The following is a 115,343-nucleotide window of genomic DNA, read 5'->3' as shown; positions in this document are numbered from 1 at the left end:
AGCAATGTGCAGGGCGACCGTACGATGGGCATTTGGGAAAAGCCCAAACCTGAGTTTCTGGATGCTCTCAAGCGTGTGTTCAAGTTTGAACCACCCCGCGAAAATGGCTATGATACGGTTGCCGCTGTGAAAGCGATGCACGAGGGCAAAGCGAGCGTGTTCTTTGGACTGGGCGGCAATTTCGCGATGGCCGTCTCCGATACGAATTACACGGCAGATGCCCTGAAAAGGTGTAAACTAACGGTACATGTTTCCACAAAGCTCAACCGGAGTCACCTCATTCACGGCGAAACGGCGCTCATTCTTCCCTGCCTGGGTCGTACTGACCATGATATACAGGCAACTGGTGAGCAGTTTGTTAGCTGCGAGAGTACAACGGGCGTAGTGGCACAATCCCACGGAGTGGTTGAGCCTTCGTCTGCGTATTTGAAAAGTGAAGTGGCCATTATTGGTGAGTTAGCGAAGGCTACGCTTGTAGCACCGACCGTCCCGGTCGGCCGTAACAAGTCCGACTACTCGGCCGACCGGGACGGTCGGTACTACATGGACTGGGACCAGCTTGTAGCTAACTATGACCGTATCCGTGACCTGATTGAACAGGTGGTGCCTGGTTTCGATAACTATAACGAAAAGGTTCGGATACCCGGCGGCTTTTACATTCCCAACGGCCCGCGTGTTCGGGAGTTTAAAACGAAGGATGGCAAAGCGCATTTCACGATCAACACACCAACGCACCATAACTTACAGCCCGGCGAGTTGTTGCTCATGACCGTTCGGAGTCACGATCAGTTCAACACCACGCTCTATGGCAATGATGATCGCTATCGGGGCATTTATAACGAACGGCGCGTGGTATTCATGAACCCCGACGACATTGCCAATCGGGGATTACGGGAAAAACAAGTGGTGGATTTACATAGTCAATACGACGGCCAGAGCCGAACGGCTCATCGGTTTATCGTGATTCCGTACAACATTCCGCTTGGCTGTACAGCTGCTTACTTCCCCGAAACGAACGTATTGATACCGATTGACTCAAAAGCCGATAAAAGCAATACCCCCACCTCGAAGTCGATTGTTATTACCGTGACACCAGCGGAGGGGTAAAGGATTAGGGTAGGTAATCAGAATAAGTACCGATAGGACGTCCAGATCTGGACGTCCTATCGTCCGTTTTCGGACTATAGTAATTCAATAGAAAGTGAAAAAAGGGCATTTTACGGCTTTGGGGGCCTATAAGCTTTATTGGCCTTTGATTTGCTATGCAAAAGGAAAAGATATATCTACCCGGCAAGAGTAATTCCAACTGATGAAGGGCACCCAACTAGGCGAGTTTGAAGAGATCGTTTTACTGACAATCACGCTGCTGTACGATGATGCCTACGGCGTGGCTGTTGTAGAGGCATTAAGCAAGCGTTTGGAGCGCCCCATGAGCTTAGGCGTTGTTCATCGAACCATGCAGCGGTTAGAAGAAAAAGGGCTGGTTCATTCTCGCTTTAGCGAACCTATTGCTGAACGGGGTGGACGGGCCAAACGCCTGTTTACCATAACCCTGGCGGGTGAACAAGCCTTGCGGGAAGCGCGACGAATTCGTAATGAATTATGGGAAGAGATTCCGAAAACCGCTTTTGACCATCTGACATGAATCGAAACAATAAAAACCATCAGGGCAGCCAGCCAGCGCCCCCTCGCTGGGCTGAGCGGCTATTGGAACGGCTTACAGCTCCTCATATCCGGGATGAAATTTTGGGGGATCTGTATGAATTATTTCAAAAGCGGGTTCAACGATACGGCTCTACTCAGGCCCAGCTACTGTATGGGCTGGAAATGCTGCTGTTGTTACATCCCCGCCTTTGGCGCAAACAAGCTCAATATGTCAATCGATACACGACAACCGTTTATTCACCACCAAACCCAATGGCCATGCTTAGTAATTATGTTAAAATTGCCTGGAGAAAACTTAATCGACACAAATCCTATACGGTGATCAATGTGGTGAGCCTAAGCCTGGGCATGGCATGCGCCATTCTGATCTTTACGCTGGTTAAATACCATCTGAGCTTTGATACGTTTCATGCTGATCAAAACCGCATCTACCGCATTTACACAGAGCTTCATACAGAAAAAGTGACCTATAGCACGGGCGTTCCCAATCCGATGGGAGAAGCCTTCCGAAGTGGGTACAATGTCGCTGAAAAAGTTGGCCGTATTGCCTTTCTAACGAAACGGGTGGTTGCCGTAGCGCCCCAGAAAAAGTTTGAAGAAGATATTGCGTTTGCCGATCCGGATTTTTTTGACATTTTCAATTTTCCCCTGCTAGAGGGCAACCCGAAATCTGCTTTGCAGGATCACAATACAGCCCTTGTTACAGACCGAATCGCTAAAAAATATTTTGGCAATGAAAACCCCATCGGTCAGCTATTGCACATTGATGAGTCGCTGGTTGTTAAGATAACCGGTATTCTCCGAAACCTACCGGCTACCACAGACTTTCATTCAGAGATCTATCTACCCTTCAGCAATTTGCAGAACCACAGTCCCTGGATGGTCGAAAAAGACTGGTGGCTAGGTTTCAATAAAGAGATGCAATGTTTTATCCGGCTCAAACCGGATGTATCAGCGGCTGTGGTCGATTCGAAAATTCTTCCAGCAATTGTTGATAAATACTACGATAAAGAGAATGCGAAGCATTTTCGATTTAAATTACAGCCGATCGCCGATGTTCATTTTAATCCTAACCTGCGGGGATACACTGAGAAAAAAAATCTCTGGACATTTGCTCTGATCGGTTTTTTTCTGGTTGTCACGGCCTGTGTCAACTTTATTAATCTGGCAACGGCTCAGGCGCTTGGGCGGGCTAAGGAAATTGGGGTTCGAAAAGCATTGGGCAGCCAGCAGGGAACGCTTTTCTGGCAATTTATTACCGAAACGGCGCTTATCGCCGGATTATCTCTGATTATCGCTTCGGGGTTGGCATACCTGGCCTTACCGTTTGTCAATCAATGGTTTGGCATAAAGCTGATGCTCAATTTATTGACGGATACGTATCTACTTATCTTTTTATTCGGCCTGCTGCTGATCGTAATTTTCTGTTCAGGTGCTTATCCCGGTTTGATTCTGGCTCGTTTTCAGCCTGTACTGGCGCTGAAAGGGAATCTTTCTCAACAGTCGACAGGTGGTTTCTCCCTGCGAAAAGGGTTGGTGGTCACCCAGTTTGCCATCTCACAACTGCTTATCATTGGCACACTGATTATAACCAGCCAGTTGCGTTATTCCCAACAGGCTGATCTGGGTTTTCGGAAAGACGCAATGGTTATTCTGCCCGTTCCCGACAATAAAAAGTCCAAAATCAGCACGTTGGCGGCTCAGCTTTCTGAACTATCCGGCGTTGAAAATGTGACTTTTTTCGATACCCCTCCCGCAACTGAATTCCTGGCAAGCACCTCATTTCGCTTCGATTCTCGCCCGGAAAACGAAAAATTCAATATTTCTATTAAAGCTGGGGATCATCAGTATGCCCCGACATTCAAAATTCCTATTCTGGCTGGTCGTAACCTGAATCCATCGGATACGATTAGGGAATACCTGCTCAACGAAACGGCCGTAAAAGCCCTTGGATTAGCTTCGCTACAGGAAGTGATCGGCAAAGCCGCTACAATCAATGGTCGATCAGGAACCATAGTCGGCGTGATGAAGGATTTCCACTATAAGTCGTTTCGTGTAGCTATTGAACCCCTCTGCCTGACAACCTGGGGTGAGACTTACAACAGTTGCGGGGTAACCATAAATCCGGCTAATCTGGGGCCAACCCTGGCCGGACTTGAAAAAGCCTGGACGGCCCTGTATCCGTCTTCCATTTTTACGTATCGGTTTATGGATGAGGACATTGAGCGGCTCTATAAGTTGGATACTATGCTTCTGCGGCTCATTCAGGCGTTTGCCGGTATTGCAATTTTTGTGGGTTGCCTGGGTCTGTACGGGCTGGTGTCGTTCATGGCAGATCAGAAAAAGAAAGAAATTGGTGTACGCAAGGTATTGGGTGCGAGTACGTTTGGTATCCTTTGGTTGTTTGGGAAAGAGTTTTCTCGTCTGCTGTTGGTTGCGTTTGTGCTGGCAGCTCCATTGGCGTGGTGGGTCATGAACAAGTGGCTTACTAATTTTGTGTATCGGATTGAACTTGGTGCCGGTATGTTTATTCTGGCAATGCTCATCACGTTCATGGTTGCCTTGCTGACCGTCGGTTTCCAGAGTATGAAGGCCGCTCTGATGAATCCGATAAAGACCTTACGTACAGAATAGACAATAGGCAGGTTGGTCACTCAAAAGCACCGCTAGTTAATCACGTAAATTTTCACCTGCCTGATAGCCTGAAATAGATCCCGTAGCGTACTATATCCGAGTTAAACGAATTGGCTGCCAGAACTTCCCTCATGGGCAGTTCTGGCGGTGATTCTACCAGGATATGATTGGTAATCAACTAGGGCAATTGGCAATACACGGTGGGCCGAAGTCAGTGAATACGACCTTCCCTTGGCCCATCTACGACGAAACGGAAGTTCAGGCTGTGGCCAGCATCGTGCGAAGCGGACAATGGGGAAACCCTGATTGTGCCGATGAAGTAGCTCGCTTTGAGCAGGCTTTCGCGGCTTATTGCGGCAGTAAATATGCCGTAACCTGTGTGAATGGGTCCGTATCGCTTCGGTTGGCACTGATTGCCTGCGGGTTACGGCCTGGCGATGAGGTCATCGTGCCGCCCTATACCTTCATTGCAACGGCTTCGGTCGTACTTGAAATTAACTGCGTTCCGGTCTTCGTCGACATTGATCCGCAGACCTACAACCTCGACCCTACCCATATTGAGGCTGCTATTACAAGCAAAACAAAAGCCATTATTCCCGTTCATTTTGCTGGCTTGCCCTGCGATATGGACGCCATTCTGGACATTGCGCAACGGCATAATTTGCGTGTGATTGAAGATGCCGCTCATGCCCACGGGGCCGAATACAAAGGCCGGAAACTTGGCTCTATTGGTGATGCCGGGAGCTTTAGTTTTCAATCGTCCAAAAACCTGACGAGTGGCGAAGGTGGCATCGTCATTACCAATGACGATGCCCTGTACGAAACCATGAATTCTCTGCGAAATGTAGGCCGGTTGCCCAGCGGACAATGGTACGATCATTTCAACCCTGGCTGCAACTACCGCATCACGCAACTCCAGGCGGTTCTGCTCTCCGAACAATTAAAACGACTGGATGAGCAAACGATCACGCGGAACGAGAACGGTCTTTACCTGGATAGCCTGCTGGCCGATATTGACGGTATTACACCCTTGAGTCGGGGAGAGGTTGCTATCCGGCACTGTTATCACCTCTATATTGTCAAATACGATCGAACCAAATTTGGGCAGATTGCGAAGCAGGAATTTGTGGCCATGTTGTCGGCAGAAGGGGTGCCCTGTTCAGGGGGGTATCCACATCCGTTGTATAAGCAACCGGTGTTTCAGCAAAAGAACTTTATGTGTTACGCCATCCCAGAATCGGTGGATTATACGCAGGTAAACTGCCCGGAAGCGGAGCTGGCCTGTGCGGAAGAAGCCGTATGGATTTTTCAACAGGCCATGCTGGGTACTCGCTCCGATATGGAGTCGTTTGCTCAGGCGATTCGGAAAATTCAGCATGCCAGGAAATAGATTCGCTTAATGACGCTGTTTTGGGCTGTACCGACGTACCCACGGGCTTATTGATTTGAAGAAATTAACCGCCGTTTTGCTAGCCTTCAAAACCCCCAACCCCCTGAAGGGGGCTTAGTTCACTGGGAAAAAAAGCCCCCTTCAGGGGGTTGGGGGTTTTGAAAGCCTCAAAAGGACAAGTTTTATTTAGGCGCTTATTTAATACAAATCAATCAGCCCGTGTATCAATCCAATCCATACACGGGCTGAAGCCCGTGGGTACGCCCCAATCGCAATTCTTAACAATACCTTCCTCTTTTTTAATCTATGACTTTGAATCGTTCTGTAAGATTGGTAATCAGTGGCCTTACCCTGTTTTTGGCAATAAGTGGTAGTCAACTCACTGCTCAACCAATTAACCTGAAACAGGCCGTTGTTCTGGTTTCGCCCTCTGTTCCGTTGCCTATGCGGGAAACGGCTCCCCGGATGCTGCGCGAAGAGATTGAAAAACGAACGGGCGTTTCCCTGAAAACAGCGTCGACCTGGCCAAAGGCTGGCTCAACGCGGATCGCACTGGTTCTTGTGGGCGATAAAGACGTTCAGGGCGTTACCATCCCGGTTAATACGTCGAATGATCGGCCAGAAGGTAAGCCAGAAGGATTCCGGGTGGTGAGTGAAACCAATACCACAGGCAATACGCTCTGGATTATTGGTGCCGATAGCCGGGGTATTCTGTTTGGCACCGGGTGGCTGTTGAGAAACCTGAAAATGGACCGAAAACTGCTGGAACTTCCCAACCCGGTCGATCTGGCCACGGCACCCACTTATCCCATTCGGGGACATCAGTTGGGCTACCGAACCACGGCTAACTCATACGATGCCTGGACGGTGGGGCAATTTGAGCAGTACATTCGCGATCTGGCTATTTTTGGAACCAACGCTGTAGAAGGAATCCCGTTTCACGAAGACGAGAAACCCAGCCCTCATTTTAAGATACCTGCTTCGGAAATGCGGGTCAAAATGAGCGAAATCTGCAAAGCGTACGATCTGGACTATTGGGTATGGACACCCGCTACCTTTGAACTGACCGATACGAAGAAACGGGAAGCCGAACTTACGCTTCACGAGACTTTTTATAAGGCATGTCCCCGGCTCGATCATGTTTTTTTGCCCGGTGGCGATCCCGGCGACAACCATCCCAGAGAGGTAATGCCTTTTTTGAAAGAGCTGCACGACCGACTGGTGAAATACCACCCAAAGGCCAACGTCTGGCTGTCGTTGCAGGGATTCAACGTGGAGCAGATCAATTATGTGTATGACTATCTGGCCCAGCATAAGCCCGATTGGCTGGCAGGGCTGGTCTACGGACCGGGCAGCCCGCCACTCGCCGAAACCCGGTATCGCTTGCCCAAACAGTACCAGCTTCGTCAGTATCCGGACATTACTCATACCGTTCGTTGCGAATTTCCCGTTGAACGCTGGGATCAGGCGTTTGCGCTGACCTTAGGGCGGGAGGCATCAAATCCACGCCCTTATTTTTACGCGCGGGCTCAGGCGGCTGCGGCACCCTTTACGGATGGCTTTGTGTCCTATTCCGATGGTTGCCATGATGACATCAACAAAGTAGTGTGGAGTATGCGCGGTTGGGACCCGGATATGAACGTTCATCAGATCCTGACCGACTACAGCCGCTTTTTCTTTGGCTTACCATTGACCGAATCCGCGGCCAGCGGTATTGAGGCTCTCGAACAAAACTGGCAGGGGCCACTGGCGCAAAACGGGGGCGTCGACGCTACGTTTTCATTCTGGAAAACGATGGAAACAACGAATCCCGCCTTAGCCACCAACTGGCGTTGGCAACTCCTCCTTCTCCGGGCTTATTACGATAACTACACCCGCAGGCGGTTACTGTATGAACAGGAACTGGAGGCAAAAGCGGACAAGATACTAGCACAGACGACCGATGCTGATCCCGATAACGCGATGAGCCAGGCGCTTGCCCTTGTGAACAAAGCGGATACAGAGCCTGCTTCGCCTGAGTTGAAAGCCAAAATTGTGTCGTTATGTGCCGCTCTATTTGCTTCAATTGGCTTACAAACCAGCGTGCCTAAGTATAAAGCGAAGGGTTATGAACGGGGTTGCCTGCTTGATTTTGTCGATTATCCGCTCAACAATCGCTGGTGGCTGACTGACGAGTTCGATAAAGTCCGGACACTGAAAACAAAGGAAGACAAACTGAGACGTCTACGGGAAATCGGTACCTGGGAAACGCCCGGCAAGGGCAGTTATTACGACGATGTGTCGAGCGTAAGCAAAGGCCCCCGCGTGAAAACCATCTCCGACGATGCCACGGACATTGCCTGGTGGAAAGACGGTTTCAGTCGGACCCGGCTTTCATCGCAAACGTTCCAGCGAAGTCCGGCCCTGGATTATGATAACCTGGACCCTACGGCGGAGTACATTATTCGGGTTGTCGGATTTGGCGATGCTTTGTTACGGGTCGATGGAAAGCGGTTGAGTCCTTTGCACTACAGCAAGGAGGCCGATGCGGTTAAAGAATGGATTGTACCCCTGTCGGCCACGCAGGACGGGCATATCAGCGTCACGTTCGACGAACCAGAGGAATCCCACCTCAACTGGCGGCAAAACTCCCGGATCTCGGATATCTGGCTGCTGAAGCAGTAAAAGGTTGTTTAACCACAGAGGCACGGAGTAAAAAAACAACAAGTTAAAGTTCTGTGTTCTCTGTGGTTAAACCCCTTAGCGGACCACCGCTGGCAGAATATACTGTTCCAGTATCTTGTCTACCTGAGGATGGGCATACGCCGTGTTATAAGCAGTAGCCGTAACGACAACCACCAGCGGCTGGTCTTTAAAGACAAAGATTTTATTGCCCCCGTTTCCTGAGCAGTAATAGGTTTCATATGCCTTGCCGTCTACCTGATACGTTTTGTTCCAGAACAGGTACCCATAATACTCATCCTTCCGGCCCGTAATCGGCTTATGATGCGTAAAGGTTTGGCTAACCCAGGCAGCTGGTATGAGTTGCTTCCCCTGCCATTGGCCCCCATTTTTATATAACTGGCCGTATTTGGCAAAGTCCAGCGCATTCATTCGGATACCACCCGCCGTGCTGACTACTTTTTGGGGCGTGTATTGCCATTGGTAGTGGGTAATGCCCAGGGGCTTAAATAGTTTCTGGTCCGTATAGCGTTCCAGATTTCCCGGTACAACTTTGTTCAGAATGTCACCTAACAACACAACGCCTGCGGTAAAATAATGCCACTCCCCTTTAAACTTCGCAGGGTCAACGGGTAGGTCCAGAATGAATTTTATCCAGTTAGGCGTAGGATACATATTCTCCTCGTTGCCCGGCGAGTTGTTGTCATTATCATCCCCGTCAAACGCCGAACTCATGGTCAGTAACTCGTTTAGTGAGGTATTTGCCTTGGCAGGAGAGTCGTTTGCAAAGGTTTTCAGGTCATAAAAATCAGCTAACTTTTGGTTTTCACTTTTCAAGAGACCTTCCTGTTTTGCAATCCCGGCCATGGTAGAGGCAAACGTCTTACCCACCGAACGAACATCATGCAGGGAGTCTCGGGTGTTCCCGTTAAAGTATTCTTCGATCAGTAGTTTACCATTTTTAATGACGATCACACTGGTGATGTGTTTGAACACATCCTCGTCAATATTACCCTTCAACTCCTTGATCTTGTTGATATCAAACCGTTCCGTCGAGACGGCAAAGCCCGGATAGGGTTTGGGGATAGTAAGTCGAACTTTGGTTAGGTCAATAACTGGTTTGCGCTTCACCTGTAGTGTCAGTTGCCCCGCAGCAATCAACTCACCCACGGTCAGGTTAGGCTTGTTGAGATACGGTCTGATCTCGAGCCTGAACATGTGTGGGCCGTCTGTCAGTGCGCTATCCCCACCGTTATTCATAAACCGATTCCAGGCCGACTGACTCCACCAGGCCCCCTCTCGCTGGTTGTTAATTAATGGCTTACTGATGAGTGTTTCAACGTTCTTCACTTGGGCGTAAGGGGCTCCTGGATGCAGATTGCTCTGGTAAATGAGTCGGTTATCTACGTAAAATGTGAATTGATAACCACCCGTTTTCGTGAGTTCATCGGCTGTTAGTTCAGGCGCCATCCGATGTAAGTAATTGGTGAGCGAGTTACCCATAAAGACCGTCATGAATAAATTGCTTTTGTTCGTCAGCGCATACGTACGTAGAAAGTCCGTGGTTTTTAGGTCGGCCGCTGGGGTATCTTTATCGGTAAAGATGATTGTGCCGATGTTAGCCTGGTGTAGCGCAGTCGTAATGCCCTGCGTTTTTACCAGATCGGTGGGCTGGCCGTACAGCTTGCAAGTCACAAGCAGGCTTAGTAAAATGGGTATCAAGCGCATATGCATAGGAGTAGAGAGCAACTAAGTTTTATCAAAGCTATGCAGATCAGATACGTACGTGCCGAAAATGGGATGAACGGGCCGGAAAATGGGTTTAATAAATCACCTTCATTTTCCCGCCAGGTATCGATTTCGGTATTCGAGTGGGGTGCAGCCTTTGACCTGCCTGAACTGACGGGCAATGTTCTTGCTATCATTGAGGCCTAACTCCATGGCAATCTCAAAAACGGTCAGGTCGGTTTCCAGCAGTTTTTTAGAGAATTTTTCGATCCGCAGATTCTGGATGTACTTGTAGATAGGATAGCCAATCACATGCTGAAACCGCATCTCCAGTGAGCGTCTCGACAACGGCACCTGCTTGACCACTTCATCGACCTGAAGATTTTTGTCGATATTCTGGTGAATGTATTTCAGTGAGGAGGCAATGTAATCGTCGTGGGTGGCGTAAATATCGGTCGACTGGCGGGTGATTACCTGCGTAGGCCTCACAACAATATCATAAAAACACTCGGTTTCCTTGCGAATCATGCGATCCAGCAGGCGGGCCGCATCATACCCCCCTTTCTCGGCATCCTGCGCAATGCTGGATAGAGGAGGGTCAGACAGCTCACAGATCATTTCATCATTATCGACCCCCAATACCGCTACCTCCTCGGGAATACGAATACCCGAATGTCGACAGGCCTCCGTAATGTGCTGACCAAGTCGGTCGTCGCACGTCATGATGGCAATTGGCTTTGGTAATGACAATAGCCACTGACTCAGTGAGCTAGGTTTATAATACCACAGCTCGATCTCACTGGCGCGGGCGTTTTCGTTTTCAAAATAATGGACTTTGTAACCCGACCGGGACACTCGCTCGTCGAATCCTTCAGCCCGTTCCCGCGACCAGACGATGTCCGTAAATCCATAAAAGGCGAAGTTTTTAAAGCCTTTTTTTAGGAAATAGTCCGCGGCCATAGCGCCGGTTTCCTGGTGGGCACCCGTTATGTTGGGGATTTCTGTAAACCGTTCTTTAAAATCCTGCGCAATGAGTGGAATACCCGCCTGAACGATCTTTTCGATACTTTCATCGTTGTAAAGCTGCCCGATAATGCCGTCGGCTTCCCATTCTCGCGCCCAGTTCAGTATGCCGTTGATCCCCATCGTTTCCCGATGAAAAAGGGGCATCCGGCAAAAAACCCAGGGACCATATTCCCGCGAATATTTAGTGATCCCTTTCAACAGACTCTTGCTGTAGTCTTCTGCGAAGTCGATTAGTAGAATGATCTTGTGCATGGGTAAAGAGCGAAAGAGTGAACGAGTGAATGAGCGAAAACCGCCGGGAAGTTGCGCTGTCGCGTCTGCCCGCTCTTTCACTCATTCACTCTTTCGCTCTTTAATTTAATCGTCGCATTCGTAACCAGCGGTTTGGCCCAGATGCCAATACTGAAAATATAACCTAGCGTAAACAGAATGACCAGCATGGCCCAGCGCAGTCCCACCAGTTCGGCGAGGCCACCGATGATCAGGGGTACCAGCGCGCCACCAACGATTCCGGTACACAAGATACCCGAAAAAGTGCCATGATGCTGCGGAACGGAGTTGAGTGCGAGTGAAAAAATGATGGACCACATCACAGAAGCAAAAAAACCAGTGGCCGGAAACGCATACAGAGCCACTTCTTTAGTGCCAAACAGTCCGGCCAGTAAGGCGATAATAGCGCCCAGCGTGAAAATCATCAGCACTTTGCGGCTGTCGGTTAGTTTCAGTAAAACCAGGCCAAGAACGCAGCCAATGGTCATGAGCCCCCAGAAATAAGCCACTACTTCGGCGCCAGTTGTTGTCGGGTCAACTCCGTGATACAGTTGAAGGAACTTGGAAATCCAGTTGGCAATGCCCTGTTCAGTACCTACATACGCGAAAATACCCGCGAAGAACAACAAGACCGTTTTGTTGCGAAGTAGCTCGGTCAGGGTACCGCCCACTTCCACTTTTTCGTCGTCCTTAAGCTCGACGGTTGGGAATTTGATCAGCGCAACTACTATAATCATCAAGAGCGTCGTCAGGGCAAAAACCCAATAGAGCGACACCCATTTCAGATCAACGGGAACCAGTCGATTCAGCACCGCAATCGGGAAGCTAGTATTGGTGGTATGCAGGTTAACGACAAAGTAGCTGTATAGAAAAGGACTTATAAATGACGCGGCCCCGGAAAAAAGCTGCGCCAGCACCGAATTAAAGGCAAAATGCTCTTCGCCACCTGTTACCCGTAGCAGTGGGTTAATCACAACCTGCAACATGGCCATGCCAACACCGATGGAAAATAACGACACCAGCGCCACTGAAAATTGGGGTATGAGGGCGAAGAGTAAGGCACCCAGGAAAGCCAATAAAAAAGCACCTAGCAGCACCCGTTTCTCCTGGTATTTTTCGACCAGCAGTCCCGACGGAATCGACGCACTGTAGGCAACGAAAAAAGCAAAGGGCAAGAAACCCGCCAGACCGATACTCAGTTGAAAACTGTCGACCAGATCGGGGATGATGGGCCCCAAAATGTTGGTCAGAAACGAAATGACAAAGAAAATGACCAGAATCAGGACGACAATCAGGGTGTTACGGTTCATGGTATTAGCTAACTAAAGCGGCTGCGCCCAGCAGGGCAATGCCTTCCCGCTGCGACTGGAAAATTTTCAGTCGCTTGAGCGTGACTGGATAAGCGAAATCCTGCATACTCTCAAACATACCCGCTTTAAAAAACGGGTACGCTTTGGCAATGGAACCCCCTAAGACAATGACTTCAGGATCGTAGGCGTAGAGGACTGCTTTGATAGCCCAGCCAAAATGACGACCAAATTCGGTCCAGAGTTGTAACGCGCTGGGCTCGCCGAGTTGGGCTGCCTGGCTGGCTTCGAGGGCCGTTGTACCGTGGATAGCCTCGAAAAATTCGGCAGAGGCATAGTACTCAAAGTTTTTATCCCGATAGGGGAGTAGTCCTATTTCTCCCGCTCCACAGTTACTCCCGACAAAGAGCTGATTGTCAATGATAATGCCCGAGCCAAGCCCTGTACCAATAGACATGCCAACGACGGAATGGTAGGATTTGGCCAGACCAAACTGGTGTTCGCCAAGGGTAAAGCAGTTCACATCATTGTTCACAAATACGGGTACGGCAAATTCCTCTTCCAGAATATCGCGCAGGGCAACCTCTTTCCAGGATGGAATATTGGCCACGTTATACACAATACCCCGCCCCACATCAACCACCGAGGGAACACCAATACCGATACTACTGACGGTGGATTCCGCCAGAGGACGGATTAATTCAATAAGTTGTGATAACGTAGCAGAGAGCGATTCTTTTTGATGTAATAAGCCACTCTTTTGATGAACAATTGATCCATTCCGTACAAGTCCAGCCCGTACGTTGGTTCCTCCTAAGTCGACCCCAATAGTCATGGTACGTATGTTGCGTATTGGTGTAAAAAACTACAAGAATATTATAATAGTATCAGGACGTGCTACCGCACCTTAAGGATGGTTGCCCGGCTCGATCTACCCGATGCATCGAAGCTTTTTAATGTCAACGTGCCCGAAACCTTTACTGGACCTGTATATAGTGCAGATTGTGCCGTTGGCTCAGTCCCATCGGTCGTATACCGAATGGCAAGACCGGGTAGTTCTACATTCGCTTTGAGCATGCCCTGCTCGATAATAGCACCCGGAAGCGGTAACCGATAATGATAACCGCCGTTGATCGTAGCTAGCCGGGGGAGTTCTTTTTGGGCGAGTGTATTGGCAAATATATTCCAGCCGGTACTCATTGATTTTTCGCGCTCCTGCCGGTTTTCGATGGTCTCCCAGGGTCGCTCGGGTGCCCAGGCACTTTCGGCAAACCCCAGTAATTTAGGCAGGATATCATACTCGGCCATATCACGACCTTTAACGGTTTCGCTCCACAGCTGACATTCTACACCCCGAACGTTTTTGCGGGCTTCGGGCTTCATTTTTTGTAGGCCTGCAAAATTTAAGGGCTTACCCATCGAATTTTTATAGGTTGTCTTAAACATATCGAACGGCGCAAATGCCCAGTTGTTGCGCGTATCAACATAGCCCGCCCAGTACAGACCTGGCTCCTGCGGATCGTTGTTATAGGCCATATCGAAATAAAAGTTCGATACATTACACAACACCACTGGATAACCGGCATTGGCCATCCGATTGCCCAGATCCATATCAAACAGATTGTTCCAGACATAGGGCACCACGCCCTGGCCAACAAATTCAGGGTTCAATACCAGTTTTCCATCGGCTGCTTTGGTGAGTACAGCCTCTTCCCAGCCGTGTATTTCCAGATTACGTTTTTTGAGTCGTTTAACAAGGTTTCGGAAGAAATAAGTCTGCAGGTTTTTCGGGTCTTTGATCGTTGGGTTATCTTTCAGGACTTTAGCCGCTATGGGCGATTTTGTCCAGACGCCTTCGGGCACTTCGTCGCCACCCGCGTGCATCACGTCCATGGGCAAACCGGCTTCTTTGTACATCTTCGTGATCTCATCAACCACTTTTTCATAGAAGTGGTAGGTCGACTCCTGTCCAACGCTCACCACATTGTCGGTGTACCCCTGTGCGGATAAATAAACGGATTTATCATTGGGGTCGATGAGTCGGTATTCATTGGCTTCTTTCTCGTTGCCCTCCTTCATCAATCGGTCATACCGGGCTTCCATAGCTTTAATGGCGGCTCTGGCATGGCCCGGCAAATTCACTTCCGGAATGACCTTGATATGGCGCGCTTTCGCGTACTTCAGGATTTCGATGAAATCGGCTTTGGTGTAATACCCACTGCCGTATTTGCCTTCGTCATAGGCTTTTGGGCCCGATCCGTAGGCCGGATGCAGCACTGGCGTTTCCTTACCCGACGTATGTTCCCGTTGTGCACCTACTTTCGTTAGCTCAGGCAATCCGTCAATTTCGAGACGCCAGCCTTCATCTTCCGTCGTATAAAACAGGAAGTGATTGACTTTGTAGACTGCCAGCAAATCCAGCAACCGAAGAATGGTTTCTTTGGTCTGGAAATTCCGGCTAACATCCAGGTGCATACCCCGGAAATGGAAGCGTGGCGCATCCTCAACCTGTACGTAGTTCAGGGCAATACTGGCCGACGGTTTAAGGTAGGTTGCGGTCGGGATCAACGCCAACATACTCTGAATGCCGTAGAAGACACCAGCCGCATCGCTACCCGTAATGGCAATGCCATTCCCGTCGATGCCTAACTGATACGCTTCTTTCGTAACGCCGTTGACACGAATAGTTCCCGTTTTTAGCGAAATGCCTTTGCCCGTTGGGGTTCCTGTTTTTACAGAAAAGTCGCTACCCGTTAGCGTTTTTAGTTTCTGACTCAGGAAATTCGCTTCATTTTCCAGGCTTTTATCTGCATAAATCGGCAGCGACGAATTGACGGTCAATGTGCCTGTGCCCAACGTCAGTTTAACGGGTGCCGGTATGATTTTCTGAAGATTTTCGGTTGGAAGCAGGGAGGCCGTTCGATTCGTCTGGTACGTATGTTCAGGAGTTGGGAGCGGTTCCAGGTCGACCTTTCCACGTAGCATCTGCTCTCGCCGGGTAAACGGTTTGATGCTATAATTGGCTACCTGTACGATGTTTTCCTCCTTGCCGTCTTTGTCATAAAAAACAAAGTAAAGCCCCAGTGGAGCATCCGTGACCTTATTGACGGCTTCGGTTCCCTCGTATAGAACGTCGATAGCGGCACCGGGTTTGAGACTAAAGCCAACCCTGGGCGTAAGTTTATACCAGTCTCCATTGATGTGCTGAACAGTAGCGGACTGGGGTGTTTTTGTTGGAAGAATAGGCCGGGGCGACATGTTGAAAAACAAGGCCCAGTTGGTGTCTGTCAATGGAAAATTACTTTCATTGGCCAGGTGAAAGCGGGCTTCGAAACCCGTTTCGATCTCGGTGAAATTGCTGACCAGTTCCCAGGATACCGTTATTTTTTTTGCCTCTTCAACTGCCTGCTTTTCAGTGATACTACAACTGCTGAAACAGAGGAAAACAAGCGTGCTGAGGGTGGTAAAAAAAGTAGTTCGCATAAATCCTTAGGTTAAGTAGCCTTTATAGTACTCAAATCAGTAGTAAAGATACCATTGCTTTTAGCGGGCTTTTTACAACTTTTTGATGGTACAGCAACAAAAGCGGCTTATTTCTCTGGATGCGATGCGCGGGTTTACCATTGCAGCCATGATTGTTGCCAATTTTCCGGGCAGTGAGGAGACCGTGTATTTTACCCTTCGACATACCATTTGGAATGGTCTTTCCATGACGGATCTGGTAGCACCATTTTTTCTGTTTATCGTCGGCGTGTCTATTGCCTTCGCTTATTCACAAAAACGGGCTGCTCACAAAGGAGAACTTTACCGGAAGATTGTCATTCGCTCACTGAAAATCTTTGCCGTCGGTATGTTCCTGAATCTGATGCCCGATTTTGATTTTGCCACGATTCGCTGGACAGGTACACTTCATCGAATCGCCATCGTCTTTCTGGTTTGCGCAACGTTATTTTTGACTACAAGCTGGAAACAGCAGGCCTGGATTGGCGCCTTTACTTTGGTTGGATATTGGCTGGCCATGACGCAGATCCCCACCCCCGATGTGGGCCGGGTTGTGCTGGAACGGGGCCAGAATCTGGCTGCCTGGGTTGACCGGCAATACCTGCCCGGCAGAATGTGGCAGGGAACCTGGGACCCCGAAGGTATTCTGAGCACCTTCCCGTCTATTGTGACGGGAATTATGGGTATGCTGGCAGGCCGGTGGATGCTGGGCCCCGATGAACCAATCGAGAAAGTTGCGTATCTGATGACGGTTGGTCTGTTTACAGCCATTGCAGGCTATTTCTGGGGGCTAACGTTTCCAGTTAATGAAAATCTCTGGACGAGTTCGTTTGTGCTGGTTACGTCTGGTTTTGCTGCCCTACTGTTTGGCGCTACGTATTTTCTGGTTGATGTACTCGGGCATACGAATGGGACAAAGCCAGGGATTATCTTCGGAGCGAACGCTATCACAGTATATGTACTGGCCGACATCTTCGCCCTCTTTTTCTATCGACTCAAATTCGGTGGTCTTCCGCTGAATGAGCAGGTTGTAAAAGGGCTACGTGATATTGGACTTCAACCCGAACTCGCCAGTCTGTTGTACGCGCTGTTTTTTGTTGGCGTCAATTTCATTCCAGCTTATGTGCTGTATAAGCGGAAGATTTTTATTAAGCTGTGAGGATGCGTGGAACTGTGCGGACTCTGTTTTTGCTTGGCTTTGCCGACCGGGCTGGCGTACCAGTGAAGACTATTCTTTAGGGCGTCTCGCCCGTATTGACTAATCAAAATTGGGCCAGAGGCCCTTGAAACAATAGCCTTCACTGGTACGCCAGCCCGGTCGGCAAAGCCAAGCAAAAACAGAGAATCATAACCATGCGCTTACCCTCAATCCGCTTAACCATCCTCCTCCTATCAATATGGACAACCGCCTACGCCGGTTCGATTGATTTATCGAAGGCGCGTATAGCTACTACCGTTACCGATAAAAAAGTTCTGCGCCGAACGGTAGAGATTCTACAGCAGGAAGTGAAAAAACAGAGTGGTATTCAACTTCCCGTTGTCGGAAAACTCCCTGCCGATAATCAGCCGTTTATTGGGCTTGTGCTGGAACAGCATGTCGCTCAGTTGCCCGCAAGTTTCCGAACGCTCATCCAGGCAATGCCCGATAGTAAAAGTGAAGGCTTCAGACTGGTATCCATTGAAAAGTCCAACGCGGTGTTGATTGTCGGCCACGATGCGCGGGGATTGCTTTATGGTGTTGGACGTTTGTTGCGCAAGCTGGAGATGAAGCTGGGTAAGGTGGACGTGGCTGGAAATCTGTCTATTGCTACCAGCCCCCGCTATCCTATTCGCGGTCACCAGCTTGGGTATCGGCCAAAAACCAACGCCTACGATGCCTTTTCCGTGGCTCAGTACGACCAGTACATTCGTGAACTGGCGTTGTTTGGCGCTAACAGCATCGAAATTATGCCACCCCGTACGGATGATGACTTCACGAGTCGGCATATGAAGTTACCCGCCATCAGGATGATTGGCGAACAGTCGAGGATTTGTGCTGAATACGGGCTGGATGTCTGGATGTGGTATCCGAACATGGGCATGAATTACACCCATCCCGATTCGATTCAGAAGGAACTGGCTGAACGGCATGAGGTTTTTGCGGCTGTTCAGAAACTGGATGCGGTCTTCGTACCCGGCGGGGACCCCGGTGAACTGGAACCCGACGTGCTGTTTGCGTGGCTCGAAAAGGAAGCCCAGGTGTTGCAGAAATACCATCCCAACGCTAAAATATGGGTCTCTCCGCAGGTGTTCCGACCTACGCAGCAATGGTTCGATGCGTTCTATAAACACGTTAATAAGGAATACCCCTGGTTTGGGGGCGTGGTGTTTGGGCCTTGGGTCAAGATGTCGGTGCAGGAAATTCGGAAGGTGGTTAAACCGTCCATTCCCATTCGGCATTATCCGGATATTACCCACAACTACGCGTCTCAATATCCGGTGCCGCATTGGGATCTGGCCTGGGCCATGACGCTGGGTCGGGAGTGCATCAACCCGCGTCCGCACGATGAAAAGGCTATCCATAACGCGCTCGATGAATACGGAGCTGGAAGCATCAGTTATTCTGAAGGCACCAATGATGATGTGAATAAGTTTGTCTGGAGCGACCAGGACTGGAACCCCGAAACGCCGGTTATTGAAACCCTGCGTGACTACGCCCGATTGTTTATCGGGTCGGATTATGCCGAAACCGTTGCGCAGGGACTTATCGCTCTGGAACAAAACTGGCGGGGAAACCTCCTGACCAACGAGGCCGTTGAGCGTACCCTGATGCAGTGGCAGGCATTGGAAAAATCAGCTTCTCAGGCCGTATTGCAGAATCCACGCTTTCAGATGGGACAAATTCGGGCGTATTACGATGCCTTCACCCGCCGTCGGTTACTCTATGAAACTGGTCTGGAGCAGCAGGCGCGGGTTGCGTTGGAAGCCAGTGAGTCCGTTGGCTCATTAGCAGCTATCCGACAGGCAAATGCGATCCTCGAGAAAGCCTGGAAAGAACCGATTCTGCCCGTTTACCGCCAGACATGTTTTGCCCTAGCCGACTCACTCTACAAAAGCATTGGGGCGCAACTCACCATCGACAAACACGGTGCCATGGGTGGACGCGGTAACTTCATCGACAACATCGACATTCCGCTCAACGACTCTCCCTGGCTGTTATCGCAGCTCTCGCAGCTAGAGAAATTGACCAATGAGCCAGAACGACTCCAGAAAATCCGGGAGGTGCTGCACCGGACTGATCCGGGACCGGGTGGGTTCTACGACCATTTCGGCGCGCCTGAAAGCTGGCATCGGGTGGTTTCAGACACAAGTTGGGAGAAAGATCCGGGAAGTCTTCACTCGCCCCGAATTGGGTTTGGCGTAGGCCTGGTGGGTGTTGAATGGGTAGACGAGATTAAAGCAACGGGCTTCAAAGGCCAGGTGACGCCACGAGCCTGGATGAAACAGGCCAAAACCCTCTATGACCAACCCCTAAAAATCGCTTACTCTGAACTAGACCCCATGGCAACCTATCGCCTTCGGATTGCCTACACCGGACGTTTCCAATCACGCATGAAACTCACCACCGACGACGGCTCCGTTGTTCATGACTTCATCCAGACCGGCGAGCAACCCATCTATGAATTCGACGTACCCAAAGCGGCTTCATCCGATGGGGCCGTAACCTTCATCTGGGAATGTGGCGAAGGTGAACGCGGTTCGCAGGTAACGGAGATCTGGCTGGTGAGGAAGTGAAGGGGGGAGGGGAGAGTGTTAGGCTTAGATTTCTTTTATACTGGCTACCATCTGTTAAAACAGTTGTTTGTGCCATAGTAGAGACGAAACACAGGTTACTCCTTTGACTGTACAGCCTAAAATTCGGTATATTTGAGAAAAGGTTAGAATCATGGTTATCACGCGGCAAGACAGAAATATCCTTATAGAAGCTAACGACTCCATTAACATGGAGGCTGTTCAGAAACTTATTGACTACATAAACGTCCTGGAGATCGTATCCCAAAATCAGGGATCAGAAGAGCAAGCTGCGGAGCTTGCTGCGGAAAGTGACAAAAATTGGTGGTCAGAAAACAAGTCACGTTTTCTACCCTGACTATGGTAATTATTGTTGATACTAATATTTTGTTTAGTGCCTGCATATCACCAAACAATAAAATATCTGAACTTCTTTTTAGCCCTTTACCGTCTATCGAGCGTATTAGTTGCTACTACGCTATGGCTGAATTATTTAAATATCAACCCAAAATTATTAAACTGGCTAAACAGCCTGCCGATAAAATCAGCATGGTCGTTTATGCTATTTTAAAACAGGTTGAATTTATCAATGAGAATATTATTGAACCGCAGCACTGGATAGAAGCCGACCGACTAACATCAGGTGTTGATTCAAAAGATATAAATTTTGTTGCTTTAACGTTACAAAAATCGGCTTGGCTTTGGACAGGAGACAAGAAACTGACTACTCATTTAAAAGCTATGGGTTTCGATCAGGTAGTCACTACCAGCGAGTTATACGAAATGATACTATAATTATTCAAGAAAGAAAACACGCACGAATTCGACCTATCGAAAACGCCGTAACCTTCATCTGGGAATGTGGAGAAGGTGAACGTGGTTCGCAGGTAACGGAGATCTGCTGGTGAGGAAGTGAAGGGGGGAGGGGTTAGTACTTATGGCAACGGGCCATCATGTCCAATAATCACGCTTATAGAACCTGATAGGGGGTATGGTTACCGTGTCGAACCAGTATTGTCGTAGCGTAATGAAATACATTTTCCAGTCGTCAAAACTGAATGGTTTAACCGTGAAAGAAGCCGCCCCTGTTGAATAAGTAGTCAGAATAGTACTTGGCAATTGGCTGGCTGTTAGCATAATAACTGGTAATAAGCGTCCTTGCGCATGGGCCTGTAGGAAGGCTAAAAAGTCTAATCCATTCACGCTGGATCCTAAGTCGATATCAAGAAAGACGAGCTTAGGCCCATGACCATCAAGCGCATTGATATAGGCTATCGCTTCTGTATTGCTAAAGACTTGAATAAACGACGCTTCGGGGAAATGGTCCCGAGATGCCCGGTGCAGGATGTCAACGAGGAGTGCATCATCGTCTACCAGGAGAATTGGAAAGTTAGATTTCATGAAGCAATGGTTAAGGAGCAACTTAACCGACAGCTTTCCAATTAGGGCGGGGAAGGAACTCAGTAGAAAGGGATTAGTCTAAAGGTACTCTAATTAGAGTAGTATGCAATCATAAATTATTGAAAATAAGACAATTGTTGCTAAACTAGAGCTGTGGAATTAAGTAATCACGCAAATTTATTAACCACAGAGGCACAGAGAACACAGAGTTTAAATTCTCAAAAATCAATAAATAAAACTCTGTGTTCTCTGTGCCTCTGTGGTTAAAATCTATTTTTAGTTTGCATGATTACTTACCTCGATACCTTGTTTAAACCCGCAAAAATGTCTTTTTCTTGTAGAGAAAATACAGGAACACCCATTTTACGGCAATGTAGCCCAGCACGCCCAGCACGGCGGCAACCCAGCCTGATGAGATCAGCTTGATCAGGCCACCAAAGAAAAAGTGAGTTGCATATTCAAATTCGATGAACTCGCCCGCCAGGTAAATGAGGATGGAATTCATACCAATGATGGTGAAGAAAAACGTCCAGCCCTTGATGCCTTTGACGTCGATAACCCAGTAAAACAGACCCAGTAAGCTCAGACTCAGGCCACCCGTAACCAGCATGAATGAACTGGTCCACAGGTTTTTGTTGATTGGGAAGACAAAGTCCCAAAGCCAGCCAAGTAGGATAAACAGCAGACCTACGCCCACCAATTGAACCGCTTTCTGATTGCCGGTTTTACCATGCGTCTTCAAGAACGAACCAGCAAAAATACCAAGCAGCGCGTTGCCAATGGCCGGAATGGTTGAGAACAAGCCCTCTGGGTCATGGATCGTTTTGTATAAGTGACCCGGTACCACCATCCGGTCAATATAGCTGGCCAGATTGCATTCCATGGTTAGGATACCGGCTCCACAACCCGGTACGGGTATCAGCATCATAGCGGCCCAGTAACCCAGCAAAATACCGAAAAACCAGATGTACTGCGTGCGGGGTTTGGCATACAGAAAGATCAACTGGGCGAACATGCCCGCTAATCCGATACGGCCCAGAACGCTTGGGAAACGGGTATCCTCAAACGCTTTGACAAACAGACCATTGTTGTAAATAATGCCTAATAAAACCAGAATGAGCCCACGCGTTATAATCTTTCGGGCAATCTGCGCCTTCTCATCTCCCTTCTCTAACCGCGACCCTATCGAAAACGGGGTCGATACGCCCGCCATAAACACAAACAAGGGGAAAATCAGGTCGTAGGCCCGGAAACCATTCCAACTGGGATGGGTGAACTGATCGGCGATGAGAATAGCCCAGGCCCAGCCCGTCGTTTTGGCCAGCACCTGAAAGATTTCTTCACCCCCCATAATCCAGAACATATCAAACCCCCGCAATGTATCGAGCGAGAGTAGCCGCTTAACAGGGGCGGGCTGAAGTACAGCAGGTTCAACAGGCGAAGTAGACAGTAGAGACATAGGTTTTTGGTATAAATTTAGAATCAATAGAATCCATCAACAACCGCTAAAGCTTCTGTTGCTTCCGGGCTTTATACTCCTGAAAACGGTTCCGGTATTCCTGGAGCTCTTCAGGCTTGAATTTTTTCTGATACTCGGCTGGCAAATCCAGTCGCTCAGGCAGGAGCGCCGGTGCTTTGTCGAGTAGGGTATTTTTTCCTTTACGATTTTTTGTCAAAACGAATGAATCGTATTCCTGACCCGTTACCGTAAACGACTGGTACAATAGGCTATCCCCATCAATCGACACGGTTTGGTACAGTTGCGTGTTCGATCCTGCCCGATTCATCCAGTCCTGCAAACCAATATCGTACATTTTTGGGCCACTCACCGACACGACATAAATGGGGCCGTCGGGAAATTTTCGACTCTTGCCCAGCGGCATATTCAGCCCACGTCCATAGGTGTGGTCGTGCCCCTGCAACACCAGATCGACTTTGTATTTTCGATACAGGGGCTCCATTTTTGACCGCCACTCATCGTTGTCGCGGCCGTTCTTGGTGGAGTAGATAGGATGATGGTGAACGACCACGGTCCAGCGGTTTGGGTTCTTGCTCAATACCTTCACCAGCCAATCGGCCTGGGAGTCCATAACGGTTAAATCGAGCAGGGCAGCCTGTGAATTTAGGGAAATAAACCGTGTTCCCTGATAATCGAAGTAATAAGTTGTTTCCTCAAGTCCTTTTGGTCCGTTTTCGGGCAATACAAAAGATGGTCGCCAGTGCATGGATACGCGACTGGTGCCTTGCTCATCTTTAAAGTACTCATGGTTGCCCGGTGTCGCCAGGGTAGGTACCATCCCATTGATCCAGCCACCCGCTTCGAACCACTCACCCCATTGCCAGTCGGCGTTGGAGGTGGTGATTAGATCGCCCGCATGGACCATCAGGCTTACCGTGGGCAGGGTTGAGTATGCCCCGCGAATAGCCCGCGACCAGAGCGAGCGGATGTCGTTCTGTGCATCTCCGAAGTACAGAAAGGAAAAGGGAGCGGGTTTATTTTGGGCCGTTTTGAACTGGAACCACTCGCTCCAGTATGTGCCATTGCCAACCCGGTAACTGTACTGGGTACCGGGTTTCAGGTTGGTGAACTGAACAGAATGGTAGCGCACCCGTTTGCCTTCGATCAACACAGGTTCGCTCGTGGCTGGAACGAGGGTGGCGCTTTTGACAAAGTCGGGAGATGGGTCGGCTTCTGCAATGGCGCCAACCGCATTCGTAACGGTGGTGTCGGTACGCCAGTTGACGGACTGCGATGTAGCCGGGTCTCCATGCCAACCCAGTATAATGCGGTCAGGGTAAATGGAGGCCGGGTATTGTTTATGCGTCTGCGCGCTGGCAGATGAGAGCGTTAAGGCGACGAAAAGAGAAAAGAAAAGTAGTTTCATACAGTTAGAACCTATTGGGCATTAGTTCATAGAGTGGGTTAAGGTTTTATAAACGTTTAGTACATAATCGGTTTGGATAACATCCAGCTTCAACTGGGCCGCTTTCCGATACTGTTCTGCCGAGTCTGCGGAGTCCAGTAAGTCAGAAAAGGCTTTAATCCCATGCTGATGGATCTGCTGGATCAGGGACTCGCTGACCACCAGCCAGTTTAGGTCAAAGGCATACGGATTTAGTTTAGCAATCTTGTCGGCCATATCCTCCGCTTTTCTGAGCGATGGCATTAGTCGGGCCGTTGGGGCTGCCTGTTTCAAGGCCAGCAAGGTTTCGTCCGATCCGTAAAAAACGGCATTTTTAAGCAATCCATACGCCTGTAGTTGGCTAACTAAAGGCTCGGGAGCTACATTTTTGCAATCAACGTACAAATTTGTCGGTTTTGGGTGCTTCGCATTCCAGTTAGCCACCAGTTTACAAACCTCGTCCAGTGTAGGGATTCGTTCAGTCTGGAAGCGATCGCCAAAGCCTTTGCCCGCAGATAGGGCCCTGAGTGTAGCCAGCGTCTGCGCGTTTACCGGCCCCCTACCCGTGGTGGTGCGGTTCAAGGTAGCATCGTGCAGAATAACCAACTGGTTATCGGCTGTGGTCCGAACGTCGATTTCAATGTAGTCGACCTGCATAGTCAGGGCTTCCTGAAAAGTAGCCAGAGTATTTTCGGGCGCTCGCTGGGAGTTGCCCCGGTGTGCAGACACTCCGGGTTGATTGTGCGTTGATAAGGCAATGCGGTACATGCTGATCGAATCAGTAAACGATGCCATTTTTCTGGCCGACTGGCCAATTACGGAATTAGGAATTGCTAGCCCTCCCAGTAGAAATCCTGCAACCCAGAGCTTTGCCCATTGGCGTTTGTTCATTTGTGTTGAGCGTTTTTTAGATTCGGTCGGGCCCGCCAGTCGGCTTCCGGTCCAAATCGGGTATGAAGTGAATTGTCCAGTTTTTCATGGGACGGATACTGATAAATAAGCCGGTTGGTGAGCCAAAAGAATAAAGTAGACACCACCAGTGCCGATGTTGCCCTCAGCCAGACCTGTTTATACAGTGGCGCATAGGAAACAGGTTCCTGAATAACGACTGGCCGGGTTTTGGTCGGTATCGTCAGCACAAGCAGTGTGGCAAGTAGGGCGTTGATCGTAACGCCCCATTCGGTCAGGATACGGTCAGGATGCCAATTTACCAGGGCTCGCTCAAAATTCCCGACAATCATCAGCCAGAGAAGGATCAGGAAAATCAACTGCCCTTTGCCTAGCCACGAATCAGGCACAAGCGCGAGTGGTTCGCGAAAATGTCTGCGTATCAGAACGATAAACAGAACCAGGAGGATAAGCCAGGTTAGGTTGAACCACCCACCAGGCGTCATGGACAGGGAATCAACACCCGGCAAACGACCCAGGTAGGGCACATCCCATAAAGCGGGTGCCGTTTCCTCTGTACCATCTGCCAGCGTAATGGTTCGTGTCCAAACGTCAGGATTTAGCTGCTTACCCCATTCCTCCACATTTTTAACCAGATTGACATAGGGGATAGCCAGTAACACAAAAACCGTGGCGACGCCCAGCGTCCATTTGCCGCGAGTTGGTTCTGCGTCGTGACGGTCGTTATGCAGGGGAATTCGGGTTGCCAGAAAGCCCAGAGCCGCTACAATGGCTAGTCCATTAACGAAACCGTAACTCTGTTCCAGGAAGCTATGCCAGTTCTGATGCTGCCAATCGGCCCAGTTAGCTACAGTGGTTTTATAGGCTGCGCTGTCTGGCGATAGGCCTCTGCCCGCCAGTAGACGGGGATTTCCGGGTGCCATCAGCAGGTGTTTTAGCCATTGAATCCCCGAAAAGCCAAGCCCGCCAATGGTGCCGCTGATGACCGACGCAACCGCTACCGGACGTAATCGATGCCGGCGCATCCAGCTGATCATCCCGATAAAAACACCGGTGATGCCCGCCCAGTCATCACTACGGGGCGGAGTCATGCGGAGGCCGCCGGAGTCGGCAAAAAACAGGCTGCCAAGCACCGGGAAGGCCAGAAACGCAAGAAGCCAACCCGACGCCATGTACACGATCAGCGACGCGCCATGCCGGAACTTCCCGAAGCGAATGAAATACGCAATCAACCCCAGCAGTAAACCAACTACCCATCCAATGTGCGCCGGATAATCGCCGAACCACTGCGGCCAGTTATTCAGAAAATTACGAGCCTCAAAAGCCAGCTTGCCCGTTTCGGGATCAACGTAGGTGGGATCGCCCAGCGGATAGGTCAGTAGCGACGCCAGGGATTGGTCAAGTCCCAGAGCCTGGAGAAGCGCCTGAATCCCCCAACCCAGCAATGCCCCCGCTATGCCAAAAACAGGGAGCCAGAGGACTCTGCGGCTCTTCTGGTCGAGCAGGTCGTACAGGGCCATCGCCAGCAATGCCGTTGACGCGGCCAGATAATCGGCATCGAACCAGTAGAGGGGGCTTTTATGGCGTGAGGCCGTATGGTCAATCCTGATGCCCGATTGCAGGGCGTGGGCAATGGGGTCTTCAACCAGATCCTGAAGAAACCAGATGCCAAAGAGGAACAGAACTGGCTTGAACAACTGAATCAGCCGTTCCCGTTCGGCTACAGCCGCCAGCGCTGTACCCGCCCCGCCAAGGCCAGCCCATAGAAACCCAATGTAAAATAGGGCTGCATACCCATAGAGCTGGGTAGCACTATGACCGCTCATGGTGTAGGCGATGACCTGCATATAGGAAACCGACGCACCAAATCCCCAGCCGATGGCCCCGAAAAAAGCGAAGTAAAGAACCCGTTGCCGCCAGTCCGAACGATCTGATACCAAGGCAATACCTAGAGCACCCAGACATCCGGCAAAGGCCGCCCCGTATTCATGTCCGAAATTACCCCGGATACCCCAGCCAGTGGAAAGCGCCAAGCCGCCCAATAGCACACTCCGCCAGTGCCAGGTCGAGCTCTGTTGCGTACGGGGAACGGCCATCGTATCCATCAGATTACAGGCAGAGAATACGTATCGGTAGACTGATCGTCGCCAACGGCTGCTTTGATAATGCTCAGGTCGTGCCGTAAACGCTGACTGAACAGTGCCACATCGAAACTATGAACCACCATGTTGACGCCTTCTTTCATCCATCGGATCTGTCGTTCCGGCTCCAGCGAAAAGTGAATCCCGATGGAGAGTCCTTTGGCGCGGGTTTGATGAATAATCGACTGGACAGCGGCTTCAAAATCAGGATGGTCATATTGCTCCGGCAGGCCCAGGCTGACCGACAGATCATGCGGACCAATGAACACGGCATCAAGTCCCGGTACAGACAGGAGTTCGTCGAGCCGGTTTAGCGCGGGCACACTTTCGATGTTGGCAATGCAAATGGTATTGGCATTATAGGCAGCAATGTAGGCTTTCATCTCTGCCGAAAGTTCTTCCTGCCCTGTCAGATAGGCCGTCAGACGTTCGCCTTTGAGAGGGCGAAATTTAGTAGCACCAACCAGTTCCTGAATCTGGGCAACCGATTCGAGATAGGGGGCTACCACGCCTATAGCTCCCCCGTCGATAACCTGACAGGCCCGGAAGGGATCGGGGCTTGGAATCCGAACAATGGGTGTAATGCCATAGGCCCGGAACTGCTGACAGAGTCGCGCCAGCTCGGCCCGATCCATGGGAATGTGTTCTGTATCGATGAAAACGAAATCAACCCCTGTCTGTTGAATAACCTTGGGCCACATGGGTGCCGTTGAGGTAATGCAGGAGCCGTAGACGTTATAGCCTTGTTGTAGCTTTTGAAGCAAACTCGGGTGGGTTGAACCAGTCATTTGACAAGGGCGATTACACGAATTGAGTAAAGAGAAGGTAAGCCAAAGGACCAGCCAGCCAGTGGCTAGTTGGTCCTGATGATTCGAAACAATTACAGACTATTCTATTACTGTGCATGGGTCCGTTCAGGCTATTGAAGGCAGTAATTATTTCGGTAGGCCAATAGTCTGATTAAATCATACTGTAGTACTATACCCAGAAGCGTTGTTGCTTCTGGCTGATTTGAGAAAGTAATGTGCAGCAGCCTGGATCACTGCTACGGCCTGCCATTCTTTCGCTCATTCACTCTTTCGCTCTTTTTTACATGAAACCCATTGTTCAAATTTCACTGGACCTGACCAATATTGACGAAGCACTAGAAACGGCTGCTTTAGCCATGCGGGCGGGTGTCGACTGGCTGGAAGCCGGAACACCGTTGATTCTGGCCGAAGGGCTGCACGGCGTGCGAAAACTCCGCGAAGCCTTTCCGGGAGTCCCTATTGTAGCCGACCTGAAAACGATGGATGGCGGCTATCTGGAAGCTGAAATGATGGCCAAAGCGGGTGCCACGCATGTAGTGGTCATGGCACGTGCTCATGCCGAAACGATCAAGTGTGTGGTGAAGGCAGGCCGTGATTTTGGTGCCAAGGTTATGGGGGATAACATGGTGTGCCCGGATATGGTTGAGGGGGCTAAATGGCTCGAAGACCTGGGTTGCGATTACGTGATTCACCACATTGGTTACGACGAACGGCGGGGAATTGCGGCCCAGGGGCATCGGATGCCAAGCCCGCTGGATCAGCTTCGCGAGGTTGTTCAGGCGGTTCGGGTACCGGTGCAGGCCGTGGGCGGACTAAGTTTGGAGCAGGCCATTCGGTGCCCGGAATATGGGGCTCCCCTGGTAGTACTCGGTGCTCCGCTCACCATTGATGCCGATGCGTTCAAAACGGCTGATGGCGATTTAGAAGCATCGCTCCGGTTGATCTGCGAAAAAATTCACGCGTATGGCGATATAAAAATGAAATGAATAATGAACAATGGATAATCGGGGCCGCCCGTGTGGCAAACTGAATGATGGGATCATCTAGTTGTGTATTGGCTAGTTGCTTTTCATTGTCCATTATTCATTTTGCCGCACGGGCGGCCCCGATTATCCATTTACTTGAACCCTTATGAAATCTGCTGCTGTTGTTAATTATGCCCCGGAGAAAGGCTCCGTTGAGATTCGTGAACTGGACCGCCCTACAATTGGTGAGGACGATGTGTTGCTGGAGGTTGCTAATGTAGGTGTTTGCGGAAGTGACCTGCATCAGTGGACGTCCGATCATAGCTGGCCCGTAAACTACCCGGTGGTGCTGGGTCATGAGTTTGGTGGACATATTATTGAACTGGGAAATCGGGTTACGGGCTGGCGTGAAGGCGACCGTGTGGTTAGTGAAACGGCGGCTGTCATTGATGCAAACAATCCCATGACTCGTCGTGGACTCTATAACCTCGACCCCACGCGTAAGGGCTTTGGCTATGGCGTCAATGGCGCTATGACGCGTTTTGTGCGTGTTCCGGCTCGCTGTTTACACCTTGTGCCCGACCAACTGGCGTTTGAACAGGCTTGCCTGACCGAACCCTGCTGTGTGGCTTTCAATGCTGTTGTAGAAAATAGCCGGATCAAACCGGGTGATCGGGTCATTGTGCTGGGGCCGGGCACCATCGGTATTTTATGTGCCGCCATGGCGCGGCTCTGCGGGGCCGAAGTGGCGCTGGTTGGCCTGGAATCCGATCGGCATCGGCTGGAAATCGGGAAACACTACGGCTGCGAACCCATCATTGGTGATGCCACCGACTGGGCCCGAAAAGCGGATGGTCTCGGTGCCGACTGCATCATCGACGCGGCTGGTACCAGCATTACCCTGAAGCTGGCCATGCAATGGGTGCGTCCCAACGGGCATATTACCAAAGTGGGCTGGGGACCACAGCCGCTGGGCTTTTCGCTCGATCCATTGGTCCAGAAAAACGTGACTCTTCAGGGGAGTTTTAGCCATAACTGGCCCATCTGGGAGCGGGTAATTGCCTTACTCGCCAGTGGGCAATTGGACGTAAAACCCATTATTGGGGGCGTGTGGCCAGTTACCGACTGGCACGAAGCTTTTGAAAAAATGCACCGGGGCGATGTCGTGAAAAGTGTACTCAAACCTGTATAATCAATGCGACTGCTGAACAAAGTCATTATCGTTACCGGCAGTTGTACCGGTATTGGGAAGGCCATTGCCAGTCGGTGCGTTGCCGAAGGCGCGCGGGTGGTTATTCACGGACTGGAACAGGAACTGGGCGAAGCAATCGTGGCCTCGCTGGGAAGCGATAAGGCCGTCTTGCACATTGAAGAAATTACCGCCGAACGTGCCCCGCAGCACCTGGTCGATCTCGCCCTGAGAACTTTTGGTCGACTGGATGCGGTGGTCAATAATGCGGCTATGGTTGTTTCGTCAAACACCCAGACAACAGATCTGGCGCTGTTTCGTACGGTTCTGGAAGTGAATACATTAGCACCTTTCGCGCTGATCAAAGTGGCCTTGCCCCACTTACAAAAACAACGGGGCTGTGTACTGAATATTGGATCGCTCAATGCCTGGTGTGGTGAGCCGAACCTCATGGCGTATAGTGTCTCGAAAGGGGCCATGGTGACGTTAACTCGCAACCTGGGCGATACCCTTCATCGGGAGGTGGGCGTACGGGTCAATCAACTGAATCCGGGCTGGGTGCTGACGGAGCGGGAAATTCAGCGCAAACACGAGCAGGGCCTTCCCGATGATTGGTACGAGCAACTTCCACCGGACGTTGCGCCCTCGGGCCGTATGCTGCAACCCGACGAAATTGCAGCCGCAGCCGTCTACTGGCTGGCGGATGAAAGCGGCCCTGTCAGCGGCCAAATCCTTGACCTGGAACAGTACCCCTTTATTGGTCGAAATCTACCGAAGAATTAATCATTTACAACTATGCCTCAACTAGCGGCTTTCCCCAAGGCTTTTATGCAGCAGCTCTGCAAAGACGGAACCATGCAGGTTTCGGACTGGATTGAGCTGGCGGCCAAACTCGATATTGATGGGCTGGAGTGGTATGCCGGATTCCTGGAAATGGAAAACGAAGCCAACTGGCCTTTGTTTCGCCAGCAGGTGGAAGCGCACGGAAAGGTGATTCCGATGATGTGCTGCTCCCCGGATTTTACGCACCCCGACGCGGCATTTCGCGCTACTGAGATTGCTAAGCAGAAGCGATGGATTGATATGACGTATATACTGGGTGGTTCATACTGTCGGGTGCTGTCCGGCCAGCGTCGACCGGAGTTGTCTATTGACGAAGGAGTAGCCCTGGCGGCCGAATGCATCGAAGCCTGTTTGCCTTACGCGCAGGCGCGTGGCATTACGCTCATTATCGAAAATCATTACAAGGATGATTTCTGGACATACCCCGAATTTGCCCAGAAGATGGATGTGTTCTGTAAGCTCGTCGACCGGATCAACCATCCTAATTTTGGGGTTAATTACGATCCCAGCAATACCTACCTCGCTGGGGAAGACCCGCTGGAACTACTATACCGGGTATCGCACCGCGTAGTGACCATGCACGCTAGTGATCGGTATTTGCTCGAAGGTACGATTGAGGATTTGCGTCGCGAAGAAGGAGGAGCGGCTGGCTATGCCAAACGACTCAGCCATGGCGAGATTGGCAAGGGACTAAACGATTACGACGCCATATTCACCGAACTGAAACGAGTAGGGTTCAATGGGTGGATCAGTATTGAAGATGGGGTCGATGGGATGGCGCAACTGGAACGCAGTGTAGCATTTCTTCGTAAAAAAATGGTGGAATATTGGCCGGCGGATTGACGGTTTGTGGTGGCAGATGCTCACATCTGATACTTGAGGTTTCTCAAAATCTCGTGTCTATAGGTTTTGAGAAACCTATTAATGTCGGGTTTAAGAACCCAACATCACGAAAACGAACCTGACTTTGTTCTCGCTTGGCTCCGCCGAGTGAGAGGTATTGCTTTAAGGGCCTCTGGCCCGTTTATACCCTATTTTACCGGCCAGAGGCCGTTACAAAAATAGTCCTCCCTCGGCGGAGCCAAGAGAGAACGGGGAAATCTACTGATGTCAGGTTTAATAACCCGACGCCACGAAAAGCAAAAAAAGCAAAACGAAAGGTACGATTGCGCTATAAATCAGTAGTATACTGTATGTCAATGGGATCGAAATCCCATTTGGCTAACTCCTAAACCCTAAAAACCGAATATTTCTATGGAAGAAAAGAAAACTACATCGAATGCAGAGAGTCGTCGCGACTTTCTGAAAACGTCGTCGTTGGCGGCTACGTCATTTTTTATTGTTCCCCGGCACGTACTTGGGAAAGGGTTTGTAGCACCGAGCGATAAATTGAACATTGCCGGGATTGGGGCAGGCGGTAAAGGCAAAAGTGATCTGGCCGCGTTTTCACAAAGCCCCAACGTCAACATTGTTGCCCTCTGCGATGTGGACGACCGGCAGGCCGTCGATTCGCGGAGCCGCTTTCCGAAGGCAACCTACTACAAGGACTTTCGGGAAATGCTTTCCAAAGAAAATAAGAACATTGATGCGTGCTCCATTTCAACACCGGACAACACCCACGCTGTAGCCACGCTGGCAGCCATGCAGTTGGGCAAGCACGTGTACACCCAAAAACCCCTCACGCACGACATCTACGAATCGCGGATTTTGGGGCAGGCCGCCAAAAAATACAAAGTAGTAACCCAAATGGGTAACCAGGGTGGTTCGGGGAATGGGGTTCGCCGGATGAAAGAGATCTACGATTCGGGGATCATTGGCGAGGTTCACAAAGTATTGACCTGGACCAATCGCCCGGTTTGGCCGCAAGCTGTTCCGACCGACAAATCTTATGATATTCCAAAAGAACTTGATTTCGATTTGTGGTTGGGCCCCGCTAAAAAAGTACCCTATAATGAAGCCTATTTGCCCTGGAACTGGCGTGGCTGGTGGCCCTACGGAACGGGTGCGCTTGGCGATATGGCCTGCCACATCATGGACCCCGTGTTCCGTATCTTACCCATCGACTACCCAACTTCGGTTGAATGTAGTGTGGCCGGAACCTGGGCGTTTACGCTTCGTCCACAGGATGACAACCCCGACTGGACGCCCTTCTCATCCTCCATTCACCTCGATTATCCCCGCAAAGATGGCAAAGGGAACATCAAGGTGAGCTGGTACGACGGCGGCATTTTACCCGAATTGCCCGAAGAACTGCTGCCCGGTGAAAGTTTCGGCAACTCCGACGGTGGGGTGTTGTTCATTGGCTCAAAAGGAAAGCTGATGGCTGATTGCTACGGAGCTAAGCCGCGTTTGTTGCCGCTGAAAGCCAACGAGTCACTCAACATTCCCGAAACGATTGCCCGCGTACCGAACGAAGACCATTACCTCCAATGGGTCGATGCGTGTATTGCGGGTTATGGAAAGGGCGTGACGAGTTCGCCGTTTGAATATGCTGCGCCATTCGCCGAAAGCATCCTGATTGGAAACCTGGCCTTACGAAGCTGGATGCTCCGCGATAATCCATCAGCAAAACGATCGGCCGATCGCTACAACGGTCGCAAGAAGTTGTATTATGATGCGCCCAACATGAAGATCACGAACTACGACCTCGCCAATCAGTTTGTAAAACGGGATTACCGGGAGGGCTGGAGCTTGACGTTGTAGAATGCCGGACAATACCGTGATTACTGTGATGTCGGGTTCTTAAACCCGACATTAGGAGGTTTCTCAAAACCTCGTGTCTATAGGTTTTGAGAAACCTCAATTGTCAGATGTGAGCATCTGACATCACAGCACATTAGCTTAATGCCAGTTTGATATGCGCCAGATGGTGCTGAACGTGCCAGGCGGTCATGGCCAGGGCCTGAGCCTGATTGATCTGGATTTGCCGAACGGGATGATAATACGCAATGGCTAACTGGTCTGATGTCAGGGAGTTGGCTAAATAAACATAGCGCCGGGTAACGCCATCGAGAAGAACAAGAGAGTCTGTAATGGGGGCTTCGGTGGCGTCGGGCGTATGTACCCAGGCGTTCATGTCGATGAGCGTAAGCACCTTGTAGTCAGGCTCCGTCAACGCTTTCTTCATTCGAAAAAAATGCACAAACTGAATGTCGGCCACATGATGAACCAGTTGATGCACAGTCCAGCTGCCTTCCCGATACGTTTTTGCTAAATCGGCAGGAGACAGGTTTTCGACCAACTGCCGATACTGGGCTGGGCTGTTTTCGATGATACTAATAAGATGCGCCAGTTCATCTGCTGAATATGTTTCCTGGGTTACAAAGGGTCCAATGGGGTACTTACGATCGTCCATGTCAACAAAAGAGAAGTAAAGCTGCAAGGTAAGGAATTCTCTTTTTGATGATTTATTCTCGATTACGGGACAAGTTTAATTTGCGCGAATTATGGATATCCATAATACCTGCTTTTTTGACAGGATTTACAGGATAAACAGGATTTCTATCGACTAAATCAATCCTGTTTATCCTGTAAATCCTGTCAAAACTATATTTGTCCAGGGCTCTTACTTCCCAACCGGCTCACTAATAGCACCCAGATACCGGCCCATCCAATAGGGTAGCAGAAACGAGTCTCCGGCGCTCAATTCGCTCACCACTTTGCCGGGTCGGTCGAGTTTGAAGAGGTTGCGATTGTGCTTGAGTTCCGGGCGTTCGTCGGGTGGTAAAACTTCTTTAGTTGTTTGGCCCCTGAAATTTTCGGGAACGAGTTCAATGTCTTTTCGGTGACTATTCATCACGGGCCACTCGATCATATCCAGCGGAAATTCCTGTAGATACCAGACCGTTTCGGGTAAATCGAAGGTTTTGGCATCGGTCATGGCATAGCAGAGGTTCCAGAGACCGTCTTTTTCGGGACGTTCGGCTTGCCAGTGATCTTTGATAGCCTCGCGGTAGTTGGCTTTCAGTTCGGGTGTGAAGGCATACCGATATAGGGGCCAATAGGCCAGGAAGTACATTTCATCGTCGGAGTGGTTCCAGCCTTCGGAGAGCATTTTGGCCCAATCGTCGGAGCCGGCAGGGGCTTTCCCGATCTCGCTCATGGGGCGCATCAGGTTTTCCAGATAACCATGTTTTTGCATGAGCTCATAGGCTTTCTCCTTGTAAACAGGCTTCCCCGTGAAGTGATAAGCCGCCTGCAAAAACGCAATGATGTTCGATGAGTTGATTTTTCGATCTCCCACATTCGTTGGGAACCCGTTCACATAGGTTGGATTCCATTTGCCCCAGAGGGTAGGCTTGCCGTCGAAGTCGATCAGGTACCAGTCGTTGTTGATGATGTTGGTCATCAGTTGATCCAGCAGCGTAATAGCCCGCTTTTTTACGTCACCATCCATGAGTTCGGCCATCAGGGTCAACGTAAATACCTGCCCAACCGTTTGATCACTGCTGGTTGTTCCGCGCCAGTCCCATTCCGGATCTTTGGCATGCACCCAACCGTTTGTCATGCCACCATCCCAGGCTTTCGGATCAAATTTATGGTACCCTTTCCGTTCGAATCCGCGGGCAAAATAGCCACTCATACCGGTAATGCTGAACAGCCGTTCCATAGCCTCGAAAGACTCCAGACAGTTATGAAGGGCTTCTTTATCGCCGGTTACCTTGTAGCGGAACAACTGACTAACCAGGTACATGGATGTCCAGAGGTTATCGCTGTCGCGCTGGCCCATCTGAGCGGTCGACAAATCGCCATTTTTGATGGCGGTTACGTCGCAGTTAAACCCGTACCGGATATGTCGCTGCCGGACCTGTTTTTCGTAGCGCAATGCCTTTTCGTTTAAGGTTATGGCCTCGAAATGGATTTCGCCCAGGCCCTTATTCGTCAGGATCAGAACGGTTTTGCCTTCGCCTTCCGAAATAGCCGTTACCTGATTGCCGGGTAGCCAGCGCTCACCGTAGTAATAATTGAATTTGCCATCGGGCCGTAGCATAAACGCACCCTGACCAGAACCGAACCAGAGGTTACCCTGAATGAGCTGAATAGCCGTTAGATTCGGGCAGGGAAGTTTTTGCTGGATACTACCGATGGGTTTATACGTAGCAGCATCAAGCGTCCAATAGCCATTGGTGGTACCCAGGTAAATTTTGTTGGTTCCGATGGCAAAACAAGTCAGGTTGGGATTCTGAAAAACGGGTGTTAACTGCTTCTTCGCCAGATCAATCACGTTCAGTGAGTGGCTTCCTAATACCCAGAACCAATTTTTTGCCGCATCGTACCGAACCGACTTCACCTGATCCTGACTCAGTTCCCCTTTCCAAACAACCCCTGATTCGGAAAGAACCGTTAATCGAGTGCCATCTGAAACCAGAAAGGTGAAACCGGAGCCGGAACAAAACAGTGTTGCTCCAGACAGCCCATGTTTGGTAAACAGCTTACCCGCCCAGGCATTGCTGACAATGGCGGTGTCATCAAGGTAAACGAATTGGTGGTCATGTAGTCCAAGACCCACGATTTTTCGGTCGGTAATGGGTTTGTAGGAACGGTCGGGTTCCAGCGTTCCGGGATATTGAAACTGCCCTCCTCTGGGTCGCAATAAGCCTTTCGATGAAGCGACCTGAATCACGCCGTTTCGATCCGAGAAGACGTTTTGTAACTGGATGGTGCTATCTGCGGTGTAGAATTTTACGCTATAATCCTGTTGATAGGGCAGGTCGCGGTAGGCGGCTATTTGGGCGAGGGCGACAGTTGGAATAAAGAGCGAAAGAATGAATGAGTGCCGCAATAGATGTTGAAAGGGCGTATCGGTTCGGAGAGAACGCTTTGTGAGTTTTGAAAAAATGGCCAACGTCATGATTATTTCAGCAGATATTTTGTGGTGCCGGGTTGAAGAACCCGACACCACATTATTGCATTGAGAATAAACAGCGTAATCACTTTCCAACGGGCGCGCTGATTACACCCAGATAACGGCCCATCCAGTAGGGCAGTAGCCAGATGTCGCCCGCGCTATGTTCCGAGTTACCATTGCCACGGGTGCGGTCCAGGCTAAACATATTGCCATTGTGCCGCTGAATAGGTCGCTCATCAGGGGGGAGCACCTCTTTTGTGGTTTGATTCCGGAAATTGGGGGCAATGGGCTCAATGTCCTTCCGATGGCTGTTCATGATCTCCCAGTCGATCAGGTCGAGTGGATGCTCCCGTAGGTACCAGGCTGCTTCGGGAATGTCGACATTTTTAGCGCCGGTCAGGGCCGAGAAAATGTTCCAGGCTCCTTCTTTTTCGGGACGTTCGGCCTGCCAGTGATCCAGAATCGCCTGTTTGTACTTGGCGCGTAAGTTCTCGTCAAATGCATAGCGATACAACCCCCAGTAGCCAACAAAGTACATTTCATCATCGGAGTGATTCCAGCCATCCGACATGTGCTTACTGTGCTCATCGGCATCTGCCGGAGCTTTCCCGATTATACTCATGGGGCGCATCAGGTTTTCCAGGTAGCCGTTTTTCTGTAGCAGTTCAAGCGCCTTCTTTTTGTACTTCTCTTTTTTCGTGAAATGATAGGCTGTTTGTAGCATGGCCGTGAGGTTGGAGGAGTTCAACTTACGGTCGCCCACGTTGATTGGAAAGGCATTAACATACTCCGGGTGCCATTTGCCCCACATCGTCGGTTTTCCGTCGAAGTCGATCAGATAGAGATTGTGCGACAGAATGTGGCTCATCACCGTATCGATGAGTGTAATAGCCCGGCGTTGAAGGTTTTTGTCGTCAACTAATTCGGCCATGGCCCCGAACGCGAAAATATGGCCAATCACTTCGTCGCTACTGGTTGTTGACTTCCAGTCCCAGCCGGGCTGGGGCGAATGCTGCCAACGCTCAGGGTCCGAGAGTTGGTTGATATAACCTGCCCGCTCAAAGGATCGGGCGGGGAAACCGGGAACGGGGTTGATGGTGTACAGCCGCTCCATCGCATCGAGCGATTCCCGGCAATTTTGCAGAGCTTCTTTGTCTTTCGTAACGGCATAGCGGAAAATTTCTCCGCCCAGATACATCGATGTCCAAAGTCCATCATTATCCGAGTCAGACATATAGCCCGTGGCCAGATTGCCTTTCTCCATCCGATCCAGCGAGGCATTGAACCCATTCCGGATGTGGCGATTCCGCACCTGATCTTCGTAAAAGAGCGCTTTGTCGTGGAGGGTCATTGCCTTGAAACAGATTTTGCCCAGTCCCGCCGTGGTCAGGACCAATACCGAATTCTTGGGGCCTTCGGTGATACTGACAACCTGATTGCCGGGTAGCCAGCGTTCGCCGTAATAATAATCGAACTTGCCATCGGGCCGCAACGAAAAGGCTCCCTTGGTTGAGCCAAACCAAATTTTGCCACCAGCTTCTGCCACCGCTGTGATTTCCGTCCAGGGAAGTTTCCGGTGAATAGCCCCAATCTGTTTCTTACTAGCCGCATCGAGTTCGATATAGCCATCGTTGGTTCCGATGATGACGTTCTTATTGGCATTGGCGAGAGCGAATGCCGTAAAACCAGTTCCCTCAAAAACCTTGGTCAAGCTGAAGTTTGCGCCGGAAAGTGTATAGAGCGATTTCTTGCCGAGAATCCAGAATAGGTTCGTGGCGGGTTGGAAACGTACGCTCAGGACGTCATCGCCGGAGATTGCGCCCTTCCAAAGAAGCTTACCATCCCGAACAACGTTCAGCGCACTTCCGTCAGACACGAGGAAAGTAAGATCGGGAGTACCGACAAAACTAGTTGCCTTCTGAAGCTGGTGTTCGGCAAACAATTTCCCCGCCCAGGCATTGCTCAATACCGCTTTTTGACTCAGATAAACGAGTTGCTGGTTTTGTGAACCGATGGCCTGAAGCTTCATATCCTTGATGAATCGGTAGCTCTGATCAGGCTGTAAGGTGCCTGGATGCAGAAAGTCACCGTCGGCGGTGTGCAGTAAGCCTTCGGAAGAGAAGACCTGAATGACGCCATTGCGGTCGCAGGCTACGCCCGATAAACTAGCGGTTGGCTTGTTGACATAATATTTGACGCTGTAATCCTGTAGAAAAGGTTTGTCCTGATAAGGTACCTGCGCCCTCAGTTCATGCCCCACCGAAAAGAAGAAAGCAGCTAAACTGAACCAGAAACGTGTATAAGGAATTTGCATAATCGTGAATAAGAAGAGATGAGTGAGTTTTAGTGGTCAATGCGTTGAGGATCAACAACTACGTAGTTAATCGACTTGCCGTTTTTGGTTCCATCGTGATGCGAGTAGGTCATGTGCAACAGACCGTCAGGCGTTTGAATGAGGGAAGGGTAGGAGTAGCCGCCCTGCCCCGGCTGGTGGTCTTCGATGCGCGTTTTCCATCTCCAGGTTTTGCCTTCATCGTCCGACAAAAACAAACTCAACCGATAGCGCCCATCGTCAATGTCATTCCCCAGAAATGCCCACCGGCCATCCTTGAGCACGAGCAGTTCAACACTCGCGGTATTGGGAATTTCTGTTTTTGTCGTGGCTTTCCAGCTTTCCCCCCGATCGGTCGATTCGCTGATATGCACGCGGGTAGGGCCGTCTCCACTATCGCGCATAAGGGCGACAATTGATCCATCTTTCCGTTGGGCCAGGGCGGGTTGAATGGGCCCTCTTCCAACCACAGGTAAGCTGGATCGCCAGGTGGTGCCATCGTCGTCCGAGATCGCCATAAGCGAGAAATTGAAACCGTCGGAATACAGGGGGAGTACAATACGGCCTTTGTCCAGAAGTAACGGTTTGATGCGTGTCATCCAGCCTATCGAGCGTTTCCCGGCATCCCGGCTGGCCTCTATAATCATGTTGTCGTATTTGGGCGCATAGCCTCCCCAGCCAGCACTGCTTTGGGGCAAATCCTTAAATTTAGCGGCCACTTCGTTGGCAAATGGATCACCGGGTTTGAGTAGGATATTGTCCTGCCAATTCCAGATGGGTGGGCCACTTTTGGCGTAATCGGTTGAGGTTTTGACGCGAAGAATGGAGTACTCCCACTGGTTGGCCTGTACGGCTATCCATACCAGAAATAACTTCCCCTGACTATTCAGAAAAACGACCGGGTTGCAATCGGGCAGGTTGGGCGTATCGGCCATCAGGAAGGGTTCGCTCCACGCTTTTCCCCCTTTTTGTAAGCGGGCACCCATGATCTTCACATCATCGGCGGTGCGTTCGCCACTGCCCTGAAACCATACGGCCAGAAAATCGCCATTGGGCAGACTAACGAGGCTACTGCCGTGTACGTGCTTTTCCTGGGCAGGGAAAATGAGCGTTTCGCGGACAATAGCCCGATCAGGTGCCTGGGCGAAACCAGTGGTTGTTGCCAGAAAGAGGGTTATAAGTAGGAGAACTGCTTTTGTCATTGGTGTTTTTAGGCTTTTGAAGTTATCCGGTAGGCTGGCACGGGTAAACACCCGCGCCAGGTAGCCAGATACTTACTTCGCCTGTTTCCTGCGTTGCATAACTTCGCGCCAGGTGGTTAGGATAATGCCTTCTTTTTTCAGGTACGCTTTCAGTGCCGGGCCCATCATGGAAAGCATGTCGCCTAAGCGTGAGCCTCCCGAGGATGAGATTTGTTTGAACTCCTCCGATGCATCGGTACTGTGGACAATGAACATGGCAAGGCCGGGTTCCATCCGGGAAATAGCATCTTTGAACTGCTCGGTTTTATAGCTGCCCCAGGCTTCGGGGCTAACGTCTTTGGTATCGGGCCGCCAGTTTCCACTGATCGTGTGTAAGTCATCGAGGACAGGCAAACCGGCTTTCCAGATTAGTTCGCCAACCGCTTTCGTATTTTTAACAAGTTCTGGAATGGGTAACTGCATGCCTTCTTTCCATTTGCCTTCGGCTTGTAGTTTTTTGATAATTGGGTAATTCGTGCATTCGATCAGCAGTTTATCGTTGCCGCCCGGAAACATCACAGGGATGCCATACGCAATACCCACCTTTATATACCGGTCGAGGTACGACTGATCGGCAAAGAGCGTGCCCATGTGTGAGTCCAGGTGGGTGGGCTTCAGCCCCATAGCAATAGCTCTGTCGATCTGCGCTTTCATTTCCAGCTCAACTTCATCGGCTTTGGCGTGTTTGATCACGTCGGGCACTTCCGGCCAGAAAGCCCCTTCGGGATCTGTCAGGCCGGGTACCTGTTTGCCGCCTGCCAGCGGACTCCATCGGTAGTTTTTCCATTCGGAGGTCAGGGTGAGGTGGATGCCTGCGTCAATTCCCGTTTTCAGCGCATACCTCACGAAACTGGCTGCCCAGGGGCAGGGCATCATAATACTCGTAGACGTGGCCGTTCCCTGTTCCAGCGACTTGATGGTGCCCTGGTTAGATGGGTACGACATACCCGCATCGTCTACGTGAAAAATAACCACTTTCGCACCTTTCGGCCAGCCCAGCTTTTCGGCATAGGTCTGCGCATGCGTTTTACCGACAGAACAACACAGAATGGCAAACAGACTAATTAGTAGCGATTTCATAGTTTATCGATTTGTGCGAACGCACGTAACACTTATTTTTTACTGCCAATCATTCCCAGGTAGCGTCCCATCCAGTAGGGGAGTAGCCAGAAAACGGGTTCACGTTCAATATCAGGCTGGCCGTTTATGGCTGCCCAGGGGTTTTTATCCCAGCGAACAACGGTGCGTATACTGGCGGGGGGTAGCTCGCTAACCTGAAGTTCATCCAGGACCGGCGTTCGCACAATGCGCACGTCTTCACGTTTGGTATGGTCGATAGTCCAGTTAATTAAGTCAAGGGGTGTATCGACTAAAAACTCGATGGAAGGCGCTAGTTCGACTTTTTTATTGCGGGAATAGCAGTATAGGAAATTGATAAGCGGATTTCTGTCGGCTTTACGCTGTTGGAGCCAGGTATCCATATGCTCTTCATAGAAAGCCCGGATTTTGGGGTCTTTTTCGCAGCGAACCAGAATGGGATAGACATAAGCCGCCAGCATGACATCGAAGTAAATGAACCAGGCGGGATTCTGTTCCGCGATCTTCGCCATATTATCGAGATAGCCTTCTTTGTCAATGAGTTGTCGGTAATGGTGCTCGTAATCGGGTTTTCCGGTTACGTGATAGGCCAGTTTAAGAAACGCCAGCACTTCCATGGAATTCTGGTTTCGGTCGGGTGCCCAGTCGGGGTCGCGGTTAAGTTTGTTGGGCGACCACACTCCCCAGCGCGTGTGGGTACCGTCTACATCCGTCAGCGTGAAGTCGTTGGCAATGAGGTGATCAACTAGCCGGGCAACGTGTTTACGGATGACCGCTTTTTCGGCTTCATCCGCTACCAGTTCATAGTACACGTAGTAGCCCATCATGTGACCGCAGAGTTCGTCGCTGCTGGTATCGCCTTTCCACCGCCATTTCCCATCTATAGAGGTGTGCCAACGGACTTCAACGGGCTTGAATCGAGGCTCTTTTACGAGTTCGTCGGCTCGTTCCTGCGGGCTAAATGTACGGTTGCCATCGTCCACCCGAGTCCAGTTAGCCGGAACAATCGTTCGGGCAAAAAAACCATCTGGTCCCGTTACTTCCTGAAGAAGTCGTAAAAAATCAAATGCCTTTTTCGCCTTCGCTCTGGCATCTGGATTTTTTGTGGCGGCATACCGGAAGCACTCCATTGCCAGGTAGTTGGCGGTGTACTCCCCATCATTATCGTCATCGTCTGGCTCCCAGGTGGTTACACTGCCCGGAACCGGTAAGCGGCATTGCCCGGCAATCCAGGGGCTGCGTATGTGCCGCTTCATAAGCACGTCGTAGAAGTAATCCTGCTTTAGCGCCAGATTCATCGGCCTACGCTTTATAGCGCTTACACCTTTTGTTGTGGCAATCCAGGCGTTTCCTTCGGCGTCGAAGGCGATATCGTTTACGTGATCGTCGAGCAGCCACCGGCGACTAAACCGAAGGGAGTGGCTACCATCGGGCTTGTATCGAACTACGCCCGTTTCCGTTCCAACCCACATGCTTCCATCCGGTGCCCGTTCAATACAATTCACATAAACGGATGGAATGCCCTGTGCTGGTTGCAGCACCCGTTTGGGCTTTCCCTGCTGCAAAATTGTTACTCCGCCAAGACCCGCAACCCACAGCTGTTGAGCCGTATCGAACGCAATGCCTTTGGTGGAAGCACTCAGTAACTCATCTGTTTTTTGGAGGAGCGTGGTTTGGTTAGGGGTAGCATGAAACAGACCAACGTCCGTGGCAATCCAAAGGCCACCCTGCCGATCCGACAGTGCATGTCGGATGGAGCGTGCGATAGGGTAGTTCTTTTTCTGACAGCCAGTTGCGTTGATCAGCCATACCCCTTGTGGTCCTATTGCGTAGGTACCTTCCGATGCCGTAACCACCGATGAAATGGGCGCTACGGGGCCTGCGATCTGAGTAAGCTTCTGATTTGTATACTGATAGAGGCCATTCCAGGCGCCCACCCACACTACCGACTGTGCATCGGCAGCTACTGAATAGGCAGGACCTTGATCGGTAGGTGAGAATAGAGCTGTCCATTCCGTCTGGGTCGCTTTTTTTACGAATACTCCAGCGGCTGTAGCAATCCAGACTGACCCCTGACCGTCGACGACAATGCTGCGTACCTCATTGGCTCTGGCATCCACCCCAACCGGATATGGTTCATGGTATTCCTGTTCGAATGGTACATCGGTATAGATGCTTGTCGATGCGCTGTTTTCCTCCGACGAACGCATACCCGACTGGCAGGCCCAGAGCAGAAGGCCCAGCATACCAGCGGTAGTCGCTTGTCGGAAACATCGATACAACTTCATTCGGGATTGGGGCGTCGTCATGCGTAGCGTTCCCCTGATATACTCCCTGGCTGGTGTATCGGACTATTGCCAGCATGGTAAATTTCCAGATCAACGGAAGGAAGATAATTGTCTGCTGGTATGGCTAGAGGCTATTTCTGCTTCCAAACGGTACGTTACCCCAACGTTATGTGCCTTCCAATCAATACATGCTGGTTTTTTTGTAAACACCTGATACTGTGCGAATAGTAGATTTTTTTCAGGCAGAAATATTATGTCAGTATAAATTTTAATGACTTTGCGCAAATTGAAGGCAATTTTACGCAAGAAGCGAAAATAAATTGAAATAGGCAGGTCTATATTTGTTGCGGCTACGGAGTGTACGCCAAATTTTATTTTGAATAAATCTCCATGGCAGATTGATTAATAACTAACAGTGCGAGTTGGCGAAAAATCATTCTGTCTAATTAATCCAAAATCCTATTCGGTGATTTTCTGGATTTGTTTATAAAAATTTTGTGATTAATTCAATTTGCGAGTTTTTGTTGGATTTTACCGTAAACAAGCGGTCTGTAGATCTGATGAAATACCTGATTGTTCGATCTGAATTAGTGCCGTGTTTCTATTCTGAATTTCCACCTTAACTTTTCTATACTCATGGCTTGTCCCACCGAAAGCATTATTCTCCTGGCTATTCAGGGTGATCAGGCGGCTTTTGCTAAAGTATACCAGCATTACCGGACACCAGCGCTTAAGTTCAGCATCTCCCTCCTGAAGGATAAGGAAGAAGCCGAAAATATGGTGCATGATGTATTTATAAAGATCTGGGAGAAACGGGCGCTTATTAACCCAGAACTGAATTTTAGCTCCTACCTCTTTACCTGCCTGCGGAATATGATATTTGATTACCTAAAGCAGATGGAAAAAAGCCAGCTGCTCAGGCAACGGTATATGGAACGGATGGAGCGGAATTCCCAAGATGATCCGGAAGAGTTGGAAGTCAGATGTATGCTCCTCCACACGGCCATTAATGCACTATCTGAAAAACGAAAACAGATTCTACTGCTCAATGTAGAAGGTGGGAAATCGTATCAGGAAATAGCCGAATCACTACGTATCTCAAAGAATACAGTAAAGAACCAGCTCGTAAAAGCCAAGCAATTGTTGCGGGAGCGGGTAGACTTATCGAACTAACTAAAATAAATACAGTCAGGGGAATAGTCTTTTTTTCGGCCTTGCCCGTAGTATGTGTAAACTGCCTAAACACCAAAGCAATGTCGAGGCAAGGCATCACATACCTTCTTGAGAAATTAATCAGCAACAACCTGTCGAAAGAAGAGCTCGATGAATTTTTGGCAGGTCTGCATAGTCCCGAGGACAGACAGGCCTACTCTGATGTACTCGAGGCTTACTTTACTGAATTGCTGAATCAACACGAGTTTCAACCTGAACCTGATAAACAACCGGAGTAGACACGAGTCTGCCAACTCCATGAACGGGTATAATCACGTACGTGAATAGATAATGAATAATGTACAAAGAATAATGTATACTGATTGATCTGCGAACTTATCTTTCTGAAAGCCAGTGTGTTATTTGCTAATTGTTCATCACCCATTAATCGTTGTACATTACCCATTGCCGTTTCTCTTAATTAACCTTTGTATTTATTGAACATCTCATAACTGAACACGAATGAAACCATTTTCTACTTTTCAGTTTATTCTGAGGCAAACGCTAACCATTGTCATGCTGGTGGGAGTTTGCTGTATGCATGCGCTGGCCAATGGGCCGGCCAGAAGTAAACCGGCCAGATCCATCACCGGGAACGTAACCTTAGGCACCAATAACCAGCCTATTGCAGGGGTCAACGTCTTGATAAAAGGCACCCAGATTGGTACCGTTACCGATAAATCCGGGAACTACTCTATTACCGTCAACAACGATAATGCGGTTCTGGTCTATTCCTTTATCGGGTATAAAACGCAGGAAATAGCGGTCGGCAATAAGTCGGTCATTGATGTAGCCTTAGTTGAAAACAACGAAGTTCTGGGCGAAGTCGTCGTTACCGCTTTGGGTATCAAGCGTGAAGCGCGCTCGTTGGGCTACTCGGTTGGCGAAGTACAGGGCAAGGATCTGAGCCGGGTGGCGCAGGAAAACGTACTGAACTCACTGGCAGGCCGTGTAGCGGGGGTGCAAATCAGCTCAACTGGACCCTCGGGTTCGTCGGTGAGCATGATTATCCGGGGTGCAAAATCCCTGAATACGGATAACCAGCCTTTGTTTGTGGTGGATGGAGTTCCGGTTGCCAACTCATTGAATAACGTGAGCCAGATCGGGAACGACAACCGCGTCGATTACGGGAACGCCATTTCCGATATCAACCCCGACGATGTGGAAAACATATCGATCCTGAAAGGTCCCAGTGCCGCTGCCCTCTACGGTTCTCGGGCGGGTAACGGTGTAGTACTGATCACGACAAAAAGCGGTTCTAAATCGCAGAAAATGACCGTATCGGTTACGTCAAATACGGTATTTGATCAGCCGTACAAATACCTGAAAATGTCGAGCCAATTTGCTACTGGTATTCTGCCCTTTACGCCGGACAACAACCCGTATCCGGGCGGCATTCTGCAAATTGACGAAAGCTCGTCGGGTGGTGTTGGTCCTGAACTGGATAAAGGGTACAAAGCTATACAATGGAATAGCCCGGTTGGATCGGATGGGAAGCAAATTCCAACGCCCCTCGTTTCGCACCCCAACAACGTTCGTGATTTTGTGAGAACCGGTATTACCAGCACAAACGGCGTCTCGATCTCGAATAACTCGGAAAAGGTCACCTATCGGCTTTCGTATTCCAATATGACCAGCCGGGGTATTATTCCAAACTCTGATCTGTTCAAAAACACGCTGGCCCTCAATACAACGGTACGGGTGAGTAACAAGCTGACCCTGAGCACCAACCTGGACTTCAGCCGGAATAACTCCAACAACCGCCCGGCTGGCGAACGGGGTACCAATCCCATGCAGTGGGCGTATGCCGTTGGCTCGCACATCGATATCAATGACCTTCGCGATTATTGGGTACCTGGTAAAGAAGGGCTTCAGCAGAAGTCACAGAGTATCGGCAACTACAACAACCCGTACTTCCTGGCTTATGAAGTGAACAACAGCTATGTGCGGGACCGGGTGTTTGGCAACCTGCGGGCAGAATGGCAGCTAACTCCCGAAATCAAATTAATGGGTCGCTATTCGCTCGACACCTATTCTGAACAGCGGGAAACCAAAATTGCCAAGAGCTATACCGGTGAGCCCAATGGCGCTTATGGGTTGATTAACCTGAAACGCTACGAACGGAATGCCGACTTCCTGGCTACCTATACCAAACGGTTCAATGCGCTGAGCGTCGTAGTATCGGCGGGGGGGAACAACCGGTACTCGCAGTCAACGGATCTAAGTAACAGCAGCAAAAATGGAGCAGGGTTAATTATTCCGGGTCTGTACACCATTCAGAATATTGCACCAAACAACCTTCAGTACAATAATTACCTGTACAAAAAGGCTATTTACAGTGCGTATGCCACGGCCAACTTAGGCTTCAAAGACATGATTTACCTGGACTTGACCGCCCGAAACGACTGGTCAAGTACCCTGCCGGTCAACAACCGTTCGTATTTCTACCCCTCGGCTTCGGTGAGTTTGTTGCTCAACGAGATGTTTCACATCTCCAACAACGTTGATCTGTTTAAAGTACGGGCGGGTGTAGCACAGGTAGGTAACGATGCCAACCCCTACAGTTTGTACCCCACGTTGGGCGATGCGGGTGCCTGGAATGGCGTAACGCGTCTGTCAAAATCAGGAAGCATCCTGCTGCCAGAACTGAAGCCTGAAATTGCCACCTCCTATGAAGTGGGTATTGATTACAATATGTTCCGGAACCGACTCCGTTTTTCGGGAACCTATTATATGTCGGAGAACCGCAACCAGATTCTACCCTCGCAGATTGCTCCTTCTTCGGGCTTCACTACCAAAAATATCAATGCGGGTCTGCTGGAAAGCCGGGGTGTTGAACTCTCGCTGGGAGGAATCATTCTCGACAAAGGCGGCCTGCGCTGGGACCTGACCACCAACTTCACAAAGAACACAACCCGTATTAAAGAACTGGCCGAAGGTATACCCTATTACACCTTATGGACGGATGCCAAAGGCGGTGCCTGGACCTACGTAGGCGATAAAGTTGGAGATATCTATGATGCCGCCGTTATTACCGTAACCGACCAGAAATCACCGTATTATGGCTACCCAATTCTGGACAACGATGGCTCCTGGCAGAGCACAAGTGCTACCAACACGAAGAACAAGATCGGAAACTTCAACCCCAACTTTATTCTGGGTGCCCAGAGTTCCTTGTCGTACAAAGGCTTCACTCTCAATCTCTCCCTCGATTGGCGGTCTGGTGGTGATTTCGTCTCGCAGACGTACCGCTACATGGAATCGGATCTGCGCTCACAGCGGTTTCTGGATAACCTGATCAATCCAGGTGGTCGTTCGGGCGACGAGTTGCGCAACTGGCTGGTGGCCAATCAGGATGAGTACATCAAAATTCACGGTAATTTCTTCCCAATTGTGGGCGGTCCAACGGCAGCGTATGGCGGGTATCCTTTTGAATTCGGGGGTAAAACCTATGCATACGGTGTATTCAATCCGGGGGTTATTGCGCAGTATGACTCGCAGGGTAACATCACTGGCTACACGGAAAATCTGGGTGGATCGGGCACCAAAATTATCCCTTATGGCGATAACTACCCCTGGAGCTTTACCCGGGCAGCTACCTTCGATGCCTCGTTTGTTAAACTGCGGGAGATTTCGCTGGGGTACGATATTCCCGCTAAATTCGTGAAGTCGATTGGCTTACAGAATGCTACGTTCTCCGTCTATAGCCGTAACATTATTCTGTGGACAGCCGCTAAAATCAACGTTGATCCCGAAATGGCCTTCCAGCCTCAGTCCAGCCCACAAGCGGGGACCCAGTTTAAGCAAGGTATTGAACGCTATAACGTAACCCCCTGGACGATTCCGGTTGGTTTCAAACTTGGTCTCACGTTCTAAACTCATTGTCATTCATAGTCATTCGTAGTCATTGAGTCATTTGTAGGAACAAGCTGAGTGGTAGTTGATTGAGTAGCGCAACGCCTGACAACTGAAATGACTAAAAATGACCACTAATGACTAAAAACGTAATTCAGTCATGAAAAATATACTCAAAAAGAGCACGATCTGCCTGGTTCTGTTTGTGTCTTTCCTGTTTTCCTGTAAAGACCTGAGCCAGTTGAATGTGAATCCCAACGGCGTTCAGCCCGAAACGGTGAACCCCAACCTGGTTTTGCCAACGGTCCTAACTGAAACCGCTAAACTTTACCTAAACCTGGGTTTTCAGGATATTGCCGGTGTCGTGCAACATACGCAGAAAGATGCCTGGTTTAGCGGCCATAACGACTACGACTGGGGTGGCGATCAGAGCTGGACGGCTTATTATGATCAGCTTCGGAATAATGACCTGGTTTACCAACGGGCTGTTGCGCTGAACATGGAATTTCAGCAGGGCGTAGCGCTGGTCATGAAATCCATGCTCTTCGGCCTGATCACCGACCTATGGGGTGACGCACCTTATACCAATGCACTGAAAGGCGAACTGGGTGGTACAGATAACATTGCACCAAAATACGACGGTCAGGATGTAATTTATGCGGGTATTCTGGCAGACCTGGATAAAGCCAATACCTTGCTTTCAAAACCCAAGGCATCTTACTCGAGTATTGTGGAAAGTGCCGATGTGTATTATGCGGGTGATCCTACCAAATGGCAGAAACTGGCTAACTCGCTCAAGCTTCGGTATCTGATGCGGATTTCGGCCAAACAGCCTGATGTGGCAAAAGCTGGCATTGAGAAAATCGTAGCCAATCCGGCACAGTATCCCATCATTGACGATGCCTCTGTCGATGCCACCATGGCGTATGTGGGTAACAACTCGGGCGATGCCTGGCCATCGAATGCCGTGTTCGATATTAGCGGAAGCAACTATCGCCGGATAAAAATGTGCTCTACATTGCTCAAGCCGATGCAGGCAACCAGTGATCCCCGTCTGGCCATCTGGGCCAAAAAGGTAGAGATTCCGTTGGCTGTGGATGCTACGCTGCCAGCCGGTACGGATAAAATTGTAAACGGGGTTCGGTACCTATCGCCTGATAAAGTTGGAACGACTCAAATTGATACCGATCCTAATTACGTTGGCTTGCCACCCAGTGTTTCTCAGCTTCCATCGGGCTATAACTTCAACCCAACCCCCGGCCAGACATCGGTTAACCCGCACGTTTCGTACCTGAACGAAATATATACGCAGGCCAAAGGAACGCTACTAAAAGCCCGACTGGTTTCGGCGGCTGAAGTACGGTTTATTCTGGCCGAAGCAGCACAGAAAGGCTGGGCCGCTGGCGATGCCAAAACCCAATACGAAGCGGGTGTAAAAGCCTCGTTAACTGCCTGGGGATTGGCCAGTAGTTATACGGCCTTCATTGCGCAGAAAGGTGTTGCCTATGATGGCACATTGTCGCAGCTCATTGGTCAAAAATGGATTGCCAGCTGGACAGCTGCTACCGAAGCCTGGTTTGATTACCGGCGGACCGGTTTGCCAGCCTTATCGGCAGGTTATGCGGCTAAACGGAAAGCCCTTCCCCTTCGTTTTTACTACATGCGGGATGAGTTGAATCTCAACAAAACGAACTCGGCAGCCGCTATGGATAAGCTGGAAGTGACCGCCAACTCGCAGTCTGATGGTAAAAACAGCGCCTGGTCAAAACCTTGGCTGGTTCAGGGTACCGGTAAGCCCTGGTAGTTACTGGTTAATGTGTGTGATGCCCAATAGCATAAGGCCGGGCCACGTTGGCTCTGGCCTTGTGCTATTATTAGACTTTGAGGCTTTGATGGCGCAAGGCTCCTGCCTTGTGCCTATTATTCTCCGGCCTCTGGCCGCATTATTATAATTGCTTAATACCGGCCAGAGGCCGGAGAATAGTAGACACAAGGCAGGAGCCTTGCGCCATCAAACTATGAAAAAACTCCTTGTCATGCTTGCCTACTTATGGCTGTCTACCCCCGCTTTGGCGCAGGATTTCAAAGCGGGAGCGGCTGTCAGGCTGATTACACCGAATCCTCTCTTACCCGTTTCGGGAGGGATTGGTACGCCGAAAAAAGCGGTTGAGAAAAAAGGGGAGCTATTTGTCCGGGCCTGTGTCTTTGAAAAAGGGGGCACCCGAATAGCCATCGTCAGCGTCGATAATCTGGGCTGGCCGTCGGTGTTGGGTAATAAATCCAGAGCGCTCATCAAGGGCATTCCGCCCGAAAATATCCTGATCGGCTGTACGCACACGCACAGTGGCCCCGATGCCTACGGTTTCCCGAATGAGAAAGGAGAGTCTTTTGCCGATCTTCCGTACCTGGATAAATGCGTACAGGCTATGGCCGATGCAGTGAATGAAGCCGTGACGAAATTGGCTCCGGCTTCGCTGAAAATTGCGGTTGGCGATGCAAAAGGGCAAATCGCCTACAACTATTACGCGCCTGAGTTATATGATCCACGATGTGGTGTTATTCAGGCAATAGCAACGGCTGGAACGAATGCCGGTAAACCCATTGTAACGCTGGTTAACTACGCTATTCACCCCGAAGTAATTGGCTCGGGTCGAGGCATTCTTAGCCCTGATCTATGCGGTCCGCTCTGCGAGCGAATTGAATCGAAAGTGGGTGGTGTTGCGCTGTTTATGAATGGTGCTCAGGGTGGCATGGTCACGGCCGATAACCGGCGTGAAGGATCGAAAGAAGCGAACACCTGGGAAGAATGTATCCGAATTGGGGAATTACTGGCCGATGAAGCTTTACGTATTGTGAGTCCCGCTGAGACTCAGGCTAATCCCACGCTGTTCTGTACCGCCCGAAACGTCACGTTTCCGATTGAATCGGATGTGATGAAATACATCGTCAAAAACTCGCCGTTGAAATACAAAGTAAGTCCCGGCGATAAGGTTATAACTCAGGTAAACCTGCTCAACGTTGGTACCGCCCAGATCCTAACCATTCCGGGCGAAGCTTTGCCGAATATTGGGTTTTACCTCAAACGACACATGCACACCAAGGTCCCGTTGCTGTTTGGCCTGACGAACGATGCTTTTGGCTACATGCTGACCAAAGTAGACTTCAACAGTTTCAAACGATATGACTACGTAAGCCGCACCAGTCTTGGAGGGAATACCGCCGAAATTTACATGGACGAAGCGCTGAAATTAGTGGCCGACTCACCGAAGGCAGATAGCTACAAGTAGCGCGGACATTCTGTCCGCGCTACCTATACATTAACCCCTAATACATCAATGAAAGCCTATTTCCTAAAAACCCTTGCCTTTCTTGGCTTTATCAGTATCAGTACGCTTTTTTCATTTAATTCTTCCAACCCAGCCGACGGTATCACCCCATCAACGGCATTGGAAAGCTATTTGAAAAATGGCGATCAGACGTTTAAATGGGAGGTAAAAGACACCTACACCTATGGCGACATTACGGCCTACGAGGTATTACTGACGTCCCAAAAATGGCGGGAACATATCTGGAAGCACCAACTGACGGTACTCGTTCCGAAGGAAATCAAATACGATGGTGCGCTGCTGTTTATTACGGGTGGTTCTGTTAAAGAAGGCGAGCCAAACTGGAACAAACGGGAAGACGGATTTAACCGGGCAATCAGTACGCTGGCCAGCAAGAACAACGCTATTGCAGCCGTACTGCGGCAAACACCCAATCAGCCGTTGTATGGCAATCTGACCGAAGATGCCCTGATTTCGTATACCCTGCATCAGTTCAAAAAAGACGGTGATTATTCCTGGCCGCTGCTGTTTCCGATGGTGAAGAGTGCCGTTCGGGCAATGGATGCGGTGCAGGCATTAGCCAAAGAAACGCTGCATAAAGACGTCAATCGGTTTGTTGTGTCGGGTGCCTCCAAGCGTGGCTGGACTACCTGGCTCACGGGGGCGAGTGATAAACGGGTTACGGCCATTGCGCCTATGGTGATCGATATTCTGAATATGCCGGTCAATCTGGATTATCAAATTAAGAGCTGGAACAAGTATAGTGAACAGATTGAAGATTATGTAAAAATCGGTATTCCGCAGAGCGCTAACACCAAAGAAGGAACTGCCATCAATGAAATGATTGACCCCTATTCGTACCGAAAAAAATTAACCATGCCCAAAATGTTGTTCATGGGTACCAATGATGAATACTGGACGGTTGATGCCGTTAAACACTACATTGGCCAGATACCGGGCGAAAATTATATTCATTACGTTCCCAATGTTGGTCATGACCTGGGCGATAAGCGGCAGGCACTGGAAGCATTAAACGCTTTTTTCGGAACTACCTTAGCTAAACAACCCTACCCGGCCTGTACATGGGCCGTCTCGACCACGAAGAAAGGGGTAGATATTACAGTAAAAGCAACGTCCGATAAGCTGGAAGATGTTACGGTTTGGTCGGCGAATTCGACGGATATGATTTTTCAGGACGAAAAGTGGGAAGGTAAAAGCTTGGGTATCAAGAATAAATCTAGCTTCTCTGTCAATGAATTGTATCCGGCATCGGGTTATCGGGCGTTTTACGTCGACCTGAAATATAAAGCGCCAACCGGCGGAACCTATACCGAAAGTACCCGGATGTTCCTGACCGATAATGACGAGATTTTCCTGAAGTAAGTAGTGAACCTTCCTCTTTTTAAAAGCTCCGTTAACAGTTCGACGGCCAATGTTGATTACTTAAAAAGGGCCGATCAGCCAGGTCAGACAGTCAGACATGCCATATCTTAAAGATATGGCATGTCTGACTGTCTGACCTGGCTGATCGGCCCTTTTTAAGTTTACTAACCCATTAATCTACTAAGCTAATGCATCTTCTACCGATGTTTTGGCTTTTTTGAGTGAGCCTTTCAGTGATTTACCGACAGACTCCGCTGACTTTTTTGCGGAGGCGGCTCCCTTCCAGGCCTGATAGCGGTACCTCGCCGTATCATACGAATTATTCCGGCGGTAAGCCAGGTAAAGTCCGGCTATGACACCCGCTGCCAGACCGACACTCACGGCCAGGTTGGGTACTTGTTTTTTCGACTGCTCATCCGACTCGTCTTTGGGTGTCATGTCTTTTCGGACATTGGCTGCTAGCAAGGGGTCGGGGAGGACGTGGGCCATGGCTACCCGTGCCTTGTTCATCCAGCCAGCTACCACATGGTCTTTGCCCTGCATTAACGCTTCGTAGCCTTCCTTGGCCACGTCGGCTGGGTTTGCCGTTTTGGCAGGGTCGGCACCTTTGGTATGGGCCGCACCCGCTTTGTTGAAGAAATCCGTATTAGTAGCCCCAGGCATCAGCACCGTAATGGTGATGTTGGTATCGTTCAGTTCATTCCGAATGGCTTCCGAAAACGATTTAATGAACGCCTTCGTTGCGCCGTAAACGGCCATCATCGGATTCGGAATGACGGACACTTCGGAACCCAGCATCAGGATTTTACCTTCATTGCGCTGAACCATATCCTTCAAATACAATTTGGTCAGGTGCATCAGGGATACGGCATTAATCTGCACAATGGCTAATTCTTTCTGCAAATCGGTTTCGGTCGCAAATTTGCCATACTCGCCCATACCCGCGTCGTTAACTAAGATATTTACCGTAAGGCCTTGTTGCTGCGTTTGTTCGTAGATAGCATCGGCCGCCTTGGGATCCGCCAGATCCTGAGCTATAATGGTTGTTTTAATGCCGAACTGTTGCTCGTATTCATCCGCAATTTGCCGGAGGCTATCGCCCGAACGGGCAACCAGAATCAGGTTATAACCGTCTTTGGCAAACAGGTTAGTCAGTTCACGGCCGATGCCGCTGGTGGCCCCCGTAATGAGAACCGTCTTGTCTGTTGGAGTTTCCATAGTTGAGTTGTTCAATACTGATTCTGATTGTGTTGTCAGGTTCTTAAACCTGATGTTGTGAGGTTTCTTAAAACCAACACCACTGGTGTACAACACTAACTAAATCAGGGTTTTAATACTACCTTGGTACAGTCGTCTTCTTTATGTTTAAACATATCGTAGGCCCGTGAAGCTTCGGATAGTGGTAACGTATGCGAGATGATATCATCGAGTACAACTTTGCCCTGCACCACCAGATCCAGCAGATGGTTCATATTCTTGTGCACAAACGACTGCCCGAACTGAATGGTAATGCCTTTGTCGAACAGGCGATGAACCGGGAAATTGTCGTATGGGCTGCCATACACCCCAACGACGGTTACAATACCACCCCGCCGAACGGCCTGAAAGCACAGCTCCATCACTTTGGGCGTACCTTTCTCGAAATTGATGACTGCTTTGGCTTTTTCCAGCAACGACCGATTCGCTTCCATGCCCACGGCGTCGACACATACGTCGGCACCCCGTCCGCCGGTCATCTGGCGAATGGCTTCAATCACATCGACCTCGTCTGGATTGAGCGTTTCTACCTTATTTACCCGTCGGGCACGCTCCAGCCGATAGTTTAGCGGATCAATGGCAATCACGCGTCCGGCTCCTTGTATCCAGGCCGCTTTCTGCGCCATTAATCCCACGGGCCCCGATCCGAAAATAGCGACCGTTTCACCGCCCTGTAACTTGCCCCACTCAATGGCGCTCCAGCCAGTAGGGAAAATGTCCGTCAGAAATAATACCTGTTCGTCTTTAAGGGTTTCGGGAACCAGGTGCAGCCCATAATCTGCATAAGGTACCCGGACGTATTCGGCCTGACCCCCATTGTAGCCGCCGTAGAGATCGGTGTAACCGAATAAGCCACCGCCCTTTTCGGTTAGCATGCCACCATCGGGACCGTAATGTTCGGGGTTTGAGTTTTCGCACTGCATCTGCAGGTTATGCTCGCAGAAGTAGCACTTCCCACAGGCAATGGTGAACGGCACCACCACCCGATCGCCCTTTTTAAGATTCGTTACGCCCGAGCCAACATCTTCGACAATACCCATAAACTCGTGGCCGAGGACTTCATTCTTCAATTGAGGAATGAACCCATCGTAGATATGCAGGTCGGAGCCGCAGATTGCGGTTGACGTAACGCGAATGATGGCATCACGCGGTTGTTCAATGCGCGGGTCGTCTACCGTATCGACCTGAATGTCGCCGATTTTGTGAAAAACTGCTGCTTTCATGCTAAACGTTGCGTAAAGGATTGGCTGATACTTCGGAATTTATACTGGAAATGGCTTGACTTGGTTTGCAGAAACGGTCTGATCCATACGTGGCAAGAGAGCGTTTAGGTGACGGGTTTGACTGTTTAAGTAGCTATCGGCCAAATTGTTGAGGTTAGCAGTAGCGTATTCTAAAAAGTAAGGTTCTGGTCCTTTTGCTGAAGCGATTCTTCCCGTAAACGGAGCTGTTAATGGATAGCCATGAGTAGTGCCATTGCCTCACTATTTGGCGATTGGGTATGGTCATTTCAGTCGGGTCCTAGTTGAATTTCGAGCTAGCCAAAATGGCTAATCAACTACCTAAAACTAAACCAACTACAACGATGCCACGAGGAGATAAATCGGCTTACACTGATAAGCAACAACGACAGGCTGAGCACATTGAAGAAAGTTACGAAGATCGGGGTGTACCCAAAGAGGAGGCCGAAAGCCGGGCCTGGGCAACGGTAAACAAACTATCAGGTGGCGGAAAAAAGAGTGGCTCAGGTCGCGGTCACGCTGAAAATAAGGAACCAACGCAAAAGGGTGGCCGGAAAGGTGGGGCTGCTTCGGCATCGCGCTCCACCGAAGAACGGTCAGAATCAGCTAAGAAAGCGGCTGCTACGCGTAAGAAGAATGCGGCTAGTTAGCTGTAAGCTTAACTTTTACGGAGCCGTTTTTTTTGTCATTTTATGTTTGTCATTCCGACTTTAGGAGGAATCTCAAGCTTCCATATTAGTAAAGCTTGAGATTCCTCCTAAAGTCGGAATGACAAAAAGTCGATTCAGTTCTAATAAATCTTGAAGATTTAGAGCCTTCTATACAAGAAAATCCGGCGTTGTCGGCTGTAACGCGTCAAGTCGCTCGGTTACCACATGTTGAGCCTGTACTAGCGCACGGGCATATGGTTCGTGCAACACTCGGCCAGGGGGAGTAACAGACAAATCGGCGTCCCAGAGTCCGGAGCGGTGCCATCGGTCGAGGTGATCCCAGTCGGGGCGGTCGATGATTGGATAGAGACACGCGCCCCAGAGAGGAACGCCTGCTTCGAGTACCGCTGCACATTCGCGGCCAATCATCTCGATCCAGACCGGACGGTCGATGCCAGGGTGGCTAGTTTCGGTTAAGGCAATGGGCTTATCATACCGATGCCAGGCTTTCATCAATAATTTTCGAAGAGGGACCCAGCGCGGATCGGGCCTGAAATCGTTCCAGCCAAGAAATATGCCGGTTTTGTTAATCCACTGATTATTATAGTAGTAATTGAAGCCGAGAATATCCAGATAAGCAGGCGAGCCGCCTAGTTCCGGCGCAATTTTTCCGGCGAGCATATCAACCGATTGAAACTGATTTTCGTCGGCAATAGCCGCATCGATGAGGTCCCGTTCGGTTGCCTTGACCGGCGGCACGATCTGAACCAGCGGTTCGGTTGTCAGGATGCGGATAGTTGGGTCGATCTCGCGCATAGCGGCTACCCCTTCAATATAGGCCCGCATAAGACCGAGCTTAACTTGCCAGCCCTGGTTGGTGCAGTAGGGCGACGTACCACGGGCATCACCACCCAGCCAGGAGATAAAACTGACTTCGTTGATGGGGGTTACGATGAGTGTATCGTCGGGGTAACGGTCGCGGTAGAAACGGACGAACGCCCGACAGAGAGCCGCAAAACGGCGGGCAAACATCGGATGCAAAGGCGTCAGATCGTCGGGATAACCAAAATGACACAGATCCCATACCTGCTGAATGCCCTGGCGTTTTCCCGCGATGAGCATCGGCTCTACAGCACTCCAGTCATACTGATACGCCTTTTTTTCAACCACACTCCACCGAATGCCCTCCCGAACGGTACGAATAGAGAACGGGTTAAGTTGGCCATAATCGGCGTCAATCAACTGGAGGTGTCCAGTAGTCGAAAGCAAGTCGACTCGGTTCCCGAAACAGTTAAGCTGATCGGTGCATTCGTAGCCTGCCCACCAGAAGGATTGAAATGGGTTATTAGATAGAGAATTCGCCATAGTTTCTATCTAACCACGAAAGTTAAGGTATTTGTTCAGTGAACTAGCCCGCCATAGTTCGTTGAATAAACGCGACTACGTCGTTGGGCGTCTCCCAGGGTAACAGGTGTCCTGCGCCGTCAATCCTATCGAGGGTGGCCGTTTTTAGGTAAGGTAAGGTCATCGTTGTTTGCACATTGGGCAGAAGCGCTTGATCGGCTGTACCCACAAGAATCGCTACCGGAATGATGATATTGCTCATTTGTTCCGAAATATCCTCTTTGCTCCCAAGGGTGAGCCAGGCTTTCCAGGCTACATCCGCCGTCCGAAGATTGTCAGTGACAATCTGTTCCTTTACTTCCTGGGAGAGCGACCTGGCAGTGATTTTGGCAACTGTCTGCTCGGCATTTGCCCGTTGACCGTGGTTAGCAAGCATATCGGCTCGATCGTTATCCGGAATGGGTTCTGGAACGGGCGGGGATGGTGCCAATAAAATTAGTGATTGAAGGCCAGCGGGTTTCTGACTTGCCAATGCCAGCGCCACTTTGCCCCCCATCGAATGCCCAACGAGTGCGAACGCTTCGACATGCATGACGCGAAGCAATTCGACAACGTCATTGGCCATATCAGGTACCGAGTAACCCGTTGCCGACGCTTCGGAATCACCATGCCCCCGCAGGTCGACGGCCAGGCACCGATACTGGCCCGCGAGCTGGTTCATGACAACTTGCCATTCCAGTGCCGATCCACCGAAATAGTGTAAAAAAACAAGTGTTAGCGGACCGTTGCCTAACTCAAGAACGTTGAGCTGGGTGTTGTTGATGGAATAGTGCATGGTGGTAGGAGAGGGGCCGGGGGTGAGGTGAATTATAGTTACGTAGCTACTTTCAGTCGTGCTGGCCGATCGGTGATTTCAAGCATTTCGGCGTGTGGAACGATGGTGATCTGGCCAAATTCTTTCAACAGCGACTTATAGGTTTCCGCAACGGGGCGGGGTTTTCGGTTTAGATCGTAAAGACCGCAGGCATTGACGTTGTTATTCACCTCTTTCAACTGGGTGTCCCAATCGATCTGGTCGATCAGGCTATACCAGGTAAAACCCAGCACCGGGACCCCATCCCGACGCATGCGCAGGATGCTTACCCACTGTTTCATGAGCCAGATGGGCGCTAAATCGGCCTCAAATACATTGGTTTCGGTGTGCATGACCGGCATGTGATAGCGCTCGTAATAATCTTTCGTGATTTCGTACCAGCCTAATACATCCATAGAGATTTGAATGGAGCCATCGGGTAGCTTGATCCGTTCGTTACGGCCGTAATAATCATTACCCATGATCTGATAGCCCGGTGGTTTGCCCGTCATAAACCAATTGTACTCGTCACGCGTCAGGCCGTTGTCCATCATATACATAGCCACCGTAGCCGAGGGCGGATTGGCATAGAGTAGATCCAGCGACAAAAAGCGAAGTTCGTTCTCCAGGGCAACTGAGGGCGAAGGCGTCGCACAAAGTTCATGCGTGTATTCGGCACTTTCGCTTTGTACGATGATGCAATCATTCCGGCGTTTGGCAATTTCATGGTTCCCCATAATACTGGCGGCTACGCAGTGTTTGAGTGCCGTTACGAACCCTTTATCGGTTTTGATCTGCTCATTCCAGGCGCCTTCTTTCCCACTCAGGCGAGCCGTGACGTAAATTTCGTTGACGGGCGTATAATAGCGGACCCACGGATAGCGATCGGCCACGGCACCGGCATATTCGGCAAAATGAACGGGTAAATCTGGGTTCTGAAAGTCGCCAACCCAGTCGGGAACACCAAAGTGCATCAGGTCCAGAATAGGCGTTATCTTGAGTCGCTTGATCTCGGCCATGGCTTCATCGGCAAAACTCCAGTCGAATTTACCCGGCCCCTGATGGATGCTATAGTATGGCAAACCATAGCGTAATACGTTTAGCCCAAGTTCTTTTACCAGGCCCAAATCCTCCTTCCACCGATCATAATGACCACATTCCCGGAGTAAATCCCGGCGTACTTTGCCGTTCTGAATGGTTGGGTACGAACACTCGATGCCCGTTGCGAACAGGAAATTTCCTGGATTGTCGGCTGGTAAGCCGCTGCCATCGTGCCCGGAGGCACCTCCAAATTCATCGCCAGCGTAATTGCCGTCGCCAAACTGTTTTTTTATGCTGTCTAAAAATCCTTTTTGAGCCATACGTTGATAGGCGGAGGTTATTTTTAAACACAGAGTCACAGAGAACACAGAGTTATTTTAAACTATCTTTTTTACTCTGTGTTCTCTGTGACTCTGTGTTTAAAAAATTCACTTATATTTTTCCAGAAACCGATCGGCGGTGCGGAGTGATAACGCCATGATTGTCAGGGCCGGGTTAACGCTCAATGCACTTGGAAAGGTTGAATTATCACTGATAAACAGATTCGGAATATCGAACGACTGGCCATCCAGATTTACCACTGCTTTAGCTGGATCGGTTCCCATTCGGCAGGTACCAATCACGTGCGCGTTTCGTGGGAACGCCCATACGTTTTTAGCTCCCGCTGCGCCCCAGATGTCGCGCATGATCTTGTCGGCGTGAGCGGTCATTCGTTTTTCGTTGTCTCCATTCGAGAAATAGATACGTGGTTTGGGTAGTCCCCGGATGTCTTTTTCGTCCGATAATTCCAGGTAATTCTGTTCGTAGGGCAGGCAATCGCCGAGAATATTAATGCCTGCCACATGGTTATAAGCCAATGCCGCTCGTTTTAATTCTTGTCCCCATAGACCCCGCGCCCGAGCCATCTGTGAGATGTAGGTCAGGGGCATCACGCCAATGGATTGAAGCAGATAACCACCCGCAAAATCGGCCTGCTCAGGTCGGTGGGTATCTTCCGAAATCAGTGCACCGGGAATGCCTTTGTAGGGGCGGACATCTTCCTCAAATTCACCCCAGATCTGTAGACCCGTATGCGCCATCAGATTCCGGCCAACTTGCCCACTGCTGTTCGCCAGATTATTCATAAGGAGCAATCGGGCGGTTTCAACCGTTCCGGCACAGAGGAATACGAACCGACACCGTTGCCGTTCTTCCTGTCCGTTCCGGCTATAAATCACCTCCCGAATTCGACCGGATGCGTCCTGAACTAGCTGCGTAACAAAACTTTCTGGCCGGATTTCGGCACCGTGATGGATTGCCAGTGGAATGTAGGTTACGTCCATGCTGGCTTTGGCACCAATGGTACAGCCTGCCTGACAAAACCCGCGATTGGCGCAGGCGGGCCGATGACCAACCCCTTCCTGATAATAGCCTGCCGATAAGGCTGCGTTGGCCGCTGGTGATGTTTTAATGCCGAGTGTTTTACAGCCCCGTTCCATCAATTGCCCCGCACCATTTACAGGCAGTGGTCCCAGGGCATAGGCGCGTTTTCGGGTAGGCCCCCAGGGATAAGGCGACGGGCCAGAGACGCCCAAAAACTGTTCAACTTCGTCGTAATAAGGCTCTAGCTGATCAAAACCAAGGGGCCAGTCTTCGCCTACGCCAAAGTCGGTGCGAAGTTTCAGGTCGTCGGGTTGGGCTCGGGGCGTGTAAGCGGTATAATGCAGTGTCGATCCGCCCACGCCCGTACCGGAGTTGTTACTGCCGAATGGGAGCGGATCATTTCCCGCACTGAGTCGTTCGTCATTCCAGAATAATTTCTCCTGGGCTTTCTCGTCGGTGGCAAAATCCGTAGCTGGATTCCAGTGCTTTCCGGCTTCGAGGGCAACGACTTTCAGGCCCGCAGCCGCCAGCCTGGCCAGTAAAGGGGCACCCCCGGCACCCGTGCCAATCACAACGGCGTCAACGGTTTCTGAGAGCATGATGTTAATGGATAATGAATAATGCAGAATGAATAATGAAGATTAATTAGCTGATGGACTTTTGTCTGTTGATGGACAATTATTCATCATCCATTTTACATTATCCATTAACTTCCCTCGGTTCGCGGTCTTCCAGCTCATTCAGGCCAATGCGTTGCCAGGTTGGCACATCGGCCATACCGACGTAGCCAATGGCATCCTGGGCTAGCGGATGGCTGTAGTAGATGTGCGTAGCTTCGGTCAGTAGTTCTTCAAAAAAACGACCTGCCGGAAGGTGCTCCCAGGTTTTGCCGGGCGCTACGACTCGCTGTATAGTCAGGAGAACGTCGTCCTGCTGACTGCCCGCCAGTTGCTGAAACGACTGCTGGAAGAACAATTGAGCCGTTTCGTCTACGCCTGCAAGTCCCAGTTTGTAGGCATCTCCATCCGCAGGCATCGTATCATATCGCCAGCCATCCGATTCGTTCTGAAACAGACGTTTGTCGATACCACCAGCTATATCAATCGGCTTGTCATCAGCCTCCTGCGGAAGCAGCCGGTCGCAGATGGCTTGTAACAAGGCAAATTCACTGGCGGAGAAAAACTGGGGTTGGTAAGCGGGTGCCGTCAGGCGCTCGGTCAGTGCCTGTCGGGTTGCTTTGGTAACCTGGTTGGTGTTGAGCAGCGAACGAACGGTGCCTTCGGGGTAGTGCATAGAAATTGGGTTTGTAGCTCGATGTTTGTAGTCTGAGGTATAGACCCGCGAGTAGTTCAACCGTAGAAAAACATCAAACGTTGAACTACAAACTCCAAACTCCAAACCTTATCCTAGTTTACCGCCGGTTACTTCTACAATACTACCTGTAATGAAACTGCCTTCGCTCGATGCCAGCAGCACGTAGGCCGGGGCTAACTCTTCGGGTTGTCCGGGGCGGGCCAGCGCTACTTCATGCCCAAAGTTTTTGACCTCATCTTCGGGCATGGTGCCGGGTATGTTGGGTGTCCAGACAGGGCCGGGAGCCACACAGTTAACCCGGATATTTCGTTTCCCCAACTGAATCGCCAGCGACTTGGTGAAGGAATGAATGGCGCCCTTTGTGGCGGTATAATCGACCAGAATCGGATTGCCCACAATACCCACAATGCTACCCGTATTGACAATGGCATCGCCCGCCTGCAGGTGCGGCAGGGCGGCTTTTACCATGAAAAAGTAGCCGAAAATATTGGTCTCGAAGGTCCGTCGGAACTGCTCTTCGGTAATGTCTTCAATGCGTTCCTGCGCCATTTGAAAAGCCGCATTGTTGATGAGAATATTCAGTTTGCCATAGCGATCGACCGTCTGCCTGACGGCATCCAGACAAGCCGCCGAACTACGGACATCGGCCTGAATGACCAGGCAGGGCCGACCTTTGCTTTCCACCAGGTGTTTGGTCGTCATGGCATCGTCGGTATTCTCGTTATAGACAATGGCCACATTGGCCCCTTCCATGGCAAAGGCAATGGCTACTGCCCGGCCAATGCCCGAATCGGCACCTGTAATGATGGCAACTTTGTCCGTTAGTTTACCGGCTGCTTTGTAATTCGACAGGTTACTATCAGGGGCGGGGTTCATGTCCGACTGACGGGCCGGATAGGGGAGTTGTTGCCCCGGAATATCCGCAGCTTCAGGGCGAAATTCACTTGTTTCCATAATGTGGTTGAGTAAGATGCCATTCGGCAATCAACTTGAATAAACCGATGTTCAGTGGTTTTGTTATGGACGGCCGACCATTAGCCAGTTGTTGTCAACAATAGGGCGTACTTCTGGTTATGAGGTCACCTGCTTTGCCAACCACACGTCTTATCAACGCAGGAAATCACTCTATGCAGCCTGCGCTTGCCTTACCATCTACATCACTTTTTCAACCGTTTTCACTGTTTAGTGCCTGCCCACCTGATTCTCAGTTGCGCGTTTCGGTGATTATTCCAGCCCGGAACGAAGCGGGTTATCTGGAAGTTGCCCTGGATGCTCTGCGCAACCAACGTCAGACCAATGGCAGACCAATGCCCATGCGGGAGTATGAAGTATTGGTGCTCCTCAACAATTGTACCGATCACTCGGTAACGATCGTGCAGCGCTACCAGCAACGGTACCCGGCTTTCGCGCTCCGTATGGCTAGCATTCAATTACCTCCCGAAAAAGCCAATGTAGGCACAGCCCGGCGATTGCTGATGGACGAAGCCTGCAAACGGTTGTTGGCGGTTAGCAATTCTGACGCAATCATTGCCTCTACAGACGGCGATACGCAGGTCGATACCTACTGGATCGCCCAGATACGGGCAGAAATGGCGAAAGGCTGTGAAGTCGTTGGGGGCCGGATTCTAACCCGGCCTGACACGAACCCCGTGCGCCTTAATCATCTTCGCGATGTGACCTATCGCATGCTGATCGCGCAACTCGAAGCCTACCTCGATCCATCACCAACCGATCCCTGGCCACGTCACTTTCAGCATTTTGGGGCCAGTATTGCCTTGACTTGCGCGGCTTATCAACGGGTTGGCGGACTGCCACGAGTAGCGTGTCTGGAAGACGAAGCCCTGTATAAAGCGCTGGTTCGAACAGATACCCGAATTCGGAAGAGCCCGCAGGTACGCGTTACTACCTCCACCCGCATGCAGGGCCGGGTAGAGGTGGGTTTTTCGGAGCAGTTGCGTTATTGGGAAGCCATGAATCAGGCGCGTAAGAGCCAATTGGTCGAAGCCTCGGGCGCAATTATTCGACGAATACAGAATCGTCACCGCCTTCGGGTAATCTGGCAAAACCGAGCCATCGACCAGCCGGGGGATGAACTAACCGAAATCGCGGCTAATCTGCTGATTGATGCCAACTGGCTACAGAACCAATTTGCCCAAAGCTGTTATTTTGGCCAGCTTTGGGAACGCGTCGAGGAGCAACTGGCAACGGGTAGCTGGGCCGCTTTGTGGCCTCTAGTCCCAATTACAACGGCAATTAATGAGTTACGGTTGTTTCTGCGTGGTGTTAGTTAGGGATAGTTTTTACTAATCTGCTCTATAAACATGTTGCGCTAGGCTGTTATAATGAATTGATTGTTGGAAAAGTGAAGTTGTATAGTTAGATTAGTGTAAAAGTTCACTACTATGGCGACGGCTTTGCCCACTTCTCATCAGAGTCGATTTGTTTCGACTCGACTGCTTACCGAACAGGAAATAATCACCCGCAGCCGACAAGGCGTGTTGCGAGTTGAAGCCGACCGGGTTGCTAAACTGGTAGGCTTAACAGATAAAGAAGTAGCTATGGCCTTAGGGATTTCGGCTTCTTATCTGCATCGTTTGAAGGTTGATCAACGAATCAGTCAGGATGCTTCTGAGCGGTTGCTTCTTTTGGAGAATTTACTACAACATGCCCTGGATACATTTGAGGGACGAACCACAACCATAGTAGGGTGGTTACGTTCTCCGCTCAGGGAGTTGGATTTTCAAACCCCTTTGCAAACCTTAGACACAGTCACTGGCTATACGTTAGTCGACCGAGTATTAGGACGTATTGATCACGGTATCTTCGGCTGAGGTATGGCGGTGGTTTATCGAGTTATTCGCCAGAAGTATGCAGAAGCTCCCCTGGATGTGACAGGTACATGGCTGAACGGAGGACGTTGGAACCCACCTGGGCGGTCCGCCGTTGCGGTTGGTATTCTCTATACCGCAGAGCACCCGGCTTTAGCTTTAGTGGAAATCCTGGTTCATATGCCTCAGGTTCCTTACAACGAATTGCCAACGTACCGGCTATTTAGTTTAGAGATTCCGGATAAAAGTAGACGTGTGGTAAGAGCTGATGAATTACCATCCTATTGGCACGAGAACACATATAGCAGAAGCCAGACAATTCTAGCAGATTGGTTAGCAAAGCCCACTATATTAGCCTTGGGCGTTCCTTCGTCAGTTATGCCTGATGGTATAAACTATCTTCTTCATCCTGCCCATCCTGACTATCGAGATGTTCGTGTAATTGAGGAAAAAGCACTGGTGATCGATCCGCGATTATGGCACGAATGATAAAGAAACAGGTTAAGTCTATCCGGCTCTTTTCTGGAATAAATCCAGTCGGTACGTCGACTCCCGTTGATTGGTCAGGTGCGTTAGTGGGCCATTGGCCTGGGTCGATTCCAGGAAAAAGTCGTGCACCTGATCGCCGGTTAATGGGTAGTCGTGCACAAAGGGTGTCCAATGCACCAGTAATAGATGCCCATTGGGTTTGAGATGATCAATCAGTAACTGTCGCGCATGGGTTAAATCAGGCATGGCCAGATAATAGCCTACTTCAGATAGTAGAATCAGATCGAACGATTCGCTGGGAAATTCGTCCGGAATTTTCATCTGTCGGATCGTTACGTTTGGATACGGAGCCAGGCGTTCACGAGCCGTTTTTAAGGGTAATTCGCTGGCATCAACGGCTAGTAACCGACTGCAATGGTCTGCCAGCATTTGGGTCAGCACACCAATTGAACACCCGATTTCAAAGGCATTGTCGTACTGCGCATTGGGTAAAGCCGCTATCGTTGCCGTATACTTCTGCCGTTCGTAGTCGCTGGTGGCAAAGGACCAGGGGTCTTCGTTGGCCTGATAAACACGGTCGAAATAGGCCTGATCCAGAGTGGTTTGTGGCGTTGGCATGATACGTTTTAGGGAGTAGTCGTGGATTCCAGAAAGAGCTCACGAGGGTGATCGAAGTGAAGTAATAAGTCTGGCGATAGGTAAAAGGCGGTTGGATCGTCGTCAATCAAACGTGTTACCTGCGAGCGATGAGCCGCAATGGCTTGATTCCGTTGCTCCATTACTGTGTTGATCGGTACGGCCCAAACCTTTACTTCATCTGGACCAGGCATGTCTGATGAAGTTCCCAATTCCCACAACCAGATCAGGTATTCCAGGACTCTGGGCTGCGTTGTCGTTTGCGCCAAGGCTTCCTGAACAAGCTGCCAGGAGGCCCGATGGTCTGGGTGCGGGTCACGTCGCCAGGGAACAAACAGGGTTCTGGGCCTTACGCAATCGATCAGGGCTGCCATACAGGTTGCGGCCTCTGTAAATCCCGGTGTACCATCCATAGGCACCTGCCGATCCCGGTAACGCAAAAATGTACAGGCGTCTGGATCAACGTGTAGCATACGTAAAGCTTCGCGCGCTTCTGACTCGCGTAACTCACGCAGCCGTTCGGCCGGGTACGCTTTTGAGTTCGGATGCGATAGGGTACCGTCACTCACGAAGGCGACGTGTACGGCATATCCCTGGTCTCGTAACTGAGCAATCGTGCCGCCACAACCCAGCGATTCGTCATCTGGATGCGGGGCAATAACGAGCGCTGTGCCAATTGTAGAAAGGTCAGTGAGGGCTACTGCCCGCTCATCCAGCGTATGGGTCTGATCAATGCCAGAGTTCATCGGCAGTTTTGGGGTTAGCGAGCACATATTTTCCAATATCCACCAGCGTTGCATCGGGGGCTGGCTGGCGTAGGTAATGGGTTAAATCGCGATGGATGCGCTCAAACGGGAGGGGACGAAGTAACCCTCTGGCGCCCACGCAGCGTTCGGCGAGTGGCATCACACGTAAACAGATTTCTTCGATAGCCGTTCGGGTCATGTTGGCATAGGCAACAATCTTTGTCCAGTCGGCTCCTTCGGCCAGCCAGCGATCTGTATGGGAGCCAGCATTCTGAAGCCATTGGTTGCCCGATTCGATCAAATAGGCCATTTCGGCCAGGCGGGTTTGCTGGAGCAGATCGTCGGTACGGTTCAGGGAGGTTAGAAACTGGCGGGTGGCTTCATACAGCGCTTCGGCCCCGCCGAGTTGAACGGCTGCAAAGCGAATGGCTCCGCCACTAAAATAAGGCTGTCGGAAATAGTCGCCGGGCTGGCCCAGTAAATCCGCATCCGTTAGCTCGACACCCGTGAAATCAAGTTTAAAACTGGCTGATGCCCGCATGCCCAATGGTTGCCAGAACTGCGCATCCTGCCCAATCGGCGAAACTTGTTCGGTAGGCACAATCGCCATTTGCCAGCCCTTGCGTGAATCGGCCTGTAAGTCGCCGGTGATCAACGGGCGCTGAATCCAGCCCGCTCCAGAGCAGAAGGTTTTTGTGCCCGACAGTCGGTAGACAATGTCGTGGTCAGATGACTTTTGTTCGGCCAGTCGTACTCCATGATCAGCCTGCGTGTTCCAGACGCTGAATAACCGCTGATGTTCGGTTACGTCGGTATACCAGCGCGTACACTGATCGGGCGTCGCGTAGAGATGAATCAGATAAAGCGCGTTGATGTGCCCTTCATACACCCGGCCGACGGCCAGATTTGCCGACCCAATCCGTTTGAGCAGATGCAGCAGACGAGCCGTTTGACCCCGACCGAAATCCAGATCATGACCGGGTAGGGTGATGGCAAGTAGTCCAGTCTCCGCCAGCCAGCCAAAAGCATCTTCGGGAAATTCGCCTTCCCGATCGGTGACAGGAGCGGCCTGGGCTATCCGGTCCATTAGTGGATTTAACAGGTCTGGGCTATCGGTAGGCGTAGAAGGGCGCTTAGTAGCAGGAACGGGGTGAATAGAGTTCATGCCCTATAAATCGGCAAGGCTACAAATTGTTTACGAAGCGCGATGGCTGGGGTGTTTCGGTACGCTAAAAAGATATGCCCTGGAACCACTACCTCACATAATCAACAAAATTTATTTCCCGGAGTTGGTATTAATTATACACCTTCAAGTTCTCCGTTTATAGCCAGTAGCTGTACAAAAATATTTTTCTGTCTAAGGCATTGGGTTTATGTGAACAGGAATTAGAAAGCGCTATTTTACATTTTTTCTATACAACTGATGTCTCAATATCAACCTGAATCAACAATGTCTTTAATCTCTAGGGAACTAGCTAACTCTGAAGTTGTAAAAAATGTGAAATCGCCAGATTTGTCGGCTGGTGAAGTAACGGATTTGATTTGTTTTTCTCATTTACGCTGGAACTTCGTTTATCAGCGCCCCCAACATTTACTCAATAGAGCCAGCCAAACCTGGCGCGTGTGGTTTATCGAAGAGCCTATTTACGGCAACGAAAACCGAGTAGAGCTTCGTCCCATTAGTGAGACATTAACCGTAGTCGTTCCGTTCTTAAAGCACGGAACCAGCCATGAAGATGCTGTTCGTCAACAACGGGCCGCTATTGATCAACTCCTGGATCAGCACTCGATCCACGATTTTATTGCCTGGTATTACACGCCCATGGCGCTTACGTTCAGTGATCATCTGACTCCTCGTTTAACGGTTTACGACTGTATGGACGAATTGTCGGCATTTCTTGGCGCGCCCAAAAGCCTGTTAGACAAGGAGAAGGCACTGCTTAATCGGGCCGATCTGGTATTTACGGGCGGTATGAGTTTGTACGAAGCCAAGAAAACCCGGCATGCCAGTGTGTTTGCATTCCCTAGCAGCATCGATTATCGCCATTTTGAACCAGCGCGGCATTCACTGCCAGCGCCAGCCGATATACGTGAGATTGCGGGTCCTCGCATTGGTTTTTGCGGGGTAATCGACGAACGGATGAATATCAATTTACTGGGCGAAGTGGCCCAGAAACGCCCCGACTGGCAATTTGTTTTGTTAGGGCCTGTCGTGAAAATTAATCCGGCTCATTTACCTAAGGGGCCCAATCTTCATTATTTGGGTATGAAATCCTATGCCGACTTACCTACCTATTTCAGCCAGTGGGATGTTGCCATGATGCCCTTTGCCCTTAATGAAGCTACCCGTTACATAAGCCCCACAAAAACTCCTGAATACCTGGCCGCTGGTTTGCCCGTTGTCTCAACGTCGATTCAGGATGTGATCAGCACCTATGGTGGGTGGGCACCGGTCCTCATTGCCGACTCGGTCGAGGCTTTTGAAGAAGCCATTGACAAAGCCCTTAATCATACAATGTCTGATGACTGGGTGGCTGTCGATGAATTCCTGCTGGCAAATTCCTGGGATACTACCTGGGAGGCTATGAACCGGCTGATACAGGCTCGCATGACAGTAGCTTTTCAATAGTCTTTACTAGTCCGGATACGCCCTATTGCCCAGCTAGGGCGTATCCTTTTCTGAACCTGGCAAACCCAACGTCGACTTATTGGTTTATTCTATTGGCAGGACGTAGTGCTAACGTCCTGTCGTACTACTGAAGTCATACAATCGTCGGTAAACAGGGTTCTAAAATTAGCTAGTGTATGAGTGTTATCAAACCTGCTCTCCAGCGCCCGGAATTAATAGCTTATTTTTCAGGGGCTAACAATTACTGCTGGATTTACTTTCGAAACGGGGAGAAGAAGCTCCTGGCCAAGCCAATTAGCTATCTGGAAAGCCAATTGCCCAATTTTATCCGCGTTCATAAAACGGTTCTGATTAATCCCGCTTATGTAAAAAGCCTGGATCAGCCTCCGCATAAAAAAATGGCTGGCAAGGTGTACCTGGATACAGGAGAAGTATTCCCTGTTAGCCGCCGACGCTGGTCTCAGGTGGTTGAATCGTTGCAGGTACTTCATCCGGTACGTGTTAATGGAATAGAGCAACCGCTCTCATCCGCTCCGGTTCGGGTTTCACCGGAAATTCAGCCATCGGGTTTTTCAGCGGCTTCGATATTACTAATCACCGATGATAAAGAGAAGGCAATCCTGACGGAACAACTTATTGGGAAAAAGTGGGCTGATTATCAGGTAAATACTGTCCAGTCAAGTGTGTTTTTGCCTGAGCTGCTAAAACAGTTACCAGAACAGGATTATCCAACCCTGATTTTGCTAGACGCCAGGACACTTACAACTGACCGATTAACTACACTTCAGCGTCTGAAAGAGGATAGTCAACTGAATCGTATTCCCGTTGTGCTACTGGTGCTGCCAACCGATCAACTTATTAGTAATGGCTATCAAAAGCAGGCAAATTCGGTTGTCTCGATGCCGATAGGGTACACCCTTTTTGAGCATACCATTGAACGAATCTGCCAATTCTGGCTGCGTATTGTCAGGTTGCCTGGTGTTCCGATGCATAGTAATTGAAAGCTTAGATGATGGATTGCATACGCGAGCGTCCAGTACATACCCCCCTGTTTTTAACAAGGCGATTAAACGTGAATGAGCCTATGAGTGAAGGTCAGACAAAACACGTATGGTGGCAGACAGACACAATCTACCAAATTTACCCCCGATCGTTTCAGGACAGTAGTTGCATAGCCTGAATCAATTAGTATCTATGCTCAAGGTCATGAACAATCCCATATCAACCTACCGAATCCAATTTCACAAAAACTTTACCTTTCCTGATTTCGAGCGATTGATTCCGTATCTGGATAAGCTGGGCGTGAAAACCATTTATGCGTCGCCTATTTTCGAGGCCGTACCCGGTAGCCTACATGGCTATGATGCGGTGAATCTGCACCGAATCAATCCTGAAATCGGTACCGAAGCCCAGTTGACAGCCATTAGTCGGCAGTTGACAGAACGGGGAATCAGCTGGCTACAGGATATTGTGCCAAATCACATGGCGTTCCATCCCAATAATGCCTGGCTGATGGATGTGCTGGAAAAAGGACAACGTTCGTTTTTCGCATCTTTTTTCGATATTGACTGGACGAATCCACAGCAGAAAGGGCGACTGATGGTGCCGTTTCTGGGCGCTTCGCTGGAGGAAGTTATTGAAAAAGGAGAACTGGCCGTAGCCTATCAGAATCAACGCTTTGTTCTAACGAATCAGGACGCGGCTTACCCCCTGCACCTACGTTCGTATTCGACTATTCTACAGGCTGGTACTGGAAAAACGAACAAGTTGTTTCAGCCAATACTAGAGCTAGTGCAGGAGCTTGATTCGATTGCCGATACGAAAACCTACGCTGTCGGTTGTGCTGAATTACAGGAGAAACTCGCCAGTATACTTACTGAATCGAGAGATCAAAACTATCTGGAAAGCTGCCTGGAAGCGGTAAATACAAGTCCAGGGCTGCTTCAGCGTCTTGCCGATGAGCAGGCCTATCGCTTGTGCTATTATGGGGAAACCGATCAGCAGATTAATTACCGGCGCTTTTTTACGGTCAATGCCCTGATCTGCCTGAACGTACAGGACCCGGTCGTTTTTGAACAAGTTCATCAGTACACGAAACAGTTGCTGGAATTAGGGGTGTTTCAGGGATTGCGTGTCGACCATATCGACGGGCTGTATGACCCGGATACCTACTTGGATCGACTTCGGAAACTGGCTGGTGAGGATACCTATATTGTTGTTGAAAAAATTCTGGAACAGGGCGAAGAACTACCTCAGTATTGGCCTATTCAGGGGGCAACGGGTTACCAATACCTGGCGCTGCTCAATAACCTGCTGACCCAAACCCGCAGCCAGCAAACGTTCACCCAGTTTTATCGGGAACTGCTTGGTGAGAAGAAAAATGTTCACTGGGAATTGCGCGATAAGAAAGCAACTATTCTCTACGAGCACATGCGGGGTGAGCTGGACAATCTGTATCGGTTCTTTCTGGATCTGAACCTGATCGATAGAAACCAGCCCGAAACAATACCGCCCGATACCCTAAAAACGGCCATTGGTGAGTTTCTGATTCAGTGTCCCGTTTACCGCTATTACGGAAATCATCTGCCGTTGGGCGAATCGGAAGCCGAAGCTGTAGAAAACCTGCTCGATAAAATCAATACGAGTAAGCCAGCACTGACGGCGGCCATTGGCTTGCTGAAGGAGGTTCTGTTAATAAAACCTCAGTTGGGTGATCAGGCTTACAACGACCGGGCCTCCCGCTTCTACCAGCGTTGCATGCAGTTTACCGGCCCGCTCATGGCTAAAGGTGTGGAAGATACGCTCATGTACACCTACAACCGCTTTATTGGACACGATGAAGTGGGTGATTCGCCCGAGTTCTTTGGTCTGACGGTAGACGAATTTCACCAGAAAATGATCGATCGGCAGATGAATTGGCCACTGGCGCTCAACGCGACGTCGACGCACGATACGAAGCGGGGCGAAGACGTGCGCAGCCGCTTGAATGTGCTAACCGATCTGGCCGAGGAATGGGTTGAGGAGGTGAAGGTATGGCAACAGCTCAATCAGGCAGGGGAGGCCCCCGACCGAAATGATGAGTACTTCATTTATCAGACGCTGGTTGGCGCTTACCCCATGCCCGGCCAGCAAGAGACAGATTTCTCTGACCGCCTGGCGGAGTATCTGGAGAAAGCCCTGCGTGAGGCCAAGCGCTACACTACGCATGCTAATCCCAATGAAGCCTACGAAGAAGCCGCCAAAGCGTTTGCCCGTACGTTATTGAATCAAAAACGCCCGTTCTGGAAACGCTTTCAGTCCTTTCACCAGCGCATTACCGATTTCGGGATTATCAACTCCCTGGCGCAGGTCGTGTTGAAATGTACCTGTCCGGGCCTTCCGGACGTATACCAGGGGAGCGAACTATGGGACCTTAGTTTAGTGGACCCCGATAACCGTCGGCCAGTGGATTACGACCAGCGGCAACAATGGCTGGATGAGTTGGTGGCTACGGATTCCAATGATTTGTGGTCTGAATTATGGACGAATCGCTACGATGCCCGGATCAAACTTTGGTTGTTATATACGCTGTTAACTGAACGAAGTCAGCAGCCCGAACTCTTCGAGAAGGGGCACTATATTCCCCTGGCGATTGAAGGCGCTTACAGCCAGCATGTACTGGCCTTTGCCCGGCAGTATCAACAGCGTTGGTGTGTTGTAGCAGTTCCGTTAGGGCTGGCTTCGCTATGCCAGCATCAACAGACCGACATCGTTTCCCTCGACTGGAAAGACACCCGACTGATTTTACCTGACAATGCCCCTGCCGATTGGAGCCACCAATTGATCGATGCCCAAGGAAAGGCTGAAAAGAGTATGGCTATACGTGATCTTTTCTCTTTTTTACCACTGGCGGTAGTGCGGTTAGGGCAATCTGTAACGAGTGAAGTTGCCGTAGGTTAATGTATAGAGCAGATCTTGAGCGCGGTCTAAGAAACTGGTGAATTAGTTTTTGCTTAACCTGAAAACAATCCCCTTATTGATTTGCATTAAATAACCGCCTAAATAAAACTTGTCTTTTTGGGCTTTTAAAACCCCCAACCCCCTGAAGGGGGCTAAGTTCACTAGGGAGAAAAGCCCCCTTCAGGGGGTTGGGGGTTTTTGAAGACTAGCAAAACGGCGGTTAATTTCTTCAAGCCAGTTAGGGGATTTTGCTCATGCTTAGGAAAAGCCCCTTTTAGGGCAGGGCCGTTAATTCCTATCGTCTTTACCCCCCAACCTCCTGAAGGGGGCGTACTCCGAAGTGGATTTTCTCCCCCTTTAGGAGGTTGGGGGGTAAAATAAGCCAATAAAAGAGGCTGATTAAGTAAAGAAAATTCAGAACTTAACGGCCCTGCCCTTCAGGTGATTTAGGGGTTTAGATAATTTCACGAATTTCGCCGAACGCCGGATTAGTCAGGTCAAATTCTATCTCTGTAATCTGTGTGTTCATCATCTTAACCTGCCTGAACAAGCGAGCGTCCGCGGCCCGAATGGATCAGGGAATAAATGAACACCATTCCGAAGCCAACCATGAGCATGATATGGAGAAAAAACATGCGGTAATCTTCGATGTAAAATGCCAGAATTAGTCCGCCCAGGAAATAGAGCGATAGAAAGCCCTCCACCAGCGTCAACCAACTGAACTGCCGGTTTACGTACACATTGGCGCTCCAGCCGTCCGTAGCCGCTTTAACATTGAATTTCGGTGTTCGGATAAAGGGCGTCTTTCGTCCGATATATCCCTCAATTACGGCAATCGTGTTATGCAGCGAAAGACCCATCATAAGCGACGAATACATCGGGAAATACCAGATCAGTTTAGCCTTGGTCTCCGGTTTCAGAAACCAGATAGGAATTCCGTAGAACGTAATGAGAATCAGTAAATTAGCCTGGAATAAATTAATGACTCTGAACACCCATTCCCATTCCGGGTGTTGGCTCCGAATGTAAATCAGAGGAACACTCATGACGCCCAGAATCAGTACCAAAATGAACGTAGCGCTGCTGAAGAGGTGGAAAAACGCGTGGAGCTTCACGGTCAACGACAACCCCGGTGTTCGGAGTACATTGACAAACAATTTACGGGCGCACTCAGCCGCTCCTTTCATCCAGCGGTATTGCTGTGATTTCAGGGCATTCATCGCGATCGGCAATTCGGCAGGTGAACAGACGTCTTCCCGATATACAAATTTCCAGCCTTTGAGTTGGGCCCGATAGCTCAGGTCCAGATCCTCCGTCAGCGTATCGCTTTGCCAGCCTCCCGCATCGGTAATTGCCTGTTTCCGCCAGACGCCCCCCGTGCCATTAAAATTAGCCAGAAAACCAGCGGCATACCGGCCGCTTTGCTCAATCGTGAAGTGCGCATTAAGGCCAAACGCCTGTAGTTGGGTCATCAACGAAAAATCCTCATTAAGGTGCCCCCACCGGGTTTGTACGATGGCTACTTTGGGGTCGGTAAAGTGAGGAATGGTCTTTAACAGGAAGTCGGGGTCAGGCACGAAGTCGGCGTCGAAAATGGCGATGAATTCGCCTTTTGCCAGCGTCATTCCGTACGCGAGTGCCCCCGCTTTGAACCCCTTTCGGTCGACCCGGCGAATATGCTCAATGTCGAAGCCAAGTTGCTTATAAGTAGCTACTTTACCCGCGATCAACTCAACGGTTTCATCCGACGAGTCATCCAGAAGTTGAATGTCGAGTTTGTCGGTTGGGTAGTTCAGTTGCACAACGGCGTCGATGAGTCGTTCCACTACATACAATTCATTATAGACGGGTAATTGCACGGTTACGCGCGGTAACGCATCGGGTAAGATGATTGCGGTTGACAAAGCGGCCTGTTTTCGTTTTCGCGTCGATGCCAGGTAAATAAGAATAAGGCTCAACTGCCCACAGTTGTAAATAAACAGCAGCATCAATGCCAGTCCATATAACAGCAGGACCAGAATTTCCATATGGATAAAGTATAAAGTGTCAAAACGTTGTGCCCTACACAGCTGGGCCTATAAGGGTGGTAACTGCTTGAGTAAGCAAAGAGTTAAGAACAAAGCGATAGGGTTACTAAAGGAACCGGCAATTTTTATCAATAAACTAACTCTATTCGCATAGAAAGGCTTTCCAACCGAATTAAGGTTACGGCCTGTATAGCCATAAGCTGGTTTTAACGTGGTATTGTGAGGAAACGGCTAGCCGAACTAGTGTAGGTACGTTACTTCTTCGTTGTTTTTTCCAGCTTTTCCTCTGTATTATCAATGGCTTCTTCTACGGAGTGCGATTTCCGTAGATCGGTCTTTTGTTTGGTTAACTCAGCCATCGTACAATAGTGTTTGTAAAGGATATCCAGTTCCTCTTCACTCAGGTTTTCGCTGGCAACCAGCCGGTTGCTGGCCCCTTTGGTGGCTGCAATTAGCTCGTTCAACTTAAGCTGAACCGAAAGAGATTCTTTATTCTGGGCTTTCTGAATAACAAACACCATCAGAAACGTGATAATTGTTGTGCCTGTGTTGATAACGAGTTGCCAATTCTCCGAATAGCCAAAAACAGGCCCAAGCAGCGCCCAGATAATGACCGAAGCCATCGCCAGAATAAAGGCGGCAGAACTACCGGTTGCTTTGGCAACGGCGGAGGAAAACCGTTCGAAATAGCTTTTGCTGGCATGCTCTTCATGTGTTTCTGTAGTTTTCATACGTTGTTTTGTTTATCAGGTGAATAAGGGATTAGTTTATTAATTGAGATTGAGGCCAACCGTTACGCCTAGCCAGGGTTTGTGCTGATATACCCACAGAGATCGGTTGCTATCCAGTAAATAATCGTAGCCGACGGCTAACCCAAGCGTAACGGCCCGATAGCCAAAAATTGCCGCCAGACCATAATTCAGACAGGCTCCCTCATAGTCATCCTGTACCATATTAGCGGTTGAAAAAGGGCCTACTGCACTTGCCGAAAGACCGAACAGACCACCTGCTCCAATACTAAATGACCGAATGTCTGATCGCTGCTGATGGTGGTAAAAAACGTTCCGCTGGAAACCCTGATCGTAGCGTAGGCCCACATAAACGGCCGCATTGGCATTGGTAGTCAGTTGAGGAACAAGCCCCGGCTGTGCCAGTCTGTATTTAAAGGGAATTGTCAATAGGTCCGTATCGAAGGAAGTAAAGTGATACCGAAACCAGGGACTTGTTTGGTTGACTGGTAATTGTTTGGGCTTAGGATTGACAAAAAATACATAAGCCGAGTCCGATACGTCAATGGTAGCCGGATTGTGATCATCAATTGGTAAGGAGGCTTTCAGGAATTCGACAAATAGGGTATCATTTTGCAGGTAAAGCGCAGCTCTGGAAGATTTGAATAGCCGTTTGCTTTGGTTACTACCCCGCTTGGGAGAAAAGTAAAGGTCCTGCCCTTTATTGACCCGAAAGGTCTGATCCAACTCCTGAATACTCCGTCGACTATGGTAAATAGATGTGCAACTACACGAAATCAACCCCAATGCCCAGTAAATAGGAAACCTCTGCTGGCTCAACAGCTTGCCAAACAGGCGTTTGCCTGCACCAATGAATGGGTAGCATACGAAACATTGATTCGGTAAGCGGGGATCCATTACCTTTATCTTAACAGGTTAATTTAAGTAGTCTCACACGCTCGTAAGCCAGACTGAACTCGCGGGCTAGCTAGCCCGCGAGTTCAATAAGCCTGCCGGAACCGTCAGTTCGCCCGTCTGTGGGTCGATCAGTCCGTTTCGTTCATCCTCAATGTTGGTGGCCTGGGTGTATATATCCCCGGCAATGGTATACTGGCGTAATTCCTGTTTAAAGAGCCGGATGCGTTCGGCGCGGCCTTCGGATTCCTCAGGCCCGCCATAATTGGCAAAGCCGAAACCACCCCATTCGCTAACGACTAAGGGTACCTGCCGACGGTAGAAAAACGGATCGCCAACGACCAATGGAAACGCAGCTACATGCTCCAGGTCTCCGGCAGTCAATTGGCCGAGCAGTTCCTTCCAGCGGTTTAAGTCCGGCGTGTAGAGGTGAGCTGTTAACAGGTCTGATTTCAGCCGGCCTTCCCACGAAATATGCTGCCAGCCGTCATTATCGACAACCAGGTATTGCGGATACGCGATCTGCATGTAATGGTACATATCCATAATGTACTGGCGCGTCTCCGGATTGGTGGCAATATCCTGCGCTCCCCAGTCTTCGTTATACAGGCTCCAGATCACAACGGAAGGGTGCGTACTAATCAATGACACCATTCGCAGAAGTTCGGCGCGGTGGTTCTGGCGGCTCTTGGCTGTTGAGCTATGCGGACTGGGAACCTCTACCCAGAGCATAAGCCCCAGTTTATCGGCCAGGTTGTAAATTCGGGGATCGACACCGGCAATGTGAACGCGTACCAGATTGCAGCCCAGTTCTTTCATGGCCAGCATGTGTCGCTGCATCTCCTCGTACGTAGCCGTGCCCGGCTGATACAGAATGCCGTCGAGGTAAACAGGCGAATTATTCAGATAGATATATCGTCCCCGCGCTTCGATTTTGCGCAGACCGAACCGCGTTTCAATCTGGGCGGCATAGCCTTCGGCGTCAATGAGCTGGGCAATGAGTTTGTAGCGTGTCGGTGATTCGGGCGACCATAAACCCGCCCCTGGTAGTTCAAGTACGACCCGTTGTTGCTTTTGTCCGGCATCCAGTTGCAATGGAAAATCGGAGGTGGCAATGGGCTCAGTCTGCTGGAGATCGTAGGCCTGTAGTCGCAGGATATAGTGGCCGGGATCATGAATGCGGGTTGTTACACTAAAGCGCACCAGTTGATCTTCCACCACGCTGACCACACCCACGCGGGAGCGAAGTCGGTTCCGTTCCACGGTTTCGAGCCAAACGCTGCGAACGGCCCCTGTATAGGTCTGATACCAGATGCCCCCCCGTTTATACACATGCGATTCCTGCTTACCCCTTGGAATTTCGGCGTCCATGGTATCGGCAATTCGTACTGTAAGCCGGTTTTGCGGGCGTAAATAGTCTTCCGGTAATTCATAGGAGAACGACGTATACTCACCCAGGTGAATCTCCTCATCTTCAATTGTGTGGAGCGGATGGCCATTAAGCCATACCCGGGTTTCGTAGCCGCAGGCACCAAAGGTGAGCTGGATCATAGAACGAGCGTGCGGTTCACTGCGATGAGGCAGCGTAAATTCCCGTTCGTACCACGCAACTACCTTATCCTGCCATCCGGCAGAAGAACCTTGACCTTTGGCCTGCGCCATATGGGATTCAATGGAGCCCGGCCAATGGGCTGTTCCATCAAAGGAATGACCAACGTACCAGCGCTGAAGTAATCCTTTATCGTCAGGATCGATCGTAAACCGCCATTCTCCGTCTAGCAGCAAATACGTATTTGGGCGCAGAACGGCCCGGGGGAGTTCGTTAATGGGTTCTGCCAGGGGAGCTTTTTCCGGCCTGCTGGCCGAGAAACTAGTGTTGGGCTGTTTTGATTCCATAGGTTCAGGATGAAAGATAGAAAACATCTTATAGGTGCCTTCTGTTTGATCTGGGCCACTGACTCGTTTTTTAAAGCGGTTCTGGTACCTCGTTAGTTAAAAAGTTAGTGCACTCCATCCCCCTGTTTATGACACCCTCTTCTGATTCTCCGCAGCCTCTGGTCGAACTTGTTTCCTACCTGTTTACCCGACGAGAAGCCATTTTAAACAATTGGCGGCAAGCTTGTGAGCAGGATGAGGTATTGAATAGAATTTCATCATTAAGTCGAGAGGAGTTCAATAACTTATTACCCGTTATTTTAAACATCCTTGAACAGCGTTTGCTGAATAAGCCTCAGGAAGCCGATCCAGGCACAACGGCTACCTCGCACGGGTTACATCGTTGGCAAAAGGCTTATGCGTTACCAGAGACGCTGCGGGAGTTAAATCTCTTGACCCAGATACTCTTCGCTGAAATACAGTCCTTTCAAGAGATTTTTCCAAAAACCGATACCCGGTTGCTTCTACAGGCCCAGCAAACAATGGTTCAGCTCATGACTGAAACCATTGAAGGAAGTGTGCAGAAGTATGACGAGTTTCAGCGACTGGAAGCCGCTAACCGATTCTCAACGCTGCAACAGGCACTCGATCAGATTCAGTCCTTATCCCGCCAGCGGGGCGATTTACTGCGAACATCCTCCCATGATCTCAAAAGTAGTTTTGGTATCATCAATAGTGCCGCTTCTGTTTTGAGAATGGAGGGGCTAAGTGATCAGGAGCGAGAGCAGTTTATGGATATGTTGAATCGCAACCTTACCCATGTGCAGTCGATGCTGGGCAGTCTTATGGATCTCTCACGACTTGAAGCTGGTGAAGAATCGCTGCATATTCAGTCGTTCGATGCCGCTAAACTGCTTAAGGAATTAGTAACAGGCGTACAGCCCATGGCCGCAGAGCGGGGATTGGTCCTTCGGGCCGATGGACCCGATTCATTGCCGGTGGAAAGCGACCCGGTTAAAATTCAACGGATTGTACAAAATCTATTACTCAATGCAATCCAGTATACACCAACTGGATTTATATCCGTTTCCTGGTCAAATGAAGTCGACATGCACTGGATGTTCAGTATTCAGGATTCCGGGCCCGGTTTACAAAGTAGTCTGACCAGCTTATTGGCTAAGCAACTCAGACCTACTATAGATTCTACAAGTAGTATGGGCCCTGGCGAGTCGCAACCAGTTCCCGTTTTACCATCGTCTGATCATGAAATAACCGAAGAGGCACTCCTGCAAGAACAAACAAATGGGCTAATACACGGAGAAGGAGTTGGGTTACAAATTGTTAAGCGATTGTGCGAGTTATTGAAGGCTAACCTCGATATCGAAACCCGCGCTGACCGGGGAACCTTGTTCCGTATTCGGCTGCCTAGTCATTAGGCTAGCCAGGTCCGAATGAAAACTAGATTAAACTCAGAACATTCTACTTAATAAATAGATTATTAGACTAGATAGATAAGATAGCTTTATACCCATTTTTCAATGAAGGTTAACGATACTCACTCGATCATTAAAGCCAATTTCAGGCTTGCTAAAGTGCTTATTGTCGAAGACAATGAGGATCACTGGTTATTGATCAAGCAGGCTATGCAGCAGGTTCTGCCCGAGGTAACCCCCGTCCGGGTAGCTACTCCAGGACTGGCTCTAACTTTACTGAATGAATGGCAGTATCAGGAGTGGGAGGTTCCAAAACTGATACTGTTAGATCTCTACCTGCCTGAAAGTGAAGATGGATGGGCACTACTTGAGCAAATTAAACGGATGCCTTCTCCACTTGATCAGGTTCGCATTGTGATGCTCAGCTCGTCGGAAGTGCCAGTCGACATTCTGAAAGCGTATCAACTGGGTATTTCCTCTTATACCGTAAAGCCTACTAATTTTCCTGATTGGCTTACGTTTTTTCAGGAGCTGCGTGCTTACTGGTGGGAAACCGTCAGTTTACCTCCTACGCATTATTCGTTTTAACAGCTTACTACTGATAAGCAACCAGGCAGAATTAACCCGGGTTAATTCTGCCTGGTTGCTTAATATACCATACTCAGTTCAGTTACCTAACTGCTTAGGCCAGAAAAGGCTTAACAATCTCTAAAACCTGCTCTTTGGTTAGTGGCTCATCAAATGCTTCGGTTATACCTTCAATGGGGACCACACCATTCAGGATTCCCTGTAGATTGATATTCTTTTGCGTCACATTACCCTCGCCCATGTACACGCCAGCAGCCGCTGGTGGTAAACCCGATGGGCTGGACTGGGATATCCATCCTTTTTGACCCCGCAGGAATCGGACCCGTGCCGCATGGGTGGCTTCTGTGGCATGAATCTGTAGCGCTGTTTCCAGAATAGGCTTTGCATTCATCAGGTTAGGTGCCTGCCCTTTGTACGCCCGAACCCCCGTATCTTCGAAGGCCTGGGATACCGCGGCAAATGTCTGGAAATTTGTAAACGTATCCGGGAAGTTCCCCTTGGCCGAGAAATCGAACTTTGGTTCTGCAATAGCTTTTGAACCAAGAACCGTTTTTAGCAAATTAACATGGATTTGCTCGTGGCGTCGGATTAGCTCAAAGGCAGGCTTATACTGAGATGGAATCATGGTCAGGTTATTCCCAATATCATAAAACCGATACTCCAGGTATTCCAGTGTAAGTGCAAAGTTGAGCACATCCACTACATTGTCGGGTAAGGCGCTTGATTGCCCATACGCAGAGGTCAGTGCTGAGGCTAAAATAGAGGGAGCTGCTACAGCTACTGTTTTTTTGGTCAGGCTACTAAACAGGCCTCGACGGGATACGTGCTCTAAGCGGTCGAAAAATTCGTTGTCAACCTGTTCGAGTTCGGCGAAAATAGATTGTAAATTCATAATTGTTGAGCAGGTTTAGGCAACGGTAGTTGGAAGGTTTCGGGCATCGATGGTTTCACGGATGTATTTCTGGGCCATCGGTAGTACTTCCGAAGGTTCCTTTTTGATGAACAGGCCGTCAATAACAATATTATCGCCCGAGAAAGCGGTTTGATTCATGTACTGCATTTCACGGATGATGGATACGTGCCGCGCTTCGACCGATACGATTTTTCCTGCTACAGCCAGGTTTTCGGGGTCTGTCAGGTACTTGCCTCCGCCATTGTAAGCGGCAGTTCCGATTTCGGCAAACATGCGGGCTGCTTCCAGCACATCGGTGCGTTGCCGGAAGTAGATACTGCTAAAATCGAGCGTGAGATCGGGAATGCCGGCACCTGCCAACGCCGTCCGATAGAAAGCGCGGTGCGTTACTTCGTGGTTGCGCAGATCCTGAAATAACTGCATCTCCATAGCAGTCATTCCCTCGTAAGGATTTGCCAATACGAGTTCGTAAAAGCGAGCTTCAATCTGCTCCAAAACGAAGGCGTAGTTCAGAATGCCGAGATCACCACCGGGCAGGGTAATAACATCGCCGGGTGCTGCTGCCCGGGCACCATCCGGACGAACCTGAAGATCGGCTGTGGAGCAGGCGGTAAGAAGCCCACCCGTTACGGCTGCGGCTCCAACAGTTCGCAAAAAAGAGCGCCGTTGGGTATTAACTACCGGGGGCGTCGGCTGCGTGAAATTGGTACTATTTTCCATTGAGTAAATGAATAAATGTTGATACTATGGGCAATACTAGTCTGGAAGCTAACTAGTTTGACAGAGTGAGGTAACGGGCGTACCGCGCTTTATACTAGCTTCCTGATCACCCAGACCATTCCCTCATTTTCTCTGTGAAGCCGCTCCACTACCTTCATTATGGCAGTTTGTGTGAAAAAATCAACGTTCATGAATCAATTTTGCACAAACCGATTTATTCGTAGAAACGGACTTAGACTGTCTGCTGCTGTACTCATTACGCTTGGCCTAGTGGCCTGCCAGGATCACCGCATTCCATTAGCGGGCCAGGGTATACAACCAACGGGCCCCAAGCCGACCTGGGGACCAACCATTACGCCCCAGATGCAGGCCGTTATTGAAGAACTGGGTCGACTCAGTCCTATTCCCCTCAATACGCTTACGCCCCAACAGGCGCGGCAACAACCTTCGTTTAAGGATGCGGTTAATTCGCTGCTGGATAAAAACAAGATTCCACGCCCAACTGCCAACGTTACGGTTAGTCAACGGACAATTCCTGGGGCTGGGGGGGTACCGATTCGGATAGTGGTCTATACGCCCAATAACGTGGCCGGACCAATGCCGGTCATCGTGTATTACCACGGTGGTGGCTGGGTGATTGCCAGTCCGGAAGTATACGAATATTCGACACTGGCATTAGCCGAAGAAACGGGCGCAGTTGTGGTATCGGTCGATTATCGACTGGCTCCGGAAAACAAGTTTCCGACCGCCCACGAAGACGCCTTTGCGGCTTATAAATGGGTCACTCAGAATGCCGCCAGCCTGAATGGTAATCCCGCGAAGATAGCCGTTGCGGGCGAAAGTGCAGGCGGAAATATGGCCATTACGGTGAGCATGATGGCCCGCGATCAGAGTATTGCGTTGCCAGTACATATTCTGTCGGTTTATCCGGTGGCCAATAACTTTCTGGATACGCCTTCCTATAACATTTATGCCGATGCCAAACCGTTGAACCGGCCTTTGGTGAAATATTTCACGGATAATTATTTTAACTCGCCTGCCGATGGAGATAGTCCGCTGATTTCGTTACTTGATGTGGCCAATCTAAATGGACTGCCGCCAACCACCATTATTGCAGCCGAGATTGATCCCTTACAGAGCGAAGGAGAGGAGTTAAGTAAGAAGTTACAGGCGTCGGGTGTAAACGTAACGTATCGGCTGTTTAACGGAGCCACGCACGAGTTTTTTGGTATGTACGCTATTGTCCCCCAGGCCCAGCAGGCGCAGGATCTAGCCGCCACTCAGCTCCGAAACGCGTTTAAGTAAGAGTTACCTATATAGTAACAAAGTTTTGGTATGACCCCTTCAGGGTCAAATATTTATAGCAAAATCATTGTTACTATAAACATTTGACCCTGAAGGGGTCACACCAAAACGCTGCTAAGAACGATAATCTATAGGTACTCTTGGCCTGTATCCTTACAGAACATTTTCACAAAGGCAGACCATAGGCGGCCTGTGAGGACACAGACCGAGGATATGGCCTTAGCGGCAACTCAGCTCAAAAACGTGTTTAAACAATCAAAACGTTAATACAATTTTTCCCGTTGTCCGGCGGCTTTCCAACTGCTGGTGAGCACTGGCGATCTGATCGGCGGGGAGCACTTCACTGACCGTGATTTTTAATTTACCGTCGGCAATGAACTGGTTGATCGTTTCCAGATCGCTGCCGCTGGTGTGTACCTGCGTTCGCTCGGCCGTAATATCAGGCCGGATAGCCAGTACCTTATCCATCGCGCCATAGGCAATCGAGATCAGATGACCATTGGGTTTGAGAACTTTAGCCGATTTGAAAACTGTGTCGACACCCGCCGTATCGAATACGAGATCGACATTCTGTACGGCTTTCTCGACATCGGTTGTAGTATAGTCGATAAACTCATCGACGCCCAGCGACCGTACGAAGGCTTCGTTTTTGCCCGATGCGGTACCGATCACATACGCGCCGATCGCTTTTGCCAGTTGAACGGCCAGGTGACCAACCCCGCCGGATGCCGCCTGAATCAGTAACCTATCGCCCGCCTTCAGGTGTCCGTGTTCGGTGAGTGACTGCCAGGCTGTTAAGACGGCTAAAGGTGCGGCTGCCGCTTCTTCGAACGATAATTCTGCGGGTTTATGGGCCAGATGGGCTGCAGGGGCGGCTACATACTCGGCGTAGGCATTGCCCGGTTGGGGGAAATTGACCATGCCATAGACGGCATCGCCCGGTTTGAAGGCGGTTACGTTGCTACCTGCTTCAACCACCTCGCCCGCCATATCCCAACCCAGAATGATTGGCGGGGTATAGTTCTGAGAATAAGGCGTTGTGCCTGCGCGCGTTTTAAAATCGGCAGGATTTACGCCAAACGCCCTGACTTTCACTAGTACGTCATCGGGCGTGATAGTTGGTATGGGTACTTCCTGAATGGCGAAGTTTTCGGCGCCACCCCAGTTACTTAAAACAATGGCTTTCATGGGTTTTGAGATGAGTGATAGATAATGTAAAATGGATAATGCACAATGGTTTGCTAGCCTCATTATGCATTATCCATTTTACATTATTCATTTAGTTTAAGTGGGCCCGAAGCATCCAGGCAATTTTTTCGTGCTTTTCCATGAGGCCGGTGATGTAATCGCTAGTTCCGGCATCCTTGTGGGCATCGGCAAATTCGTCAATATTCCCACGAATAAACTCAATGATGCTTTCGTGGTCGCTCAATAGTTTTTTAATCAAGCTCCGGCTATCATTTCCATCTTCGTCCTGTTCGGTAAGATGGGTTAGTTGCAGGAAGTTTTTCAGCGTAGCGGGTGCGTAGTGGCCTAACTGACGAATACGCTCGGCAACATCATCTACAATCTCAGCCGACTGCTTATATAATTCTTCGAAGTAGAGGTGTACTGAATGAAAGTCCATCCCCTCCAGATTCCAGTGCGCATTCAGGGTCTTTGTGTAAAGGACAAATTCGTCGGCCAGCAGCTTGGCTAGTTGATGGGCAACAACTTCCCGATTTTCGGCTGAAATCCCAATGCTTGTTTTCATGTGTAGTAGTTTTTAAGTGAGTGAAAGGTATGTATAATGGCCATAGAACACACTAAGCGGGGAATTTCATTCCCTCACTTAGCCGTTGTAGCTGAAAATGAATACGGAAAATCGTTTGGCTGAATACCCCGTTGCCGGTTCGGAGTCGTAGACATATCGAAATCTAAAACAGCCCCCTGTTGTAACCCCTGATGGCTCAGCCAGTTTTTGGTATACGGCTTTCCATTCAAACGCATTGTGTTAATATACCGGTGCTGAGCGCTATTGTTTGGTGCGTTGATAACCACCTGTTTGCCGTTTTCCAGTTTGGCCGTTATCTTTTTGAATAAGGGTGCGCCAAGAACGTACTGATCGGTGCCTGGACAAACGGGGTAAAAACCCATTGCGCTGAAGACGTACCAGGCCGATGTCTGGCCATTGTCTTCGTCGCCACAATAACCATCAGCCGTTGGTAGATACAATCGGTTCATCACTTCCCGGAGCCAGTATTGGGCTTTCCAGGGTTCTCCGGCGTAGTTGTACAGATAAATCATGTGTTGGATAGGCTGGTTCCCGTGGGCATATTGGCCCATGTTGGCAATCTGCATCTCCCGAATTTCGTGAATGACGCTCCCGTAATAACTCTCATCGTACACGGGCGGGATCATAAAGACGGAATCTAACTTTGTAACGAACTGTTGTCGGCCACCCATCAGGTTGATCAGACCCTGCACATCGTGGAAAACCGACCAGGTATAATGCCAGCTGTTGCCTTCTGTAAACGCATCGCCCCATTTGAACGGATTAAACGGCGACTGGAACGACCCATCTTTATTCTTGCCCCGCATCAATCCCGTCTGCCTGTCGAACAGATTTCGGTAATTCTGGCTCCGTTTCGCAAATCGATCGATTTCGGCTTGCGGTCGTTTAAGCGCCTTGGCGAGTTGATAAATCGTAAAATCATCGTAGGCATATTCCAGCGTCCGGGCCGCATTTTCGTTGATTTTTACATCGTAAGGCACATACCCCAGTGTATTGTAATAATCAACTCCCCGGCGCCCAACTGCATCCAGCGGCCCTTCTTTCTCCGAATTTTTTAATACGGCTTCATACAATGTGTTGATATCGTAGCCACGACCGCCTTTCAGATAGGCATCGGCAATGATAGACGCCGAATTGGAACCGACCATCGTGTTACGCAGACCCGGACTTGCCCATTCGGGTAACCAGCCCCCTTCCTTATACGCATTGGCTAAGCCTTCCTGAATCTGTACATTCAGCGATGGGTACATCAGGTTCAGGAAGGGGAATAAGGAGCGGAAGGTATCCCAGAAACCGGTGTCGGTGAACATGTATCCTGGCATCACCTGGCCGTTGTACGGGCTATAATGCACCACTTTTTGGGCAGCATCCAACTCGTAAAACTTCCGGGGGAACAGCAGTGAGCGATACAGACAGGAGTAAAACGTTTGCGTTTGGGCCACCGTGCCACCGTCTACCTGAATCCGACCAAGTTCTTTGTTCCAGGCCTGTTTTGCTTTCTGCCTGACGGTCTCGAACGAATCATTGCCCAGTTCCTTCAGGTTCAGTTCCGCCTGCTCAACGCTGATAAACGACGAGGCTACCCGAGCCTGAACCTGTTCGCCTTTGGTTGTTTTGAAACCTACTACCGCTCCGGCGTGCGTCGATTTAATTTCCAGAGAATCTATGGTAATCGTTTTCTCGTGCCAGACTTGCGAACTAGCGAACGGTTTATCAAAATAGATGACGAAGTAGTTTTTAAAATTGGTTGGTACGCCACCGCTGTTGCGGGTGGTATAGCCACTGATTTTCCGCTCCTTCGGGCTGATTTTTACGTACGACTCGTTGTCGAAGGCATCCAGGACCACATACGAATGATCCGTTTTCGGGAACGTAAACCGAAAACTGGCAGCCCGTTCGGTTGGGGCTAGTTCGGTTGTGATGTCATGGTCGGCCAGATAGACGCTGTAGTAATAAGGCGTCGCCACTTCTGATTTGTGCGAGTACCAACTAGCGCGTTCGGTTTCGTCAATGCGTAGCTTCCCGGTTATAGGCATGACTGAAAACTGACCGTAGTCGTTCATCCAGGGCGATGGCTGGTGCGTTTGTTTGAACCCCCGAATTTTGTCGGCTGCATAGGTGTAGGCCCAGCCATCGCCCATTTTGCCCGTTTGCGGCATCCAGAAATTCATTCCCCAGGGCAGTGCGATGGCTGGATAGGTATTTCCGTTGGAAAGACTCGGCTTTGAATCCGTTCCAATTAACGGATTGACCATACTGACCCAGTCGGTACCAGGCGCTGACGGTTGTGCATATACGATGGCAGGTAAAGCGGCCAAAATAAGTATGTAGAGGTAGTTCTTCATAGAAGTAACATCAATGAGGGTAGTTAGTTACCAGGCGAATCACCTACGGATTGGCTTGGTAAATAGGGGAGAGCGACTGTGTTATGCGTATTACTAATTCTGGACAAATTTAGTCGGAATACACTCGCTGATGCAAACGCTCAGCTACAGAGATTCCCTATAATTAGCTGTAATAGGATCTACCGGTAACTTCATTATTTAAAAGTGTATATAGTGTTGATTATGTATAAATTAAGTATATCTATATTAAATTTTGTAAAATAAAAATTGTGTAAACGGTAGTTTTGCTGTAGTTTTGATAGCACCTCAAGGAAAAATCCACACTTTTTACACCCTATCAGACAGCTCTTTACGTGCCATTGGCGCTTTTTTTACAAGCATCACAACTAATGCCTGATAGTTACGCATGATTTTTGCTTCAAATAAGGATATATTAATTCTATTTTGACTACTTGAAATTTAATAAATGCTAATAACGTGTACAAAATGGATGTGAGGGGGAATTTAGCAGTATGTATAGCGCTAATAGCTAGTCTAGTCATGCCCTGTGAATCAGAGGCTCAAATCAAAATTACCTTTCCCGTTAGTCGGCTGGTACTACAGCGCAACAACAGCAATCAGGCAACTGTGCAGATTGCTGGCAGTTATAGCCAGTCGCTGGATGTTGTGGAAGCCCGCGTAGTTGCCCGCGTTACAGGACAGGGTACCACAACCGATTGGGCAACTTTGCAGACAAACCCAACCAATGGCCAATTCAATGGGACACTCGCTGTAAAAGGTGGATGGTACAAGGTACTGGTGCGAGGGAAAAGCGGAGGGGTCGTAGTAACATCAGATTCAGTAGATCGGTTTGGGGTAGGAGAGGTATTTGCTATTATGGGGCATTCCAATGCGCAGGGATCAGGTTGTACGGTAAACGGCGTTAACCAATGCCCCTCTATTAATGGAGCCAGCGATGATCGGGTCAATGTAGTAGCCCTTGATCAAAATGGGAGTGCCTTTCAGCAATACCTGAATACCGGCGATACGCAATACCTCCCTGGTTTGGCGTTGAGCCAATTGCAGATTAACAGTGGCTTCTCGCCGTTTGCGAGTATACCCTGGCTATGGGGCCATATGGGCGATGCCCTTGTCCAGCGAATTAATGTGCCGGTTATGTTGTACAATGCTGGCTTCGGTGGAACGAATATGCAGCAGAACTACTGGGCATCCTATAACATACCGTTCCAGCATTCCTTTGTTCGCTACGACCTTCGCATGCCTTACGCTAATTTTCGTAACCTCATGAACCTGTATGTACCCACAACCGGGCTACGGGCTGTATTGATTCAGCATGGCGAAAATGATCGGGACAATCCAACCGATTCGACGGCAAAATATTATACCAAAGTCATTGATAAGCTGCGAACGGAGTTCAACAAACCCAATCTGGCCTGCATTATTGCCTTGTCTTCGTTCGTGGGTGCCCGCTTCGATAATGTTCGGGCGGCCCAACTCAGGGTCATCGGTACGTCTGGCTATTCGGCGTTTCAGGGGCCCGATCTGGACAATATCAACACCCAGGCCGACCGTCCCGATGGTATTCATTTCTCCCCCTCGGGTCAGACTAAAGCGGGTGATTTCTGGGCTACTGCCATTACAGACTCGTACCTATCGACGATATCTCCCTATGTCGCTGAGCCACAACCGCTGGCCAGTATTGCCTGCGCAACGGCTAATCAACTTCAGCTCACCCAGCCAGGCGGTTATCAATATACCTGGAACACAGGTAGTACCAGCAATAGTCTGACGGTTGGCGCTGGCGTTTATCTGGCCCGACTAAAGAATGGTCAAAACAAGGTGTATTTCCCGCCTGCCGTAGTTGTGCCCACAAACGTTCAGCCTACACCGCCAACCGTAACTTCCGATAATGGAACCCAGACTATTTGCAAAACTACCGGCCTGAAACTCAGCTCGTCGTATGCCGGGCCGAATCGCTGGAGTACCGGTGCCACATCGACGTCGATTGTGGTTACAACACCCGGCTCCTACAGTGTTCAAGCGCAAAATGCGGTGTATGGTTGTTTGTCTACTGCTGTTTCACAAACGATTAGTCTGGCTCCTGCGGATCTTACGTTAGCTATTCGAACCTCTAAACATACTGTGGCGCTTAACGATACGGTTAGTTTCTGGTTCACCGTGCAGAATAAAGGAGGCTGCGATTTAGGCGCTATATCGATTCAAAGTCGCCTTCCACCTAACCTCTCGTTCATATCATCTGCCGATAATTTGAGTGCCGCTAATAATGTAGTCAGTGGCAGTGTTAGCGCTATACCTTCCGGTCTAACGATGAGTCGACGGTATGTGGCCCGCCTAACGGCTCCAGGGACTTATATTGCCGCTGCTGAGTTAACGGCTTCTGCAAATCCAGTATTGGGCGGCATTCTGAACAACGGAACGGCCAATGGGGAGCAGGACGAAGCCCAGGTTGACTTACGAACAACCGTATCGTCAACTAATGTATACGTATCACCGAATCCTAATCAGGGACCTTTGCCGCCCGTTCAGTCGAATCAGCCCACACCCGACCCCAACAAAGCGGACCTGAGCTTACAGATGCAGACCAGTAGCCAGTCCGTAAAGATCGGGCAACCCATCAGTATTACACTGACGGTAAAAAACCAGGGGGGCCTTGCGGCAACCAATGTTGTCCTGAACAATTTACTTCCTGCGGGCCTGCAGTTTGTTAGCTCTGCTTCGGGTATGACGCTAACGGGATCAACGGTTAGAGGTACCATTAGTCAGATAGACGCTGGTCAGTCGGTTACGATAACGTTTGTTCTTCAGGCAACCAGTACGGGTACATTCACGAACCGGGCTCAAGTCATGACCCTCGATCAGTCCGATGCCGATTCGGTACCGGGAAATGGGTACACCAATGGTGAAGATGATCAGGCAAGCACTTACCTCCGAACAACTGAGTAATGCTGCTAGGAAATATTCGTTACTGAGTATACTAGTCGGTTAATACACAGCTTACCCATAGTATAGATAATAACTTTATTCGATACAATATGAGTTACCTCCGAAATTTTCTATTGTGGATTGTGCTGGCTTCCTGTAGCCAGGCTCAGCCACCAACTCCCGTAAAAGTACCCAGTGGTTATCTGTATAAAGTAGATACTGGTATACCGGGTCAGACTGTTTATGTGTGCGGAGAACGCCCGTACAATACGAATGGCGATTTAGTGGGCTCGGGTGATTTAGGTGCACAGACCCGCCAGATATTTGAGAATCTAAAAACCTCACTGGCTACCGTAAATATGAGCTTGACTGATGTTACGCAGGTAAAGTACTCTGTCAAAGATGGAACAGGCACTACGCTTGTGAGTGATGCCGATTCGCAACTACTCAAGACGATTCAGGCTACTTACTTTGCAACGGCTCCCAAAATTGTTGAAATGAAAAGCGTGACCCAAACCGTTCGCGAAGATGTGCTGATTGAGGTTGAGGTAATTGCGGTGAAATAAGGGATAAGTAAGCTAATCTGAATTTGCCTGATTACCTGACTATCGAACGATTCTTATTTTGGTAATAGCTTAAACTCGCCGGTGGCCAGGTCGTAGTCGTATTGACGTGGGATACCTGTAGCCAATTCAACTTTTTCAATATCTGTTGGGCTAATGTGTTCCAACTCCATCAGTAAAGCCCGCAGACTGTTCCCGTGCGCTACCACGAGTACGGCTTTTCCGGCCTGTAGATGTGGCAAAATCGTTGTTTTAAAGTAGGGGATCACGCGGGCATGGGTGTCGGCTAAACTTTCACCGTTCGGTGGCGTATCCGTATAGCCCCGTCGCCACCGGAATACCTGCTCGGCTCCAAATCGGGCTTCGGATTCCAGCTTATTCATCCCCTGCAAATCGCCATACATACGCTCGTTCAGAGCCGCACTGCGCTCAATCGGCAGGTCTGTCTGACCAATTTCGTCCAGAATAAGGGCCATTGTTTCAATAGCCCGCTGCAATATGGATGTAAACCCGATCCCGAAGTTTGGGGGTTGATGGGCTTTGAGTAACGCACCCGCTTCGCGGGCTTCGTGTCGACCCAACTCGGTTAGCGGTGTGTCAGTATTACCCGTAAAGCGGTTTTCTAAATTCCACTGTGATTGTCCGTGTCGGACGATGACGAAGAGAGGCATATGTAGTAACTACAAAATAGATAGGGAAAGTGTTTCCCGCATACATAGGGCAACACCCTATGTATTTATAAATCATGTTCTAGCTAAATAAATTTTCATAATGCGCTGAGGGAGCCAAAATCCCGCCACTCTGCTCATAAAACGATTGATCGGTAGGGTACACACCTTTTTGAGGTTGGGTCCAGGTTGCACCCGCTTTTGGGTGGTAACTCATCAGGGTAGTCCAGTTTTTGAAATACTGCCGACCATTGGTTTCCTGTAACCCTACGGTCATTCCAGGGAAGGGTGCCAAACGGGCAGCGACACACTTGTTCCAATCGACCAGGATCGGGTTGACAGTTAAGTCGGCGCAAAAGCAGGGGATCTTTTTTTCGAAGGCCAACTGGGTAATTTTCATGGTCATGCTTAAGGTTTTGGCAATGGCTTTCACGGCAATGGCCGAATAACCCTGCTCAATTCGTTGGGCTGCATCCTCCACCGTATGGGCACTTTCATCGGCGGCAATGCGTACACCCATATCACCGACAAAAACCTCATTGTCTTCGGCGAAGGGTTCTTCGATTACCGCGATCTGGTCGAAAGCGCCAATTTTTTTGGCATGATCCAGAAAACGAAGCAGCGTTTCTTTTGATTCGTATCGGCCGTTGGCATCGAAGTAATACGGTATTTTTCCGCTCTTCGTATAAGGGGTTTCGTAATGACCAATTGCCTTATGAACCGCCGACAGAAAAGCGATGTCCTTTTCAATCATTTCCTGTTGTGTACCTGCCGATCCGGTTTTTAGTTTCAGGATAAAATACCCTTCGTCGGCGGCTTTCTTAATCGTATCGGCGGATGTGCCTACACTAAACGATGGAATACAGGCGACCTGCTTATGACGATACGACAAACCCGGTTTATAGGCATCGGGAATCATTTCGTCGAACCGGGTCATGTTGTTTTCCTGGGCGTACAGGAGCCAGGCCGCGTTATCGACACATACCAGCGAATTCAGGGCAAAGGTTTTTCGTAGATTGGGGTTTCCCGTTATCGTTTTGCCATAGGCCAGTACCTCGGGAAGGAGCCTATCAACTAACTCGACTGGATTCGTAAAGGAAGTCCCTTTCATCAATTGCAAGGCGTGTTCGCTCATGGCATACATAAGCGCATTGCCCGCGCTTTCGGAATGGGTGGCAAACACACTTGAATCCGACCAGAGAACCCCTTGTGTGCCTAGCCCGATTTTATGAATACCCGACTCAGATTCAAGTCGGGCTACAGTTTGCCAACTATCGGTTATGGCACTTCCCTTGAACCGATAGGGATTCAGTGGTTCCCGTTCAAAATTAGCATTGACAGCGCTGATCCGAATCGTCGCTAAGGGTTTTCTAGAACTGATTGACTCCGTAGAAGTGGGGGTAAATCCGGCCGTGCCCACGGCCATCAATGCCGAACCTGTACCAATCATAAATTCCCGTCGGTTTATGGGTTTGTATTCGCTATTCAGATGATTCATAGACTAGTTGATGGGTAAGTAAGATGGATGTGAGCTGAATAACTAGGCCAATTGGCCGCTGTAAACAGTTGCATTGGGAATCTGATAAGATAAGAAGTATAGTCAATCGGTTCTCTCCTTTATTGTGCATGAAAAACCTGAAGCAACGTCTCAAGCAGGGCGAAACACTCAATGGGTGCTGGTTAAATCTGGGCAGTTCATTAACCGCCGAGCTAGTTGGTCAGGCTGGTTTCGACTGGGTATTGATCGACCTTGAACACGGAGCGGGTTCAGAAAAAGATGTTCTCTACCAGTTGCAGGCGCTGGAACATACCACTGCTGGTGCCATTGTGCGGGTAGAAAGTGCCGAAAGTCAGCGTATCCACCGGGTGCTGGATATGGGTGCCGAAGGTGTCATGTGCCCTAAAATCAGTAGTCCAGAGGAGGCTCAAAAGGTAGTGAACGGCTTACATTATCCTCCTCACGGTAATCGGGGAGTAGCCAAGATGGTGCGGGCTACGGGCTTCGCCCAGAACTTTGCTCAGTATTATGAAGATGCCAGAGAGACAATTTTGGGTATCGTGCAAATCGAGACCGTAGCGGTGCTGGATCACCTGGATGCCGTAGCCGCCATTGATGGTGTGGATGTGCTGTTCATTGGACCGGCCGATCTGTCGATGGAGCTAGGTATATTCGGGCAGTTCGACCATCCTCGTTTTAAAGAGGCTCTGCAGGAAACGGTCAACGCGGCTCAAAAGGCGGGCAAATCGACAGGTATTCTGTTTTTCAATCCTAATGATTACCAAACTTATCATGAGCTGGGTATACGGTTAATTGCCTGTGGAGCCGATGCCACCTTCGTTGCGGATGGTGCCCGAAGTCTGGCTCAAAAGCTGAATGGGTTTAAACGCTCATTTAACGCATAAACCGGCGTAGACCAGTCGAAAAAAACTTCTCCTACACCTCGTAACCCTTAAACCGTAACCCTTCCCCTCTGAATGACTGATCCGCTTTTTATTTTGGCCGTAGGTGTACTCATCGTGGTAGGCGGTATCATCGGATTGAAGCTACACCCGTTTCTGGCGTTGTTACTGGGCGCTTTTGCAGTAGCACTGCTGACGCCCGCTTCGGCCATTGAACAGTTTGCATTGTCGAAGGGAACCGCACCGGCAGCCGCACTGGCCCTGGCTAAAAAAGGCATCGGTGAGCGTATTGCAACCGAGTTTGGGAATACTTGCGGTAAAATAGGTATCCTGATTGCTATGGCGGCTATCATCGGTAAAAGTATGCTGGAGAGTGGAGCCGCCGAACGGATTATTCGGTCGATGCTTCGGCTAACCGGTATCGGGAAAGCACCTATTGCTTTCCTGGTCAGCAGCTTTTTTCTGGGAATTCCCGTGTTTTTCGATACGGTTATTTTCCTGATGATGCCGCTGGCTAAAGCAATGACCTTGCGAATCGGTAAAAATTACCTGTTGCTCGTCCTGTGTATTATGGCGGGTGCCGCTATGGCCAACTCATTGGTACCACCCGCACCAGGACCCTTATTTCTGGTTGGGGAAATGAAAATTCCCATCGGGATGATGATGATAGGAGGCACCATCGTTGGTCTGTTTACCATCACAGCGGGCTATTTCTTTGCCCTCTGGGCCAATCGGAAATGGCCAATACCGTTGCGCGACTCGCTGGATGCCCGGCTAGAGGATCTTAAACTGGTGGCGGCTAAGGAGGATCAGCACCTGCCTTCGCTCGGGGTGTCGTTACTGCCCGTATTGATTCCGCTCGTGTTCATTTGCGCAGATACGGCCCTCAATGCTCTGGCAACGCCAGCTGTGCCGCTTACGCAATCGCCGGTTTTAAGTAAACTACTAAGCCTGATCAAATTTTTCGGGGATAAAAACATTGCCATCATCACCGGTGGTATTGCTGCCTTATTGATACTGGCCCGGCAGAAACGAGGTAATAAAGAAGGGCTAACGCCTTTTGTACAGGCAGCGCTGATGAGTGGCGGAGGCATTATTCTGATTACCGCAGCGGGCGGGGCTTTCGGTGGTATGCTGCAACAGACGGGCATCAGCGCTAAGATTGCCGATATGACCAAAGACTACCAGATGGCTTTGATTCCTCTGGCGTTCCTGATTGCCGCTGTGGTTCGTACGGCGCAGGGATCAGCTACGGTGGCGTTGATTACCGCATCCGGAATTCTCTCGGGTATGGCGGGTAACGCTAACCTGGCGTTTCATCCACTCTACCTGGGACTGGCCATTGGCTGTGGGTCAAAGCTGGTTCCCTGGATGAACGACGCGGGTTTCTGGATCATCTGCAAGCTGAGCAATTTAACCGAACAGGAGGCTTTAAAAACCATTTCGCCCCTGCTTGTGGTCATGGGATTAACTGGCCTCGTTATCATCCTGATTGCCGCCCAGTTGTTTCCGTTAGTTTGATGTATTGAACACAGAGCCACAGAGAACACATTTTTTACCATATGTTTTCTGTGACCTCTGTGGCTCTGTGTTGAAAAAGATGTTCGTTTCTCAACTATGGAAAAAATAGGATTTATTGGGTTGGGTATTATGGGCAAGCCTATGGCACTCAACCTGCTCAAGGCTGGCTATGTTGTCACTATACTAAGTCATAGCAAAGCGGCTGCAGCGTTAATTGATGCCGGTGCACAGTCCGTTACCACCTGTAAGCTAGTAGCCCAGCAGAGTGATATTATCATTACCATGCTTCCCGATGCACCCGTTGTTGAGCAGGTATTGTCTGGGCCTGAGGGCGCACTCGCTGGTATTCAGCCAGGTAGTTTGTTCATCGATATGTCTACGGTTTCGCCTTCGACCGCTACCCATACCTACAGGCTAATGCGGGAAAAGGGTGTGGACGCGCTCGATGCACCGGTTTCGGGTGGCCAGGTGGGGGCAGAAACAGCTACGTTGTCGATCATGGTAGGCGGGACTGAGGCCGCTTTTCAGCGTGCTCTGCCGGTATTTCAGGCAATGGGTAAAACGGTTGTTCACGTGGGCGAGTCGGGGGCGGGGCAAACCACGAAAGCCTGTAATCAGCTCATCGTGGGCATCACTATTCAGGCAGTGGCCGAAGCGTTTACTCTGGCGCAAAAAGCCGGGGTCGACCTCGAAAAAATGCGCGAGGTCTTACTGGGTGGATTTGCCCAGAGCCGTATCCTTGATCTACATGGTAAACGCATCATTAACCGGGATTTTCAACCGGGCGGAAAACTGAAATTTCACCAGAAAGATATGGCTATTGCGCTACAGATTGGTGAAGACCTGGCTGTATCGCTCAAAGGAACGGCTTTGGTGGCAGCACAAATGGATAAGGCAGTAGCGTTGGGATTGGGTGATTTAGACCATAGTGCCCTTGCATTGCTGGTAGAAGCGAACGTTGGCCCGGCAGTTATCATGTCAAAATAAACCCTCATTATGAACCCTAAAACTGGACCCCGAATTAATCAGATCATCATTACGCCTATTGCCATCGTTGATCCGCCCTTGCTGAATGCGGCTGGTTTGCACGCACCCTATGCCCTTCGGACCATCGTTGAGCTGGTGACGAACGATGGTATTTCGGGCATAAGCGAGATACCAGGTAATAGCGCTATTGATGCGGCCCTGCATGAGTCCGTCGAGTTACTCATTGGAAAGGATGTTTTTCAACTCAATGAGATCCGACAGGTACTGGTCAACCGATTTGGGACCGAAACGGCTGCTCAACGGGGACAGGCACCCTGGGACCAGCGAAAGCTCGTTCACATCTTCAGCGCCATCGAAGTGGCCTGTATGGACATTATCGGCAAAGTAACGAACCGACCCGTTGTTGATCTATTAGGCGGAAGGATGCGGGACCGTGTGCCGTTCTCGGCCTATCTGTTTTATAAATACGAAGGAGCAGGAGGGGAGTTGGGCTTCCATACCGACCCAACTGCCCAAGGGTGGGCCGCTGCCCGGCAAGCCGCGGCTTTGGACCCTGAAGGCATTGTTGCCCAGGCAAAAGTCATGTGTGCGGAATTTGGATTTCAGTCAATCAAGCTGAAAGGTGGCGTTTTTGAGCCGCAGCAGGAGGTGGATGCCATGTTTTCCCTGCATGAAGCCTTTGGTCCCGATGTACCCCTGCGCATTGATCCGAATGCCCTCTGGACGGTCGAAACGGCCATCAAGTATGGTAAACAGATGGAGCCCATCCTTGAATATCTGGAAGATCCGGTTCGAGGTCAGGAAAATATGGCCAGGGTCCGGCAAGCGGTAAAAACGCCCTTAGCGACCAATATGTGTACCACCTCGTTTGAGGATATTCCCACTAGTATTGCTATTGGCTCGGAGGATATTATCCTGAGCGACCATCATTTTTGGGGAGGGCTTCGTTCGTCAATTACCCTTGCCGGTATTTGCTCAACATTCGGACGTGGGTTATCAATGCACTCGAATAGCCATCTGGGCATTTCGCTGGCGGCTATGGTGCATCTAGGTGCGGCACTACCCCAATTGCCTTATGCATTGGATACGCACTATCCCTGGCAATCGGATGAAGTCATTACAGGCGGACGTTTCAACTTTGAGGAAGGAGCTGTACTTGTTCCAGAGGGCCCTGGCCTGGGCGTTGAGTTAGACAGGGTGGCCCTGGCAGCCTTACATCAGAATTACCTGAACTGTGGTTTAACGAAGCGGGATGATGAGATCGAAATACAAAAAGTACAGCCAGGCTGGACATTTCAAGCCGTTCGGTGGTGATACAGGATATACAAAAAGTGGCTGCGTCCCTTTGAAGAACGCAGCCACTTTTTGTAATTATTAGTAAATGGTTATTAGTTAATAGATATCTATTAACTAATAACCATTTACTAAATTAGCTGAACGTACCGCCGAAGCCATCGACGTTCGAGCCTGTTTTTAGCGTCAGTTTTTTGACATTACCCAGCGACTTCACGCGGGGTGCCTGATACGCCTTTTTCGGCGAAGCATTCGATATATGGTTAGACTTTGTTTTCATGTGCCTGGAAAGTTAACTAGTATGAAACAGTTCCTGATAGGGATCCGGTATCGGCTGACAAGGGCTAACGGATCTATTAAAATCCAGTTTAGCTAATCAGCCAGGCGAATCTATTCGACAATTAAGCGATGCTTACGAGTCTGACCACGTTCATCCACCGTCAGAATGTACACCCCCGTCGAGAGCTTACCCGTCACCTTTAACAACAGATTCCCCGACTCAACACCCATCTTCTGAACCGGCATCAAACGACCATCTGCGCCATAAAAATTGATCTGTGCCGTCTCGGGCTCATCCAGACTCAACCGAAACTGCTGATCATTGAGCACTGGATTGGGGAACACGCCATAGGCACCTTCACGCAGCACCACCGACACCACCGGGAATACCGTCGACTTGCCATCCAGATCCATCTGGGTCAGCCGATAGTAGCTCGTACCCGCGTAAGGCGTCTGGTCAATCAGGTGGTAATTCTTCAGCGAATTGCTGTTGGTACCCAACTCCGTTACTTCGCCCACTTTCTCAAAACCTTTCAGATCCTTGCTGCGCTCGATCAGAAAGCCCTTGTTGTTGGTTTCCAGCGAGGTGGTCCAGGCCAGGGCAACCGTGCGATCCTCCTGGGCTTTGGCCGTGAAGGAAACCAGGGCTACGGGTAAAGCACCCGCCGTTACCGCCACGGGCGTGCTGGCATTGTCGTTGTTGGGGTTGTTGGTACCGATACCACTGGAGAGGGCATTGCTCAGCACATTGGGCGGCAAGCCTCCCGTTACGCGTACGCCAACGATGGCTAAGCGCAGATCATAGATGGCATTACCGGGCACGACGCCGTTGTTGCTGCGGACAGTAACAATGGTGCCATTGGTTCCATCATAAGCGCCCACGGTAACTGACAGGTTGGCCGTGGTGCCCGCCACAGGCGAGATAACCACGACTGAGGAGCCGGTTACGCCGATATTGGGGGGCAGGTTAACGGTATAGGTAGCGGTAGCGGACTGAGGGATATCGGTGGAGCTACCATTGCCAAAGCTGGCGGTGAGACTAGCGGCTTGTCCAACCTGGATGGGGTTGGGGCTAATGACGATTCCTCCCACGGAAGGATCCTGGGCGAAGGCGGCATAGCTGCTGCACAAGACCGTCAAAAGCATAAGTAAACGTTTCCGGATCATAACAATAGACGATAAGTTTGTAGAAAAAGACCGTACCCTTAGGAAACCTGCCAACTAGCAAAATGTTAGTTGGCAGGTATAAAATTTATAGACCACTTATAATCCGGCTATAGATATTGTTTGCCGAATTATTATCGTAGCTGTTAGTCGCGTCATCATTAACGTTCACCACAATGTTGGATGTGCTTCCTGAGTTGGCGGATGTGCGGGTGAGAGTAAAGCCTATTTTTACTTTAGCAAACCCAGCAATCGCTTCACCACCATTTATAGTTAGTGTCAATTGTTGGTTCTGAGCATTGTTAGTAACTGACCACTTTGTATTATCGACCGCAACCGGATTCGTAAGCCCTCCTGATACATTGATGCTGGTAATGGCATTCGAGTACGAAATGCTATAACCCGTAGGCGCAGTAACGGTAAAGATAACATTCCCGGTGGATGTGGCAAAACCATCCAATTCGGCTATTTCGACTACAAAGTCACGCGAATTGTTGGGACTCGTTGCGGCAAAGTTAGCCTGAGGTAAGTCGATCGTTGGCGTTAGATCCGATTGTGCTGGCGCTGCACCTGAGACGATGATCGTAAAGGTGGTATTGATGGCCAAACCAAGTGAATTCGTCGCGGTTATGGTGACCTGCGAAATACCAGGTGATGCTGGAGGACCTGTAATGACCAGCCCGTTAAAGGTAAGTCCATCAGGCAAGCCCGCTGCGGTTAGCGTCAATGGATTGTTATTCGGGTCTGTAAATGTGTTAGCCGGGATGATGAACGTGAAGTTTGATCCAACGGTAGCGTTCTGTGTTCCGATTGGCGTACTGACAAACGGCCGCTGTGCTGCATTGGGGTCACCAGCAGGAGCAACAGTAATCACGGCTTCAGCAATATCGCTCAAGCAACCGCTTTTCGAGCAGGCAGTTGGAATAACAATGGTTCCGGTTGCGCTGGTTGGAACACTGATGGTGCCACCTGGAGCAACTGTGTACACACCATTGCTGCCAAAATATTGAATGATACCACCCGCACAGCCTGTGGCCGTAATACTAAAAGGACTTCCAACCGTAACAGTCGCCGATGCTGGCGATACAGTAGGAGGGGTCAGGCCGCATGGGTTGGAAAAACTGCCTGCCGACGTAATAATGGGTGCTGCCGATACTTGGGCGGCAATCATCAGGCCAAGCAGTATCCCAAGACACCGGGTTAAGGCCGAATAAGCGTGGAGTTGTAGAGATAAACGCATAGTAAAAAAGGGATTATTGAGTTGGGTAGTGGACCTAGACCGGAGGTATAGGAGGTGATTTAAAGAGTGATTAAGATTTTTTTCGTTTACACGAGTTGGTTGAATCGTTGAGAGTTTTTCCATTGAGTATTGATTAGTAGACGATGAAACATGACGATTATACTAGGGCTGTTGTTGACGTAAATAATCGGAATGATACTGACGAAGCAGGGCATCCAGTTGATTACCTACCCGATACCGTAGGCCAACGTTACTCCCTCCTCCATTATAGGAGTACTCCCAGCGAAACTCCTCCGTTGTTCGTACTCGTAACCGTTTCGACTGCGCCAAGCGGCCGGGTGGAATCGGGATCGCAAAATTGAAACCTGCCGTTGACCCTTTCGTTGTTTTCATCGCAAAAACCCCTACCTCCACTGAATAAAGCTGACGGATAAAGTCAAACCGTACGCCCTGATCCTGGTACAGATACTGTCCTCCAGACAACTTAAGGGTAATATCCCGCTTACTGATTCGATACGCCACATCGGCTAAGATCATGGCCTTATCCATCGACTCGTAATAAATCCCCTTTGTTGGGTAGTAATAGTCACCAGTTAAACTGGCTTCCAGACCAAACGACCAGGGTTTGGTTAAGTTAGTATGTCGATATTGTAGGTTTACACCATACTGGTTACTGTAAAAGAAACCAACCGACCCACTTATGAAATCCTGGCCACTCAGGGCTAAAAACTGATTCAGGTAAATAGGCGCTGGCCGAATATTCATTGGCTGCGTATCGTAGTTGTTCGTGATCGGGAACAACACACCTATATTCAGTACCAGCCCCCGGGTCAAATACAGCTGGCTTTGTAAGAGCAAGCTGATTTTTGTTTGAAACGGGTCCATCTTATACCCGAAGTTGGCAACCATCTCCGGATGGAGCCGGAAATCAACCTTGTAATGGCCCGGCCCAGCCGGAATACTATGTCGTAACACTTTCCGTTCGGTTCGGGATAATAAACTGGTTTGCCAGTTGGTCCCCAGTCGATACCCGGCAATAGGTACTCCCTGATAGAGTGGAACAAATTCAGTGGTAGCCGGTTTGGCAAGCGTCTGACTCAGTTCCAACAGACCAATCATTGGGTTTCTGTAGAGCCGCTGCTCATAATATACCCGCTGGCTGGCACTATCAATGGTTAGATTTTCGAAATTCAGCAACGTTCGTTGATCCTGTTGCTGACAAAAACCTATCTGAACAGACCAGCACAGCACTAAATAACTTAAGACAATTGCTGATCTATTTCTTGTCACAATGCGCACTTAGCTTACTTATTTTTTGTCATTCCGGTTTGTTTGTCATTCCGACGATAGGAGGAATGATAAACAAACCACTTACTTCACCACCTCCAACTTCTCACGTACTCGTTTCGGTAACTTCTTTAACGAAACGGCATAAGACGTGCCGAATGTGATCTGATCGAAATTAATAACGCCCGCCTGAACTGTCCAGCGATCGAAGAGCTTGGCATAGGCACCCAGATTAAGGTGCCGCGAATCCCATTCGATCATTCCGCCCAGCGTTTGTTTAAACCGAATCGCTACGCCCCCAAAAGGCCCTGACAAATACGGATTAGAGCGTTCATTTTTATTGTGAAGCTTATAGTTAGAGAAAATATCAAAATCGTTCCCCTTATTATCGCTTCGATCAAAGTAATACGGACTTCCAAATCCAGCTGTAACTTCCGCCGTTATCGTTTCACTTAGCGTGAAATTTTTGGTGGTAGCCGCGGCATACGTAACCAGTGAATTATCTATCCCAAAAGGTGCAGAGACAATCACAGCAACCGATGGCCTACGTTCGCCCTCTGTCAACACCGCATACTTAATATCAAACTGACGGTCCCCAATGCCTCTAGATTTCAGAGGTAGATCCCCATTCACCCGAAATATATTAATGTTAATTTCAAGGCGGGGTAACAGCGCCAAGGTTGCGTAATAGATACTGGACGACTGATTAGGGGCGACATTCACAGACGCATTCGGATCATTAGCACGAGGATCGTAGTGCGAAGGATTATAATGATAGCCGATATGAAACATGCCATCAGCCAGTATCCTTGCGGTGGGGATGTTCATTAACCCTGGCTTACCTGATATATTCACCTGAGCCAAACTCAGATGTGATCCTACTAAGCCGATTAGTAATAAACTCCACCCTAAACTCGTACGCATTACACCGGTTACCCTATTCATTAACACAGATTGGATAATCAATCAGTTTACCCCTAAATCCCCTAAAGGGGACGTTGTCTAAGTTTGAGCTAAGTCCCCTTTAGGGGATTTAGGGATGGACCCGACGAATCGGTTAATGTATTATGGTGCTACAGTACCTTGGTTGTGGCAGCTATCGAACAGAGCCAGTACAATCCGTTGTGCCTGCCGAATCGTTTCGTTGAAGTTGTTATTGATCGCATTCACGTCTGTATCAAACGCAAACTTGGCAGCTGCAACTTTTGCGATAGCGGTGATGGTACAGGCGTTCACATCGGCCGACTGTAGATCATAATAGAGTTGATTTTCCTGTGCGTACAACAGATAGGTGAACGCTTTCAGCAACTCATAGTTTGTTGCACCGAGGGTGCCTTGAATGGCTACTAACTTAGCCATGTCCGTAGTCAGATTTCCGCTGGATGTATTGACCAGATTGCTATATTGAGCTAGTTTGCCCGAAATACAGCTCTGTACATCACTCTCGGCTGTCGACTTACCCGAATTATAATTGCCTTGTACCGTTCCCACCTGCGATTGACGGTCATTTTCCAGTCCAGCTATTTTAGCATCGAACAGGTCGTTGGCTGCTTTAAAGCAAGGATCACCCACATAATTAACCGGTTTAACAGTTACTGGGGCTATAAGAGATAGGAATCCTGGTCCCGGAATAGTCGTCGTCGTTGGTCCAATTACGTTCCCGTTCACTTGAGGGTAAGTAAAGGTCGGGAAGTATTTCTGCAATGTTGGGTTAGCTACCAACGAATTGATCGTTGCCTGTAAGGGAGAGGGTAGCTTTCCGCCATTTTTGATTGCATTAATGACCGTTGGGGTAAATTCGCTATTGAAGCTAGTTGCCGACGTTCCGGCAGCGGATAACGCAGCGGCCATCTCTGCCGCAGCTTGGATAACAGCAGGACTTACATTACCCGCACCGATATCACTTTTAACCTGGCTTGCAGCGGGCGATGGGGTCAACGTGGAAGCCGTTACGGTAACCGCGGCAGGAGGTGTTACTCGAAGACCCGGCAATTGCAGATCTCGTAACGATTCCATCGTGTACTTAGGCGCGAGGGGAGTGGCATCCTGGTTCCGGCAAGCGTAGACCATGAACATGAGGCATAGTCCATAAAATGACCATACAGCTTTGTTTGTAGTTGTTTTCATGAGCAATTCTAAATTTGAGACGGTTAAACAAAAATGGTGTGCCAATAGGCTTTACCTTACTTTACTCCTTCAGATATCAAGCCATAGAGGCAGAAATTGAATTCACAACATTGATCTGAGTATTCCGTTTAGCTTAACCGATCAACGGTCTACATACGCCAGTGAGTAGCTAGTAATTCAGTTCACTTTACTGCGTATCTTTATGAGCTTTTTCACTAAACGGAAGCAATATATTGGTAACTACTGGTTTAATATGCCCCGAATGATAGTTAAGTGCATATCAATTTATTATTCGGCGAAAATACCAGACTGGATCTAGCATTAATTGTCACATGATTCATTTTTGTATAGTAATGTTGCATTGGTTTAGTAGGTGAAGTAGTTGAATTGGTGTAGTTAGTGTAAATGGTATTCACAAGTATTTATAATAGTTGAAGACGCCTATTTTTGTCATTCCAACGAAAAGACCGGGCCGCCGGAACGTATCTCTCCTTCCGTCGAGATGACAAAAAAAATGTCCCGGCATCGCCGAACCAGAAATAAGATGACGAATCGCGTATTGACCTGGTTGAAAAACCAATTTTCTTCTAAAGAACTATCGAGTACCCAGGCACCCTGCTTCTGGCAAACGGACATACACTCACACCTGATTCCGGGTATCGATGATGGAGTAAAAACAATGGAGCAGTCCATACTCTGTATCCGTCAACTCGCTGATTGGGGTATTCAAAAAGTAATAACGACCCCCCACGTAAGCCAGGATCATTATCCGAACGATTCGGTTACGATTTTACAAGGACTAGCCGCTTTACAGCAACAGGTCAAACAGGAAGGGATTCCCATTCAGATCGAAGTAGCTGCTGAATACATGCTGGACAATTACTTTCTGGAACGTTTAGAGAAGGCTCCACTTCTGACCTTTGGCTCCGAAAAGTATCTGCTTGTTGAAACTGGCTGGCTAGCTAAGCCAATGCTGTTAGATGAAATGATCTTCCGAATCCAGACGAACGGCTATACACCTATACTAGCGCACCCAGAACGTTATTCGTATTATATAAACGATCTGGATGGTATACAACGCCTGCGTGATCAGGGCTGTTTGATGCAACTAAACTGGATGTCCATGACAGGCCGATATGGTGGGCATGCAAAAACACAAGCGAAACTCATCCTCAAAAACAAATGGGCCGATTTTATCGGGAGTGACATGCACCGCCCGGAGGATCTGCCAGCCCTGGAAGCGTTTATTTCGAATCAGGGGTATGAGTTGTTAGAACAGCAACCGTTGCGCAACAAAAATTTATAACATACTACATCATACCGAGTTCTTTATGAAGATAATTTATAGAATGATAGATAATGGAACAAGTACATTTTTTAAATACATCTATGAAAAAAGTATATAAATGGTTAATCGTTTGTTTACTTTTTAGCTTGGTAACTAAAGCTCAGGATAATGGACCAATCAAAATACCCTTTACTCTAAAATCTTCAGGCTATTTAACTATGGTTATTGAAGATGCTGATGGGAAAAGGGTAAGAAATCTTTTTTCAGATACATGGTTTGATGCCGGAAAGCATTTTATTAACTGGGATGGCAGTGATGATCTGGGAAGAGACCTAGACTTAGCGAATAAAGGTATATATAAAACGCCTTTTCATGCTGTATCACCGGGAACGTATACACTAAAGATATTATCCCATCAAGAAATCAAGACTACTTACGAATTCTCTGTTTACAGTTCAGGTAATCCTCCCTGGACTACAAATGATCATACAGGTGGTTGGCTAGCTAACCATACTCCTCCCCAAGCAGCAATGTTCGTTCCGGCAAAGCATAATTCTATTGGGCAAGATCTTGTTTTTCTAGGATCTTATATTTCTGAAGGCCCAGACGGCTTTGCCTGGGTAGATCTAAATGGTAAAAAATTAGGAGGAATGAAATGGTTAGGAGGTGTTTGGACTGGCGCTCCGTTTATGTCGTACGATCCAGGTAAAGGTCGGTTAGCTGACGTAGACGTTTATATTGCTTCCTCCTGGGAAACAGCAAAGAAATCAAGTGATGGAGAACTTCGTATTAACTCGTATCCACAATCTAAAAAGTTTCCAGGGATTAAATATCCTTTAGGTGGATTTATAAGTGGAGAGACTAAGACTACGGCAATAGGGGGACTAGCATCGTTTGATGGGACTCTAGTAGTGAGTTTACCCTTTCGTAACAAGTTAATCTATTTTGATTTTAAGACAGGAAGCTATCTGGGAAGCATTGATATTAAAAGCCCAAAAGGTATTTACTGTACAGAACCTGGAGCGCTTTTTGTCCTTTCGGGAAAGACAGTCGTAAAATTTCCTTCTATTGTATCTTCATTGAAAAACAATAAGTATACCGTGGTTAATTCTAACGATCTTGACGATCCTGTTGCCATAACAGTAGATGATTCTGGAAATATGTATGTAAGTGACGCCGGAAATACTCATCAAGTAATAGTATTGGGTCCTACGGGCAAATATATCCGATCCATAGGCAAAAAAGGAAAGCCTAAATCTGGAAAATATGATCCCATGCATATGAATAATCCGGCAGGCATAACAATTGACTCCCGTAACCAGCTTTGGGTTGCTGAAAATGATTTTCTACCTAAGCGGGTAAGTGTTTGGAATGTAAAGGGCGAACTAATCAAGGCTTTTTATGGACCCGTGAAATATGGTGGGGGAGGTACTCTTGATTATAGGGATAGTACTAAGTTTTACTATGCTGAAAATAATAAAGGTGTAATGGAGTTTAGCTTAGACTGGCGTAAAAAGAAATATACGTTAGAGAATGTTCTGGCGCGAGAAGAAGAGAATTCCCTAGAGCTACCAAATCGTACCGCATATCCAGAAACGCCGATCTATTATAACGGGAAAACGTATTTTATTAACTGTTATAACAGCAATCCAACCAGCGGTAGCAAAGTTGGGATGCTTTTTGTACAAGATGGGGTTATTTTAAAAGCTGCTGCTGCTGTTGGACGAGCAAAAGATTGGGCTTTGTTTACCTCTACTAGTTATAAAGCAAAAGTACCAGCCCAATCGAATAGCAAAAAGACGGAGGTGCTATTTGTATGGTCTGATAAAAATAAGGATGGCCGACCCCAACCTGATGAAGTTGAATTTAAAGAAAGCACTGGTACGATAGGAGGAGTAACTATTCTGTCTGATCTTTCATTTTGCGTAACCCGCATTGATGGAAACGCTGTTCAGTTTAAACCCGTATCTAATTCTAAAACCGAAGTACCAACTTACGCTATTGATAAATTTTTAGTCTTAGCAAAAGGTGTTGCACCACCAGGCTCAACGGGGGGCGACCAAGTGTTAGTTGGCCAAAAAGGCGATATTGTTATCACACAAGGGATAGAGCCATTTCATCAATACTCGATTTCTGGCCTCAAAAATGGAAAACCTACATGGAGTTATCCCAATTTATGGCCAGGACTTCATGCATCGCATCACGGACCAATCCCCTTTTTTCCAGGTGAAATAGTGGGAACCACCAGGCTTTTAGGTAGGTCTGTAACGTTAAATGATAAGAACAAAACGGACGTTTGGGCCATCAATTCGAACCACGGAATGATTTATTTATTTACTATGGACGGCCTGTTTATAACAACTTTATTTAAACCCATTAGGGTTGGAGAAAACTGGAATATAGAGCAGGAGAATAAGTTAGATCTAAAAAAAATAACTTTGGGAGAGGAAAACTTTTGGCCCTCAATTACTCAGCTCCAAAATGGAAATGTGTATATGGTAGATGGAGCAAGAGGCAGTATACTACGAATTGATGGCTTAAGTAGTGTTTCATATCTTCCTGGTATCAATATTTCTGTTAGCAAAGAAGAGCTAGCTAGAGGGAAAAACTATCAGGACAGTATTCAGATAGCAGGCGCTAAAGCTAATGCAGACACGTTAATTGTTCCTATTAAATCCCAAAAGCTCGTAATTGATGGTAAGTTAGATGATTGGGATAAAGTTTCCTGGGTACGAATTAATTTACCTAAAAATACTGAGCCTCAAGTAAGCAATGAGAAAAGCTATGCAATGGCTACGACTGCTGTATATAAAGATAGATTGTTTTTTGCTCTAAAATCGGTAAGTCCCCAAATTCTGAAAAACTCAGGCGAAACTCCTCTAGCTCTTTTTAAAACAGGAGGAGCAATTGACATTATGTTAGGAACTCTTCCAAAAGCTAATCCTCAACGAATTTTACCTGACGTTGGTGATATTAGAATTTTATTAGCTTTAGTAAAAAACAAAATTGAGGTATTAATTTATCGACAGATAGATAATAACACAAAAAAACAAATTCCGTTTTCTTCTCCACAAAGAACGGTTTTGTTTGATAATATTGAAAACATAACTTCGCTTGTTGATATTATCTCTAATGATGATGGAACTATAGAATTTTCAATTCCTATTAATCTTACTAAATTGAAGCCTCGTGATGGAATGGTTATTAAAGGTGATTTAGGAGTTCTACAAGGTGATGGATTTGAAACCACAGCTAGAAGCTACTGGCATAATAAGTCTTCCGCTTTAATCTCTGACTTACCTTCTGAGGCCGAATTAACGCCAAATAAATGGGGATTTCTAAAATTTAAAAAAGAACCTCTGTAAAGCTAATTTTCCTAGGTTGAAACTTCTAGCTCAGATTCTTTAGCGTTTTTGTGGAATTTATTTCTTAATTTATTTAGTGGTGTTTCTATAAGATAAAAAGACATTATACCGGCTAAATAAACAAAAAATAAATTTTGTGGAAATCTATTAAACCAGAAACTTTCAGCATTAGGATTAGCTAAAACACTATTTATATCTCTAATGAAAAGCAAATGCCATATATATAATGAGTAAGATAGCATGCCAATATGGACAAATGGTTTACTATTAAGAAGTGATGAAAGCCAAGTAGGTTCATAGATGCACCAGAGCACGAATACAATTATACTTAAATTTGATATAGTTTGGCCAATAGTCAAAGTATAGGCACCTTTAAACACATCACCGAAGTAGGGAGATATGACAAATATGAAAAATACTATAAAACTCATGACTAAGTTATTCTTAAGCCACTTAGCATAGGATGAATTTAGGAAACTTTTTTCAAGTAAGGCTCCCAGGCAACCTGTTAATATTGTATCTCCACTTGTATGTATCATCATACCAATCTGCCCCCTCGAATTAGGCATATATATATAAGTTGCAATTCGTATAATAGGCATAATTGCAATTATTATGAGAACAACAGTAATAAGTTTTTTTCGAGGAATTCGTTTAAAAGCGATCGGCCATAATAAATAAAATTGTTCTTCCATTGCTAATGTCCAGAAATGCCCAAAAAATAGGCTTGGATTAGGTTGTGGAACTGTTAAAAGATGCATATAATTCCATAAATACAATGAAGCGAAAGCAATAGTTGTATAAGTTAACACACCAGGTGCTAAGAAAAATTGTTTTAGTATGATGATTATAAATATATAAGTATAAAAAACAGGAAAAATGCGAAGAGATCTTCTGATATAAAAATTTTTAATATTTATATCGTTTGTCTTTTCTCGTTCTTGTAATAGGAGCTTTGTAATAAGGTAACCTGATATGACAAAAAATATGTGAACTCCTAAGTCTGAATGGATTACATACTTAAATAATAAGTTATTAGCTAACTTGGGTGGCATAGTATGCTTGGCGTGGACTAATAACACCATTATAATTGAGATTGCTCTCAAACCATCTAGACTTCTAATGCGATTCATATAAATAGTATTATATACTCAGGTAGTGTAAAGGTTAGTTAGATGCCAGCTTTTAAATAAGTTCTAAATAATTAATTATCACAGCAATTATAAACTATCATCTCTTGCAAATACTTAGTTTAAATATCAATTGTGTTTCTATTAATTAATGATGATGCCATTGATGTCTTGTTGGGAACTAGCGCTAGAAGTCCTTTTTCAAAATGTTTCAAAATGGCACCCTTACTTAAGTAAGATTGAGCATATTGGCGTGCATTTTTTTTATAAATAGACAAATCCGAATGTAAAGCTTTTTCAAGTCCTTTAACTAATGCCTCTAATGATTCCGGTTCAATTAAAATGCCCATCTGATTTGATTCGATAACCTCATAAAGTGTTGTGTTTGGCATAGCAGATACGAGAGCGCAGCCGCCAGCCGCCAAAATACTTGTCAATTTAGATGGTAGTACAAGGTCAGACGCTGACTTTTTCTGGAGCACTAAATGAACGTCAGCTGTAGCTAAAAGAGCTGATAACTTGTTATAAGGTTGTAAAGGATGAAAATCGATGTTTTTAAGGCCATACTCAGTAGCCATGTTTTCTAGTCGCATTTTGCCTCCGCCAGAGCCGCAAATCAGAAACTTTACATTTGACTGATCCTGAAACAATCGGGCTGCTTCAATGATGAGCTCCAACCCTTGTTTTTCGCCAACGCTGCCTGAATACAACACCACCTTATCCTCTGGGAGCAAACCCATTTCGGCACGTAAGGATTGCTCGCGAGGAAGAGGGCGAATTAACTGTTCGTCGACCCAGTTGGGGAACAATACACAAGGGTATTGCAGTACATGTTTGTCCGATACCCTACGGACCATGCCTTCACTGATTGTAGAAACAATAGCAGAACGTTTAAGAATGAATTTTTCGATAGAAAACAGCAGATTCAAAAAGGAGCTATTTTTAATCATCTTTAGCTCTTTGGCCATATCGACCTGTAAATCCTGAAGATGGTACCAGAGCGGTACGTTTTTAAGCAACGAGTACAAAGTAGGTATTAATCCAATCTGAAAAGGCGGGGATACGCAGATAACGACATCGTATCTTTTCTCATACAAAACCTTAACCCAATAGGGAAGGCTACTTACCACAAAGGATAACTCATGTATAATCCGCTTTATCGTAGTTGCCTTTATGGGTACGTAAAAAGGACAGCGATGTACAGTGACACCTTCTAGTGTTTCGGTAAACCAAGCTTTACCCTTGTAAGCATCATGAATCTCCCACTCAGGATAATAGGGCATAGCTGTAATCACCGTTACCGAGTGACCTTGACGAGACAGCCAAGCGCCCATTTCTCCGGTGTACTTTCCTACGCCTGTAAGCTCAGGGGCGTAGTTAATATCGTATAGTAGAATGCGCATATAGTGCCGATGACACTTTGAATTAAGGTGAATTTTTTAGCTAATGAGAAGGAATCACAATTACCAGTACTTGTGCATGAAACTTTATTGGAGATTTGATTTCTGGGCCTGTTTTAGCTCTCGTATTTTGAGGTACGTTTGCGTAAAATAAGCCATTTTAAGTATGGCAAAAGCAAAACCACGAGTTCCGTCCTTAAAGCCACCCATTAATAAGAAACTTCCAAGGAAGTAAACAGGGCCAAGCAAGGGGGTTTGCATCAGTCCATATTTCACTTTCTGCATCCAGGACCAATGCCGTTTTGCTTCCGTGTCCTGTGTGATTTTTAAATAACGAGCTGCTTCCCAACTCGAATATTCGTTGTGCTTTGTTACATAGTAGGAGACTCCCCGTAGATCCTGATGGTCTATTTTATTGCGAATTGTGCCAATTTTGCCATTCAATACGGGGTGTTCATGGATTTCCATATCCAATTTACTCCATTGATCTTCATCAATCCGTTCGTATTCACCTTTTCCAACTTGAAATAAAGCAAGTTTATGAAGGAAATATCCGCCCTTATTTTGTTTGCCTAAAAAATAGATGGTGTATCTTAACCAATAACCAACAATATCATCGTCTTTTTGCAAAGATTTATGTAAATCTGATTTAAATTCTTCGGTCAGAAATTCATCAGCATCCAGAAACATAACCCATTTTGTAATTGGGGTATAATTTCGCAGGTACCAGTTCCGTTTTTTGGGAAATTTACCATTCCAGATAAAGTTGATGACTTCTACTCCATGTGCTTTTGCAATTTCAACCGTCTGATCAGTGCTTCCCGAATCAATGATTACAATATGACGTGCTAGCCCTTTGCCAATTGAGGCAAGGCATTTGGGTAAATTTTGTTCTTCATTACGAACGGGAATAGCAATGGTTAAATCAAGAGACATAATGCCAAGTAAACTGGTAAGTAACTAGTATACACCTATTCAATAAGTAGGCATATTTAAGGGGTTTTAATTTCCGGTGCTAAAATCCTGTCTTTAATAGGCTTGCAAGGATAACCACTACATACCTTCCAGCCAGGCATGTCTTTAGTAACAACGGAACGTGCCCCAATTACACATCCATTACCAATAGTTACGCCTGGATGTATAAAGCTTTCAGCAGCAACCCAAACATGGTCCCCGATAATAATTGGTTTTGCAACCAGTGGAAAACCAGGCTTTGTATAATCATGTGTACCACCGCATAAGTGGGTACCTTGAGAGATTACTGTCCTTCTGCCGATTTTTATTTTCTCCATAGAATATAGGATCGCCCCATTGGCTATCCCACACTCTTCATCAAGTTCCAAATTCCAGGGAGCCCATATCTTTACTCCAGGATATACATGCACGCCCCGTCCAATTTTGGCACCAAAGCACCTTAACAGAAAAGATCGCCAGTTATGAAATGGCCTTGGAGAGTAATAAAAAAAGATACCTGAAACAATTTGCCATATAAATCGGCGTATTCGGTTTCTAAGAGAAAAAGATGGACCAATAAATGTGTCTTGATTAATACTCATAATTTTTTTCTATATAAGCAACTAGATATAAATGTTTTTCGATTTATATCTAGTTGCTTATCGAATACGCCCTTTTAAAATTATACTAATAGTAACTGGTTTTTTTGAAAATCAATTTATATCATTTACGTTATATTTTATTGGCAAAACCTGCTTTTTTACTATACTTTCTCTGATGCTTACTAAAAATAAATAACATATATATGTAGATCAGAAATAATTACTTATCAATGTTGTTTCAGCCTGTATAAAATTAAAGATAGACTAAAACATATTACATAATGCTTGTACTAATGGCATTTTTTAAATTTTCTGCGGCTGGTTGGATAGCGAAGTGTCGCTTAAAAGTTACTTTTGCATTTTTACCTTTTAATTGCTGTTCGACAGGAGTCAGTGCTAACCATTTTTGAATTAATTGCGCTGTGCCATCTAATGAAATAGGCGCTATCAAGCCACTCTCTCCGGCCTCAATTTCACGCCATATATTTACTTGATCAGAAATCAGTACAGGTTTACCGCAGGATAGAGCTTCAGCCACGGCTATTCCGAAGTTCTCCTGATGACTTGGTAATATAAAAGCCTCACACCCATAAATAGCCCCCCACTTAGCGTCTCCGGTTAACATACCTGTAAAGAGAATCATACTCTTTAATTGTGGGTGTTCATTAACAAATTGGAGAATAGTTTGTCCATAGGGAGTTTCCAAACCAGGGCCAGCGATGATAAGCTTAGGAGTTACTAATTTTGCTTCATTTCTTTCTTTTAAAATGCCCCAATAAGCTTTTACTAACAAATCAACCCCCTTTTTATAATGAATTCGGCTCAGGAAAAGTAAATAAGGCTGTTCAATAATTTCCGAATATTTTTCTAAAAAGGCCTTTCGAACCTCTTTAGTATAAGCTGGAGGTTCTTCAATTCCGTATCCTACATTGATCTCTTGCTTTGGATGATACGGCCGAAAAGGTTTTCGAGCTAAAAGTAATTCAGTTTGACAGGTAAATAATAGTCCATCAGATTCGTTGACTACTTTGTTTTCAATTACTTTCCAGTATAACCAGTTTCGTAGCGCTTTTAATTTTCGCCCTTCAGCTTTTTGAAACCAAGGGTCTAACATACCATGAGGCATTATATAAAAGCGTGTTAAAGTTGTATTAGGTTGTTGTTTTTGCTGAATAATTGCTTTCCAGACAGCATAGCTAGGGTATAACCATAACCCATGCATGATTACCACATCAAAACGACTCAAATTCTCAAGTAGCCAGGGGAGTAGTTTAGCACTATATGCCCAGGGACGTTTATCTGGGCCGAGTGCATAAATGGGGAATGGGTCTAATCCTAAGAAATCATCATTAGGGTTATCAAGAGATACTACTTCGTTAGTAATGCCTAATTTACTGAGGGCACCTATGGAATGCCGGATTCCTTGACAAGGGCCTCCAATTATTGGATTCATGCTTCCAATTACACGGAGAACTTTCACTGTA

At 48.7% G+C, this 115,343-nt stretch carries 87 protein-coding genes (1 of these 87 cut by a window edge); 37 read left to right on the top strand and 50 right to left on the bottom strand.

The window, feature by feature from the left end:
• The 5 genes from ACYVGO_RS23925 to ACYVGO_RS23905 all read left to right on the top strand — a co-directional run.
• On the top strand, positions 1-1,107 hold the final stretch of the coding sequence (locus ACYVGO_RS23925; protein WP_460971433.1) for an FdhF/YdeP family oxidoreductase. The gene continues 1,242 nt to the left of window position 1, outside the view; only the last 1,107 of its 2,349 coding nucleotides appear in the window; the start codon falls outside the window, past its left edge; the stop codon is at positions 1,105-1,107.
• Between the two features lie 202 nt (positions 1,108-1,309).
• Positions 1,310-1,645, top strand: a complete 336-nt coding sequence (locus ACYVGO_RS23920; protein WP_142771618.1) for a PadR family transcriptional regulator — start codon at positions 1,310-1,312, stop codon at positions 1,643-1,645.
• Entirely contained in the window at positions 1,642-4,299 is a 2,658-nt protein-coding gene (locus ACYVGO_RS23915) for an ABC transporter permease (RefSeq protein WP_460971432.1), read from the top strand. Before ACYVGO_RS23920 ends, ACYVGO_RS23915 begins: the two co-directional genes overlap by 4 nt.
• Before the next feature lie 163 nt (positions 4,300-4,462).
• Positions 4,463-5,689 carry a DegT/DnrJ/EryC1/StrS family aminotransferase gene (locus ACYVGO_RS23910; RefSeq protein WP_460971431.1) on the top strand — a complete coding sequence of 409 codons (1,227 nt, stop codon included), beginning with the start codon at positions 4,463-4,465 and terminating at the stop codon, positions 5,687-5,689.
• A gap of 306 nt (positions 5,690-5,995) precedes the next feature.
• Entirely contained in the window at positions 5,996-8,353 is a 2,358-nt protein-coding gene (locus ACYVGO_RS23905; protein WP_460971430.1) for a hypothetical protein, read from the top strand.
• Between the two features lie 75 nt (positions 8,354-8,428).
• Here ACYVGO_RS23905 and ACYVGO_RS23900 read toward each other — a convergent pair whose 3' ends face one another.
• From ACYVGO_RS23900 to ACYVGO_RS23880, 5 genes are all read right to left on the bottom strand, one after another.
• Complete coding sequence (locus tag ACYVGO_RS23900; protein ID WP_460971429.1) at positions 8,429-10,078, bottom strand: serine hydrolase domain-containing protein; 1,650 nt, start codon at positions 10,076-10,078, stop codon at positions 8,429-8,431.
• 108 nt (positions 10,079-10,186) lie between these two features.
• On the bottom strand, positions 10,187-11,356 hold the full coding sequence (locus ACYVGO_RS23895; RefSeq protein WP_142771622.1) for an AraC family transcriptional regulator: 1,170 nt from the start codon (positions 11,354-11,356) through the stop codon (positions 10,187-10,189).
• Between the two features lie 77 nt (positions 11,357-11,433).
• Positions 11,434-12,684: an MFS transporter gene (locus ACYVGO_RS23890; protein WP_460971428.1), complete on the bottom strand. Its 1,251-nt coding sequence runs from the start codon at positions 12,682-12,684 to the stop codon at positions 11,434-11,436.
• A 4-nt stretch (positions 12,685-12,688) separates the two neighbouring features.
• The gene (locus ACYVGO_RS23885) at positions 12,689-13,516 is read right to left on the bottom strand and encodes an ROK family protein (protein WP_142771624.1); all 828 of its coding nucleotides are present in this window, start codon (positions 13,514-13,516) and stop codon (positions 12,689-12,691) included.
• 62 nt (positions 13,517-13,578) lie between these two features.
• Positions 13,579-16,164, bottom strand: coding sequence for a family 20 glycosylhydrolase (locus ACYVGO_RS23880; RefSeq protein ID WP_460971427.1), 2,586 nt, complete (start codon positions 16,162-16,164; stop codon positions 13,579-13,581).
• An 85-nt stretch (positions 16,165-16,249) separates the two neighbouring features.
• On the opposite strand from ACYVGO_RS23880, the gene ACYVGO_RS23875 reads away from it, so the two are divergent.
• The 3 genes from ACYVGO_RS23875 to ACYVGO_RS23865 all read left to right on the top strand — a co-directional run bounded on the left by ACYVGO_RS23875 (position 16,250) and on the right by ACYVGO_RS23865 (position 20,748).
• Positions 16,250-17,341: an acyltransferase family protein gene (locus tag ACYVGO_RS23875; protein WP_460971426.1), complete on the top strand. Its 1,092-nt coding sequence runs from the start codon at positions 16,250-16,252 to the stop codon at positions 17,339-17,341.
• A 194-nt stretch (positions 17,342-17,535) separates the two neighbouring features.
• A complete protein-coding gene (locus ACYVGO_RS23870; protein WP_460971425.1) occupies positions 17,536-19,956 on the top strand; it encodes a hypothetical protein in 2,421 nt (806 codons plus the stop codon).
• Positions 19,957-20,313: 357 nt separating this feature from the next.
• The gene (locus tag ACYVGO_RS23865; protein ID WP_460971423.1) at positions 20,314-20,748 is read left to right on the top strand and encodes a PIN domain-containing protein; all 435 of its coding nucleotides are present in this window, start codon (positions 20,314-20,316) and stop codon (positions 20,746-20,748) included.
• Between the two features lie 156 nt (positions 20,749-20,904).
• On the opposite strand, the gene ACYVGO_RS23860 is transcribed toward ACYVGO_RS23865, so the two are convergent.
• The 6 genes from ACYVGO_RS23860 to ACYVGO_RS23835 form a co-directional block, all read right to left on the bottom strand.
• Positions 20,905-21,354, bottom strand: a complete 450-nt coding sequence (locus ACYVGO_RS23860) for a response regulator (RefSeq protein ID WP_142771628.1) — start codon at positions 21,352-21,354, stop codon at positions 20,905-20,907.
• A 310-nt stretch (positions 21,355-21,664) separates the two neighbouring features.
• Entirely contained in the window at positions 21,665-22,813 is a 1,149-nt protein-coding gene (locus ACYVGO_RS23855; RefSeq protein WP_460971421.1) for an acyltransferase family protein, read from the bottom strand.
• A gap of 46 nt (positions 22,814-22,859) precedes the next feature.
• Complete coding sequence (locus tag ACYVGO_RS23850; protein WP_460971419.1) at positions 22,860-24,239, bottom strand: purple acid phosphatase family protein; 1,380 nt, start codon at positions 24,237-24,239, stop codon at positions 22,860-22,862.
• A gap of 21 nt (positions 24,240-24,260) precedes the next feature.
• Positions 24,261-25,148, bottom strand: a complete 888-nt coding sequence (locus ACYVGO_RS23845) for a glycerophosphodiester phosphodiesterase (RefSeq protein ID WP_460971418.1) — start codon at positions 25,146-25,148, stop codon at positions 24,261-24,263.
• Positions 25,145-27,262 carry a hypothetical protein gene (locus tag ACYVGO_RS23840; protein WP_460971417.1) on the bottom strand — a complete coding sequence of 706 codons (2,118 nt, stop codon included), beginning with the start codon at positions 27,260-27,262 and terminating at the stop codon, positions 25,145-25,147. Before ACYVGO_RS23840 ends, ACYVGO_RS23845 begins: the two co-directional genes overlap by 4 nt.
• 8 nt (positions 27,263-27,270) lie before the next feature.
• Entirely contained in the window at positions 27,271-28,095 is an 825-nt protein-coding gene (locus ACYVGO_RS23835; protein WP_460971416.1) for an HpcH/HpaI aldolase family protein, read from the bottom strand.
• Between the two features lie 305 nt (positions 28,096-28,400).
• Here ACYVGO_RS23835 and ACYVGO_RS23830 point away from each other — a divergent pair, with 305 nt between their 5' ends.
• The 5 genes from ACYVGO_RS23830 to ACYVGO_RS23810 all read left to right on the top strand — a co-directional run bounded on the left by ACYVGO_RS23830 (position 28,401) and on the right by ACYVGO_RS23810 (position 33,816).
• Positions 28,401-29,102, top strand: a complete 702-nt coding sequence (locus ACYVGO_RS23830) for an orotidine 5'-phosphate decarboxylase / HUMPS family protein (protein ID WP_460971415.1) — start codon at positions 28,401-28,403, stop codon at positions 29,100-29,102.
• A 145-nt stretch (positions 29,103-29,247) separates the two neighbouring features.
• Positions 29,248-30,273, top strand: a complete 1,026-nt coding sequence (locus ACYVGO_RS23825; RefSeq protein WP_460971414.1) for a zinc-binding dehydrogenase — start codon at positions 29,248-29,250, stop codon at positions 30,271-30,273.
• A gap of 3 nt (positions 30,274-30,276) precedes the next feature.
• A complete protein-coding gene (locus ACYVGO_RS23820; protein WP_460971413.1) occupies positions 30,277-31,053 on the top strand; it encodes an SDR family NAD(P)-dependent oxidoreductase in 777 nt (258 codons plus the stop codon).
• A gap of 12 nt (positions 31,054-31,065) precedes the next feature.
• Positions 31,066-31,956 (top strand): sugar phosphate isomerase/epimerase family protein, encoded by an 891-nt coding sequence (locus ACYVGO_RS23815; RefSeq protein WP_460971412.1) that lies wholly within the window; start codon positions 31,066-31,068, stop codon positions 31,954-31,956.
• 411 nt (positions 31,957-32,367) lie between these two features.
• On the top strand, positions 32,368-33,816 hold the full coding sequence (locus tag ACYVGO_RS23810; protein WP_460971411.1) for a Gfo/Idh/MocA family protein: 1,449 nt from the start codon (positions 32,368-32,370) through the stop codon (positions 33,814-33,816).
• Positions 33,817-33,949: 133 nt separating this feature from the next.
• Here ACYVGO_RS23810 and ACYVGO_RS23805 read toward each other — a convergent pair whose 3' ends face one another.
• The 6 genes from ACYVGO_RS23805 to ACYVGO_RS23780 form a co-directional block, all read right to left on the bottom strand.
• Entirely contained in the window at positions 33,950-34,468 is a 519-nt protein-coding gene (locus ACYVGO_RS23805; protein WP_460971410.1) for a YfiT family bacillithiol transferase, read from the bottom strand.
• A gap of 210 nt (positions 34,469-34,678) precedes the next feature.
• Positions 34,679-36,964 (bottom strand): hypothetical protein, encoded by a 2,286-nt coding sequence (locus ACYVGO_RS23800; protein WP_460971409.1) that lies wholly within the window; start codon positions 36,962-36,964, stop codon positions 34,679-34,681.
• A 79-nt stretch (positions 36,965-37,043) separates the two neighbouring features.
• Positions 37,044-39,275 carry a hypothetical protein gene (locus ACYVGO_RS23795; protein WP_460971408.1) on the bottom strand — a complete coding sequence of 744 codons (2,232 nt, stop codon included), beginning with the start codon at positions 39,273-39,275 and terminating at the stop codon, positions 37,044-37,046.
• A 29-nt stretch (positions 39,276-39,304) separates the two neighbouring features.
• Complete coding sequence (locus tag ACYVGO_RS23790) at positions 39,305-40,495, bottom strand: sialidase family protein (protein ID WP_460971407.1); 1,191 nt, start codon at positions 40,493-40,495, stop codon at positions 39,305-39,307.
• 72 nt (positions 40,496-40,567) lie between these two features.
• Positions 40,568-41,614: a polysaccharide deacetylase family protein gene (locus ACYVGO_RS23785; RefSeq protein ID WP_460971406.1), complete on the bottom strand. Its 1,047-nt coding sequence runs from the start codon at positions 41,612-41,614 to the stop codon at positions 40,568-40,570.
• A gap of 32 nt (positions 41,615-41,646) precedes the next feature.
• The gene (locus tag ACYVGO_RS23780) at positions 41,647-43,920 is read right to left on the bottom strand and encodes a ligand-binding sensor domain-containing protein (RefSeq protein WP_460971405.1); all 2,274 of its coding nucleotides are present in this window, start codon (positions 43,918-43,920) and stop codon (positions 41,647-41,649) included.
• A gap of 636 nt (positions 43,921-44,556) precedes the next feature.
• On the opposite strand from ACYVGO_RS23780, the gene ACYVGO_RS23775 reads away from it, so the two are divergent.
• The 6 genes from ACYVGO_RS23775 (at position 44,557) to ACYVGO_RS23750 (ending at position 53,696) form a co-directional block, all read left to right on the top strand.
• Positions 44,557-45,093: an RNA polymerase sigma factor gene (locus ACYVGO_RS23775; protein ID WP_142771642.1), complete on the top strand. Its 537-nt coding sequence runs from the start codon at positions 44,557-44,559 to the stop codon at positions 45,091-45,093.
• An 80-nt stretch (positions 45,094-45,173) separates the two neighbouring features.
• The gene (locus ACYVGO_RS23770; RefSeq protein WP_142771643.1) at positions 45,174-45,371 is read left to right on the top strand and encodes a hypothetical protein; all 198 of its coding nucleotides are present in this window, start codon (positions 45,174-45,176) and stop codon (positions 45,369-45,371) included.
• Positions 45,372-45,594: 223 nt separating this feature from the next.
• Positions 45,595-49,008, top strand: coding sequence for a SusC/RagA family TonB-linked outer membrane protein (locus ACYVGO_RS23765; RefSeq protein WP_460971404.1), 3,414 nt, complete (start codon positions 45,595-45,597; stop codon positions 49,006-49,008).
• 139 nt (positions 49,009-49,147) lie between these two features.
• A complete protein-coding gene (locus ACYVGO_RS23760; RefSeq protein ID WP_460971403.1) occupies positions 49,148-50,791 on the top strand; it encodes a SusD/RagB family nutrient-binding outer membrane lipoprotein in 1,644 nt (547 codons plus the stop codon).
• Positions 50,792-51,005: 214 nt separating this feature from the next.
• The gene (locus ACYVGO_RS23755) at positions 51,006-52,274 is read left to right on the top strand and encodes a hypothetical protein (protein WP_460971402.1); all 1,269 of its coding nucleotides are present in this window, start codon (positions 51,006-51,008) and stop codon (positions 52,272-52,274) included.
• A 48-nt stretch (positions 52,275-52,322) separates the two neighbouring features.
• Positions 52,323-53,696 carry a PhoPQ-activated pathogenicity-related family protein gene (locus ACYVGO_RS23750; RefSeq protein ID WP_460971401.1) on the top strand — a complete coding sequence of 458 codons (1,374 nt, stop codon included), beginning with the start codon at positions 52,323-52,325 and terminating at the stop codon, positions 53,694-53,696.
• Between the two features lie 180 nt (positions 53,697-53,876).
• On the opposite strand, the gene ACYVGO_RS23745 is transcribed toward ACYVGO_RS23750, so the two are convergent.
• Positions 53,877-54,914 (bottom strand): SDR family NAD(P)-dependent oxidoreductase, encoded by a 1,038-nt coding sequence (locus ACYVGO_RS23745; RefSeq protein WP_460971400.1) that lies wholly within the window; start codon positions 54,912-54,914, stop codon positions 53,877-53,879.
• 104 nt (positions 54,915-55,018) lie between these two features.
• Positions 55,019-56,176 carry a zinc-dependent alcohol dehydrogenase gene (locus ACYVGO_RS23740; RefSeq protein ID WP_460971399.1) on the bottom strand — a complete coding sequence of 386 codons (1,158 nt, stop codon included), beginning with the start codon at positions 56,174-56,176 and terminating at the stop codon, positions 55,019-55,021.
• A gap of 362 nt (positions 56,177-56,538) precedes the next feature.
• Between ACYVGO_RS23740 and ACYVGO_RS23735 the strand changes: the two genes are divergently transcribed.
• On the top strand, positions 56,539-56,844 hold the full coding sequence (locus tag ACYVGO_RS23735; protein WP_460971398.1) for a plasmid stabilization protein: 306 nt from the start codon (positions 56,539-56,541) through the stop codon (positions 56,842-56,844).
• A gap of 168 nt (positions 56,845-57,012) precedes the next feature.
• Here ACYVGO_RS23735 and ACYVGO_RS23730 read toward each other — a convergent pair whose 3' ends face one another.
• The 6 genes from ACYVGO_RS23730 to ACYVGO_RS23705 all read right to left on the bottom strand — a co-directional run bounded on the left by ACYVGO_RS23730 (position 57,013) and on the right by ACYVGO_RS23705 (position 63,712).
• Positions 57,013-58,209, bottom strand: a complete 1,197-nt coding sequence (locus tag ACYVGO_RS23730; RefSeq protein ID WP_460971396.1) for a glycoside hydrolase family 1 protein — start codon at positions 58,207-58,209, stop codon at positions 57,013-57,015.
• 43 nt (positions 58,210-58,252) lie between these two features.
• Positions 58,253-59,023: an alpha/beta fold hydrolase gene (locus ACYVGO_RS23725; protein WP_460971395.1), complete on the bottom strand. Its 771-nt coding sequence runs from the start codon at positions 59,021-59,023 to the stop codon at positions 58,253-58,255.
• A gap of 38 nt (positions 59,024-59,061) precedes the next feature.
• A complete protein-coding gene (locus ACYVGO_RS23720) occupies positions 59,062-60,402 on the bottom strand; it encodes a family 1 glycosylhydrolase (RefSeq protein ID WP_460971394.1) in 1,341 nt (446 codons plus the stop codon).
• 108 nt (positions 60,403-60,510) lie between these two features.
• Positions 60,511-62,043 (bottom strand): GMC family oxidoreductase, encoded by a 1,533-nt coding sequence (locus ACYVGO_RS23715; protein ID WP_460971393.1) that lies wholly within the window; start codon positions 62,041-62,043, stop codon positions 60,511-60,513.
• A gap of 100 nt (positions 62,044-62,143) precedes the next feature.
• A complete protein-coding gene (locus ACYVGO_RS23710; protein WP_460971392.1) occupies positions 62,144-62,737 on the bottom strand; it encodes a gluconate 2-dehydrogenase subunit 3 family protein in 594 nt (197 codons plus the stop codon).
• 108 nt (positions 62,738-62,845) lie between these two features.
• On the bottom strand, positions 62,846-63,712 hold the full coding sequence (locus ACYVGO_RS23705; protein WP_460971391.1) for an SDR family oxidoreductase: 867 nt from the start codon (positions 63,710-63,712) through the stop codon (positions 62,846-62,848).
• Positions 63,713-63,885: 173 nt separating this feature from the next.
• Here ACYVGO_RS23705 and ACYVGO_RS23700 point away from each other — a divergent pair, with 173 nt between their 5' ends.
• From ACYVGO_RS23700 to ACYVGO_RS23690, 3 genes are all read left to right on the top strand, one after another.
• A complete protein-coding gene (locus ACYVGO_RS23700) occupies positions 63,886-65,049 on the top strand; it encodes a glycosyltransferase (protein WP_460971390.1) in 1,164 nt (387 codons plus the stop codon).
• A gap of 111 nt (positions 65,050-65,160) precedes the next feature.
• Positions 65,161-65,589: an antitoxin Xre-like helix-turn-helix domain-containing protein gene (locus ACYVGO_RS23695; protein ID WP_142771657.1), complete on the top strand. Its 429-nt coding sequence runs from the start codon at positions 65,161-65,163 to the stop codon at positions 65,587-65,589.
• A gap of 3 nt (positions 65,590-65,592) precedes the next feature.
• On the top strand, positions 65,593-66,075 hold the full coding sequence (locus ACYVGO_RS23690) for an RES family NAD+ phosphorylase (protein ID WP_460971389.1): 483 nt from the start codon (positions 65,593-65,595) through the stop codon (positions 66,073-66,075).
• 18 nt (positions 66,076-66,093) lie between these two features.
• On the opposite strand, the gene ACYVGO_RS23685 is transcribed toward ACYVGO_RS23690, so the two are convergent.
• Genes ACYVGO_RS23685 through ACYVGO_RS23675 form a run of 3 tightly spaced genes read right to left on the bottom strand, consistent with a single transcriptional unit; the run spans position 66,094 to position 68,622 of the window.
• Positions 66,094-66,693, bottom strand: coding sequence for a class I SAM-dependent methyltransferase (locus ACYVGO_RS23685; RefSeq protein ID WP_460971388.1), 600 nt, complete (start codon positions 66,691-66,693; stop codon positions 66,094-66,096).
• Between the two features lie 8 nt (positions 66,694-66,701).
• Positions 66,702-67,457, bottom strand: a complete 756-nt coding sequence (locus tag ACYVGO_RS23680) for a PIG-L deacetylase family protein (protein ID WP_460971387.1) — start codon at positions 67,455-67,457, stop codon at positions 66,702-66,704.
• Positions 67,441-68,622: an acyl-CoA dehydrogenase family protein gene (locus ACYVGO_RS23675; RefSeq protein WP_460971386.1), complete on the bottom strand. Its 1,182-nt coding sequence runs from the start codon at positions 68,620-68,622 to the stop codon at positions 67,441-67,443. The genes ACYVGO_RS23680 and ACYVGO_RS23675 overlap by 17 nt, the downstream gene beginning before the upstream one ends.
• A 285-nt stretch (positions 68,623-68,907) precedes the next feature.
• Here ACYVGO_RS23675 and ACYVGO_RS23670 point away from each other — a divergent pair, with 285 nt between their 5' ends.
• The 3 genes from ACYVGO_RS23670 to treY all read left to right on the top strand — a co-directional run bounded on the left by ACYVGO_RS23670 (position 68,908) and on the right by treY (position 74,025).
• Positions 68,908-70,086, top strand: a complete 1,179-nt coding sequence (locus ACYVGO_RS23670; RefSeq protein WP_460971385.1) for a glycosyltransferase — start codon at positions 68,908-68,910, stop codon at positions 70,084-70,086.
• A gap of 176 nt (positions 70,087-70,262) precedes the next feature.
• The gene (locus ACYVGO_RS23665) at positions 70,263-71,087 is read left to right on the top strand and encodes a response regulator transcription factor (RefSeq protein WP_460971384.1); all 825 of its coding nucleotides are present in this window, start codon (positions 70,263-70,265) and stop codon (positions 71,085-71,087) included.
• A gap of 205 nt (positions 71,088-71,292) precedes the next feature.
• Positions 71,293-74,025, top strand: a complete 2,733-nt coding sequence (gene treY, locus ACYVGO_RS23660) for a malto-oligosyltrehalose synthase (protein ID WP_460971383.1) — start codon at positions 71,293-71,295, stop codon at positions 74,023-74,025.
• A gap of 533 nt (positions 74,026-74,558) precedes the next feature.
• Here treY and ACYVGO_RS23655 read toward each other — a convergent pair.
• The 4 genes from ACYVGO_RS23655 to ACYVGO_RS23640 all read right to left on the bottom strand — a co-directional run bounded on the left by ACYVGO_RS23655 (position 74,559) and on the right by ACYVGO_RS23640 (position 79,591).
• A complete protein-coding gene (locus ACYVGO_RS23655) occupies positions 74,559-76,052 on the bottom strand; it encodes a cellulose synthase family protein (protein ID WP_460971382.1) in 1,494 nt (497 codons plus the stop codon).
• A 254-nt stretch (positions 76,053-76,306) separates the two neighbouring features.
• A complete protein-coding gene (locus ACYVGO_RS23650) occupies positions 76,307-76,783 on the bottom strand; it encodes a low affinity iron permease family protein (RefSeq protein WP_142771666.1) in 477 nt (158 codons plus the stop codon).
• A gap of 39 nt (positions 76,784-76,822) precedes the next feature.
• On the bottom strand, positions 76,823-77,698 hold the full coding sequence (locus tag ACYVGO_RS23645) for a hypothetical protein (protein ID WP_142771667.1): 876 nt from the start codon (positions 77,696-77,698) through the stop codon (positions 76,823-76,825).
• A 66-nt stretch (positions 77,699-77,764) separates the two neighbouring features.
• Positions 77,765-79,591, bottom strand: coding sequence for a glycoside hydrolase family 2 protein (locus ACYVGO_RS23640; RefSeq protein ID WP_142771668.1), 1,827 nt, complete (start codon positions 79,589-79,591; stop codon positions 77,765-77,767).
• A gap of 128 nt (positions 79,592-79,719) precedes the next feature.
• On the opposite strand from ACYVGO_RS23640, the gene ACYVGO_RS23635 reads away from it, so the two are divergent.
• Positions 79,720-81,006: a sensor histidine kinase gene (locus tag ACYVGO_RS23635; protein WP_460971381.1), complete on the top strand. Its 1,287-nt coding sequence runs from the start codon at positions 79,720-79,722 to the stop codon at positions 81,004-81,006.
• A 102-nt stretch (positions 81,007-81,108) separates the two neighbouring features.
• A complete protein-coding gene (locus tag ACYVGO_RS23630; protein WP_142771670.1) occupies positions 81,109-81,591 on the top strand; it encodes a response regulator in 483 nt (160 codons plus the stop codon).
• A gap of 94 nt (positions 81,592-81,685) precedes the next feature.
• Here the strand turns inward: ACYVGO_RS23630 and ACYVGO_RS23625 are convergent, their stop codons facing one another.
• Positions 81,686-82,483: a ferritin-like domain-containing protein gene (locus ACYVGO_RS23625; RefSeq protein ID WP_142771671.1), complete on the bottom strand. Its 798-nt coding sequence runs from the start codon at positions 82,481-82,483 to the stop codon at positions 81,686-81,688.
• 15 nt (positions 82,484-82,498) lie between these two features.
• The gene (locus ACYVGO_RS23620) at positions 82,499-83,224 is read right to left on the bottom strand and encodes a ferritin-like domain-containing protein (protein WP_142771672.1); all 726 of its coding nucleotides are present in this window, start codon (positions 83,222-83,224) and stop codon (positions 82,499-82,501) included.
• 189 nt (positions 83,225-83,413) lie between these two features.
• Between ACYVGO_RS23620 and ACYVGO_RS23615 the strand changes: the two genes are divergently transcribed.
• Positions 83,414-84,529, top strand: a complete 1,116-nt coding sequence (locus tag ACYVGO_RS23615; protein WP_142771673.1) for an alpha/beta hydrolase — start codon at positions 83,414-83,416, stop codon at positions 84,527-84,529.
• A gap of 255 nt (positions 84,530-84,784) precedes the next feature.
• Here the strand turns inward: ACYVGO_RS23615 and ACYVGO_RS23610 are convergent, their stop codons facing one another.
• From ACYVGO_RS23610 to ACYVGO_RS23600, 3 genes are all read right to left on the bottom strand, one after another.
• Complete coding sequence (locus ACYVGO_RS23610; RefSeq protein ID WP_460971380.1) at positions 84,785-85,717, bottom strand: NADP-dependent oxidoreductase; 933 nt, start codon at positions 85,715-85,717, stop codon at positions 84,785-84,787.
• A gap of 91 nt (positions 85,718-85,808) precedes the next feature.
• The gene (locus ACYVGO_RS23605; protein WP_142771675.1) at positions 85,809-86,282 is read right to left on the bottom strand and encodes a Dps family protein; all 474 of its coding nucleotides are present in this window, start codon (positions 86,280-86,282) and stop codon (positions 85,809-85,811) included.
• A gap of 74 nt (positions 86,283-86,356) precedes the next feature.
• Positions 86,357-88,648 (bottom strand): GH92 family glycosyl hydrolase, encoded by a 2,292-nt coding sequence (locus tag ACYVGO_RS23600; protein ID WP_460971379.1) that lies wholly within the window; start codon positions 88,646-88,648, stop codon positions 86,357-86,359.
• A 540-nt stretch (positions 88,649-89,188) separates the two neighbouring features.
• Here ACYVGO_RS23600 and ACYVGO_RS23595 point away from each other — a divergent pair.
• Positions 89,189-91,612 (top strand): sialate O-acetylesterase, encoded by a 2,424-nt coding sequence (locus ACYVGO_RS23595; protein ID WP_460971378.1) that lies wholly within the window; start codon positions 89,189-89,191, stop codon positions 91,610-91,612.
• 89 nt (positions 91,613-91,701) lie between these two features.
• Positions 91,702-92,157: a RidA family protein gene (locus ACYVGO_RS23590; RefSeq protein WP_142771678.1), complete on the top strand. Its 456-nt coding sequence runs from the start codon at positions 91,702-91,704 to the stop codon at positions 92,155-92,157.
• A gap of 53 nt (positions 92,158-92,210) precedes the next feature.
• Here ACYVGO_RS23590 and ACYVGO_RS23585 read toward each other — a convergent pair whose 3' ends face one another.
• Together ACYVGO_RS23585 and ACYVGO_RS23580 are read right to left on the bottom strand one after the other, a co-directional pair.
• Positions 92,211-92,825, bottom strand: coding sequence for a 2,3-bisphosphoglycerate-dependent phosphoglycerate mutase (locus ACYVGO_RS23585; protein WP_460971377.1), 615 nt, complete (start codon positions 92,823-92,825; stop codon positions 92,211-92,213).
• Between the two features lie 79 nt (positions 92,826-92,904).
• Positions 92,905-94,320, bottom strand: coding sequence for an enolase C-terminal domain-like protein (locus tag ACYVGO_RS23580; protein ID WP_460971376.1), 1,416 nt, complete (start codon positions 94,318-94,320; stop codon positions 92,905-92,907).
• Between the two features lie 128 nt (positions 94,321-94,448).
• On the opposite strand from ACYVGO_RS23580, the gene ACYVGO_RS23575 reads away from it, so the two are divergent.
• The 4 genes from ACYVGO_RS23575 (at position 94,449) to ACYVGO_RS23560 (ending at position 99,044) form a co-directional block, all read left to right on the top strand.
• A complete protein-coding gene (locus ACYVGO_RS23575; RefSeq protein WP_460971374.1) occupies positions 94,449-95,225 on the top strand; it encodes an HpcH/HpaI aldolase family protein in 777 nt (258 codons plus the stop codon).
• Positions 95,226-95,297: 72 nt separating this feature from the next.
• On the top strand, positions 95,298-96,743 hold the full coding sequence (locus tag ACYVGO_RS23570) for a GntP family permease (protein WP_460971373.1): 1,446 nt from the start codon (positions 95,298-95,300) through the stop codon (positions 96,741-96,743).
• A gap of 96 nt (positions 96,744-96,839) precedes the next feature.
• Positions 96,840-97,730, top strand: coding sequence for a 2-hydroxy-3-oxopropionate reductase (locus ACYVGO_RS23565; RefSeq protein ID WP_460971372.1), 891 nt, complete (start codon positions 96,840-96,842; stop codon positions 97,728-97,730).
• A gap of 9 nt (positions 97,731-97,739) precedes the next feature.
• Positions 97,740-99,044, top strand: coding sequence for an enolase C-terminal domain-like protein (locus ACYVGO_RS23560; RefSeq protein ID WP_460971371.1), 1,305 nt, complete (start codon positions 97,740-97,742; stop codon positions 99,042-99,044).
• Positions 99,045-99,159: 115 nt separating this feature from the next.
• Here ACYVGO_RS23560 and ACYVGO_RS23555 read toward each other — a convergent pair whose 3' ends face one another.
• The 6 genes from ACYVGO_RS23555 to ACYVGO_RS23530 all read right to left on the bottom strand — a co-directional run bounded on the left by ACYVGO_RS23555 (position 99,160) and on the right by ACYVGO_RS23530 (position 105,120).
• The gene (locus ACYVGO_RS23555) at positions 99,160-99,303 is read right to left on the bottom strand and encodes a hypothetical protein (protein ID WP_460971370.1); all 144 of its coding nucleotides are present in this window, start codon (positions 99,301-99,303) and stop codon (positions 99,160-99,162) included.
• 110 nt (positions 99,304-99,413) lie between these two features.
• Complete coding sequence (locus tag ACYVGO_RS23550) at positions 99,414-100,469, bottom strand: T9SS type A sorting domain-containing protein (RefSeq protein ID WP_460971369.1); 1,056 nt, start codon at positions 100,467-100,469, stop codon at positions 99,414-99,416.
• A gap of 85 nt (positions 100,470-100,554) precedes the next feature.
• Positions 100,555-101,706 carry a putative Ig domain-containing protein gene (locus ACYVGO_RS23545; protein ID WP_460971368.1) on the bottom strand — a complete coding sequence of 384 codons (1,152 nt, stop codon included), beginning with the start codon at positions 101,704-101,706 and terminating at the stop codon, positions 100,555-100,557.
• Positions 101,707-101,868: 162 nt separating this feature from the next.
• Positions 101,869-102,996 carry a YjbH domain-containing protein gene (locus ACYVGO_RS23540; protein ID WP_460971367.1) on the bottom strand — a complete coding sequence of 376 codons (1,128 nt, stop codon included), beginning with the start codon at positions 102,994-102,996 and terminating at the stop codon, positions 101,869-101,871.
• Positions 102,997-103,077: 81 nt separating this feature from the next.
• Positions 103,078-103,917, bottom strand: a complete 840-nt coding sequence (locus ACYVGO_RS23535; protein WP_460971366.1) for a YjbH domain-containing protein — start codon at positions 103,915-103,917, stop codon at positions 103,078-103,080.
• Between the two features lie 141 nt (positions 103,918-104,058).
• Positions 104,059-105,120, bottom strand: coding sequence for a hypothetical protein (locus ACYVGO_RS23530; protein WP_460971365.1), 1,062 nt, complete (start codon positions 105,118-105,120; stop codon positions 104,059-104,061).
• Between the two features lie 514 nt (positions 105,121-105,634).
• On the opposite strand from ACYVGO_RS23530, the gene ACYVGO_RS23525 reads away from it, so the two are divergent.
• Both ACYVGO_RS23525 and ACYVGO_RS23520 read left to right on the top strand, forming a co-directional pair.
• Positions 105,635-106,426, top strand: coding sequence for a tyrosine-protein phosphatase (locus ACYVGO_RS23525; protein WP_460971364.1), 792 nt, complete (start codon positions 105,635-105,637; stop codon positions 106,424-106,426).
• A gap of 83 nt (positions 106,427-106,509) precedes the next feature.
• Positions 106,510-109,773, top strand: coding sequence for a hypothetical protein (locus ACYVGO_RS23520; RefSeq protein WP_460971363.1), 3,264 nt, complete (start codon positions 106,510-106,512; stop codon positions 109,771-109,773).
• Positions 109,774-109,784: 11 nt separating this feature from the next.
• Here ACYVGO_RS23520 and ACYVGO_RS23515 read toward each other — a convergent pair whose 3' ends face one another.
• From ACYVGO_RS23515 to ACYVGO_RS23495, 5 genes are all read right to left on the bottom strand, one after another.
• The gene (locus tag ACYVGO_RS23515) at positions 109,785-110,906 is read right to left on the bottom strand and encodes an acyltransferase family protein (protein ID WP_460971362.1); all 1,122 of its coding nucleotides are present in this window, start codon (positions 110,904-110,906) and stop codon (positions 109,785-109,787) included.
• A 119-nt stretch (positions 110,907-111,025) separates the two neighbouring features.
• Positions 111,026-112,306 carry a WcaI family glycosyltransferase gene (locus ACYVGO_RS23510; RefSeq protein ID WP_460971361.1) on the bottom strand — a complete coding sequence of 427 codons (1,281 nt, stop codon included), beginning with the start codon at positions 112,304-112,306 and terminating at the stop codon, positions 111,026-111,028.
• 84 nt (positions 112,307-112,390) lie between these two features.
• Complete coding sequence (locus tag ACYVGO_RS23505; protein ID WP_460971360.1) at positions 112,391-113,239, bottom strand: glycosyltransferase family 2 protein; 849 nt, start codon at positions 113,237-113,239, stop codon at positions 112,391-112,393.
• A 56-nt stretch (positions 113,240-113,295) separates the two neighbouring features.
• Positions 113,296-113,859 (bottom strand): WcaF family extracellular polysaccharide biosynthesis acetyltransferase, encoded by a 564-nt coding sequence (locus ACYVGO_RS23500; protein WP_460971359.1) that lies wholly within the window; start codon positions 113,857-113,859, stop codon positions 113,296-113,298.
• 274 nt (positions 113,860-114,133) lie between these two features.
• On the bottom strand, positions 114,134-115,312 hold the full coding sequence (locus ACYVGO_RS23495; RefSeq protein WP_460971358.1) for a glycosyltransferase: 1,179 nt from the start codon (positions 115,310-115,312) through the stop codon (positions 114,134-114,136).
• Between the last annotated feature and the right edge of the window lie 31 nt (positions 115,313-115,343).

This window comes from Spirosoma migulaei (genome assembly GCF_054776855.1).
The sequence above is the reverse complement of the archived record's forward strand: the minus strand, read 5'-3'. Positions and strand labels throughout refer to the sequence as shown.

Bases quoted from the DNA above. Each gene is read 5' to 3' on its own strand.
- ACYVGO_RS23920 (WP_142771618.1), top strand. From the start codon at position 1,310: ATGAAGGGCACCCAACTAGGCGAGTTTGAAGAGATCGTTTTACTGACA.
- ACYVGO_RS23915 (WP_460971432.1), top strand. From the start codon at position 1,642: ATGAATCGAAACAATAAAAACCATCAGGGCAGCCAGCCAGCGCCCCCT.
- ACYVGO_RS23910 (WP_460971431.1), top strand. From the start codon at position 4,463: ATGATTGGTAATCAACTAGGGCAATTGGCAATACACGGTGGGCCGAAG.
- ACYVGO_RS23905 (WP_460971430.1), top strand. From the start codon at position 5,996: ATGACTTTGAATCGTTCTGTAAGATTGGTAATCAGTGGCCTTACCCTG.
- ACYVGO_RS23900 (WP_460971429.1), bottom strand. From the start codon at position 10,078: ATGCGCTTGATACCCATTTTACTAAGCCTGCTTGTGACTTGCAAGCTG.
- ACYVGO_RS23895 (WP_142771622.1), bottom strand. From the start codon at position 11,356: ATGCACAAGATCATTCTACTAATCGACTTCGCAGAAGACTACAGCAAG.
- ACYVGO_RS23890 (WP_460971428.1), bottom strand. From the start codon at position 12,684: ATGAACCGTAACACCCTGATTGTCGTCCTGATTCTGGTCATTTTCTTT.
- ACYVGO_RS23885 (WP_142771624.1), bottom strand. From the start codon at position 13,516: ATGACTATTGGGGTCGACTTAGGAGGAACCAACGTACGGGCTGGACTT.
- ACYVGO_RS23880 (WP_460971427.1), bottom strand. From the start codon at position 16,164: ATGCGAACTACTTTTTTTACCACCCTCAGCACGCTTGTTTTCCTCTGT.
- ACYVGO_RS23875 (WP_460971426.1), top strand. From the start codon at position 16,250: ATGGTACAGCAACAAAAGCGGCTTATTTCTCTGGATGCGATGCGCGGG.
- ACYVGO_RS23870 (WP_460971425.1), top strand. From the start codon at position 17,536: ATGCGCTTACCCTCAATCCGCTTAACCATCCTCCTCCTATCAATATGG.
- ACYVGO_RS23865 (WP_460971423.1), top strand. From the start codon at position 20,314: ATGGTAATTATTGTTGATACTAATATTTTGTTTAGTGCCTGCATATCA.
- ACYVGO_RS23860 (WP_142771628.1), bottom strand. From the start codon at position 21,354: ATGAAATCTAACTTTCCAATTCTCCTGGTAGACGATGATGCACTCCTC.
- ACYVGO_RS23855 (WP_460971421.1), bottom strand. From the start codon at position 22,813: ATGTCTCTACTGTCTACTTCGCCTGTTGAACCTGCTGTACTTCAGCCC.
- ACYVGO_RS23850 (WP_460971419.1), bottom strand. From the start codon at position 24,239: ATGAAACTACTTTTCTTTTCTCTTTTCGTCGCCTTAACGCTCTCATCT.
- ACYVGO_RS23845 (WP_460971418.1), bottom strand. From the start codon at position 25,148: ATGAACAAACGCCAATGGGCAAAGCTCTGGGTTGCAGGATTTCTACTG.
- ACYVGO_RS23840 (WP_460971417.1), bottom strand. From the start codon at position 27,262: ATGGCCGTTCCCCGTACGCAACAGAGCTCGACCTGGCACTGGCGGAGT.
- ACYVGO_RS23835 (WP_460971416.1), bottom strand. From the start codon at position 28,095: ATGACTGGTTCAACCCACCCGAGTTTGCTTCAAAAGCTACAACAAGGC.
- ACYVGO_RS23830 (WP_460971415.1), top strand. From the start codon at position 28,401: ATGAAACCCATTGTTCAAATTTCACTGGACCTGACCAATATTGACGAA.
- ACYVGO_RS23825 (WP_460971414.1), top strand. From the start codon at position 29,248: ATGAAATCTGCTGCTGTTGTTAATTATGCCCCGGAGAAAGGCTCCGTT.
- ACYVGO_RS23820 (WP_460971413.1), top strand. From the start codon at position 30,277: ATGCGACTGCTGAACAAAGTCATTATCGTTACCGGCAGTTGTACCGGT.
- ACYVGO_RS23815 (WP_460971412.1), top strand. From the start codon at position 31,066: ATGCCTCAACTAGCGGCTTTCCCCAAGGCTTTTATGCAGCAGCTCTGC.
- ACYVGO_RS23810 (WP_460971411.1), top strand. From the start codon at position 32,368: ATGGAAGAAAAGAAAACTACATCGAATGCAGAGAGTCGTCGCGACTTT.
- ACYVGO_RS23805 (WP_460971410.1), bottom strand. From the start codon at position 34,468: ATGGACGATCGTAAGTACCCCATTGGACCCTTTGTAACCCAGGAAACA.
- ACYVGO_RS23800 (WP_460971409.1), bottom strand. From the start codon at position 36,964: ATGACGTTGGCCATTTTTTCAAAACTCACAAAGCGTTCTCTCCGAACC.
- ACYVGO_RS23795 (WP_460971408.1), bottom strand. From the start codon at position 39,275: ATGCAAATTCCTTATACACGTTTCTGGTTCAGTTTAGCTGCTTTCTTC.
- ACYVGO_RS23790 (WP_460971407.1), bottom strand. From the start codon at position 40,495: ATGACAAAAGCAGTTCTCCTACTTATAACCCTCTTTCTGGCAACAACC.
- ACYVGO_RS23785 (WP_460971406.1), bottom strand. From the start codon at position 41,614: ATGAAATCGCTACTAATTAGTCTGTTTGCCATTCTGTGTTGTTCTGTC.
- ACYVGO_RS23780 (WP_460971405.1), bottom strand. From the start codon at position 43,920: ATGAAGTTGTATCGATGTTTCCGACAAGCGACTACCGCTGGTATGCTG.
- ACYVGO_RS23775 (WP_142771642.1), top strand. From the start codon at position 44,557: ATGGCTTGTCCCACCGAAAGCATTATTCTCCTGGCTATTCAGGGTGAT.
- ACYVGO_RS23770 (WP_142771643.1), top strand. From the start codon at position 45,174: ATGTCGAGGCAAGGCATCACATACCTTCTTGAGAAATTAATCAGCAAC.
- ACYVGO_RS23765 (WP_460971404.1), top strand. From the start codon at position 45,595: ATGAAACCATTTTCTACTTTTCAGTTTATTCTGAGGCAAACGCTAACC.
- ACYVGO_RS23760 (WP_460971403.1), top strand. From the start codon at position 49,148: ATGAAAAATATACTCAAAAAGAGCACGATCTGCCTGGTTCTGTTTGTG.
- ACYVGO_RS23755 (WP_460971402.1), top strand. From the start codon at position 51,006: ATGAAAAAACTCCTTGTCATGCTTGCCTACTTATGGCTGTCTACCCCC.
- ACYVGO_RS23750 (WP_460971401.1), top strand. From the start codon at position 52,323: ATGAAAGCCTATTTCCTAAAAACCCTTGCCTTTCTTGGCTTTATCAGT.
- ACYVGO_RS23745 (WP_460971400.1), bottom strand. From the start codon at position 54,914: ATGGAAACTCCAACAGACAAGACGGTTCTCATTACGGGGGCCACCAGC.
- ACYVGO_RS23740 (WP_460971399.1), bottom strand. From the start codon at position 56,176: ATGAAAGCAGCAGTTTTTCACAAAATCGGCGACATTCAGGTCGATACG.
- ACYVGO_RS23735 (WP_460971398.1), top strand. From the start codon at position 56,539: ATGCCACGAGGAGATAAATCGGCTTACACTGATAAGCAACAACGACAG.
- ACYVGO_RS23730 (WP_460971396.1), bottom strand. From the start codon at position 58,209: ATGGCGAATTCTCTATCTAATAACCCATTTCAATCCTTCTGGTGGGCA.
- ACYVGO_RS23725 (WP_460971395.1), bottom strand. From the start codon at position 59,023: ATGCACTATTCCATCAACAACACCCAGCTCAACGTTCTTGAGTTAGGC.
- ACYVGO_RS23720 (WP_460971394.1), bottom strand. From the start codon at position 60,402: ATGGCTCAAAAAGGATTTTTAGACAGCATAAAAAAACAGTTTGGCGAC.
- ACYVGO_RS23715 (WP_460971393.1), bottom strand. From the start codon at position 62,043: ATGCTCTCAGAAACCGTTGACGCCGTTGTGATTGGCACGGGTGCCGGG.
- ACYVGO_RS23710 (WP_460971392.1), bottom strand. From the start codon at position 62,737: ATGCACTACCCCGAAGGCACCGTTCGTTCGCTGCTCAACACCAACCAG.
- ACYVGO_RS23705 (WP_460971391.1), bottom strand. From the start codon at position 63,712: ATGGAAACAAGTGAATTTCGCCCTGAAGCTGCGGATATTCCGGGGCAA.
- ACYVGO_RS23700 (WP_460971390.1), top strand. From the start codon at position 63,886: ATGCAGCCTGCGCTTGCCTTACCATCTACATCACTTTTTCAACCGTTT.
- ACYVGO_RS23695 (WP_142771657.1), top strand. From the start codon at position 65,161: ATGGCGACGGCTTTGCCCACTTCTCATCAGAGTCGATTTGTTTCGACT.
- ACYVGO_RS23690 (WP_460971389.1), top strand. From the start codon at position 65,593: ATGGCGGTGGTTTATCGAGTTATTCGCCAGAAGTATGCAGAAGCTCCC.
- ACYVGO_RS23685 (WP_460971388.1), bottom strand. From the start codon at position 66,693: ATGCCAACGCCACAAACCACTCTGGATCAGGCCTATTTCGACCGTGTT.
- ACYVGO_RS23680 (WP_460971387.1), bottom strand. From the start codon at position 67,457: ATGAACTCTGGCATTGATCAGACCCATACGCTGGATGAGCGGGCAGTA.
- ACYVGO_RS23675 (WP_460971386.1), bottom strand. From the start codon at position 68,622: ATGAACTCTATTCACCCCGTTCCTGCTACTAAGCGCCCTTCTACGCCT.
- ACYVGO_RS23670 (WP_460971385.1), top strand. From the start codon at position 68,908: ATGTCTTTAATCTCTAGGGAACTAGCTAACTCTGAAGTTGTAAAAAAT.
- ACYVGO_RS23665 (WP_460971384.1), top strand. From the start codon at position 70,263: ATGAGTGTTATCAAACCTGCTCTCCAGCGCCCGGAATTAATAGCTTAT.
- treY (WP_460971383.1), top strand. From the start codon at position 71,293: ATGAACAATCCCATATCAACCTACCGAATCCAATTTCACAAAAACTTT.
- ACYVGO_RS23655 (WP_460971382.1), bottom strand. From the start codon at position 76,052: ATGGAAATTCTGGTCCTGCTGTTATATGGACTGGCATTGATGCTGCTG.
- ACYVGO_RS23650 (WP_142771666.1), bottom strand. From the start codon at position 76,783: ATGAAAACTACAGAAACACATGAAGAGCATGCCAGCAAAAGCTATTTC.
- ACYVGO_RS23645 (WP_142771667.1), bottom strand. From the start codon at position 77,698: ATGGATCCCCGCTTACCGAATCAATGTTTCGTATGCTACCCATTCATT.
- ACYVGO_RS23640 (WP_142771668.1), bottom strand. From the start codon at position 79,591: ATGGAATCAAAACAGCCCAACACTAGTTTCTCGGCCAGCAGGCCGGAA.
- ACYVGO_RS23635 (WP_460971381.1), top strand. From the start codon at position 79,720: ATGACACCCTCTTCTGATTCTCCGCAGCCTCTGGTCGAACTTGTTTCC.
- ACYVGO_RS23630 (WP_142771670.1), top strand. From the start codon at position 81,109: ATGAAGGTTAACGATACTCACTCGATCATTAAAGCCAATTTCAGGCTT.
- ACYVGO_RS23625 (WP_142771671.1), bottom strand. From the start codon at position 82,483: ATGAATTTACAATCTATTTTCGCCGAACTCGAACAGGTTGACAACGAA.
- ACYVGO_RS23620 (WP_142771672.1), bottom strand. From the start codon at position 83,224: ATGGAAAATAGTACCAATTTCACGCAGCCGACGCCCCCGGTAGTTAAT.
- ACYVGO_RS23615 (WP_142771673.1), top strand. From the start codon at position 83,414: ATGAATCAATTTTGCACAAACCGATTTATTCGTAGAAACGGACTTAGA.
- ACYVGO_RS23610 (WP_460971380.1), bottom strand. From the start codon at position 85,717: ATGAAAGCCATTGTTTTAAGTAACTGGGGTGGCGCCGAAAACTTCGCC.
- ACYVGO_RS23605 (WP_142771675.1), bottom strand. From the start codon at position 86,282: ATGAAAACAAGCATTGGGATTTCAGCCGAAAATCGGGAAGTTGTTGCC.
- ACYVGO_RS23600 (WP_460971379.1), bottom strand. From the start codon at position 88,648: ATGAAGAACTACCTCTACATACTTATTTTGGCCGCTTTACCTGCCATC.
- ACYVGO_RS23595 (WP_460971378.1), top strand. From the start codon at position 89,189: ATGCCCTGTGAATCAGAGGCTCAAATCAAAATTACCTTTCCCGTTAGT.
- ACYVGO_RS23590 (WP_142771678.1), top strand. From the start codon at position 91,702: ATGAGTTACCTCCGAAATTTTCTATTGTGGATTGTGCTGGCTTCCTGT.
- ACYVGO_RS23585 (WP_460971377.1), bottom strand. From the start codon at position 92,825: ATGCCTCTCTTCGTCATCGTCCGACACGGACAATCACAGTGGAATTTA.
- ACYVGO_RS23580 (WP_460971376.1), bottom strand. From the start codon at position 94,320: ATGAATCATCTGAATAGCGAATACAAACCCATAAACCGACGGGAATTT.
- ACYVGO_RS23575 (WP_460971374.1), top strand. From the start codon at position 94,449: ATGAAAAACCTGAAGCAACGTCTCAAGCAGGGCGAAACACTCAATGGG.
- ACYVGO_RS23570 (WP_460971373.1), top strand. From the start codon at position 95,298: ATGACTGATCCGCTTTTTATTTTGGCCGTAGGTGTACTCATCGTGGTA.
- ACYVGO_RS23565 (WP_460971372.1), top strand. From the start codon at position 96,840: ATGGAAAAAATAGGATTTATTGGGTTGGGTATTATGGGCAAGCCTATG.
- ACYVGO_RS23560 (WP_460971371.1), top strand. From the start codon at position 97,740: ATGAACCCTAAAACTGGACCCCGAATTAATCAGATCATCATTACGCCT.
- ACYVGO_RS23555 (WP_460971370.1), bottom strand. From the start codon at position 99,303: ATGAAAACAAAGTCTAACCATATATCGAATGCTTCGCCGAAAAAGGCG.
- ACYVGO_RS23550 (WP_460971369.1), bottom strand. From the start codon at position 100,469: ATGATCCGGAAACGTTTACTTATGCTTTTGACGGTCTTGTGCAGCAGC.
- ACYVGO_RS23545 (WP_460971368.1), bottom strand. From the start codon at position 101,706: ATGCGTTTATCTCTACAACTCCACGCTTATTCGGCCTTAACCCGGTGT.
- ACYVGO_RS23535 (WP_460971366.1), bottom strand. From the start codon at position 103,917: ATGCGTACGAGTTTAGGGTGGAGTTTATTACTAATCGGCTTAGTAGGA.
- ACYVGO_RS23530 (WP_460971365.1), bottom strand. From the start codon at position 105,120: ATGAAAACAACTACAAACAAAGCTGTATGGTCATTTTATGGACTATGC.
- ACYVGO_RS23525 (WP_460971364.1), top strand. From the start codon at position 105,635: ATGTCCCGGCATCGCCGAACCAGAAATAAGATGACGAATCGCGTATTG.
- ACYVGO_RS23520 (WP_460971363.1), top strand. From the start codon at position 106,510: ATGAAAAAAGTATATAAATGGTTAATCGTTTGTTTACTTTTTAGCTTG.
- ACYVGO_RS23515 (WP_460971362.1), bottom strand. From the start codon at position 110,906: ATGAATCGCATTAGAAGTCTAGATGGTTTGAGAGCAATCTCAATTATA.
- ACYVGO_RS23510 (WP_460971361.1), bottom strand. From the start codon at position 112,306: ATGCGCATTCTACTATACGATATTAACTACGCCCCTGAGCTTACAGGC.
- ACYVGO_RS23505 (WP_460971360.1), bottom strand. From the start codon at position 113,239: ATGTCTCTTGATTTAACCATTGCTATTCCCGTTCGTAATGAAGAACAA.
- ACYVGO_RS23500 (WP_460971359.1), bottom strand. From the start codon at position 113,859: ATGAGTATTAATCAAGACACATTTATTGGTCCATCTTTTTCTCTTAGA.
- ACYVGO_RS23495 (WP_460971358.1), bottom strand. From the start codon at position 115,312: ATGAATCCAATAATTGGAGGCCCTTGTCAAGGAATCCGGCATTCCATA.